Here is a 111,267-nt window from a genome sequence, read left to right on the forward strand (position 1 = left end):
CTACGGCCTCGGCAAGGTCGCCGAAGAGGCGATCGCCGCGCAGCTCGTCGGCTGGGACCCGGATGCCTCGATCACGGCGCTGCGGTTCACCAACGTGGTCGCACCCGACGCCTACGACACCTTCGCCCGCGCCGCCGATCCCGACTACCGTCGCGATCTCGTCGGCTCGTGGGTCGACGCGCGTGACGGAGCCGAAGCGGTCGCCCTCGCGCTCGCCGGAGCGCAGCCCGGCTTCGAGGTCTACAACGTCGCTGCTCCAGGCTCCGGCAACGCCGCGCCGTCGCGCGCCGTCGCGGAGCGATGGTTCCCGGGCATCCCCGTCGCCGAAGACCTCGGCGAGTTCGAGTCGCTCATGTCCACGCGCAAGATCCAGGACCGCCTCGGCTTCCGCGCCCGCTACGACTGGCGCTGAGGGATGCCGGCGGGCGCCGTCCTCGCAGCCCGCCGGCACCCGGTTCATCCCTTGACAGCGCCGGCCGCGAGGCCCTTCATGATGCGCTGGTTCAAGAAGAGGTAGAGGATCAGGATTCCGAACACCGTGATGCAGATCGCGGCGAACAGGGGCCCGTAGTTGATCGCGCCGTACTCGCCCGAGAAGTTGAGCAGCCCGACCTGGATCGTGTTGAGGCTCTTCTTGCCGCCGAAGATGAGCGCGATGAGCAGGTCGTTCCAGATGAGGAAGAACTGCACGATCGCGACCGTGAGGATCGCGTTGCGCATCATCGGGAAGCCGATCGAGAAGAACGCCCGCACCATCGAGGCGCCGTCGAGGGTCGACGCCTCGAAGATCTCGCGCGGGATGGCGCGGAAGTACGTCGCCATCATGAACACCGTGAGCGGCAGGCCGCCCGCCGTGTAGATGAGGATCATCGGCCAGTGCGAGCCGTTGATGCCGAGCTGGAAGAACGAGTTGAACAGCGGCAGGATGATCATCTGGCCGGGGATCATGATGCCCGCGAGGAACAGCAGCAGGATCGTGCCACGCCCCTTGAAGACGAGCACCTCGAGGGCGAAGCCCGCCGCCGTGCCGAGCAGCACGATGAAGAAGAGCGACGGGATCGTGACGATGATCGAGTTCGTGATCGTCGTGGCCAGGTTCCCGGTCTCCCACGCCACGGCGTAGTTGCTCCATTGCCAGACCTCGGGCATCGCGTACGACGGGTTGTTGAGGAAGTCGCTGTTCGACTTGAACGAGTTGATGACCATCCAGAACAGCGGGTACGCGAACACGACGACGAGGACGACCACCGTGAGCCACGTCGGGATGCGGCGCAGCACACGCATGACCGCCTGGCCCGGCGTGCGGCGATGCGGTTCGAAGCGTCGAGGGGTCGAGACGGCTGTGGTGTCGAGAGTGGAAGTCATTGCCGGAGCCCCTTAGACCGTGTTGTCGCGTCGTGAAGAGCGGAAGATGAGCAGCGTGACGATGAGGCACATGACGGTCAGCAGGAGGGCGATCGTCGAGCCGTAGCCGAAGTCGCTGAACTGGAACGCCGTGCGGTACATGTAGATCGTCAGCGGGGTGGTCTGGTTGCCGGGACCGCCGCCCGTGAGGGCGAACACCGAGTCGAAGACCTTGATCGTGCCGTTGATGCTGAAGATGAACGAGGCGAAGAGGATCGGCAGCGACATCGGCAGGATGATGTGACGGAAGAGCTTGAAGGTCTTCGCGCCGTCGATCCGCGCGGACTCGATGATGTCGTCGGGGATGTCCAGGAGTCCCGAGAAGATCAGGACGCCGTAGAAGCCGACCGAGCGCCAGACGTCCATGATGATGATGACGATGAAGGCGGTGCCGCCGGCGCCGAGCCAGTCGACGGGGGCGATGCCGACGTTGACGAGCAGCTCGTTGACGAGTCCGTCGCTCGGTGCCGACTGGAAGAGCTTCTGGTACAGGAGCGAGATGGCGACGGTCGGCAGCACGACGGGGAAGAACACGAGCGTGCGCACGAGCACCGAGGACTTGCGGAGCACGAACTGGTACAGGAGCGCGAGGCCGTAGCCGACGACCACCTGGAAGAGCGTCACGATCAGGGCGTACTTGATCGTGAACCAGAACGCGTCGGCGACGTACGGATCGCTGAAGAGCCGCTCGAAGTTCTCGACGCCGTTGAACTCGAAGCCGGTGAGGATGCTGCCGGTGAAGAACGTCAGGCCGAACGACCAGACGACGGGCGCGAGGATGATGAGCGTGTAGACGAGCAGTGCCGGCGTGAGCAGCAGCATGATCGCCTTGCGGTCGCCGAGGACGGACTTCATTGTGGCGGCCTTTCGGTGCGAAGTGGGGCGGGTACAGGATGACGCCCCGGTGCGTCTGTCGTCCAGACGCACCGGGGCGCCGTGGATCAACCTTCGTCGAGCGCGTCCTGCACGAGGGTCATGAACTCCTCGGCCGAGAGCTGGCCGGTCACCAGCAGCGCCGCGTTGGTCGACGAGATGTTCGACGCCTTGGCGTTGAACAGCGCCTCGAACCACAGCACGCTGTCGGTCGCGGTCGCGATCTCGTCCGCGATCGCCTGCGAGATCGCGGGGAGCTCGACGGGCTCATCGGCGATGAAGCCCGTGATCTGACCCTGCTTGAGCGCCTCGTTGCCGTAGTTGGCCGTGATGCACTCGAGCCATGCGCCCACGTTGTTGTCGGCCGCGTAGGTCTTGGCGTTGAAGGTCGCGGGCAGGCCGACGTTCGAGGGGTACTCGTCGATCGAGCCGGCGCCGCCTTCGACGGCCGGGAACTTCATGAAGCCGACGTTGTCGGCACCGATCTGGTTGCCGTCGCCGTTGATGTTGCCCAGCAGCCAGCTGCCCATGTAGATCATCGCGGCGTTGCCCGTGAAGAACTCGTTGCTGGCGGCGTCGTAGTCGAGCGAGGCGACGTTGTCGCCGAAGTAGCCGTCGGCGCCGAGGTCGGCGATCGCCTGCGCGGCCGCGACGTAGTCGGGGTCGGTCAGCTTGGCTTCGCCGTCGGCGACCTTCTGCAGCGCGTCGGGGCCGAGCGAGCGGAAGAGGTAGCCGCTCACGAGACGCGTCAGGGGCCAGCCCTGCTCACCGGATGCCGCGAACGGCGTGAGGCCGGCGGCCTTCGCTTCGCCGGCGACCGTCAGCAGGTCGTCCCACGTCTCGGGGACATCCCAGCCGTTCTCCTCGAAGATCGCCTTGTTGTAGAAGATGCCCTCGATGTTGTACTGGAACGGAAGGAACGTGAAGTCGCCGCCGTAGAGCTTCTCGATCGTCGAGACGGCACCTTCGGCGACCTTGTCCCGCACGCCGAGCTCGGTGAGCGCCTCGTCGAAGTCGACCAGGTAGCCGGCGTCGGCGAGCTTCGCGCCCTCGGCGGGGTTGCCACCGGCCGAGAACATGGGCGGCAGGCCGTCCTGCGTTGCGAGCAGCTGGACCTGAGCATCGAGCTCGGCCTGGGGGATCGAGTTGACCTCGAGCGGCGCGGCCTCGTTCTCGGCCTCGCACGTGCCCGCCGCCAGTGCGTCGAGCACGGGCTGGGTCGTGGTGTTCTCGGCGTTCTTGAGGAACTCGAGCGTCGTCGGGTTCTCGCCCCCGCCCGAGTCGCCACCCGCCGAGCAGCCGGCGAGCACGAGGACGCTTGCGCCGACGAGAGCCGCGGCGCCGATGAGCGGCTTGCGGAGTCGCCGCCGTTCTGCTGTGAACACATTTCCTCCTTGAAAGTGGCATCTCACTTTTGAGACGTTTCAAAAGGGATCGTAAGTCGGGACGTCGGTGCATGTCAACACCTGATTGAAACGTAACAACTTGATAACGCCGAGGTTCCGCGGCGATGATTCTTGAAACGTTTTCACCACGGGATGGCGCGGCATGCGCGCTCGGGTACAGTGACGTTCAATCGAGGCGAAGGAGTCTGCACATGGCCAGGGTCGGCATCCGCGACGTCGCCGCGCTCTCGGGCGTCGCGGTGGGGACGGTGTCGAACTACCTCAATCACCCGGACCGCGTCTCGGCCGACAAGGCGGAACGAATCCGCTACGCCATCGATTCTCTCGGCTTCGTGCCGAGCAATGCCGGTCGCCAGCTGCGTCTCGGCGTCAGCAGCGTGATCGGGTACATCGCCCCCGACGTCAGCAATCCTTACTTCGCCGAGATCGCCGAGAGCGTCGAGCGGCGGGCGAGTGAAAGAGGCGTCACGGTCTTCCTCGCGAACTCGCATCGCAGCGAGGAGCGCGAGAACTCCTACATCCAGGTCTTCGAGCAGCACCGCGTGCAGGGCCTCCTCATGTCCTCGCACGTCCCGGTCGAAGACCGCCTCGCGCAGGTGCGCAAGCGCGGCACGCCCTCGGTTCTCGTGGGCCAGCGCGCGCGGTCGAGCGATCAGCCCTCGGTCTCGCTCGACGACATCTCGGGTGGCCGCCAGGCGATGCGTCATCTGCTGGACGTCGGATGCCGCCGCATCGCGTTCGTCGGAGGCCCGCTCGGCATTCCGCAGGTCGCCGATCGCCTCACGGGTGCGAGCGAGGTCGTGCGCAGCTTCGGTGCCGCGACGCTCGAAGTGATCGACATGCCCGATCGCACGGTCGGCGGCGGACGCGAGGTCGGGCGGTCCCTCATGGCACGCCCCGCCGAGTTGCGGCCCGACGGCATCTTCGCCGTGAACGACCTCCTGGCCCTCGGCATCATGCACGAGCTCGTCCTGGGCGGAACCGTCGTACCGCGCGACATCGCGATCGTCGGGTACGACGACAACGAGTTCGCCGAGGCATCCCTCATCCCGCTGACGAGCGTCCGCGGACGTCACGCGGGTTTCGGTGTCGCCGTGGTCGACCTGCTCTTCGACGCGATCCAGGGCGTTGCGATCGCCGAGCCGCACCGCATGTTCGAGCCCGACCTCGTCGTGCGCGCCAGCACGGAGGGGTTCGGCGGGGCATGAGCGTGAGCATCCGCGAGGTCGCCGAGCGTGCGGGCGTGTCGGTGGGCACGGTCTCGAACGTGCTCAACCACCGCGAGCGCGTGACCCCCGAGTCGGTCGTGCGCGTCAACGCCGCCATCGCCGAGCTCGGCTACGTGCGCAATGACGCCGCACGTCAGCTTCGGGCCGGCCGCAGCACGACCGTGGGCCTCGTGGTGCTGGACGTGCGGAATCCGTTCTTCACCGAGCTCGCGCGTGGCGCCGAGAGCGAGGCCGATCGGCGCGGCCTGTCGATCCTGCTCGCCAACAGCGACGAGAACGTGGCGCGCGAGGCCCGCTACCTCGATCTCTTCGAGCAGCAGCGGGTGCGCGGCATCCTGATCTCGCCGTACCAGCAGGTCGGCGAGAGACTGCGGCAGATGCGGGAGCGCGGCATCCCCGCCGTGCTCGTCGACCGACGCAGCGAAGACGACCTCTTCAGCAGCGTCTCGGTCGACGACGAGCGGGGCGGCTACCTCGCCGTGCGTCATCTGCTCGAGACGGGGCGGCGCCGGATCCTCTTCACGGGCGGGCCGATCGACATGCGGCAGCTCGACGACCGTCGGCGCGGAGCGCGCCGGGCCGTCGACGAGGTGCCCGGAGCATCGCTCGAGATCCTCCCCGCACACGCATCCCAGGTCGACGACGGGAGCGCCGCCGGCGACGAGATCGCCTCGCGTCCTGTGGCGCACCGACCGGACGCGGTCTTCTGCGCGAACGACCTCGTCGCCCTCGGAGTGCTGCAGTCGCTCTCGGGCCACCGCATCGAAGTGCCGCGCGACATCGCCCTCATCGGCTTCGACGACATCGACTTCGCCGCCGCTGCGGTCGTGCCCCTGTCATCCATCCGCCAGCCCGCGCGACTGATGGGTGAGACCGCCCTGCGAATACTGGTCGAAGAGGGCGATGACGCGCAGAAGACGGCGGAGCAGGTCGTCTTCGAACCCGAGCTCGTCGTCCGCGCGTCGAGCGCACGCTGACCCTGGCTGGCGCATTCGGTGCTGTCGCGGCGACCACGTGACGGGATGCGCCAACCTGGCGGCCCAGCGCACCGCTGGGTTGGCGCACTGTGTCGCTGCGCTGCGGATCGACGGCAGAATGCGCCGACCCGCGAAACCACTCCCTCCTGCGCGCGGAATCGAGTGGGTTCGGTCGGCCGCGCCGCACTGAGCCGCGGCGCGGCCTCGCGAACCCACGCGATCGTGACGAACCCACGCGATCCGTTCGCAAGAATCGCGTGGGTTCGCGAGAAGAATGTGGGTTCGGTGTGCGAGCCGGTCAGAACTCCCAGAAGACGGGGCGCTCCTCGAGCCACGCGATGAGGTTGAGCACGAGGAAGTTCCAGTTCTGGAACCCCTTCGTCATGATCGGCTCGCCCGTGTCGGGGTGGTAGTACTCGTGCAGGCCGCCCGACGTCTCGAGGTCCTGCCCGAACAGCGCCACCGTCTCGAGCGCGAGAGCCCGAGCATCCTCCGCATAGCCGTACTTGAGCAGACCGCGGAAGACGAGGTAGTTGCTCACGCCCCAGATCGGACCGAGCCAGTTCGACGGGTTGTTCGAGGCGCGCAGGTTGTACTGCTGCTCGAGCTTCGAGAGCGTGCGCACGCCGAAGTTCGCCCGGAACGTGCGCCGGTCGAGGTAGCGCTCGCGCATGCGTTCGGCCTGCTCCTGCGTCGCGATCCCCGCCCACATCGGCAGGAAGCTCGACCAGTTGTCGATGCGCAGCAGCACGGACGACCACGAGCGAGGCGCTCCCTGGTGCAGCCAGTCCTCGGGATCGATGTCGCGCAGGGCCAGGTCGGCGCTGTAGAACGTGCCGTCGCGCTCGTCCCACAGGTGCGTGCGCACGGCGTCCGCGAGGTCCTCGGCACGGCCGCGCCAGCGGTTCGCCTCGGGCAGGCGGTCGAGCTCTTCGAGCAGGTAGCCGAAGGCCAGCAGCTCGCGATAGAGCAGGGAGTTGAGGTAGACGGATGCCGTGCTGCGGTCCGGTCGGTAGTAGACCGACGGGTCGTTGTCGACGCCGATGGCGAAGTCGGTCTGCCAGTACGCGAGGCCGGTCGCGGCATCCACGTGGCTCTCGAGGTAGCGCTCCAGGAACCGCTCGATCACGGGGAGGTCCTCGCGGATCCACTCCGCGCTGCCACGGCGGCGAACGAGGAGTGCCGCCTGCTGAGCGATGACGGGCTTGTGCATGTTCTGCGAGAAGCCCGCCGCGCGACTCGGATCGCCGTGCAGCAGGGGACCTCCGGGCTTGAGCAGGATCGGCATGACGCCGTCCTCGTCGGTGTGCTCGAGGAAGTTGCGGATCGTGCCCTCTTCGAACGCACCGAACAGTCCGGTTTGGTCGGTGTCGAGCTCGACCTGGCCCATCACGACGCTGATGAACCACGAGTCCCAGTCCCACAACGCCATCGAGTAGTACGGCGAGTCGGGCGAGCTCGGCACCGTGTACGGATGGCTGAGGATGCCGGACGGCTCGCGCGTCATCTGCTCGGTGTGGGTGCGGACGTGGTCAGCCAGGGCGGCTCGCCACTGCTCGGTCATGTGGGGTCCTCTTCGGTGATGGTGAGTCGGCGGAAGGATGCCGCTCCGAGCGTCACCGCGATGACCTCGTGAGCGGGCGTCTCGATCGTGAGCTCGCGCTCGCGGTGATCGAGGTTGGCGGCGAGGAGGACGGTCTCGCCGTTCGTGCGGGCGCCGATCGCCCACACGAGTCCATCGGGGCTGTCGCCCCAGAGAAGTTCGCCGCCCTCGAGCGGCGCGAGTGCGGCGAGCGCGTCGGCCGCAGGGGTGGAGTGGATGCCGCGCGGGCCCCACTCCTCGAACCACGCGAGCGAGGACGTGCCCGGGACGCCGAGCGCCGCGGCGCTCGCGATCGTCCAGGCGGCCAGCTCGGGTGCGGTCTGCCGCTCGTCGACGACGCCCGTGAACTCGGCGCCGTAGCCCTCGGCGAGATCGGCACGCGTCGGGCCTGGCTGTGGTCCGGTCGCCACGTCGTTGAATCTCGGTCGCAACGTGATCGGGCCGACGTGGACGGGCGACCCGCCGGCGAGGTCGACGGACTGCAGGGCGACGAGTCGCTGCATCGCGAGCGACTCGACCAGCTGCTCGGTGCCGAGCGCGTGGAAGAGCGGGGTCACCGTCACGGTCAACCCGTCGAGGTCGTTCGGAATGCGGTGGCGCTCGCGATTGAGCTCCGTGAAGTGCGATCGCGATCCGCCGACCACCGGGATGTCGAGACCCGCCGCCGCGAGGGCCGCGCGCAGGTCGGCGACCGCCTCACGGTCCGACACGTGCCGGGCGTCGCTCACCTGGTGGAACGCCGCGACGCGCACGACGTCCCGCCCGCCGAGAGCCGCGACGCCGGCGGTGAGCGCGTCGGGGTTCTCCGCGTCGAGCACGAATCGTACATCGAGGGGGAGTCCGCTCGATGCGGAACGATCGAGCGCGGCGCGCCAGTTGGGGCTCGCGAGGTCGAGCTCGACGAGGACGTGCGAACCGAGCGGCGCGAACGTCGGAGCGGGATCGGGGGCGGATGCCGCGCCGAGGGCGACGTGCGGGAACTCCCCACCCGCCTGCAGCGTGATGCCGACGGGCGCGGCATCCATCGCCGTCGACTCGGACGTCCGACGCACCCGGAGGGACACCATCTGACGCACACGCTCGCCCGCCGCGACGTCGTACGGGAAGGGCAGGTCGAGTGGGCGGGAGTACGTCTTGAACGACGCGTCGGTCCAGTTGCGCTGGTCCTCCATCTCGAAGGCGTCGCCGTCGAACGTCGTCGAGACCTCGAGGCCACCTGCGAGCCACGTGAGGCCGGCGATGTCGAAGACCGGCTGATGCGGGCTGATCGCCCGCGGGAACTCGGTCTGTTCGACGCGGCCGTCCGCGTGCGACACGCGCAGCGGAGCGCCGGCGACGTGCGGGGGATGCAGCACGACGAGGCCCGTGCGATTCGTGGCGAACGGATGCTCCGATTCGAGGTCGCAGAGGACGTCGAGTCGGTCGGCCCGCGCCTCGACGCGCACGACGCCGCGGAAGCTCGAGCCGAGCGCTTCGGAGCGCACGTGCAGCGTCAGTGTCGTCTCGTGCGCGGCGACACGATCCACGACGAGGGGTGCGGTGTCCCAGTTCCGGTCGCGGACGACGGCACGGATGCTGCGCAGGACGACCCGGCCATCGAACGCGATGTCGGCGAACTCGTCGCCGCGCAGGGCGAGCGACCACGGGCCGCTCGCCCACGTGCGAGATTCGGTGAACCAGGTCATATCAGAGCGACGTCATCCCGCCGTCGACTTGAAAGGTCGCGCCCGTCGCGAACGAACCGTCGTCGCCTGCGAGGTAGACCATGATGCCCGCGACGTCGGCGGGCGTGCCGGCGCGTCCGATCGGGATACGGCTGACGATGGCGGCACGCGACTCCGGGTCCTCGCTGATCGCGGCCACGAGCGGCGTCTCGGTGTAGGCCGGCTGCACCGTGTTGACGCGGATGCCGCGATCGGCATATGCCGCAGCGACGGTGCGGCCGAGGCCGTGCATGCCCGCCTTCGAGGCGCTGTACGCCGTGAAGTCCTTGCCCTCGCCGTTGACCGCGGTCGGGCTGCCGGTCAGGATGATCGACCCCCCGCCGAGGGTGAGCATCGTCCGCACGGCGTACTTCACCGTGAGGAAGGCGCCCGTGAGGTTGATGTCGATCGTGCGCTTCCAGACGTCGAGGTCCAGGTCCGCGGCCGGGGCATCCTGGCCGAAGAGCTGCACACCCGCGTTCGCGACGACGACGTCGGGCGCCCAGCCCGCGGCCTCCACCTCCGCGAAGCCCGCCGCGACGGCGGCTTCGTCGGAGATGTCCATCGTCACGGCGCGGGCGGCGTCGCCGATCTCGGCCGCGGCCGCCGCCGCGCCCTCGCCATTGCGGTCGGCGAGGATGACCCGCGCACCCTCGCGGGCGAAGCGCTGGGCGACGGCCAGACCGATGCCGAGCGCCGCGCCCGTGATGAGCGCTGTCTTGCCTTCGAGCTGACCCATGGCGACTACCTCTCGATGTGGTCGAGGTGGAGCATCCGCGCGAGGTTCTTGTCGAGCTCGTCGTCGCGGAAGATCTTCTTCCAGTCTTCCTTGATGATGCTCTCGCGCCCATAGTCCATCGCGATGAGGCACGCGTCGCTGAACGGGTTGTCACCGCGGAGACCGTTCGCGAGGGCGACCTGCGTGTGGCCGTAGAGGATGCTGCGCGCAGCCGCCTCGGGCACCCCCATCGTGTTGATCGCCTCGTCGAGCGCTTCGTTCAGCAGCGAACCGATCATGCACGCGACGGTCTCGACGAGCGTCGGCTCGAGCTGCGCGAGCTGCTTCACCGTGACCCAGTGCACGTCGATGACGGGAGCGTAGATCGCGCGGACCGTCGCCTCGACGATCGCCTTCTTGGCATCGTCGTCCGACTCGATCGCGGCGATGGCGTCCTGCGGGGCGGCGATGCCGCCGAAGGTGTCGGCCCACTCCTCCTTCGTCGTGCGCTCGAGGAACACCGACGGGTGGCACGGGTGGGCGACGGCCTGGATGACGTCGTCCCGCGTGGTGAGCAGACCCGCGTAGGCGGCGGCCGGGTCGAGCGTCAGGACGATCGTCCCGGGCTTGAGCTGCGGGACGAGGTCGGCGGTCACGGGGCCGAGAGCGAGGTCGGGGACGGCGAGCACGACGATGTCGGCGTCGGCCACGGCATCCGCCGCTTCTGTCAGCTCGCGTCCTGCGGCGAGCGTGCGCTCGCGCCCGGCGGGGGAGTTCTCGACGTACCAGACGGTGTGGTCGGTCTTGACGAGGTTGTTCGAGACACGGGTGCCCATCTTGCCCCCGGCGCCGAAGACGGCGATCTTGTAACTGCTCACAGTGTGCTCCTCAGATAGTCGATGGTGGTGCGGGTCCATTCCCGCTCGGTTCGGATGGTGGTCTCGGGGTCGCCCTGCCAGGGCAGCCAGTGCTCGACGATCTCGTTGATGCCGCGGTCGCGGGGCCTGACGGTCTCGAGCAGGTGCGGATAGTCGTGCAGGCCCGTGCCCATCGGGGCGCCGCTGTAGGTGAAGCCGACCCAGCCGTCCTGACGGGCGAAGGCGAAGTCCTTCACGTGGACGTTGGCGACGAGGTCAGCGGCGAGCTCGACGCAGTCGCGCGGGCGCTCGAGGCGGGCCACGACGTTCCCCGGATCGAGGCAGATGCCGAGGTTCGCGCTGCCGAACGAACTCACGAGCGCGACGAGATCGGCGGTCGCGAGCTGTTCGTAGGTCTCGAGCGCGAGGGTGACGCCCGCTGCCTCGTACGCGGGCAACGCCGTGCGCAACCAGGACTCGGCCTCGCGGATCGTCGGACGGGATGCGGGGGAGTAGAGCATGCTGCGCACGAGGCCCGCGTCGAAGCGCTCGGCGAGGCGCAGGAAGCGCTCGAGGTGCTCGGGTTCGATGCCCTTCGTGCCGAGCTCGATCGTGAGGCCGAGGTCTTTCGCGGCGGCTGCGGCATTCCGTACCTCGGCGTCGGTCATGAGCTCGAGCGGCGCGTAGTCGCAGATCTGGAAGAGGTCGACGTCGAGCGCGCGCGTCGCCTCGAAGGCCCCGCGCAGCGAGAGCGGTTCGTCCACGCGATCGGAGTGCTGCCAGAAGAAGGCGTACGTGCCGAGGCCGATCATGCGCGTGTCTTCCCGGCGAGGGTGGATGCTTCGTCGAGTACGGCGAGAAGGTTGTCGGGGTTGTGGGCGAAGCGGCCGAGGAAGAGGCCGTCGACGGCGTCGCCGAGCTCTGTGAGCAGGCCTGGTCCGGCGGAGCCGCCGTAGATCACGGCGGACCCGTCGCGTTCGGGCATGGTGTCGAGTTCGTTGCGGAGTGCGGTGGTGACGGCGCTGATGTGTTCGACCGGGGCGGGTTCGGGTGCACCGATGGCCCAGACGGGTTCGTAGGCGACGATGACGGGCCCGGCGGGGGCATCGGCCAGGGAGTCGTGCAGCTGCGTGATCGCGGTGGCGGCGGCATCCGTCGCCTGGTCGGTTTCGCCGATGCACAGGACGGGGGTGATCCCGTGGGCGAGCGCGGTGCGGGTTTTGGCGGTGACGACGTCGTCGGTGTCGCCGAGGAGGCGGCGGCGCTCGGCGTGACCGATCTCGGCGACGGTGACGCCGATCTCGGCGAGCTCGGCGGCGGTGACCTCACCCGTGTAGGGGCCGGGTTCGAACTGGCTCACGTCTTGCGCGCCGACGCGGACGCGGCTGCCGGCGAAGGCGGTCAGGGCGTCGGGGATCTGCAGGTAGGTGGGGATGATGAACAGCTGGACGGCACCGCTGGTCACGGCGGGGTGGGAGGCTGCGCGGTCCGCGATGGTGGTGAGCCACTCGCGGGCCTGCGTGTTGCCGAAGTACGTCTTGAGCGAGACCCCGACCGTGACCGGTGCGCTCATCAGCAGGATCCGGTGCTCTCGTACTGTCCGATGACGGCGACCTTCTCGGCGGACGCCGACGTGGTGTCGAAGCGGTAGGTGAGCCATTCGCGCACGTTGCGGCGGGCGAGTTCGATGCCGACGACCCGCTGCCCCATGCACAGGACCTGCGCGTCGTTGGACAGCACGGACCGCTCGACCGAGAACGAGTCGTGGGCGGTGACGGCGCGGACGCCGGCGACCTTGTTCGCCGCGATAGCGACACCGAGGCCGGTGCCGCAGATCAGCAGCGCCCGGTCGGCGTCACCGGATGCGACGAGTTCGGCGGCGGCGATCGCGACCTTCGGGTAGGCGGTGTGACCGTCGGCGTCCACTCCCACGTCGACGACGGACGCGACGAGCGGGTTGGTCTCGAGGTCGCGCTTGAGGATCTCCTTGTAGTCGTAGCCGGCGTCGTCGCAGCCGATCACGAGACGCAGCGGTTGGAGGTCGGTCATGTCAGTTCTCCTTCTCGGCGAGGACGGTGCCGATGGCGGTGGCGATGAGGGCCAGTGAGATGGCGCCCGGGTCGGGGGTGCCGATCGCATGCTCCCCGTGGGTGCGGGCACGGCCCATCCGGGGGAGCAGGTCGGCGGTGAGCCGAGCGGCGCGGGTCGCGGCATCCGCCGCGGACGCCCACGCGTCGGGCAGGGACGCTCCGGCGTTCACGGACTGGGTCAGGGTGGCGGTGAACGGGACGAGCGCGTCGACGAGGGTCTTGTCGCCGACCTCGGCCTTGCCGTAGTCGGTCACGCCCTGCGCGCCGGCCGCGACACCCGCGGCGACATCGGCCGCGGTCGGGGCGCCTGTGTCGCCGAGCTTCTCGGCGATCTTCGTGAGGATGACCCCCCACAGCGCCCCCGACGTGCCGCCGGCCTTGTCCGACCAGCCGTCCGCCGCCCACTCCAGAGTCGTGCGCGCACCCGCGCCCTGGTCGACAGCGGAGCGTGCGGCGGTGAGAGCGGCGTGCGAGCCGCGCTGCATCCCGATCCCGTGATCCCCATCCCCGGCGACACTGTCCAGGCGGCCGAGTTCGTCAACGTTCTCGTCGATCGTGTCCACGATCGTCTCCACGACGGCGAGGACGGTCTGCGCGACCGCATGCGATGCCTCATCGGACTCCGGGATCACGACTGCTTCGGCTGCGGCATCCACCGCCGTGGTCTGCTGCTGCGCGGTCACCGCGCCACGGCGATACGCGGGGGTGTCGACGGGGTGTTCCCACAGCCGCTCGAGTTCGTCGTCGAGCCAGTACAGGGTCAGAGAGGTGCCGGCCATGTCGAACGACGTGCAGAACTCACCCACGTGCGGATCGATCACCTCGAGGCCGGCGTCTTCGAGGAGCTGATGGATGCGCCGGTAGACGACGAACATCTCCTCGTACTTGAGCGACCCCAGGCCGTTGAGGATCGGGATGACGCGCCCGTCCGCGCCCTCCGGCCGCTCCTCCAGCAGACGCGACACCAGCAGCGCGGCCAGCTCGTCCGCCGTCGGGATGTCGGTCTCGTCGATGCCCGGCTCTCCGTGGATGCCCAGCCCGATCGCCATCCGCCCCTTGGGGACGGTGAACAGGGGCGTGTCGGCACCGGGGAGCTGGCAGCCCGTGAACGCGACTCCGAAGGACCGGGTGCGCTCGTTCGCCTTCGCCGCGACCGCCGTCACACCCGCCAGGTCGTAGCCCGACTCGGCTGCCGCCGCCGCCGCGCGGAACACCGTCAGATCACCCGCGATACCCCGCCGCTTGTGCTTCTCTGCCAGCGGCGCCGACATGACGTCATCCGTCACCGTCACCGTCGCCGCCTCGACACCCTCAGCCCGCAGGCGCTCCTGCGCCGCATCGAAGTTCAGCACGTCACCCGCGTAGTTCCCGTACGAGAAGAACACGCCACCACCCAGGTCGGCCGCCTTCGCGACCGCATGCACCTGCTGCGTCGATGGGGAGGCGAACAGGTTCCCCATCGCCGCGCCGTGCGCGAGCCCCGGACCCACCAGCCCGCCGAACGCGGGATAGTGCCCCGACCCACCACCCACGACGACCGCGACCTGCCCTGCCGGTGAGACCGTCGAACGCACCACACCACCCGTGACACGACGCACATACCGGCCATTGGCCGCCACGAAACCATCGATCATCTCATCGGCGAACTCCGCCGGATCATTCCACAGGCGCGTCATCGCGTCGTCTTCCCTTCGTCGTTGTCGGCGTACGTGGTCAGCATGCTCGCGTACGGCGTCTCGCGCTTGTGCCCTTGCGTCATGTTCACGCGGGGCTTCCGACGAACCTCGCCCATTTTGACAAACCGGTTGACCAATTGCAAGTGCGATTCCACGCCTGTGCCTGTACCCTGCTCGCATGCCCGCCTACCCAGACGACCGCTCGGCCGAGATCACGGCCGCCCTCGGGGCTCTTCCGAGCGGAACGCCGGTCTCCGAGGTCGCGCGCCGGCTCATGGATCTGTTCACCGGCGGCTCGATCGCCGCAGGGACGCGCCTTCCGCCCGAGCGGCAACTCGCCGCGACGCTCGGTGTCGGCCGCTCGGCGGTGCGCGAGGCCCTCGCGGCGCTCGAGATCCTGGGCATCGTCGACGTTCGCCCGGGCTCCGGCACCTATCTCCGCGGCACCGCGAGCGAGCTGCTGCCCGAGACGCTGCGATGGGGCCTGCTGATCGGCGAGAAGAGCACCGCCGAACTGCTCGAACTGCGCTCCGGCCTCGAGATCTACGTCGCCCGGCTCGCCGCCGGCCGCGGCGACGGCGCCGACCTCGACGTCGTCGGGGCGAATCTCGAGCGGATGCGCTCGTCCCTCGATCGCCTCGGCGAGTTCGCCAGAGCCGATCTCGAGTTCCATGACGCGCTCGGCCGGGCCGCGGGCAATGGCCTGCTCGTCGATCAATTGCACGTCGTCAGATCGCTCCTACAGGTGTACGCCGACCGTGCGGTGCACAGCGGCGAGGAGGCGCGCGTCGCGCTCGAGGAGCACGACGCCGTCTATATCGCGGTGCGTGCGGGGGATCCGGATGCCGCGGCCTCCGCGATGGCGATCCACATGGCGACGGCGTCGGCCCGACTTTCGGCGGACGTCGCAGAAGACATTCCGGTGGGGGCATGAATCGCAATTGGGCGGGAACCTACGAGTACACCGCGCCGCGGATCGTGACGGCGACCTCGGTCGACGAGATCCGGTCGATCGTCGCGGGCGGCGGACGCGCACGCGCGCTCGGCACGCGTCACTCGTTCACCGATCTGCCCGATACGACGGGCACGCTCGTCGACGTGACGGGCCTACCGCCCGACTTCGCGCTCGACGCCGATGCGCAGACGGTGACGGTCGGCGCGGGTACGCGGTACGGCGAGCTCGCGCTCTGGCTCGACGAGCGGGGCTGGGCGCTGCGGAACATGGGCTCACTACCCCACATCAACGTCGGCGGCGCGACCGCGACGGGCACGCACGGCTCGGGCGACCGCAACGGCGTGCTGTCGACGGGCGTACGAGCGCTCCGGTACGTCGGCGCTGATGCCGAGGTGCGCGAGATCCGGCGCGGCGAACCGGACTTCGATGCGCTCGTCGTGGGTCTCGGTGCCTACGGCATCACCGTCGCGCTCACGCTCGACGTCGTGCCGTCGTACCGCGTGCGGCAGGACGTCTACGCCGGAGTGTCATGGGATGCCGCGCTGGCCGACTGGTCGGCCGTGACCGGCACGGCGTACAGCGTCTCGGTGTTCTCGCGCTGGGAGGAGCCGTCCATCGGCTACGTCTGGACCAAGACCCGGCTCGAGACCGACGATGACCCCGTGCCGACCGCTCTCCTGGACGGCGCGCTCGTCGTGGGGGAGTCACCGCTCGGGCAGGGCGACAACATCACCGAGATCGGCGGGGTGCCGGGACCATGGATGCTGCGCCTCCCGCACTTCCGTCTCGATGCCGAACCGTCATTCGGCGACGAGATCCAGAGCGAGTACTTCGTCTCCCGTGCCACGGCCGCCGACGCCCTGACCGCCGTGCGACGTCTGGGCGACAGCATCCGTCCCGCCCTCATCTGGACCGAACTGCGCACTGCCGCCCCTGATGGGCTCTGGCTGAGTGGCGCTTACGAGCGCGACAGCGTCATCATCCACTTCACGTGGCACAACCGGCCCGACGAGGTGGCCGAAGCGGTCGCGCTCGTCGAAGCTGCGCTCGAGCCGTTCGCCGCCCGCCCGCACTGGGGCAAGTTCCACCGCTTCGACGCCGACCGCATCGCGTCTGTGCATCCCCGACTGGTCGATACCCGCGCGGTGTTCGAGCGACTCGATCCCGAAGGCGTGTTCTCGAACGCGCACCTCGAGCGCCTCGGCGTGCGCCGGGCCCGCTGACACAACGGTTCAGGGGCGCGGGAACTGCGCCGAACGCTCGATCGGAATCCGCGAGCCGACGATGAACAGACCGTCGATCGCGGCATCCAGATCGGCCGATGCATCGACGGCGGGCTCCATGAGAGCTTGCAGCTGCAGGCCGTCGGCGAGAGCGATGAGCATGCGCGCGGTGCGCTCGGGGTCGACCTCCGCGCGGATCACGCCGGACTCCTGGCCCGAGCGGACGGCCGCCGAGAGCTCCTGAACGCTGAGTGCGAACCGGCGGCGGAAGTAGTCGTGCGCGGGATGCGCGGGGTTCACGGCCTCCGCCGCGAACGAGAGGTAGACATGCACCATGCCGCGGATGGTCGCGTTGTTGCGGATGGCCGCGGCATAGACGGCAAGGGCATCCGCGCCCTCCTCGACGGCGTCGAGGCTCCCCGCATCCCACGCCTCGAGGACCTCCTGGAGGAGTTCCTCGCGACTGCCGAAGTAGTAGAGGATGTGCGCCGGCTCGATGCCGAGCTCGCGGCCGATCCCGCGAAGCGTGGCTCCGGGATAGCCCTTCTCCGATACGACGCGGACGGCGGTCGCCAGGATCTCTTCGCGCCGGGCGCTCCCCTTCGCGTACGATCCCCGACTCGCCATGGCCCCGAGTCTATGCACTTCGCGAGATGCGAACGCAAGATCTTGACCGATGATAAATAAAGTGCGACGCTGGGAGCGACACTCACGAAGACGAACCGGCGAAGGGGCCTCCATGCTTCCGTCCTCCCTGCCCGAACCCGCGCAGTTCTCCCGAGACACGGGGGAGCCCTCTCTGCGGTGGGGTGTCGTCGGAGTCGGGTGGATCGCCGGCTTCTTCGCGGCGGCCGTGTCGGCTCACACATCGCAGCAGATCGTCGCTGTCGCGTCGCGCTCGGCCGAGCGCGCGGGCGAGTTCGCGGCGCGGCACGGGATCGAGCATGCGCACGCCGACGTGGACGCCCTGCTGAGCGACCCGAGTGTCGATGTCGTCTACGTCGCAGCCCCGCAGAGCGAGCATCTCGACATCGGCCTGCGTGCGATCGCCGCGGGCAAGCACGTGCTGATCGAGAAGCCCATCGCGATCGACGCCGCGGGCGCGCAGCGACTGGTGGATGCTGCGGCCTCCGCCGGGGTGTTCCTCATGGAGGCGATGTGGTCGCGCTATCAGCCCCAGGCGGACCTCGTGCGCCGGATCATCGCCGAGGGCATCATCGGCGAGCCGAGGCTCGTGATCGCAGACCACGGCCAGGCGATCGCTGACGACCCGGATCACCGGCTTCTGCTGCCCGGGACGGGCGGCGGGGCGCTGCTCGACCTGGGCATCTATCCGATCCAGCTCGATTCGATGGTCCTCGGCAGGCCCGACGCTGTCCGAGCCGTCGGCTCGCTCACTCCTTCGGGCGTTGATGCGACCTCCACGCTGGTGCTCGACCACGGCGACGAGCAGTCGACGCTCATGACGTCGCTGCTGACCCGCACCCCGACGATCGCCGCCGTCTGCGGCACTCTCGGTCGGATCGACCTCGAAGGTCCCTTCCACATCCCCACGGCCGTGACCGTGCGCAGTCACGACCTCTTCGAACCGGCCCTCGTCTGGCGCGATGACACGGGCGTGGCGCTGATGGACGGGCTCGCCTGGCAGGCCACCGCGCTTGCGGGCTATGTGGGCGAGGGACGACTCGAGTCGCCGCTGCATCCGCTCGACGAGACCGTGTCGATCATCGCGACGATCGACGAGGCTCGTCGACAGCTGGGCGCCCGCTGATGGGCTGGGCGCGTTCGCTCGCTCCGGGTCAGGTCTCCCGCATTCGCGTCGTCGATCCGTCGACCGGGTCGCCGCGCACCGTCCACGTCGATCACGGCGTGCTCTTCGAAGCGCCGAACTGGTCGAGCGGTGGCGAGCTCGTGCTCAACGGGGACGGCGTCCTGTGGTCGATGCCGTCCGACGGCTCGGCTCCTCCGCGCCGGATCGCCATCGCCGACCTGCCCGAACTGAACAACGACCACGTGCTCGCGCGCGATGGCGAGTCGATCTTCCTCTCGGCGAACGACGGGAACATCTACCTTGCGCCGCTCGCGGGCGGTGCGGCGCGCCGGGTGACGCACGGCCCGGATGGAAGGTTCCACTTCCTCCATGGCGTGAGCCCCGACGGCGGGCGGCTGGCGTACGTCGCGGTCCGTCTCGACGACGGCTGGCAGAACGCCGTTGTGCGAACGGTCGCCGCGGACGGCTCCGACGACCGAACGGTGACGGTGCCACCGGGACCGGACGACGGGCCGGAGTACTCCTCGGACGGTGAGTGGATCTACTTCAACACCGAGCGGTTCTCCGAGGCCCCCGGCCACGCACAGATCGCGCGCATGCGACCGGACGGCACGGGCATCGAGCAGCTCACGTTCGATGCGCGGGTCAATTGGTTCCCGCATCTCGAGCCGGCCGGTCGGCGCGCGGTGTACCTGAGCTTCCCGACGGGCACGGAGGGTCATCCGGCTGACCTGCCCGTCCGCCTCGTCATCGTCGGCACGGATGACTGGACCGCGCCGGTGCATGCCATCGAGCTGTTCGGCGGACAGGGGACGATCAATGTCGACAGCTGGAACCCGGACGGCGGCGCCTTCGCGTACGTCGACTATCCCCAGGCTGCGGACATCGACGAGGAGGAGTCGTGAGCGTGTACGACCGGATCGTGCCCGAGTGGGAGGCGTTCGAGTACGCGGACGCGTGGCGGCTGGGCGTGCTGTTGCACGACCTCGCAGCTGAAAGGGGCCATGGCGTCGCGATCGACATCCGCCGCCCGACCGGACTCATTCTGTTCCGGGCCGTGCTTCCGGGTGCGACTCTCGACCAGGAGCATTGGATTCGCAAAAAGGCGGCGCTCGTCTTCCGGTTCGAGACCAGCTCCGGCGACATCGCCGAGCGCCTCATCGGAGCGGGCGTGGACGTCGGCGCGATGGGATGGCTCGACCCGAGCGAGTACGCGCTCGCCGGCGGCTCGGTGCCCGTGAAGGTGCGCGGGGCCGGCATCGTGGCCGCTGCGACGGTTTCGGGCCTCACCTCCGAGGGCGATCACGCCCTCGTCATCGAAGCGATGCAGAGACTGCTCGCCGAATCCGACAACTGACACTCGCTGCACCCGAAGGACGTCGTCAATGACCCGCATACCGACCACCATCGGCGAGAAGCATACGGCCGCCTCCTGGGTGATCGGCGAGACGCCCTGGCAATCGATCCCTCCGTCCTCTCCGTCGCGTGCTCGTGTGATCATCGACAACGACTTCTCGGGTGACCCCGACGATCTGTACCAGCTCGTCCACCACCTGCTCTCGCCGAGCGTGGAGATTCCCCTCATCGTCGCCTCACATCTTCGCCCGGACGACGGATTCGACCCTTCGGGCCGCAGTGCGCAGAACGCCACCCTGGTCGTCGAGGACATGCTCGCTCGCATGGGCGCGAATGCGCCGGGCATCCTCGTGACCGGCTCGGATGAGCCGCTCGTCGATCGGTCCTCCCCCCGGACGGGACCGGCGGTGGACGCGATCATCGCCGAAGCGATGCGCGACGATCCCCGCCCGCTCTTCTATGCCGCCGGAGGCGGCCTGACGGACCTCGCTTCGGCGGCGCTCGTCGAGCCGCGCATCGCCGAGCGCCTGACCCTCGTGTGGATCGGCGGTGCAGAGCACGACGGTCTCGCCGTCGCTCCTCCCGACGCGATGCCCATCGAGTACAACCTCCTGATCGACCCCGTCTCGGCTCAGGTGGTCTTCGGCGATACCGCCATTTCCATCTGGCAGATCCCGCGCGACGCCTATCGCCAGTGCCTCGTGTCGGACGCGGAGCTTCGGCGCAGGGTTGCGGCGACGGGTCCGCTCGGTCGCCATCTCTACGACGAGGTCGCACTCCTGGTGACCATGATCGCCCCGTACCTGGGCGGTGCAAGCGAGACGTACGCTCTCGGCGACTCCCCGCTCGTCCTGCTGACGGCTCTGCAATCGGTGTTCGAACCCGATCCCGCCTCCAGCAGGTACGTGACCCTGCCCACGCCCGAGATCGATGACGGCGGAGGGTATGTCGCCGTCGCCGGAGCGCGCCCCATGCGCGTCTACACCTGGCTCGATACGCGTCTCATGTTCGAGGACTTCTTCGTCAAACTCGCCGAGTTCGCCGAGTGGCAGGCGACGGTCGATGCGGGAGCGGACGAGCGATGACGCTCGACTGGTTCTCGACGTCGCGGACAGCCACCTGGGTGCATCAGTCGCCCCCGGCCCTTGAGACCCCCGAGCGGATGCCGGATGTCATCGTCTCGGTCGACGACCCCCAGCAGAGCATCGACGGCTTCGGCGCATGCTTCAGCGAGCTGGGGTGGTCGTCGCTCTCGCTGCTGACCGAATCGGCGCGCGACGAGGTCCTGCACGAGCTCTTCGCCGCGGGTGCCGGCGCGTCCCTCAGCGTGTGTCGCACGCCGATCGGAGCGAGCGACTTCGCGCGCGAGTGGTACTCGTACGACGAGTCGCCGGGCGACCTGGCACTCGAGCACTTCCGCATCGACCGCGATCGCGAGTCGATCCTCCCCTTCATCGAGGCGGCCCGGCGCCACCGGCCGGATCTGCGTGTCTGGGCCTCGCCCTGGAGCCCCCCGACCTGGATGAAGGTCAACGGACACTACGCCGCCGCACTCCCGCATCCCTTCGTCACCGACGTCGACAACGGACTTCGGGCCGATCAGGTGGGCGCCGAGGGCACCGACATGTTCCGGCTCGACGAGACCCACCTTGCGGCGTACGCGCGGTACTTCGGCAAGTACATCGACGCGTATCGCGCCGAGGGGATCGACATCACGATGGTGATGCCGCAGAACGAGTTCAACTCGGCGCAGGTGTTCCCCAGCTGCACCTGGACGCCGGCCGGACTCGCCGCGTTCGTGCGCCATCTCGGGCCGGTCATGAGGGAGCGCGGGGTCGAGGTCTTCCTCGGCACCCTCGAACGCGGCGACGACCTGCTTCTGGGTGCTGTGCTCGAAGACGAGGATGCGGCGCAGTACATCTCGGGCGCGGGCCTGCAGTGGGATGGGAAACGCGCCGTGGCCGCCGTCCACCGCCTGCATCCCGAGCTGAAGATCTATCAGACCGAGCAGGAGTGCGGGAGCGGGCGCAACGACTGGCGACAGGCCCGCTACGCATGGCGTCTGATGAAGCAGTTCCTCGCGAACGGCGCGAACGCCTACATGTACTGGAACATCGCGTTGCTCGAGGGAGGCCGCAGCACGTGGGGGTGGACGCAGAACTCCCTCGTCGTCGTCGATCCCGCGACGGGGACGCACCGTTTCACGCCCGACTACGCGGTGCTCAAGCACCTCGCCGCGTTCGTCGAGCGAGGCGCGCGCGTCCTGCCGACGTGGAGTCCGGCGGGCTACGACGACCAGCTCGTCTTCGCCAATCCCGACGGGTCTGTCGTCATCGTCGTCGCGAACGACATGAGCGAGGTCATGCCGGTCACGTTCATGCTGGGAGACCGGGCGCTGACGGTCGAGCTCGAGCCCGAGTCGTTCCACACGATCGTCGTCCCCGCGCGCTGACGAAGAGATCCCCCCGGCGCTTCGGCACCGTCCGGGGGGATCTCTCCCTCTGCCTCTCAAACGCTGTCGTCGCCCTCCGCGACCCAACCGGCGACTGCGACGACTCCGTCGAGCGCGTACACCCCGATGACACGGCCCGTGAAGGACTCGGTCACCTCCGATGAGAGGAAGCGACCGTCGATCTGGGCGAGCTCGATGCGCTCGCCGTCGATCGTCGCCGCGAGGTGGAACACGTCGCTGGTCGAGACGATACCGGTGCCGCCGACGGGCTTGCGGGATGCGAGGTGCAGGTCGACGACGTCACCCGAGAAAGGATGCGTCCACTCCTGGTGCAGACCGCCGAGGCTCGCCCGCGACGTGATCGAGCCGCCGCCGGCCTCGATCTCGATGTGGAAGGCCTCGTCGTAGCGCACGCCGAGGCCGCCGACGCCCTCCGAGACGTCCAGACGCACGGTGACCTCGTTCGTGAGGTGCTCCTGGCGGCGGCCGACGAAGACGGGCTTCGCATCCGAGAGGGTCGAGCCGTCGGCGGTCAGCACCAGGCGTCCGTCGGTGAGCGAGGACACCTCCGTCGGGAAGGCGCGGACGGCGACCCACTCAGCGTCGAGCGGCGCGTCGAAGGCGATGTCCACGCCTGTGCCGGGCCGGGGATTGAGCTCGACGGGAGCGATCGCCGGCCACCCGTCCGACCACGTGACGGGAGTCGCGAACGTCTCGCGGCCGAGGGCCGAGAACGCGCGCGTGCCGCTGCGGGGGCGGACGCCGAGGAGCACGCACAGCCACTCATCGCCGGGACCCACGACGAGATCGCCGTGCCCCGTGTTCTGAATCGGCCGCGGCGTCGAGCGCGCCGAGACGAGTGGGTTGCCGGGTGCGCCTTCGAACGGCCCCTCGGGCGACGAGCCTCGCGCGATGCTGATGGAGTGCCCGCGTTCGGTGCCGCCCTCGGCGATCATGAGGTACCACGCATCGTCGATCTCGTAGACGTGCGGCGCCTCGGGGAACATGAGGCCTGTGCCGGACCACAGCGAGCGCGGTTCTTCGAGGGCGCGGTGGGTCGTGAGATCGACCTTCACCTGCTGGATGCCGAGGTGCATCGGGGCGTTCGGGTCGAGGTCTCCCGACAGGAGGAGCCCCGAGAAGGTGATGTAGACGTTGCCGTCGGCATCCCACGCGATATCGGGGTCGATGCCCGAGATCGTGCCGGAGCCGTCCTCGACGAGCAGCAGGTCGCCGTCGCTCCAGGGGCCGGCGGCGTCCTCGGCGGTGAAGTGCAGCATCCCGCGCCCCATCGCATCCGTGATCACCAGGTGGAAGAGTCCGTCGTGGTGACGGATGGTCGGCGCCCATGCGCCGCCACCCGTCGGCACCTCGGCCGCGCCGAGCTGTCCGGGGCGCGTCGCGACGTGGCCGATGAGCTCCCACGTCTCGAAGTCGGTCGAGCGGTGGATCGGGATGCCGGGGAGGTACTCGAACGTCGAGGTCGCGAGGAACCACTCGTCGCCCACGCGCACGATCGACGGGTCGGGGTGGAAGCCGTTGATCAGCGGGTTGTAGAGCGTGGTCATGCGATGGTCCAGTCGATCGAGAGAGGAAGGTCGACGACGGATGCTCCTGCCCGCACGGTGAAGGACCCGTCCTCGAGGCTCCAGCCGTCCGCCCAATGCGCGAAGCGACGGCCCGGCAGCGGGATGACGGCGGTGACCGTCTCGCCGGGCTCGGCGTGCACGACTGCGAACCCGACGAGCCAGCGCACGGGGCGCTCGACCGCGGAGTCCGCGCGCTCGGCGTAGACCTGGACGACCTGCTTGCCCGCACGGTCGCCCGTGTTCGCGAGCGTGACCTCGAGGTCGTCGCCGGAGCGCTGCGCGACGCCCCACGACCAGGTCGTGTAGCCGAGGCCGTGGCCGAACGGGTACGCCGGAGCGGCGTCGCCGCGCAGCCAGGCGCGGTAGCCGATATGGATGCCCTCCGAGTAGGCGAGCACGCCGTCGGACGGGGTGACGTCGGTCACCGGGACGTCCGCGAGTGTCGCGGGCCAGGTCGTGGGCAGGCGTCCGCCGGGCTCGGCGACACCGGTGAGCACCGCAGCGATCGCCGAGCCGAATTCCTGGCCGCCGAAGTAGCCCTGCACGACCGCTGCGACGTCGTCCGCCCACGGCAGCACGACGGGCGAGCCGGCGTTGACGACGACGATCGTCGGGGTGCCGGTCGCCGCAACGGCGCGCACGAGGTCGTCCTGTCGCCCCGGAAGGTCCAGGTCCACGCGGTCGTAGCCTTCGGATTCGACCTTCGAGTTCGTGCCGACGACGACGACGGCGACGTCGGACGCCGCGGCCGCGCGCGCGGCGCGGGCGATGAGTTCGTCGGGGTCGGTCTGCTCGGGCGCGATGCCGAGCGTGACGCTGAGCGCCCCCGCCAGGGGGCCGGACGAGTCCAGGTCGAACTCGGCGCGTACATCGATCGCCTCGCCGGCGATGACCTGCACGCGGGCGGTCGACGACGGCGGGTTGAGGAACGCGGCCCCGAGATCGGTACCTTCGATGACGGGCGCCTCGTCGAGCATGAGTGCGCCGTTCACGAACACGCGACCGGGGTTGGCGCCCGCGAAGCCGAGCAGGATCTCGCCGGTCTCGGCCGGGGTGTACCGCGTCGCGAGGTCGACGTGCGCGCTCGCCGCGATGGGCGCGTCGCCCCCGAACCACACCAGCGCGCTCGCGCGGCGGTCCTCGGTGAAGATCTCCGTCCCCGCGGCGTCGAAGAAGGTGACACGCAGACCGGGCTCGCCGGTCGCGGGGTTCTGCAGCTGAGCGAGCGGGATCTCGGCGACGCCCTCCTGCACGACGGCGCCGAGCTCATAGAGCACTTCGGCGCCGGTCACGGCGGCTCGGATGCCGTCGAGCGGTGAGACGATCCGCTCGGGCAGCACCGTCGCGCTCCCGCCACCCTGCGTCCGCGCCTCGCGCGCGTTGTGGCCGATGATCGCGATCGTCCCGAGACGCGAGATGTCGAGCGGCAGCGTGCCGTCGTTGCTCAGCAGCACGGTCCCGGCGATCGCGGCCTCGCGCGTGAAGGCGACGCCGTCGACGGAGGCGGGCTCGATCTGAGCCGAGCCCTCGAGTGCGCCGACCCGCTCGGCGAGGAGCAGCATCCTGAGCACCTTGCGATCGAGGTCGGCTTCGTCGAGGCGACCGTCGCGGATCGCATCCGCGAGCTCTGCCCATGCCGGCGCCGGGCCGGGCATCGCGAGGTCCTGCGCGGCGGGGACGGCGTTGAGCGAGCGGACGGCGGTCCAGTCGCTCACGACGACGCCGTCGAAGCCCCACTCGGAGTTGAGGGGAGTCTCGAGCAAATCGTTCTCGGTCATCGTCACGCCGTCGACGGAGTTGTAGGCGCTCATGACCGACCACGCGCCGGCCTCGACCGCGCGCTCGAACGGCGTGAGGTACAGCTCGCGGAGCGCCCGGGCATCCACCTTCACGTCGACGGTGAACCGATCGGTCTCGGAGTCGTTCGCGACGTAGTGCTTCGGTGTCGCGGCGACGCCGTTCTCCTGCAGGCCTCGCACGTAGGCCGCGCCGAGTTCAGCGGACAGCTCGGGGTCTTCGCTGAAGCACTCGAAGTGACGGCCGCCGAGCGGCGAGCGGTGCAGATTGATCGTCGGGCCGAGGACGACGTCGACGTTTTTGCGACGGGCTTCGGATGCCGCGGCCGCCCCGTACCGGTAGGCGAGGTCGATGTCCCACGAAGCTGCGAGAGCCGACCCCGAGGGCAGGTTGAGCGACGGTTCGCGCTCGTCCCACCGAGGACCGCGGACACCCGCCGGTCCGTCGGACAGCGTCATGGCGCGCAGACCGATCTCGGGGAGCGGCACCGTCGTCCAGAAGTCGGCACCCTGGACGAGCGCGACCTTCTGATCGAGGGTGAGGCGCTCGAGGAGCGGGCGCAGGTGCGCCGTGGAGTCCGTGGTCACGCGGGCGGTGGTCACTGGGGGTCCTTCCGGAGGGTCGTTCAGGCCGCGTCGGCGGGCTGGGCGTCGAGGAGCGCGCGCCGTGCGGCGCGGCGCTCCTTCTGCTCGTCGGGGTTCGGCACGGGGGCGGCGAGGAACAGACGCTGGGTATAGGGATGCTGCGGACGCGCGGTCACCTGGTCGCCGTCGCCGCTCTCGACGATCTCGCCGTGATACATGACCGCCACACGGTGACTGACATGGCGCACGACCGCGAGGTCGTGCGTGATGAACAGATAGGCCACGCCGGTGCGCTCCTGGATGTCGATGAAGAGGTCCAGCACGCGGGCCTGCGTCGACAGGTCGAGAGCCGAAACCGGTTCGTCGCACACGATGAGCTTCGGCTCGAGGGCGAGCGCACGCGCGATGGCGACACGCTGCCGCTGACCACCCGAGAACTCGCGAGGGAGCCGACTGCGCGCATCGCCGGGAAGTCCGACCTGCTCGAGCAGGTCGCGCACACGCGACTTCGCCTCTTTGGAGGGCGTGCCCCCCGCCGTGAGCGGCTCGGTGAGGATCTGCTCGATCGTGAGGTTCGGGTTGAGTGAGGAGTAAGGGTCCTGGAAGACGACCTGGATCTCGTCTGCGAGCGCGCGGCGCTGCTGTCGCTTCAGGTGCGAGATGTCGCGCCCGTCGTAGGTGATTCTGCCCTCTGTGACCGGCGCCAGACCGAGCAGCGCCCGCCCCAGCGTCGTCTTGCCGGAACCCGACTCGCCCACGAGCCCGACGGTCTCGCCGCGGCGGATGTCGAGTGACACGCCCTTGAGTGCGCGGAACGGCTGGGAGCGGAATCCCTTGCCCGGGTACTCGACGACGAGGTCGTCGATCGTCAGCAGCGAATCGGTCATCGCACTGCCCCTTCGGTGTAGGCCGGTCGCGCGGGACCCTCGTCGAGGATCGCGTCGAGAAGCGACTTCGTGTACGGATGCGACGGATCGCCGAGGATCGTGCGCACGGGCCCCTGCTCGACGAAGCGGCCCTGCTGCATCACCGTGACGCGATCGCAGAGGTCGGCGACCACGCCGAAGTTGTGCGTCACGAGCAGCATGGCCATGTGCCGCTCCCGCTGCAGGTCGCGGAGCAGATCGAGCACCTCGGCCTGCACCGTCACGTCCAGCGCCGTGGTCGGCTCGTCCGCGATGATGAGGTCGGGGTCGGTCGACACCGCTCCCGCGATCAGGACCCGCTGCGCCATGCCGCCCGACAACTCGAACGGGTAGGCCGCCAGCGTGCGCGCCGGGTTGGGGATGCCGACGCGATCGAGGAGTGCGAGGGCGCGCTCGCGTGCCTCCTTCTTCGAGATGCCGAGGTGCTTGCGCATCGGCTCGATCAGCTGGTACCCGACGGTGAACGAGGGATCGAGGTTCGACATCGGCTCCTGTGGGATGTATCCGATGCGTGCACCGCGGATCCCCGCGTAGACCCGGTCGGATCCGTCGGCGAGCTCGATGCCCTCGTAGTCGATGGATCCGGCTGAGACGCGGCCGCCGCGGGGGAGGAGGCCGAGGATCGAGAACGCCGTCTGCGTCTTGCCCGAACCGGATTCACCGATCAGCCCGTGGACCTCGCCCTTGCGGATGTCCAGGGAGACCCCCCGTACCACCTCGATGTCGCTGCGGTCAGCCTGCTCGTAGGCGACTCGGAGGTCCTTCACCGACAGCGCGACCTCGCGCTGCGCGTCGGTCGAGTTATCCTCGTGCACGATCGTGCGGCCCTCGATGAGCGGGAACTCCGCGGCATCCTCCACTCCGTCGCCGCCACCGGCGGAGACCGTCGTCGTCACGGCGGCGATCGACCCGGTGAGAGTCGTGACAGCACGCCGCCGCCGACGACGAACGACGACCGTGCGCTCCAGGACGTCGCGCATCGAGTTCGCAAGGAGTGTGAGAGCGATGCTCGTAAGCGCGATCGCAAGCGACGGCCAGAGCATCAGCAGGGGTTGGCGATAGATGTTGGCGAACCCGTCGCTCAGCATCTGGCCCCACGTCGGGACGTTCGGGTCGCCGACGCCGAGGAACTCGAGACCCGACTGGATCGCGATCGCGATGCCGCCGATGATGGCGGTCTGTACGATGATCGGCGCGCGCACGACCGACAGGATGTGGCGACCGATGATGCGCCCGTCCCCGAGCCCCGAGACGCGGGCTGCGTCGACGTACAGCTCATTGCGCACGCCGCTGACCGCAGCGTAGACCAGCCGGTAGTACGCGGGGGCGATGAGCAGGCCGAAGATGAACATCGCCCACCAGACCGACGGACCGAGCACGGCACGAGCGGCCAGCAGGACGACCATGCCCGGCAGAGCCATCATGAGCGAGGTCACCCATGAAGCGGTGGCGTCGAACCATCCGCGGTAGTAGCCGGCGATGAGGCCGCTCGCGACGCCGATCACGAGCGAGGTGACGACGGCGACGAGGGCGGCGGCGATCGTCATCTGGGTGGCGACGAGCAGACGGGACAGGACGTCGCGACCGGCGCCGTCGGCTCCGAGCAGGTGCTCAGGACTCGGCGGCGCGAGGATGAGCTGCAGCGACGGGGGATTGGGATTGTACGGCGCGATGAGCGGGCCGATGATGGCGATCAGGATCACCAGCCCGAGGAACACGAGCGATCCGAGCGCGATCGGCTGCCGGAGGAGCTGTCGCAGGATGTGCGGGTTGGACTTCGGCGTGGGGACGTCGTTGGGGACTTCGATGGCGGTCATGACAGTCGCACCTTCGGGTTGAGAGCAGCCTGGGCGAGGTCGATCAGCAGGTTGACGATGATGACGATGATGGCGAACGCCATCACCAGGCCCATGACGACCGGGATATCGCCCTGAGCGGTCGAGGCGACCGTGAGCTGGCCCATGCCGGGGAGCGCGAAGACCTGCTCGACGACGACCGCGCCGCCCATGAGGCCGACGAATTGGAGCGCCAGGATGGCCAGCGCCGGTCCGCCCGCGTTGCGCAGCACGTGCTTGTAGACGACACTCGACGTCGACAGCCCGCGTGCCCGGAGAGTGCGGACGTAGTCGCGCGACATCGCGTCGAGCACCGAACCGCGGATCTGCTGGGTGACGGCTGCGATCGCGCCGAGCGACAGCGCGGCGATCGGCAGCGTGACCGAGGAGAGCCAGCCGGTGAAGGACTCGGTGATCGGTATGTAGCCGGTCGCTTTGAACCAGCCGAGGTTGATCGCGAAGATGAGAACGAGGTAGAGCGCGATGAGGAACCCGGGAATCGCGAAGCCGATCATCGAGACGACTTGGATCGTCGTGTCGACTGCTCCGCCGCGTCGCGCGGCGAGGACGCCGAGCACGACGGCCAGGATGGCGCTGATGATCGTCGTGCCGATGACGAGGGAGAGCGTGACGGCGAGGCGTCCGGAGAGACTCGTGGCGACGAGCTGACCGTTGAACCACGACCGACCGAGGTCGCCCGTCAGCGCGGACGTGAGCCAGTCGAGGTACTGCGCGTACAGCGGCCGGTTGAGTCCGAGCTCTTCCGTCTTCTGCGCGACGATCTCGGGTGTCGCGTTCTGACCGAGGATGCGCCGGGCGATGTTGTCGCTGTTGAGGTAGAGCAGACCGAAGGTCAGGATCGAGATCGCGACGACGAGGATCGCGCCGGCGACGAGGCGCCTGATGATGAATGCGAGCATGTGCGGCTCCGTTCAGCCGAAGGGTGGGGCGTAGGACCGTCCGAGGGGACCTGGATCGGGATGCCGAGACAGGTCCCCTCGGCGGTCACGACATCACTCGGTCGGGAAGATGTCGTAGATGTTCGGCACCGAGTTGGTGGGCACGAGTTCTGCGGTCGTGGCCGGGTCGGTGACATAGCTGAGCTGAACGCGGTAGAACGGGGCGAACCACGCCTGCTCGACCAGGTACGTGTTGAGCTCCGCGACGCTCTCATCGCGCGTCGCCTCGTCGCCGAACTGGTACGTCGTGAGCAGTTCGTCGATGACCGGGTCCTGCGAGCGGAACGGGTTGAACAGCGCGGTCGGCGAGATCATGAACTGAATGAGCTGCCAGTCTGTGTTCTGCTCCAGCTGCATCCACGACGCGGGGAACTTCGGCGCGAGCAGGTCGGAGATGAAGTTCGTCGGCTCGGTGTCGACGTACTCGACGGTGATGCCCACCTCTGCGAGCTGCTGCTCGATGATGGTGAACGTCGTCTGGTACGCGCCCGTCACGCGGGGCATCGAGATCGAGAAGCCGTCTTCGAGGCCCGCCTCGGCGAGGAGTTCACGCGCCTTGTCGGGGTCGTACGTGTAGTACTCGTCGAGCGCGTCGTCGTACGCGGCAGAGCGCGTGGGGAAGACCTGGGTGGTAGCGGTGCCGTAGCCGAGCTGGAGGCTCTCGAGCATCGCATCGCGGTCGAAGGCGAAGTTGATCGCCTGACGAACGAGCGGGTCGGCGAGCTCGGGCGCCATCGTTCCGGCGCGGTCGAGGAGCAGCAGGCCCTGGAACTCCTGCTCGCTGGCGTTGACCGTCCAGCCGCTCGCCTCGACTTCGCCGAGCACGTCGTTGCTCGCCAGGCGGATCGCGTCGATCTCGCCGGCCTTGATCGCGTTGAGCGCGGCCGTCGGATCGGAGAGCACGGTGACGATGATCTCGTCGTAGTGCTGGAGCTCCGGGTTCCAGTAGTCCTCGTTCTTCGTGTACACGTATGTGCTGCCGGCGACGGTCGCCGATGCGTCGTAGATGTACGGGCCGGAACCCGCCGACTCGTCCTCGAGCGTCCCGGCGTCGATCGCCTCGGCGCTCGCGACGAGACCCGCCGTGCGCGTCAGGTAGGCGAGGAATGCGGGGTCGGGCGCCGAAAGCGTGATCTCGACGGTCTGCTCGTCGACCGCGGTCGCCGTCTCCATGCTCGTGAGGTAGGTTGCGTCGGGCGAGGTGCCCGTCTTGAAGCGCTCGAGGTTCTGCACGACGACGTCGGCCGTGAGGTCTGTCCCGTCGGTGAACGTGACGTCGTCGCGGAGCGTGAGCGTGAGGACGGTCTGGTCCTCGTTGTACTCCCACGCAGTCGCGAGGAACGGCTTGATCTCACCGTCGGTGTCGGCGAGCAGCAGCGTGTCGTACGCCGCCTGGTAGAAGTACGTGCGGTTGCCCCATTCGGCCAGGCCCGGGTCCATCGAGACCGGCGCGAGCAGTGCGCCGACTGTCAGGGTCCCCCCTTCGCCTGAAGTGTCCGTCCCTGCGTCGCCGCCGCCGGCACAGCCGGTGAGTGCGAGGGCGCCGATCGCGAGGGCGGCTGCTGCGGCCTTCCAGCGGATCATCCTGGTCTCCTTTGTCCGGGTGAAACCACGTCGGTTCACCTCTGCCGCGAGAACTTAGCACGAATTCCGAGTGACCACTAGGGATTCGCGAGAAGTTTTTATCGGGGGTCAAGAACACTGCATGCAGGACCGCCCGTAAAACCTAGCGATTACTCGCTTTTCGGTGTAGAACTGTCGAGAGACACCGCCCCGCGAAGACGCGCGTTGCGGTCTGAGAGGGTACGTACATGGTCGAGGCGGACATCAGCACGAAGTCGAGCACGGTGCGCACGCGCAAACCCCGAGGCGAGTACGCCAAGAGCGCGGCGACGCGCAACGCGATCCTGGACGCGGCACTCGAGGTGTTCGCGCAGTCGGGATTCCGCGCCGGATCCCTGAGGGATGTCGCAGCGCGGGTCGGAATGAGCGAGGCGGGCCTGCTGCACCATTTCAAGAACAAGAGCGCACTCCTGCAGGCGGTGCTCGACCATCGCGACGACCACGCGCGCGAGCTCGTCGACTTCGACCTGCTCGACGGCGTGGAGTCCCTGCGCGGCCTCGTGCGCCTCGCTCGGTACAACCAGTCGATCCCTGGGGTCGTCGAGTTGTTCTGCGTCCTGTCGGCCGAGGCCACCTCGCCTGACCACCCGGCGCACGAGTACTTCGTCGCACGGTACGCGTCGGTCCGAGAGTCGATCACCGCCGCGTTCGGTCGTATCGCGGACTCCGGTCGCCTGCTGCCCGGAGCGGATCCCGCCCGCGCGGCCGTCGCGACGATCGCGATGATGGACGGCCTCCAGGTGCAGTGGCTGCTGAACTCGGAAGCAGTCGACATGGCGGACGCGCTCCAGGAGTTCGTCGGCGCTCTCGTCCTCGACTTCGACGCGGTCGCGGCGACCGAGGGGAGCCGCGCGTGATCCGCGAGCCCTTCGCCGACGGCTGGACGGTCGGCCCGAAGCTCGGTGCCTTCGAATCGCCCACGGAGCTCACGGCGCCGCATCCCGTGCACCTGCCGCACGACGCGCTGCGCGACCTCCCGCGCTCCGCCGACTCGGATCAGGGCGTCCACACGGGTTACACGCCCGGCGGCGTCTTCGAGTACGCGCGCGATATCGACGTCCCCGAGGAATGGCGCGACAGAACGGTGCTCGTCGAGTTCGAGGGCGTGTACCGGGATGCCGCGGTGTTCCTGAACGGCGACTTCGTCGTCCATGAGCCGAACGGATACAACGCCTTCACAGCCCGGCTGGATCCCTACCTGCGCTTCGGCGAGGTGAATCGGCTGACGGTCGAGGCCCGTGCGCACAAGGACAGCCGGTGGTATTCCGGGGCCGGCATCTACCGGCCGGTGCACCTCGTCATCGCGGACCCCGTCCACATCGCCCTCGGAGGTCTGCGCGTCACGACCCCCGACATCGACGCCGATCGTGCGATCGTCGAGGTATCGGCCGTCGTCGAGAACGAGACGCGGCACACGGCGAGGACGCGCATCACGGTCGTGCTGACGGGTCCTGACGGCGACGAGGTCGCGCGAGGCACGTCGCCCGTCTCGGTGCTCCCGGGCGAGCCCGCGACCGCGCGCCTTCGCCTCGTCGTTCCTCGTCCCGCGGTGTGGGGGCCCGATGCTCCTCACCTGTACCGTTTCGAGGCCCTGCTGGAGCGTGACGGCGAGATCATCGACGAGGATGCGACGACCTTCGGCATCCGTCGCCTGCAACTCGATCCGCAGCACGGCCTGCGCATCAATGGCGAGACGGTGAAGCTGCGCGGGGCGTGCGTGCACCACGACAACGGCCCCCTGGGTGCGGCGGCCTTCGACGGCGCGGAAGACCGCCGCATCCGTCTGCTGAAGACCGCGGGATTCAATGCGATCCGCAGCTCCCACAACCCCGCCAGTCGCGCGATGCTCGACGCATGCGATCGCCACGGCATCATCGTCATGGACGAGCTCGCCGACACCTGGACCCGCGCCAAGACGGCCTTCGACGGATCGGTCACCTTCGCGGATCGGTGGCGGGACGACGTCGCGGCGCTCGTCGCGAAGGACGTCAATCACCCGAGCGTCGTCATGTACTCGATCGGCAACGAGATCCTCGAGCTCGCAACACCCGTCGGCTCGGCGTGGAGCAGGCGGCTGGCCGAGGGCATCCGCTCGCTCGATGACACGCGGTTCGTGACGAACGGCATCAACGGCATCATCGCGAACCTGCCCCGGATCGCCGAGGCGATGGCCGAGCTCGAAGCGGCGGACCCGAACACGATGATGGCCAACATGGGCGAGCAGATGGCGCTCATGAACGCGTCGGAGTTCGTGAGCGCCTCGATCGAGGAGTCCGCGGCCGTGCTCGACATCGCGGGGTTCAACTACGCCGATTCGCGGTATCGCGGCGATGGCGTCGACCACCCGCACCGGGTCGTCGTGGGCTCGGAGACCTTCCCCGAGCGGATCGATGTCATGTGGAGCCTCGTGACGGAGCTGCCGCACGTCATCGGCGACTTCACCTGGACGGGTTGGGACTACCTCGGCGAGGCGGGGATCGGGCGCGTCGACTACACGGATGCCGAGGACTATGTCGCGACGGGCACGGTCGGGCCGTACCCGTATCGCCTCGCGGAGTCCGGCGACCTCGACATCACGGGGTTCCGGCGCACCGTCTCGTACTACCGCGAGATCGTGTTCGGACTTCGGCGCGACCCGTACATCGCGGTGCACCGTCCGCAGCACCACGGTCGCCCGACGGCGCGCACACCCTGGTCGTGGGATGACTCCGTCGCGTCCTGGAGCTTCGCGATCGAACCAGGGTCACCGGTAACGGTCGACGTCTACGCGGATGCGGACGACGTGGAACTTCTTCTCGACGGACGATCGCTGGGCGTGCAGCCGGTCGGCGCAGCTAAGGCGTTCCTCGCGCGCTTCGAGACGGAGTACCGTCCGGGCGAACTCGTCGCGGTCGCCCGCCGCGGCGGTGCCGAGGTCGGGCGTCACGCTCTGCGCACTGCAGGGGAGACCGGGCTGGTCGCGCGGGCCGAGGCATCCGGCGATCTCATCTTCGTGCCGATCACGCTGGAGGACGCCGAGGGGATCGTGCCGAGCGACCGTGATCTGACGGTGACGGTGAGCGTCGACGGACCGGGCGTGCTCGCGGGGATCGGCTCGGGCCGCGCACGCACGGAGGAGTCGTTCGCCGGCCCCTCGTACACGACCTACGACGGCAGGGTCCTCGCGATCGCCCGCCGCACCGGTCCCGGCGCGCTGACCGTCACGGCATCGGCGGCGGGCTTCGCCGACGCATCCATCCTGATCTGACGCCCCGCCCGTCGCTCGAACCCACACGATCGGGTCGAACCCACGCGATCCATGCGGCCGAATCGCGTGGGTTCGGCGAAATGATGTGGGTTCGGCGAGCAGGCGGCCGAGTCAGGTCGCGGGGCGCGGCGCGGGGCCGCGCTCGTCGCGAGGCAGCGGCACCGGGGTGGTGGCGGCCACCTCGTCGCTGAAGTCCGCCGGCACCGGCACGACGGTGAGCGGGCGGGTCTCGTCGATCGTCAGGCGGAAACGCGTCGCCTCGCGACGGTGCAGTCGCCCGGAGGCGATGAGCCACGTCGCCCCGATCGCGAACGCGACGAGCGCCGCGCCCGCACCCAGCAGGATCGCCATGCGCGGGCCGAACTCGGCGGCGACCCAGCCGACGATCGGGGCGCCGATCGGCGTGCCGCCCATCAGGATCGCCATGTAGAGCGCGAGCACGCGGCCGCGCAGCGCGGGATCGGTCGTCGTCTGAACGTAGCCGTTGGCCGTCGTCAGCATCGTCACGACCGCGAAGCCCGTGAACATGAGCGTCGCGGCATATGTCCAGTACGAGGGCATGACGGCCGAGATGCCGGCGGCCGCCGCGAACAGGAGCGTGCCCCCGATGACGACGCGGATGCGTGCGCGATCGCGGCGTGCCGCGAGGAGCGCCCCTGCGAGCGAGCCGACCGCGAGGATCGAGCTGAGCAGGCCGTAGCCGTCGGCTTCCTGTCCGAACTCGAGCGCCATGGTCGAGGCGAAGATCGGGAAGTTCATGCCGAATGCGCCCACGAGGAACACCATCGCGAACGTGACCATGAGGTCGGGCCGACGGCCGACGTAGCGGAACCCGTCGGCGAGCCGTGCGGCGCCCTGATGCTTGGGTCGCGGCACCAGCTCGTCGGTGCGGATCAGGACGAGTGCGGCGATCATCGCGAGGAACGTCACGGCGTTGATGAAGAACACCCAGCCCGTGCCGACGGCGACGATCACGACACCCGCGACGGCGGGGCCGATCATGCGCGCGCCGTTGAACGACGCGGCGTTGAGCGCGACGGCGTTGGAGGCGTTCTCGCGTGCGACCAGGTCGGAGACGAACGCCTGACGGGCGGGATTGTCGAAGGCCGCGACGACACCGAGCGCGAGCGCGAAGGAGTACATGATCCACAGGGTCATGACGCCGGTCAGGATCAGCACGCCGATCGCGAGACCGAGCAGCAACAGGAGGCCCTGCGTCACCATGAGCAGCCTGCGTCGCTCGAAGCGGTCGGCGACCCACCCGGTCACGCTGACGAGGAGGAGCGGTGGTGCGAACTGCAGCGCCATCGTGATGCCCATCGCCGCGGCGTCGTTGTTCGTGAGCTCGGTGAGCACGACCCAGCTGAGGGCGGTCGCCTGCATCCATGCCCCGACGTTCGACACGAGTGCGCCGATGAACCAGACGCGGTAGTTGAAGACAGAGAAGCTGCGGAACATCGCGCTCATCGGGCCACCATCCGCTGCATGATCTCGGCCGCCTGCGCGAGTGTCGTGCGTTCGGCGGCCGAAAGGTCGGCGAGCGCCTCTTCGACCCAGGCGTCGCGGCGGCGCGCGGTCTCGTCGACGACGGCACGACCCTCGTCGGTCAGCGCGATGACCACCTTGCGGCCGTCGTTCTCGTCGGCGCTGCGGGTGAGGTAGCCCGAATCCTGCAGGCAGTTCACGGTGCGGTTCATGGCGGGAGCCGAGACCCGCTCGCGATCCGCGAGCTCGCCGAGCGTGTGCGGCCCGTGCACGAAGAGGGCGGCGAGGACGGCGAACTGGCCGTCGCTCATCGAGTCCACGGCACGCTGGGTGCGCATGCGGCGCGCGAGACGGAATGTCGCGATCCGCAGATCCGAGGCCTCGCGCGAAAGGTCGATGGTCGAGGCAGCCGGTTCACGCATAGATCTTTAGCATAGTCAATTATCCATGTTAAGTAAATCCGGATGCCGGGTGCCCGCCCTATGATCGACCCCATGCCCGAATACACCGACGCATACGGCATCGACATCGTCTACGACGTGCATCCGGCGGCGGGCACCCCCCGTGCCGTCGTGCAGCTGCTCCACGGAGTCGGTGAGCACGCTGCGCGGTACGCCACGACGATCGCCGCCCTGACGGCGGCGGGCTACACCGTCTACGCCGACGATCACCGCGGGCACGGCCGCTCGGGTATGCGCCATCACAAGGAGGACGCGTCGAAGCTCGGCACCCTCGGCCCCGGCGGGCTCCGCGCCGCGGTCGCGGCGGTGTGGCAGCTGACGGGCATCATCCGCGACGAGAACCCCGACCTGCCGCTCGTCGTGCTCGGTCACTCGTGGGGCTCGTTCCTCGCGCAGATCCTCGTCAACGATCACCCCGACGGATACGACGCCGTGGTGCTGTCCGGTTCGGCGCTGCGCTGGCCGGGGTCGCTGAACTCCGGCGACTTGAACAAGCCCTGGAACAAGCCGGGTGCGATGGGCACCGAATGGCTGTCGTCCGACCTCTCCGTCGGCAAGGCCTTCCTCGACGACCCGCTCACGACCGTCACGCCGCTGCCGAAGCTCTTCGGCCCGATCGACTCGCTCCGCCTCATGGGCAAGCCGCGCAAGGGCCTCGGCGTCGACCTCCCCACTCTTCTCATGGTGGGTCGCGACGACACGGTGGGCGGGCCGCGCAGCGTCCACAAGCTGGCCGACGCGTACCGCACGCGCTCGGGATTCACCGACGTCACGACGCTCGTCTACCCCGGCATCCGGCACGAGATCTTCAACGACGTCTCGCAGGACGAGGTCCGCGCCGACCTCCTCGCCTGGCTCGACGCACACTTCCCCGCGCGGGACTGAGCCCGATCGGGGGCGCAGTCCTGCTGTGCGGCGAGGGGCGGTGTCCGCAGCACCCGCCCCCCGCCGCGTGTCAACCCTACGCGGGGGTCTCGCTGATCGGGCCGCTGGGGCGCAGGCCCCGCTGACGCACGACGAAAGGGCGGCATCCGATGAATGGATGCCGCCCCCTTCGCGTGTGCGGCGGGCGGCCAGCACCCCGTCGATCGATCCGTCGCGTGTGGCCGCTTCGTGCGAGGCGATGCGGCCGATCGAGACGGATCGCGACCAGGTGCGCGCCGCTCAGATCAGCCGCGCGACGCCCGGCGGCCCTGCTGACGCGAACCGCGCTGGATGTCGCCGACCGTGCTGCCGGTCGTGAAACGCTGCGTCGCCGAGCGCTGGCTCGGCTGACCCGAGCCGCTGCGACCCGAGCCGGCCTGGCCCGAACGGCTCTGGCCGGAGCGCCCCTGGCCCGCCGCGCCGGAGCGCTGCTGACCGGCGCCGGAGCGCTGCTGGGCGCCGCGACCCTGGCCGCGCTCGCCGCTCTGTCCGCGCTCGCCGCCGCCGTTCTGGCTCGCGCGTGCCTGACCGGACCCGGCCTGGCCCTGTCCGCCGCGGCCCTGGCCCGAACGTCCACCGCGGCCGCCGCCCTGACCGCCGCCGGCCGGCTTGCGCGCGGAGCGCTGCTGCTGCTGCGGCTGCACGGGCGCGGGGGTCACGTGCGGCGCGCGCTCGCCGACGAGCTCCGACACCGCTGCGTGCGACGCCGTCACGGGCTCGAGCGGAGCCGTGACCTGCGCCTTGCGGAGGAGGTCCTTGACCTCGCCGCGCTGCGACTCGGTCGCGACGGTGACGACGACACCCTCGGCGCCGGCGCGGGCCGTGCGGCCCGAGCGGTGCAGATACGCCTTGTGCTCGACGGGCGGGTCGACGTGGACGACGAGTTCGACCTCGTCGACGTGGACGCCGCGGGCGGCGACGTCCGTCGCCACGAGAACGCGCACGCCGCCCTTCTCGACGGGGGCGCCGAAGGCGGCGAGATTGCGCTCGCGCGCGTTCTGGCCGAGGTTGCCATGCAGGTCGACCGACGGGATGCCCGCCGCCGTGAGCTGCTTCGCGAGCTTCTTGGCCTGGTGCTTCGTCCGGGTGAACAGGATCCGGCGGCCGTGGCCCGACGCGAGGTGCTGTACGAGCGCGGGCTTCTCGTCGGCGGACGTGAGGAAGACACGGTGCGTCATGACGCCCTGCGGCACGCTCGCCTCGTCGACCTCGTGGAGGACCTCGTTCTGCAGGAAGCGGCGCACGAGCGTGTCGACGCCGCGGTCGAGCGTCGCGCTGAAGAGCATGCGCTGGCCGCCCTGCGGGGTGGCCGAGAGGATGCGCGTGACACCCGGGAGGAAGCCGAGGTCGGCCATGTGGTCGGCCTCATCGAGCACCGTGATCTCGACCGAGCCGAGGTTCGCGAAGCCCTGCTTCATGAGATCTTCGAGGCGGCCGGGGCACGCCACCACGATGTCGACGCCCGCACGGAGCGCCTGCTCCTGCGGGCGCTGGCCGACGCCGCCGAAGATCGTCGTGACCGTGAGGCCCGAGGCATCCGCCAGTGGACGGATGGTCGCCGCGATCTGCGTCGCGAGCTCGCGGGTGGGCGCCAGCACGAGGCCACGAGGGCGGTTCGGAGTGCGCTTCGCGGCGTACGCGCCCGAAAGACGCGCGACGAGCGGCAGCGCGAACGCGATGGTCTTGCCGCTGCCGGTGCGGCCACGGCCGAGGACGTCACGGCCGGCGAGGGAATCGGGAAGCGTGTCGCGCTGGATGGCGAACGCTTCGGTCTTGCCTTCTGCGGCAAGGACGGAAACGAGGTTCTCGGGCACGCCGAGAGAAGCGAAAGTAGACATGGGTGCTTTCAGTGATCGCACGCGCGCAGACCCTTCGACAGGCTCAGGGACCGTTGGCGCATCGGTGCGGAGGTTGGCGACGGCGCGGATTCGCGCATCGGTTCGCCGTTCGAAAAGTGTCACGGGCCGCATGAGTGAGGGCCGGGAGACGTGACGACGACGCAACGGCCCACGAAGGACCGTACGACAACCGTAGCAGGCCCCGGCAGGGAGCCGGCTGTGCGCCGTAGGCTGGGGCGATGCACGGCGAATACAAGGTCCCGGGCGGCAAGCTCGTCGTCGTCGATCTCGAGGAGCGCGACGGCCGTATCGCGGAGTTCCGGCTCGCGGGCGACTTCTTCCTCGAACCCGACGAGGCGCTCGGGGCGATCAATGCGGCGGTCGAAGGACTGCCTGTCGAGACGGATGCCGTGGGCATCGCGTCCGCCGTGCGCGCCGCGCTCCCCGCGGGCGCGCAGCTGCTGGGCTTCACCCCTGAGGCGGTCGGCACCGCGGTGCGCCGCGCGCTCGTGACCGCCCCCGGCTGGCGCGACTTCGACTGGGAGATCGTGCACGAGCATCCCGTCTCTCCGCGCATGAACCTCGCACTCGACGAGGTCCTCACGACGCGGGTCGGGGACGGTCGTCGCCGGCCGACGCTGCGCATCTGGGAGTGGGATGAATCGGCCGTCGTGATCGGCTCATTCCAGTCGCTGCGCAACGAAGTCGACCCCGACGGTGCTCGCACCCACGGATTCGACGTCGTCCGCCGCATCTCGGGCGGCGGCGCCATGCTCATGGCCGCGAACGCGATCATCACCTACTCGCTCTACGTTCCGGCATCCCTCGTCGCGGGTCTCACGTTCGCCGATTCGTACGCCTTCCTCGACGACTGGGTGCTGCAGGCGCTGCGCTCGCTCGGCATCGAGGCGACCTACCAGCCGCTCAACGACATCGCATCGCCGCAGGGCAAGATCGGCGGTGCGGCGCAGAAGCGCCTCGCGAACGGGGGAGTGCTGCACCACGCGACGCTGAGCTACGACATGGACGGTCAGGTCATGACCGAGGTTCTGCGCATCGGCCGCGAGAAGCTCAGCGACAAGGGCACGGTCTCGGCCGCGAAGCGGGTCGACCCGCTTCGGCGGCAGACGGGCCTTGCGCGCGAGGCGATCATCGAGCGCTTCATCGAGACGTTCGAGAAGCTCTACGGCGCTGTTCCGGGCACGATCTCAGCGGACGAGTACGCCGAGGCCGAGGCGCTCGTCGCCTCGAAGTTCGCGACCGACGCGTGGCTGAACCGCGTTCCGTGACGGGATCGGTCGTCATCCACGAGGGCGACAATCTCGAGGTGGTCCGGACGTTCGCGGACGCCTCGTTCACGCTGATCTATCTCGACCCGCCGTTCAACACCGGTCGCCCGCGCGAGCGCGCTGTCGAGACCGTACGCTCGGTCGGGGCAGCCGGCGGGCGGAAGGGGTTCCACGGGCGCGAGTACGAGCGACTGCGCGGCGACCTGCGCACCTACGACGACCGGTTCGACGACTACTGGGGGTTCCTCGAGCCGCGACTCGAGGAGGCGTGGAGGCTGCTCGCCGACGACGGCACGCTGTACGTGCATCTCGACTACCGCGAAGCGCACTACGCCAAAGTGCTGATGGATGCCCTGTTCGGCCGCGATCGCTTCCTCAACGAGTTGATCTGGGCGTACGACTACGGGGCCAAGTCGCGGCGGCGCTGGCCGACGAAGCACGACACGATCCTCGTCTACGTCAAGGATCCGGACCGCTACTGGTTCGACTCCGAATCCGTCGACCGCGAGCCCTACATGGCCCCCGGACTCGTGACCGCCGAGAAGGCGGCGCGCGGGAAGCTGCCGACGGATGTCTGGTGGCACACGATCGTGCCGACGACCGGTCGCGAGAAGACGGGCTACCCGACCCAGAAGCCCGAAGGCGTCCTGCGGCGGATCGTGCAGGCATCGAGCCGTCCGGGGGACCGCGTACTGGACTTCTTCGCCGGAAGCGGCACGACCGGCGCGGTCGCCTCCGCCCTCGGTCGTGATGCCGTTCTCGTCGATGCGAACCCCGAGGCGATCGCCGTCATGCGTGAGCGGATGCCGCACGCCGAGCTGGCCGGGCCGCGCCGCCCGTAGGCTGGATCGCATGCGATTCGGAACCTTCATCCCGCAGGGCTGGCGCTTCGACCTCGTCGGCATCGACCCGGCCGAAGAGTGGAGCACGATGCTCCGGCTGGCGCAGCGCGCCGATGCCGGCCCGTGGGAGTCGCTGTGGGTGTACGACCACTTCCACACGACGCCGGTCGCGAGCGCGGAGGCGACGCACGAGGCGTGGACCCTCATGTCGGCATTCGCCGCATCGACGTCGCGCATCCGCCTGGGCCAGATGTGCACGTGCATGGGCTACCGCAACCCGGCCTACCTCGCGAAGGTTGCCGCGACCGTCGACCACGTCTCGGGCGGGCGCACCGAGATGGGGATCGGCGGCGGCTGGTACGAGCACGAATGGCGCGCGTACGGCTACGGGTTCCCCGAGATCAAGGACCGGCTCGGGATGCTGCGCGAAGGCGTCGAGATCATGAACCAGGCGTGGACCACCGGCGCCGCGACGCTCGACGGCACGTACTACCAGGTCGACGGCGCGATCGTGCGCCCGCTGCCACGGCAGGAGGGCGGCATCCCGCTGTGGATCGCCGGCGGCGGTGAGAAGGTGACGCTGCGCATCGCGGCGACCTACGCGTCGTACACGAACTTCGGTGCGACGCTCGAGGAATTCGACCACAAGAGCGCCGTGCTCCGTGGTCACTGCGACGCGATCGGCCGCGACCTCGGCTCCCTCACTCGATCCACGAACTTCAACACGATCGTCGCGCCGACCGAGGCCGAGGCGCGCGATCGCCTCGCTCTCGTGAAGGCGCGACTGCTGCCCCATGTCGGCCAGGCGCACGCCGATCGCATCGAGCGCGACTACCTCGCGTCGCCCGCGTTCGGCACTCCCGAGCAGGTGGCGGAGCGACTCGCGCAGCGCGCGGAGCACGGGCTCGGCTACGCGATCCACTACTTCCCCGAGGCGGCCTACGATCTGAGCGGCGTCGAGCTGTTCGAACGCGAAGTGATCCCCGCCCTCACCTGACCAGGAGTGCGCGAACGCTCGCGTACCCGTCCGCGGCGACGTCGGGCATCTGCGGCGGACCGCCGAAGATCCGCGTGATTCCGGGATGCCGCGCCCATGCCGGCCAGTCGGGATCCCCGTCGCGGACGAACGCGACGGCGGAGCCGTGGACGGCCGCCGCAAGTCGTTGCGGCGGATCGCTGCCCGCGACGGCGGCGACGCCGTCCGCGCCGAGGCAGTCGAACCAGAACGGCACGTCGAGGCAGTGCAGCGCCCACGTGCGCGTCGGCGACGGCCAGGCGAAGCGGTAGGCGTACGTGGGGGCGTCACCGCGGGCATCCGCGACTCTGACGACGCCCGAGCGGAAGATCGCGTCGGTCGCGTAGCGTCCGAGCACCGCCGCCGTTCCCTTGCGCCGCTGCGCGGCATTGGCGGCGAGATATGCGCGGCGTACGTCGCGATCGGTCAGCAGCCGGCCCAGGAGCGGCCCGACCGGGAGGAAGCGGAGTTTGCCCTTCGCATCGTCGAGCACCATCGTGAATTCGTCGTCGGTCGTGCCGATCACGAGGGGCTTATCAGCCCCGACTCCGGATTCCAGCGACCCGAGGGTCGGCTGGGCCACGAGATCGCCGTCGATCGCCGGCCCCCACGGCAGGCCCTCGTCGATGAGGCTGCGCACGCCGGCGAGCGGATCGCGGCCGGGGGCTGCGGCCGCGGCATCCTGCAGCTTCTCGATCTCGGCCTCCGGGACAGAGCCGAATCCGTCGACGGTCGGGGAAACGCCCGCGAGGTGCGCGAGTTTGGCCGAGAGCGTGCGGGAACGCTCGACGCTGACGTCGGCCAGCGCGGGCGACAGCGCCCACGCCGCGCGGAACAGGTGCTGGGCCTTCGGCATGCCGAGGAGCGTGAGCACGGCTCCGCCACCGGCGGACTGACCCGCGATCGTGACGCGGGTAGGGTCGCCGCCGAACGCCGCGATGTTCGCCTGCACCCATTCGAGGGCCGCGAGCCAGTCGCGGACTCCGCGATTGCTCGGCGCGCCGGCGATGTGCCCGAAGCCGTCGAAGCCGAGGCGGTACGAGATCGACACCGTCACGATGCCGTCGCGATTGAACGATCGGCCGTCGTACCACGGGCTCGCGGGCGAGCCGGCGACGAATCCGCCGCCGTGGATCCAGACGAGCACGGGGAGCTTCGCGTCCGCGGCGCCCGGTGCGGGGGTGAAGACGTTGACGTTGAGCGTAGCGTCCCCCGGGATCGAGGGCTCGGGGATCAGGGTGATGCCCTTGTCGCCGCGCTGCGCGGTCGGTGCGTACTCGAGCGCGTCGCGCACGCCCTTCCACGGCTCTGGAGCGACGGGTGCGGCGAACCGCAGGTCGCCGACCGGCGCCTGTGCGAACGGGATGCCGAGGAACGCCGCGGACCGGCCGCGCCAGCGTCCGCGGACCCTGCCGGACGCGGTCTGCACCACGGGCGCGTCGGTCACGCGTCATCCTTCCGTCGGGGCGACAGCGCCTCGAACAGGGCGTCGATCGTCGCGGCCATGTCGACCGAGGGGTCGAGCATCCATTGCACCTGCATGCCGTCGGCGACGGCCTGGAACACGCGCGCGAGCGTCTCGGGGTCGATGCGGTCGGTGATCCGGCCATCGGCCTGCTCGCGGCCTATCGCGCCGATGAACACCTCGCGCAGCGATGCGCCCCGGTCGAGGAAGAACTGGTGCGCGGGATGCTCGGGGTCGGCGGCATCGACGGACATGCGTGAGAACAGCTGCACGAGTCCGGGGACCTCGCTGTTGTGACGGATGATGCCGAGGTAGCCGTCGCGCACGTCGGGGAGCAGCGCGGGATCGAGGGTGCCGGGCCCGAAGTGCACGACGTCCAGCTCATCGCGCTTGCGCAGGATCTCGGCGAAGAGCTCCTCTTTGCTGTCGAAGTAATGCAGGAGTCCGGCTTGGCTCAGGCCCACGGCGTCCGCGAGCTCCTTGACGGATGCTCCGCGGTAGCCTTCGCGGGCGATCACCTCGAGTGCGCGCTCGAGGATCTCTTCGCGTTTCGCGACTCCCTTGGCGTACGAGCCTCGTCGTCCTTGCTGCGGCGTGGGCATGAGGCCAGTAAACCGAACGACGCTTGATTATCAAAACCTCCTGTCATACGGTTTTGGCGTCGGCATCCACGGCGGATGCCCGAGAGGACCCGACGATGACGTCAGAACCCGAACTCGCCCCCGCAGCACCCATGACGGAGAACACCTTCGTCGCTACCGCCGCCGGGAACGACGATCCGCCGCCGCCCGTCAAGGGCCTGCGCCGTCTCATGGTGTGGATCATCCCGGCGAACCTGGGCATCTTCATGCTGTGGGGGGCGGTGCCCGGCATCCTCCTGCCGCAGCAGATCACACTCGCCTTCGGCGACGAAGGGCAGATCAACGTCGCCAACCTCGCGATCGTGTCCACGATCGGCGCGTTCGCGGCGATGGTCGCCCAGCCGATCGCCGGTCAGATCTCCGACCGCACGCGCTCGCGGTTCGGCCGACGTGCGCCATGGATCGTCCTCGGCGCGCTGGCCGGTGCGCTGTCGCTCATCGGACTCGCGTTCGCCAACTCGCTCGTCGGCTTCATCATCGCGTGGACGCTCGTGCAGATCTCCTTCAACTTCGCGCAGGGACCGCTGTCGGCGATCATGCCCGACCGCGTTCCGGTGCGCCGTCGCGGCACCTTCTCGGCGCTCACCGGCATCGGGCTCATGGTCGGTGCCATCGGCGGTCAGATCGTCGGATCCATCTTCTTCAACAGCGTCGTGACCGGCTACCTCGTCTTCGCCGTGTTCGCGATCGTCATGTTGACGCTCTTCGTCGTCTTCAACCCCGACTATTCGAGCGAGAAGCTGCAGCCCGAGCCGTTCAACCTGGTCGAATTCCTCAAGACGTTCTGGGTCAACCCGATCAAGCATCCCGACTTCTTCTGGGCGTTCACGGGCCGCCTGCTGCTCTACACCGGCTACTTCGCCGTGACCGGCTACCAGCTCTACCTGCTGCAGTACTACTTCGGGATCGAGCACCCCGAGACGGTCATCCCGATCCTGGGTCTGCTGAGCCTCGTCGGCATCGTCATCTCGATCGTCGTGTCGGGTCCCCTCTCCGATCGGCTCGGCCGGCGCAAGCCCTTCGTGTTCGCCTCGGCGATCGTCGTGAGCGTGGGGTTCCTGCTGCCGTGGATGTGGCAGGACATCACCGCGTGGATGATCATGACCTTCATCGCGGGCTTCGGCTTCGGCATGTTCCAGGCGGTCGACACAGCCCTCATCAGCGAAGTGCTGCCCTCGGCCAAGAGCTTCGCGAAGGACCTCGGCGTCGTCAACATCGCGGCGACGCTTCCGCAGACCCTCGCGCCGGGCGTAGCCGGTCTGATCGTGCTCGCCTTCGGCTACCAGGGACTGTTCCCCGTCGCGATCGTGCTCGGTGTCCTCGGCGCCTTCGCGATCTGGCCGATCAGATCCGTCAAGTGACACTCCCCACCCGATACGAAAGCTGATGAGATGACCGATATGACCGAACTGACCCTGGAAGAGAACGCGTCCCTGACGAGCGGCGCGAGCTTCTGGTACACCAAGCCCATCGAGCGGGCGGGCATCCCTTCGCTCACGCTCACCGACGGCCCGCACGGATTGCGCAAGCAGCGCGAGGGCGGCGACCACCTCGGCATCGGCGACAGCGTGCCGGCGACGTGCTTCCCGCCCGCCGTCGCGCTCGGCTCGTCCTGGGACGTCGAACTCGTGGCGCGCGTGGGAGAGGCGCTCGGCGTCGAGACCTCGATCGAGGGCGTCGCGGTGCTGCTGGGCCCGGGCGTGAACATCAAGCGCTCGCCGCTGTGCGGCCGCAACTTCGAGTACCTCTCAGAGGACCCGATCGTCTCGGGCGTGCTGGGCGCCGCGTATGTGAAGGGCGTGCAGTCCCAGGGTGTGGGCACGTCGCTCAAGCACTTCGCGGCCAACAACCAGGAGGACGACCGCATGCGCTCGTCGTCCGATGTCGACCCGCGCCCCCTTCGCGAGATCTACCTCCGCGGGTTCCAGCGGGTCGTCGAGGACGCCCAGCCGTGGACCGTCATGTGCTCCTACAACCGCATCAACGGCGTCTACGCGTCGGAGGACCCGTGGCTGCTCACACAGGTCCTGCGCGACGAATGGGGCTTCGACGGTCTCGTCGTCTCGGATTGGGGTGCCGTCAACGAGCGCGTCGCGGGTCTCGCAGCGGGCATGGACCTCGAGATGCCGTCATCGAACGGCGTCACCGATGCGCAGATCGTGGCGGCGGTGCAGAACGGCTCGCTCGACGAGTCTGTCGTGGATGTCGCGGCCGGCCGCGTGCTCGACCTCGTGCGCAAGGCGCAGGCGGGTGCGGGCGCGGTGCGGGGCCCGCTCGACGTCGATGCCCACCACGCGCTCGCGCGCGAAGCGGCGGGGCGGGGCATCGTGCTCCTCAAGAACGAGGGCGCCGTGCTGCCGCTCGCGAAGGACGCGAGGATCGCGGTCATCGGCGAATTCGCCGAGGCGCCGCGCTATCAGGGCGCCGGATCGTCGATGATCAATCCCACCCGCCTCGACAATGCGCTCGACGAGATCCGCGCCCTCGCAGCGCGTGACGTCGCGTACGCGAAGGGCTTCGGCATCCACTCGTCGACGACGGACGCCGACAACGCGGGGCTGCGGACGGAGGCGGTGGATGCCGCGGCCGCCGCCGAGGTCGTCGTGCTGTTCCTCGGCCTGCCGGCGCGCCTCGAGTCCGAGGGCTACGACCGCGAGGACATCGATCTGCCGGCGGAGCAGCTCGCCCTGCTCGACGCCGTGCTCGAGGTGAACCCGAACGTCGTCGTCGTCGTCTCGAACGGCGGCGTCGTGGCGCTGCCCTTCGCCGCTCGCGTCCCCGCGATCCTCGAGGGCTGGCTTCTCGGCCAGGCGGGCGGGGGCGCGATCGCCGACGTCCTCTACGGCGACGTGAACCCCTCCGCGAAGCTGACCGAGACGATCCCGCTGCGCCTCGAAGACACCCCTGCGTATCTCGACTTCCCGGGGGAGTTCTCGCACACGCGCTACGGCGAGGGCCTGTTCGTCGGCTACCGCTGGTACGACGCGCGACGGATGGACGTCGCATTCCCGTTCGGGCATGGAATCTCCTACACGACGTTCGCGTACGGTGATGCTTCTGCCGTACGTGGTGCCGACGGCGACATCGAGGTGACCGTCGAGGTCGCCAACACGGGCGACCGCGCAGGCCGAGAGATCGTGCAGGTCTACACGTCGGTGCCGGGAGGGAGGGTGCAGCGTCCCGTGCGCGAGCTGAAGGCGTTCACCTCCGTCGAGCTCGCCGCCGGTGAGACTCGTCAGGTCAGCATGACCGTCCGGCGCGACGACCTCGCATATTGGGACATCCGCTCGGACTCCTGGGTCGTCGAGGGCGGGACGTACGTCATCGACGTCGCGGCGTCGAGCCGCGACATCCGCACCTCCGCCTCCGTCGACGTGGAGGGGGACGCCGTCACCCTGCCGCTGTCGAAGACGTCGTCGATCGGCGAGGTCATGGCGCACCCCGTCGTCGGCCCGATGGTGCAGGCGGCGATCGCGCAGATGATGGGGTCGATGGACGGCGCCGCCGCGATCATGCCCGAGGGCGTGGACGCCTCCAAGATGATGGAGTCGTTCCCGATCGGCCGGGCGGGCATGTTCGCCGCCGCGAGCGGCAGCCCCGGCGGTGTGAGCCCCGAGATGATCGACGGCCTGATCGCGATGGCGAACGCCCCGCAGGGCTGAACCCGGACGCGGCTTGCCGCCGCGAGAACTCATCTGCGTGGCGAGGACATCCCGATCACCGGTGTTCTCGTCCCGCGGATGGGTTCTCGCGGTTCTGGAGGGTCAGGACGAGAGGAAGGCCAGCAGAGCTTCGTTGACCTCGGCGCCGTGCGTCCACAGCAGGCCGTGCGGCGCGCCTTCGATCTCGACGTAGGTCGCCTCGGGCAGGAGGTCGCGGAATTTCCGCGCTGTCTTGTCGATCGGCAGGATGTTGTCGGCCGTGCCGTGCAGGATGAGCGTCGGCACCGTCACCGCCGGGATGTCGGCGCGGAAGTCGGTCGGCCACGTGAGCGGGGCGGCGGCGATGCCGGCGTTGCCCGCCTGCGTCGCGACCTGGATGGATGCGTCGACCGCGGCCTGCGAGATGCGCGAGCCGAGATTGTCGTCCAGGTTGTAGAAGTCCTTGTAGAAGCCCTCGATGAACGCGTAGCGGTCGTCCTTCACCTGCGCCGCGATGTCGTCGAAGAAGTCCTGCGGCCCCGCTCCGTCGGGGTTGTCGTCGGTGATGAGCAGGAACGGCTCGAGCGAGCCGAGGAACGCGGCCTTCGCAACGCGTCCCGCGCCGTAGCGCGAGAGGTAGCGCGCGACCTCGCCCGTGCCCATCGAGAACCCGACGAGCACGGCGTCGGTCAGGTCGAGGTCCTCCATGAGCACGTGGAGGTCGGCCGCGAAGGTGTCGTAGTCGTACCCCGACGCGGTCTTCGACGATGCGCCGAATCCGCGCCGGTCATAGGCGATGACCCGGTAGCCGGCGTCGAGGAGCGCGGCCTGCTGCTTGTTCCAGGACTCGCCGTTGAGCGGGAAGCCGTGGATCAGGACGACCGGCTGCCCGTCACCCTGGTCGGTGTAGTACAGGTCGATGTCGGTCGAGTTCTCGGTGCCGACGGTGAGGTATGCCACGTTTCGCTCCTTCCGCCCCGCCCGCCGCGGGCGGAGCCAACCTCGACGCTAGAGCGCGGCATCCGGACCCGCCAGGGGTTGACGCGAAACGTCGCGCGACGTTCACCCGTCGCGGTGAGCGCCCTGTGACGGCGTGACGGTGAAGACCGTCGGCGCGCGGAAGCCGGACGCCGCGAACACGGATGCCACGGCCGCGCGCACCTCGTCGACCCGGTCGTGGGGGACGAGGGCGATCGCCGCGCCGCCGAAACCACCTCCTGTCATGCGCGCGCCGATCGCACCCGCGCCCAGAGCGGACTCGACGGCGGCGTCGAGTTCGAGGGTCGAGATCTCGAAGTCGTCGCGCATCGAGGCGTGCGACGCTGTCAGCAGGTCGCCGATGGATGCCGCGCCCTCCTCGGTCAGGGTGCGGACGGTATCGAGCACTCGCTGGTTCTCGGTGACGATGTGGCGCACACGCCGGAAGGTGACGTCGTCCAGCAGGTCCTGGGCGCGCGGCAGGTCGTCGATGCCGACGTCACGCAGCGCGGACACCCCGAGGACGGACGCTCCGTGCTCGCACGACGCGCGGCGCTCTCGGTAGCCGCCCGTCGCGTGGGCGTGCGTGACGTTCGTGTCGATCACGACGAGATCGAGACCGGCGTCGGCGAAGCCCAGGTCGATGACTCGCGCGTCGAGAGACCGGCAGTCGAGGAAGATCGCGGAGTCTGTGCGGCCGAGCATCGACGCCATCTGGTCCATGATGCCCGTAGGGGCGCCGACGGCCTCGTTCTCGGCCGTGCGACCCACCTGAGCGAGGGTGACGGGGTCGAGGCCGAGACCCCACGTGTCGTTCAGCGCCGATGCCGTCGCCCCTTCGATGGCCGCCGATGACGACAAGCCGGCGCCGACCGGCACATCGGAGGCGAAGGCGAGGTCGACACCGGAGACACCCGTCGCTCCCGTCCGCCGGAGCAGTGCCCACGCGACGCCCAGCGGGTAGCGCGCCCACTCCACGATCTCGTCGCGCCTGTCGGGGAAGACCTCATCGAGCTGCGCGAGCGGCAGCTCGACCGGGTTCTCGTCGAAGGTCGAGATCACGCGGACGACGCCGTCGTCGCGGGAGCCGAGGGCCACCCGGGTGCGGTGCTCGATCGCGAAGGGCAGCACGAAGCCGTCGTTGTAGTCGGTGTGCTCGCCGATCAGGTTGGCGCGGCCGGGAGCCGACCAGGTGCCCGAAGGCTGGGTGCCGAAGGCGCCTGAGAAGAGGCGGGTCGCGGACGTGGGGACCATCACTGCACCTCCGGAACCCGCGCGACGGCGTCGCGCAGTCTCTCGGCTGCGGCTTCGGGCAGCACATCGCCGATCCACGCGCCCATCGCCGCTTCGGACCCGGCGAGGTACTTCAGGCGATCGACGGCGCGCCGGGGGGACGTGATCTGCAGATTGAGGCGCACCGCGTCGCGGCCGCCGTCCGCGGGCGCCTGATGCCATGCGGCGATGTAGGGGGTGGGGGTCTCGTACAGTGCGTCGACGCCGCGGAGCAGGCGGAGGTAGAAGGGAGCGAGCTCGTCGCGCTCGGCGTCCGTCGTCTCGGCGAGGTCGGCGACGTGCCGGTGCGGCAGCACATGCACTTCGAGGGGCCAACGGGCGGCGAACGGCACGAAGGCGGTCCAGTGCTCGCCCTGGAGGATGACGCGCTCGGACGCGCTCTCGGACTCCAGGATCCGCGCGAAGAGGTCGGGGCCTTCGCGATCGATCGACGCGAGCAGCGAGGTCGTTCGCGGAGTCACGTAGGGGTAGGCGTAGATCTGGCCGTGCGGGTGGGCGAGCGTGACGCCGATGGCCTCGCCGCGATTCTCGAACGGGAAGACCTGCGCGACGCCGGGCAGCGCCGACAGCGCAGCGGTGCGATCGGCCCACGCTTCGATCACCGTGCGGGCACGTGTCGGGGTGAGGGTGCCGAACGACCCGGAGTGCTCGGGGCTGAAGCACACGACCTCGCACCGGCCGACCGACGGCAGGGTGCGGTCGAGCCCCGGGGCATCGAGGTCATCGGAGCCGCCGAGCGCGGGGCCGAACGACGGGGACTTGTTCTCGAACACCGCGACGTCGTAGAGCGACGGGATCTCGGAGGGGTTGCCGGGCGACTGCGGTGCGAGCGGATCCAGCTCGGCCGGCGGCAGGAAGGCGCGGTTCTGCCGGGCGGCGGCGATCGAGACCCAGTCCCCGGTGAGGACGTCGCGACGCATCGACGCTGTCTCGGGTCGAGGGTCGAGCAGGCGGGCGTCGATCGAACGCTCCGGCGGCAGGGTGGTTCCCGGGTCGTCGTAGTAGATCAGCTCGCGGCCGTCGGCCAGGCTCGTCGAGCGCTTCACGACCCCCGCGCCGAGCGTCTCGGGCGTGCCGTACTCAGGAAGATCACGCATGTTCACGTCAACACGGTAGCAATCGAGCCGTGGTAACGTCAACATGCCTGAGTTGTGCACGGGAGGTGCGGGTGGACGACGACATCGCGGCGCTGCTGCGGCTCGAAGCCGAAGAGGAGCGGAAGCGGAGCGGCGCCCCACGCGGTCGGCGCGCAGCCGATTCTTCGCGGCGGGTGTCGATGGCGGATGTCGCGGCGCGAGCCGGCGTGTCGGGCCAGACCGTCTCGCGGGTCGTCAACGACAGCCCGCGCGTCGATCCGGCGACGCGCGCACGCGTCGAAGCTGCGATGCTCGACCTCGGCTACCGCCCGCACCGCGCCGCTCGCGCCCTGAGGACGGGCCGCAGTCAGACGATCGGGCTGGTCGTGTCGACGCTCGCGACGGTCGGCAACTTCCGGATGCTGCAGGCCGTCGCCGACGCGGCGGCGGCGCGTGGCTACGCGCTCACCGTGGTCACCGCGACCGGTCCGGGTTCGGTCGCCGACGCGTTCGAGCGACTGCGCGAGCAGGGCGTCGACGGCGCGATCGTCCTCAACGAGGCGACGGCGATCGCTCGGGACGCCGCGGCCCCTGCGGGACTGCGCCTCGTCGTGGTCGACTCGTCCGCCGATGACCGCTTCGGCGTCGTCGGATCCGATCACGAGGGCGGCGCCTTCGCGGCGACGCGGCATCTTCTCGCGGCCGGCCATCAGATGGTGTGGCACATCGCGGGACCCGAAGACTCCTTCGCGGCGGCGGCGCGGGAGCGCGGCTGGCGCGCGGCACTCGCGGGCCGCGCGACGCCCGACCCGATCCGCGGCGACTGGACCGCGGCATCCGGACACTCGGCCGGACTCGCCCTGCCCGCCGACGTCACCGCTGTCTTCTGCGCCAACGATCAGATGGCCCTCGGAGCCATGCGCGCGCTCGCCGACACGGGCAGGCGCATCCCCGACGATGTCGCGGTCGTGGGCTTCGACGACGTCGCCGACGCGGCGGACTTCCGGCCGCCGCTCACGACCGTCCGTCAGGACTTCGACGCGCTGGGGGAGCGGGCGGTGACCGCCCTCGTCGGGTCGATCGGCGGCGCAGCGCCCGTCGCCGAGATCGTGCCGACGCGCCTCATCGTGCGCGAGAGCGCGCCCTGACACCGCGAATCAACACGATCTTCACGATTCGACGCGTTCCGCGCGGGAGCAGCGAGTGCTCTTGTGAAGATCAGGTTGATTCGGTGATCGCCCGCCAGGGTCCGCGCGACACGACGCGCACGGCGTCGAGTGCGAGGAGCGCGTCGACGGATGCCACGCGCCGCGCAGCGGCGGACTCGGGCACCCAGATGGTCGAGCCTGCGGCGAGGGGGAGGAGGTGCAGCGTCAGCTCGCCGGCGTGCAGGCAGAGGTCGAGGATGCTCGCGGTCCACACCGAACCGTCCCAGAAGCGGTCATCGACCGTCGCGCCGGCCAGTCGCAGTTCGCCGACGTCGCCCGCCCAGTCGATCTCGAGCACGGCGTCGTGTCGGGGGTCGCTCGCCCACCGGGGAAGTTCGAGCCCGAAGACCGCCGCATGCCGGTCGAACGCTTCGGGCGACGGAGCCGAGTGCCGTTGCCCGGCGAAGCCGTAGTCCACGGGCGGGTCCTGTGCGGGCGTGAGCGCCGTGACCGCGACGTCCGCGCGCAGGGCGGGCACGCCCCGCGGTGCCGCCCGCAGCGTCATCCACGAGCGGGTCGTGGGGTCGTAGCGCTCGACCAGGGGTTCATCGTCGTCCGACCGCACGAAAAGGTCGGCATCGTCCCACATGAGTTGGGCGTCGGTGCGGTACAGGGTGCGTTCCGCGCCGGGGCGCACCCAGATGCGCCGCGCGTCGGTCGAGGCGAGCACGAGCACGGGCACGTCGTCGATGGCACCCGGCTCGACGATCCGCGCAGGATCTTCGCCGATCGCGAGCTCGACCGGGATGCCGTCGTCCGCGACGAGGACGAGGGTCGGGCCCGGGAGAAGGGTGAGGGCGGATGCCGTCGCCCATCGCACGGCGGACTCGCCCACGCGAAGTCCGAAGGGCCACCGCGCGAGCGTCCCGGACGGGACGTCGACCGGTCGGTCGGGGAACACGAGATCGGAGCCGATCCGGACCCGCGTCGGTGCCGATCGCCCGAGCGGCTCGTGCGGCTGGTGCGTGTTGACGAAGACGAAGCCGGATGCTCCATCCGACCGCACGGCCCACCGCAGCGTCTCGCTGTCGTGCACGCTATGCGGGAGCACGTCGGGAAGGGCGGACGGCAAATCGGCCAGTGGCGCGCCGAAGGCGTCGAGGAAGGCGTGCTGCCCTCGGAGCACAGCCGCGCTCTCTCTCAGATCGCCCGCCTGTCCGATCGGAGCATGGAAGTCGTAGGACAGTCGCGTCATGTCGTTCGGGTAGCCCGTCGCGTGCGACTCCTCGAGTCCGGAGCCGGGATTCGTCCCACCCGCGTACATGTAGTAGCCCTGCCACATCGAGCCGTTGCCGATCTTCGTGTGAGCGACGGCGGCGACATCCGCGCCGACCGGCCAGGGGCGTCGGTGATAGGCCGTCGCCATCCCGCCCGCGAGCTCGCAGGTCGCAGGCGGGAAGGCGGAGGGCGAGGCATCCATCGTCGTCTCGCCGAACCCCTGCGTCGCACGCACGTCGGCGCCCACCCCGGGGTCGTCCCACACGTGGCTGAAGAAGTAGTGCTGACGGAAGGTGTCGTCCCACGGGGCTTCGGGCTCGGTCCAGAAGCCGTCGCCGTACCCACCGTAGAGCGGGAAGACCTCGCCATCGGGAAGCTGCGCCCCGCCCCATGCGGTCGCTGTCCACAGGGGCGCGGCGATCCCGGCCTCGCTGGCGAGCCGCTTGAGTGTCACGAGATGTTCGGGACGGTCGTAGAGCTCGTTCTCGAGCTGGATGGCGATGATCGGCCCGCCGGGTCGTGCGCGCCCGTCGAGAGCTTCGGCGAGCTGGCCGAACCACTCGGCGACGAGCGCGAGATACGCGGGGTCGTCGGTGCGATGTGCGACCGTCGCCTGCTGCACCCAGTCGGGAAAGCCACCGTTGCGCGCTTCGCCGTGCGCCCACGGCCCGATGCGGAGCGCGACATCGAGTCCGGCCCCCGCGCATTCGTCGACGAACGCCCCGACATCGAGTGCTCCGTCGAATCGCGGCTCGCCGCGGAGCGGCACGTGGTGCAGCCAGAACACGTAGGTAGACGCGACCGTGATGCCGCCGGCGCGGAGCTGTCTCGCGCGCTCGCCCCAGCGCGCCCGGGGGATGCGGCTGTAGTGCAGTTCGCCCGAGATCGGAATCCACGGCACGCCGCCTCGCAGGATCGCGCGGTCGGTGACCACGAGGTCACGAGCCGACTCGTGCGGCGCGGGCATCGGTGCGAAGGCGGGCGCGGCATCCCACGCTCTCGGTGTGATCGTGACGTCCATCTACAGCCCCGCGACGACGGCGTTGTCGAGCAGGTCGGTGTCGACGTCGGGCGTGGCGAGGTTCGTCAGCAGGATGTACGCGAGACCGGCTGACGGGTGGATCGCGAACTGCGCGCCGGACCAGCCGCCGTGGCCGTACGTGTCTCGGTCGATGAGGCCCGGCGCGCGCGTGCGCAGGTTCCAGGTGAAGCCCCAGTCCTGACCGCGCTCGGCGGGGTATGGCTCGAGGCGCGGTATGTCGCCCGTCAATGGTCGGAGCATCATCGCGTGCGTCGCGGGCTGCACGATCTCGCCCGCGTCGCGCAGAAGCGCCGCGCCGATCGCGAGCAGATCGCCCGCGCGGCCGATGAGTCCGGCGCCCGGGCTGCGGAGTGCGACGAAGCGGTCGATGTCGAGTCCTGCGTCGGCGGCGCCGACGACGACGTGCGGATCGGATGCCTCGTCGAGTGTGAGTCCGTCGGCGCCGAGCGCCGCGGCCCACTCCGCGATGTCGTCGGCCCAATAGCGCCCTGTCGCGTGGGCGGTGAGAGCCGCCATGCCCTCGAACGCGAGGGTCGAGTAGCGCGACATCGTGCCCGCACGGAAGTCCCGCCCCGCGGCGAGCAGGTCATCGCGCTGCGGCGTCGCGCTGTCGAGCGCAGGCTCGGCGATGCCCGACGTGTGACTCGCGAGATGCCACAGTCTGACGGTGTCGTCGCGGTCCGCGCCGAAGCCGGGCAGCGCCGCCGACAAGGGGGTCTCGGGGTTCAGCAGACCGCGCTCGATCGCCCGCGCGGCGGTGAGACCGGTGAGCGGCTTGGTCACCGAGAAGAGCCGGAAGTGATCGTCGATCTTCGCCACGCGGCCGTCGGTCGCGCCGAACGCATCGAGTGCGACGACGCCGTCCGCTGTCGCGATGCCCAGCACAGCAGTCGGGAGATCCCCGTCCGCGACGATGCGGCGCGCCCAGTCGAAGGCGTGCGAGAAGCGGTCGGTCATCATTCCACCTCGTGTCCGAGATCGGGCCGCGCGAGGAGGCGCGCGGAGGATTGGGTGATCGCCTCGAGTTCGACGATCGCGATCGTGTTCTCGCCAGCGCGGGTCGCGGGGCCGGGGACGAAGAGCGTGCGCTGCGGGCCCCGGCGCCAGTATCGGCCGAGGAAGAATCCGTTGATCCACGCGTAGCCCTTGCCCCACCCGCGGGTGTCGAGGAACAGGTCGGCCGGGCCATCGAGGGTGAAGCACCCGCGCAGTCCCGCGGGACCGGCGACGTGCGGGGCGGGCGCAGCATCCATCACCACGTCGTACAGCCCGGGCACGTCGATTGTCCGCACGCGCCACGGCCCGGGCAACGCTTCGCCGTCGACGAGCGGAGCGCCGATGAGGCCCTTGGGTTCGCCGATCTTCGTGTCGTAGTTCACGCGGCCGGTCTCTTCGACGAGCAGGCGGAGCGTGTCACCTGCGGGGATCGGCGTCGCCAGGTCGCCGATGGTGCGCTGCAGGATGCCGGCGGGCCGGTCGTCGACGCTGAGCCAGGCGTAGTCGCGGACCTCGGCCGCGAGCGTGGTCGAGCGGGAGGTGCCGAGGGATGTCTCGTACGAGACGAGGGCGACGCCCGGGCCGAGTTCGTCCATCGTGGGCGGCGCGGCGAACTCGCCGAGGTCGACTCCCGTGAGCGGATCGCCGACCGGTTCGAGTGCGACCTCGAAGACCGGGGCGTCCACCGGAGCGGGAAGCTCGCCGGCGGGCACCGGGGCGTGCTTCGCGATGACGTCCCGGAAGGCGCGGAACTTCTCGGTGACATCACCCGACTCGCTGATCGGGGAGTCGTAGTCGTACGACGTCACCATGGGCAGGTAGCGGCCGGAGTCGTTCGCTCCGGCGGTGAGGGCGAAGTTCGTTCCACCGTGGATCATGTAGATGTTGACGGATGCCCCGGCGGACAGCAGCTCGTCGAGGTCGCGGGCACTGTCGGCGAAGTTCGTCGTGTGATGCTTCTCGCCCCAGTGGTCGAACCAGCCGCACCAGAACTCCATGCACATGAGCGGCCCGGTGGGCTGATGCTCCCGCAGCACCGCGAGGCGCTCGCCGATCCGCGAGCCGAACGACCCCGTCTTGTGGAGCCCCTCGTGCGCGCCGCCCTCGAGCATGTGCGGAATCGGCTGATCGACCTGCGTGAGCGGCACCGTGATGCCCGCCTCTCGGGTGACGCGGATGAGCTCCGCGAGGTAGGCCTTGTCGGAGCCGTACGCGCCGTACTCGTTCTCGATCTGCACGAGGATGACCGAACCGCCGGTGTCGATCTGCCGCGGCACGATGATCTCGTTCACTCGCTCGAGATAACCCGTCACCGCCTCGAGATAGCGCGGATCCGAACTGCGCAGGCGCAGGTCAGTGTCGGCGGTCAGCCACGTGGGAAGCCCGCCGTTGTGCCACTCGGCGCACACGTAGGGCCCAGGGCGCACGATGGCGTGCAGCCCCTCCTCGGCGATCAGATCCAGGAACCGACCGAGATCGCGGGGGCCCGAGGCATCCCACTCCCCGCGCACCGGCTCGTGGAAGTTCCACATGACGTAGGTCTCGATCGCGTTGAGACCCATCAGCTTCGCAGTGCGGATGCGATCCCGCCACTGGTCCGGATGCACGCGCGGGTAGTGCATCGCGCCCGAGATGATGCGGTGCGGCTGCCCGTCGAGGAGGAAGTCGCGTTCGCCGATCTCGAATCGGGAGGGGGGAGTCGTCATCGTCGTCCTCGGGTCGTGGGTGGGCTCAGCTTATCGGGGAAGCGTTTTCCGGTCGAGCCTTCTCACGGGACGACGAGCACGCCGTTGCGGCGGTGCGGAAGCCGGGCGAGCGAGTCGTCACGCAGCGCGTCGGGAAGCAGTTCCTGCGGTGCGGACTGGTAAGCGACGGGCCGCAGGAAGCGGCGGATCGCCGTCGCACCGACGGACGTGTGCAGCGACGTCGTCGCAGGCCAGGGTCCGCCGTGCTGCTGCGACCACGTCACGGCGACACCGGTCGGCCAGCCCGCGAACAGCACGCGACCGGCGCGCGCCTGCAGCAGCGCGAGCGTCTCGGCGACCTCGTCGCCCGATTCGGAATGAAGCGTCGCGGTGAGGCTTCCCGGCACGGCGCGCAGCGCCGCGTGCAACTCCCCCTCGGACGCATACCGGACGAGCACCGTCACCGGTCCGAAGCACTCCTCGAGCAGCACCTCGGGACGTGCGGCCACGGAGACGGCATCCGTCGCGAGAACGATCGGGGCGGCGCCGCCGTCGGGGCCCGTGCCGTTCGCGATCACCTCGACCGACGGGTCGGCCTCGAGGTGCGCGATCCCCTCGGGGAACGCAGCGGTGATGCGGTCGGTGAGGAGCGCTCCGCCGGTCGTGCCCGGCACGAGGGCGGCGACGGATGCTTCGAACCCCGCCTCGGCGGGAACGAAGACGACGCCGGGCTTCGTGCAGAACTGCCCGACGCCCATCGTGAACGAACCGGCCAGTCCCTGCGCGAGCTCGTCGCCGCGCGCCGTGACGGCGGCGGCAGTGACGACGACCGGGTTCACGCTGCCGAGCTCGCCGTAGAACGGGATGGGGTCGGGGCGAGCCGTCGCGAGATCGAAGAGCGCACGGCCGCCCGAGAGCGATCCCGTGAATCCCGCGGCTTGGATGAGCGGATGCTGCACGAGCGCGTTGCCCGCTTCGCGACCCTCGACCAGCGCGAGCGATCCGGCCGGGGCGCCGGCGACTTCGAGCGCTGCCGACACGACCTCTGCCGTGCGGCGCGAGAGCTCGGGATGACCCGAGTGGGCCTTCACGACGACGGGGGCACCGGCGGCCAGCGCGGATGCGGTGTCGCCGCCGGCGACCGAGAACGCGAAGGGGAAGTTCGAGGCCGAGAAGACCGCGACCGGTCCGACCGGCACGAGCAGGCGCCGCAGCTCGGGGCGCGGCGGCGTGGCCGAGGCATCCGCGTCGTCGACCGTGAGCTCGAGGTACGAGCCCTCTTCGACGGCGTTCGCGAAGAGGCGCAGCTGGCCCGACGTGCGCGCGACTTCGCCGCGCAGGCGCGTCTCGCCGAGGCGCGTCTCGCGGTCGGCGATCGGCACGAGCTCGTCGACGGCGGCATCGAGGGCGTCGGCGGCCGCGTTCAGCCACGTCGCGCGTTCCGCGGCGCTCGACCGCGCCCACAGCGGGGCGGCGGCCGCGGTCTTCTCGAGGATCGTCTCGAGCTCTTGCAGGGTCGTGTTCATGTCATGCCTCTCTGAAGCGCAGGCCGAGTCCTTCATGGGCCGTCTCGGTGAGACGCCCGGACGAGATCGAGACGGGGCTGGGGTCGCGCAGCGCACCGAGGTCGCCGAACCCGGCATCCTCCACGTCCTCCGCCCACGGGTCGCCCGCGAGCGTCAGGGCGATCTGCCCGGACAGCTCCGGAAGGAGGTGCGGATGCAGCGCAGCGCCGTGCTCGGAGGCGAGCGCCGCGATGCGCCGGAACGGCGTGATGCCGCCGACGCGGACGATGTTGGGCTGCACGATGTGCGCGGCGCCCGCGCGAAGATAGTCGCCGAAGCGGTGGGTGGTATGGAGGTTCTCGCCCACCGCGATCGGCACGTCGATGCGGCGCGCGAGTTCGGCGTGGCCCGCGAGGTCGTCGGCGCGCAGTGGCTCCTCGATCCACGCGGGCGAGAAGCCCGCGAGCGCCTCGATCGCGGCCGTCGCCCGGGTGAGGTCCCACCGCTGGTTGGCGTCGATCATGAGGCCGAGGTCGGGCCCGAGCAGCTCGCGCACGGAGGCGACGCGGTCGACGTCCTCGGCGAGGTCGGGCTTTCCGACCTTGATCTTGACGGCAGGCAGGCCCGCGTCGATCCAGCGCCCCACCTGGGCGAGCAGCTCGTCGAGCGTGTAGTGCAGGTTCACGCCGCTTCCGTACACGCGGGCGCTGTCCCGCCGACGGCCGAGGAGCGACGACACCGACTCACCCGCGGCACGGGCCGCGGCGTCCCACAGCGCGAGGTCGAGCCCCGCGAGGGCGATCGTCGTGAGCCCGCCGCCTCCCGCTTCATGCAGGTGACGCCAGACCGCATCCCAGATCGTCTCGGGGTCGGCATCGCTTCCGACGGCGACGGGGGCGATGTCGTCGACAAGCAGCGCATGGACGGCGGATGCCCCGATCTGCGGTGTCCACGAGAAGCCCCAGCCTTCGACGCCGTCCGAGCGCACGACGTGCGTCGCGATGACGCCGACCGACGTGACATCGGCGGCCCAAGGACGCGAGAGCGGCACGCGCAGCGGCCGGGCGTCGAAGGCCGAGATGGTGGTCACAGCAGCGCTCGCCCGGCGGCGAGGATCTCGGCGAGGCGCGCCTCCTGGTCGGGGGTCGGGTCGACGAGCGGCGCACGCACGCCGCCGAACGGCAGTCCGCCGAGTCGCAGGCCCGCCTTGATGAGCGAGACCCCGAACCCCGGCGTCTCGTCGCGCAGCGCGACGAGCGGCGTGTAGAAGGCATCCAGCAGCGCGATCCGCCGCGCCTCATCGCCGTCGACGTACGCGCGGTAGAAGGCGTTCGCGACCTCGGGCGCCATCGCGAACGCGGCGGAAGAGTAGAGCGGCATGCCGATGCCACGGTAGGCGGCCTGCGTGAGCTCGGCGGTGAGCAGGCCGTTGAAGAACGCGAAGTCGCGCCGACCGGTCTCGGCGACGGCGCGCACGACGAGCTGCGCGGTCGCCAGGTCGCCCACGCCGTCCTTGAACCCCACGACCTTCGGATTGGCGGCGAGCCGGCGCACCGAGTCGACCGAGTACTGCGCCGTTCCGCGGTGATAGATGACGACAGGAAGATCGGATGCCGCGGCGATCGCCTCGACATAGGCCACGAGCCCCGCCTGCGGCCCGCCGACGAGGTACGGCGGCAGCACGAGCAGGGCGTCGGCGCCGGCGTCGGACGCCGCGCGTGCGACCTCGATCGAGTGTCCGAGCGTGCCGCCCGATCCGGCGACGACCGGCACACGGCCGTCGACGGCTGTGACCGCCGTACGCACGACGGCCGCCGCCTCACCCGCCGAGAGTGCGTGGTACTCGCCCGTCCCGCACGCCGGGAAGACACCGCCCGCGCCGGCGTCGACGCCGGTCACGACGTGGTGGGCCAGGAGTCCGTGGTCGATCGCGCCGGACGTGTCGAAGGGCGTGACGGGAAAGAAGAGGATGCCGTCGAAGTTCATGCGGGGACGTCCTGTCGGTCATCGGCGCTGGCCAGTTCGGCGCGCCAGTGGTGGGCGGGAGACCAGCCGAGCAGCCGCTTCGCCTTCGCGTTCGAGAAGGCCGAAGTGGTGCCGGTGAGCGCGGCGGCCACCTCGTCGGTGCCCGGGAAGAACTGCGGCACGAGATCGGCGAGGGGCTCGCGCGCGAGCGCGTCGTCGGCGGCGACGAAGAACGTCTCGGCGTTCGGGATGTGGGGGAGTGCCTCGAGCAGCGTGTCGGTGAACGCCGCGACATCCCGCGCGTCGACGTAGTTGAAGACCGCGGGTGCGGAGAGGGCGGGGTCGTCGAGGCGGTCTCGCACGGTGTGGCCCTGCTGCGTGACGGCGCCCGCCCACTCCTCGGGCGCGATGACGTAGCAGGGGCGGAACGCCGCGAAGCGCACGTCGTCGCCGGTCTGACGCTGCAGCATGCGCAGCGACTGCTCGATGATCAGCTTCGAGAGGGCGTAGGCGTTCCACGGCAGCGGCGGGGTGTCTTCGTCGAGCGGAAAGCGGTCGGGCACCCACCCCGTGGGCGCGCCGTAGCCGAGCACCGTGGGGCTCGACGCCGCGACCACCTTGCGGATTCCCGCGGTGACCGCCCCGCCGAGGACCGAGACGGCGAGTCCTGTGTTCGTGCGCATGATGACGTCCTCCGGTGCGCTGAACGGCACGGCGATCGCAGCCAGGTGCACGACGGCGTCCGCGCGGGCGTCGGAGAGGGCGGATGCCGTGGCGGCGGCATCCATCAGATCGATCGCGACCTGCTCCACCGCGACGAGTTCCGGCGCCTCCGAAGGCAGGCGATCGAACGAGACGACCTCGTGCCCGCGCGCGGCGAGGCCTGCGACGAGGCTGCGGCCGAGCCTGCCCGCGCCACCGGTGACGACGATGCGGCTCATCGCACCGGCTGCGCGAGGAGCGGGATGCCGAGATCGGCCACCTCGACGGGCAGCCCCGTCGCGAGTGAGCGGTTGCCGGCGATGCCGACGGCGATCGACTGCACACCGTCACGCCAGTCGGCCGGGCGCGCGAGCGGGTCGTCACCCGGGCCGACGAAGACGTCGGAGAGGAGGATCGCGTCGCCGCCCCCGTGACCGCCCTCACCGCCCACGATCTCGACCTCGATCGGCATCTCCCAGTGGCGCTGCAGCAGAAGGCGCTCGCCCTCGGGACGGAGCGATCCCGAGGAGCCGGCGTCGACCGCGCTCGGGTCGAGGACGGGATGCAGTCCCTCGCCCTCGACGACGGCGCCGCGTTCGACGACATCGAGCTCGACGCGGCCCTTCGTGCCGTTGACCGAGACGCGGTAGCCCTCCCACGGCGCATGAGCGTTGAGAGAGTAGCTGAGAGTCGCGCCGTTCGCGTAGTCGACGACCAGCGCGAGGTTGTCTTCGATCGTGATGCCTTCTCCGAAGACGTCGCGATCCCGCAGGTAGCCGTCGTGTCCCTCGGCGTCGAGGTAGAGCTCTTTGAGGTGCGGGTGATCGCGCAGATCGAGGTCGAATCCGTCGTGCGCGCCGTCGTGCGTGCCTCGATCGTGGCGCGGAGCGAGACCGCGGGCGGCGGCGTTGTCGGCGCCGTAGAAGCGGAGGCCGCCGGAAGCATAGACGCGGCGGGGCGTGGAGTGGATCCACCAGTTGACGAGGTCGAAGTGGTGGCTGGACTTGTGGACGAGCAGTCCGCCCGAGCTGTGCTTCTCGCGGTGCCAGCGGCGGAAGTAGTCGGCGCCGTGCTTCGTGTCGAGCATCCACTGGAAGTCGATCGAGGTGACATCGCCGATGAGGCCGTCCTGGATGACCTGGCGCAGCGCGCTGTTGCGCGGCGAGTAGCGGTAGTTGAACGTCAGCACGACCTGGCGGCCGGTGCGCTCGACGGCCGCCTCGATCGCCGCGGCACTCTCGGCGTCGATCGTGAGCGGCTTCTCGACGACGACGTCGGCCCCGGCATCCAGCGCCCGCACGATGAGCGGCGCGTGCTGGTCGTCGCGCGCGGTGATGACGACGCGGTCGATCCGTTCGTCGCGGATGACGTCCTCGAGACGATCGGGATGCCACGTGGACGGCGCCGCGGCGCCACGCTCGACGGCACGTGTCACCGCAAGTGCCGCGCGCACGGGGTTGGGCTCGACGACGGCGACGAGTTCGGCTCGGTCGGCGTACGTCTCGGCGATCGCGTCGACGTACATCTGCGAACGGCCGCCGGCTCCGACGATGGCGTACCGGGTGCGGGTCATGATCTTCCAATCTCAGGAAACGTTTTCTCAGGGTAACAGACGGCGCCGAGTGGGCGCGTCGAGCGCGGATCAGGGAGCGGGAGCAGTGCTCGCGCGGAGCACGAGCTGCGGCACGAGAGAGGCGAACGGTGTCGCCTCGTCGCCGGTCAGCAGTGAGTGCAGCGCGCGCCACGCCTGGGCGCCGACCTCGACGGCGGGCACGGCAGAGGTCGTGAGCGGCGGCGACGTGTGACGCGCGAACGGGATGTCGTCGAAGCCGGTGATCGAGATGTCGTCGGGGACTCGGATGCCGCGCTCGGTCAGCGCGGTGAGCAGCCCCATCGCCACGAGGTCGTTGAAGGCGAGCACTCCCGTCGCGCCGGTCGCGAGCACGGCCTCGGCAGCTTCTGCACCGCTGTCGACGTCGACCCCCGCGGGGATCTCGATGATCTCGAGGTCGTCATGCGCCGCGCGCGCATCCTCGAGCGCGGCGAGTCGCGCCGCGTTCGAGGCGCTGCGGGCGACGCCCGCGAGGAACACGATCCGCCGGTGGCCGAGTGCATGGAGATGCTCGGCGAGCTCGCGCAGTGCGTGGCGGTAGTCGGCGGCGACGACGGGCGCGGCATCCTGTCGTCCACGGTTCACCACCACGACCGGTGCCAGTGTCTCGAGGAGTGGGCCCAGCTGCGCCTCGTCCATGCGGGGCGCCGCCAGGATGACGCCGTCCGTGCGTCGACGCGTCTCTTCGGCGAGGACGCGTTCCTCCTCGACGCGCTCACCGGAGTCTGCGATCAGCACGTGGTATCCGTCGACGGCGGCGGCGTGGCTGATGCCGCGCAGGATCGCTTGGAAGGTCGGGTTTCCGAGGTCGGGCACGACGACCGCGATCGTCTGCGTGCGCCCGAGCACGAGGCTTCGGGCCAGAGGATTCGCGGCGTAGCCGAGCTCGGCGGCGGTCGCGCGGACTCGCTCGACGAGCGCGGGGTCGACGGTTGCATTGCCGTTCATGACGCGCGACACGGTCGAGAGGGAGACGCCCGCCGCCCGCGCGACGTCGGTGATGGTCGCCTTGCGCGGTGCCTCGGACATGCGGCACAGCCTATTGCGAGAAATCGTTTCCCGATGACGACGCATCGGAGATAGCATGGAACGGTGGCACGGAAACCGCTTTCCCACTTTTCGGAGCTGATCGACGGAGCTCACCCCGCCCGCTCGGTCATCCGACTCCTCGCGCGACGCCCCGGCCGGATGTCGCTCGCCCTCGTCGCCTTCTCGCTGAAAGAGATCCCCCTGTGGTTCCTGCCGGCGATCACGGCGGCGATCATCGACATCGTCGCCGACGGCGGCGAGGTCTCGACCGTGCTGTGGTGGTTCGCGCTCGCCGTCGTCCTGCTGCTGCAGAACTACCCGAACCACATCCTCTACACGCGCAGCTTCATGCGGGTCGTGCGCGATACCGGCGCCGATCTGCGCAACGCGCTGGCCTCTCGCCTGCAGAGTCTGTCGATCGGCTACCACACGCGCGTGAGCTCATCGATCGTCCAGACGAAGGTCGTGCGCGACGTCGAGAACGTCGAGCTCATGCTGCAGCAGGTGACGCATCCCCTCCTGTCGGCCATCATGGTGATGGCCGGCGCGATCGCCACGACGGCGGTCCTGGTTCCCGAGTTCCTGCCGGTCTACGCGTTGGCCGTACCCATCGCGATCGGCATCCGCTACGGCATGCGCAACCGTTCTCAGGTGCGCAACGAAGCCTTCCGCCGCGAAGTCGAGACGCTGTCGGCGCGCGTCGGCGAGATGGCCTCGCTCATCCCCGTCACGCGCGCGCACGGTCTCGAAGAGACGGCGGTGACACGCGTGACGCACGGCGCCGAGGGGGTCCGCGAAGCCGGCTTCCGGCTCGACATGCTGAATGGCCACGTCGCATCGCTGTCGTGGGTCTCGATGCAGCTCCTGGGGGTCGGATGCCTCGTCCTCGCCGCGATCTTCTCGCTCACCGGCATCCTTCCCATCACCCCGGGCGAGGTCGTCCTGCTCTCCACCTACTTCACGCTCCTCACGGGCGGTCTCACGCAGCTGCTCATGCTCATCCCGGTCGGAGCCCGCGGACTCGAGTCGGTGCGCTCGATCGCCGAGGTCATGCAGGAGCCCGACCTCGAGCAGAACGCCGGCAAGCAGCACGTCGAGCGTGTCGACGGCGGCATCCGCCTCGTCCACGCGACCCACCGCTACCCCGATGCCGACGCCGATGCCCTCCACGACATCGACCTCGACATCGCGGCGGGCGAGACGATCGCCTTCGTCGGGTTGTCGGGGTCGGGCAAGTCGACCCTCCTCAACCTCGTGCTCGGGTTCGTCCGCACGACGAGCGGAGAGGTGCTCCTCGACGGCGTCGATGTGCAGCGACTCGACATGCGCACGGCGCGACGGTTCGTCTCGGTCGTGCCGCAGGAGTCGGTCCTGTTCGAGGGCACGATCCGCGAGAACATCGCCTACGGACTCACGCACGTCGACGATCAGCGCATCCGCCAGGCTCTGCGAGACGCCAACGCCCTCGCGTTCGTCGATGAGCAGCCGCTGGGGTGGGACACCGTCGTGGGTGAGCGCGGGGCCCGGCTGTCGGGCGGTCAGCGTCAGCGGCTCGCGATCGCCCGAGCACTCGTGCGCGACCCGCGCATCCTGCTCCTCGACGAGGCGACGAGCGCCTTGGACCCCGAGTCGGAGGAGCTCGTGAAGGAAGCGCTGTCGCGGCTCATGCGTGGTCGGACCACCCTCGTCGTCGCGCATCGCCTGTCGACGATCCGCCAGGCGGACCGCATCGTGGTGCTCGAACGCGGTCGCATCGTCGAGGAGGGGAGCCACGACGAGCTCCTGGCCCGCGATGGCCGCTATGCCCACCTGCACCTCACTCAGGCCGGCCGCGCCTGACCTCGAACGACGGAGATCGACGGATGCTGCGACCCCAGGACAACGCGAAGCGCGAGCGCAGACGGCTCGACGGACTGTGGCGGTTCCGCCTCGACGTCGACGGCGTCGGCCGCCGCGACGGATGGGCGGAGCGCCCGCTCGAGGGTGCACGGCAGATGGCGGTGCCGGCGAGCTACAACGACATCCTCGCCGAGCCCATCGGACGCCTGCACGTCGGATCGGCCTGGTATGAGACCGACGTCTGGATCCCCGCCGGATGGGCCGGCAGGCGCATCGCGGTGTACTTCGAGTCGGTCACGCACCACGCCACGGTGTGGGCAGACGGTGCGGTGGTCGGCGAGCACACGGGCGGATACACGCCGTTCGAGATCGATCTGACCGGCGTCGCAGTGCCCGGTGCCGTCGTGCGGCTGACGGTCGAGGTCGACAACACGCTGACCTTCCAGACCATCCCGATCGGGGTCGTCGTCGACACGGCGCACGGCAAGCGCCAGCGGTACTGGCACGACTTCTTCAACTATTCCGGCATTCATCGGTCGGTCTGGCTCGCGGCATCCGATCCCGTCCGTCTCGACGACGTCACGGTCGTGACCGACCTCGACGGCACGACGGGCATCGTGCGGTACGCGGCGCGAGTCGACGGCGACGCCGACGTGCGAGCGACGCTGCGGGATTCCGCCGGCGCGGTCGTCGCCGAGGCGTCGGGCGCAGAGGGCGTGCTCGAGGTCGCCGACGTGCACGCCTGGGCGCCCGGAGACGGCTACCTCTACGAGCTCGCGCTCGAGGTCGGCGCCGTCGACGAGTATCGGCTGCCCGTCGGCATCCGCACCGTCCGCGTCGACGGCACGCGCTTCCTGATCAACGGGGAGCCGTTCCGATTCCGCGGCTTCGCGATGCACGAGGACATCGCGGTCATCGGCAAGGGCCACAACGATGCGTACATGCTGCACGATTTCGCGCTGCTCGAATGGATCGGCGCGAACTCGATCCGCACCTCGCACTACCCCTACTCCGAAGAGGTGCTCGACTACGCCGATCGGCACGGCATCGTCGTGATCGACGAGACCGCGGCCGTCGGTCTCAACATGGGGATCGGCGGGGGAGTGTTCGGCGCGCAGGGCTACGAGACGTACTCGGAGTCGACGATCAACGCCTCGACGCGCGACGTTCACGCGCAGGCCATCCGCGAACTCGTCGCGCGCGACAAGAACCACCCGAGCGTCGTGCTGTGGAGCATCGCGAACGAGCCCGAGTCGCACACCGAGGCCGCGGAGGAGTACTTCGCGCCGCTCTTCGACGTTTGCCGCAACGCCGATCCCACGAGACCCGTCGGCTTCGTCAACGTCGTCCTCGCGCCGCACGGCGAATGCCGGCTCGCGCAGTACAGCGATGTGATCATGATCAATCGCTACTACGGCTGGTATCACGATCCGGGCGATCTGCCCATCGCGGAAGACCAGCTCGAGGCCGAACTGCGCGGATGGGCGACGGAGGGCAAGCCCATCATCATGACCGAGTACGGTGCCGACACGATGCCCGGCCTGCACTCGGTCATCCCGTCGCCGTGGACCGAGGAGTTCCAGACCGAGTTCCTCGCGACCTACCACCGCGTCTTCGATCGCATCGAGGCGATCGTGGGAGAGCAGGTGTGGGTCTTCGCCGACTTCGCGACGACGGGCGGCACGATGCGCGTCGGCGGCAACCGCAAGGGCGTCTTCACGCGCGATCGTCAGCCCAAGGCCGCCGCGTTCGCGCTGCGCGAGCGATGGCGGGCGAAGATGGATGCCGAGGAGGCAGCGCGATGACGGGACTGTCGATCGTCGAGGAAGCCGGCGCCGTCGCCGTGCGCGACGGGGAGATCGTGCTTCTGCGGTACACCTATCTGCCCGACACACCGGTGTACGAGTCGCCGAAGCCGTTCATCCATCCGCTCCGTACACGAGCCGGGCGGCTCGTCAGCCTCTTCCGTCCCCACGATCACGTCTGGCACAAGGGGATCGCCTGGTCGCTGCCCGTCGTCGGCGAGGAGAACTTCTGGGGTGGACCGACCTATGTACGTGACAGCGGGTACGTGCAGCTGGCGAACAACGGCACGCAGCGGCACATCTCCGGCCCGACCGTCACCGTGTCGGACGGGGTCGCCAGGATCGCGCACGCGCTCGAGTGGGTGACCGAGTCCGGAGCCACGGTCTTCCGCGAGCAGCGCATTCTCAGTGCGCGACTGCTGACGGATGATGCGTGGGCGCTGACTTTCGAGACGGCGATGCGCAATGTCACCGACGCCGCGATCGCGATCGGCTCCCCGACGACGAGAGGGCGGCCAAATGCCGGCTACGGCGGCCTCTTCTGGCGGGGGCCCAGATCGTTCACCGGGGGCACCTTGATCGCACCGGGAGTTCGGGGCGGAGACGAACTGCGCGGTACGCGACACGAGTGGATGGGATTCGTCGGCGCTCACGACGGCGACGATGCGTCGAGTCTCGTCCTGATCCTCGATCACGCCGACAACCCTCACCACCCGCCCCAGTGGTTCGCGCGTTCCGAGGAGTTCGCGGCGCTGAATCCGGCGCCGTTCTTCAGCGAAGAGTTCGAGACCGCCCCCGGCGCGACGGCGACCTTTCGCTACGGGGTCGCGATCTCGGACGGCGACGGCGCGGATGCCGAGGCCCTCGCGGCGGCATTGAGGAGCGCGCCGACGTCATGACGATCTCGAGCTTCCCCGGCGGAACCGCGGTCTCACGCCTCGACGTGTACCCGGACGCCTCCGCGGACGGAGTCTGCGGAGGTTCGCCGCACATGCACCTCGTATCCACCGAGGCGTATCTCGTGACCCACGGAGCCGGAGCGGTGCAGACCATCGACACCACGGGCTACCGTGAGACGCCGCTCGGTGATGAGTCCGTGGTGTGGTTCACGCCTGGGACGATCCATCGCGCGGTCGATCGCGATGGTCTGCGGGCGATCGTGCTCATGAGCAACGCCGGCCTCCCCGAGGCGGGCGACGCGGTGCTCACCTTCCCCGCCGCGTATCTCGCCGACACGGAGACATACATCGCCGCCGCCGCTCTGCCGGACGGGTCGGAGCGCCCCGCGGCCGCGATACGGCGTCGAGATCTGGCGGTGGAGGGCTTCCTCGCGCTGCGCGCGCGTGTCGAAGCGGGCGACGATCTCGCGCTCCCCGAGTTCCACGGCGCGGCCGCACGCATCGTCGCGGAGAGAGCGAAAGCATGGCCGGACGCCGTGCGCTCTGGACCGCTGCAGCGCGCGCTCGACGATCTCGCGCTCGCGGAAGCGGTCGCTCGCGGAGACGTCTCGCAGCTGCGCGACGCACGGATCCGCATCGCAGAGGCATCGCCGGGGGATCGCGGGTGGGGCATGTGCGGCCGTCTGCGCACTTACGACCTGAAGGATCGAGAGCTCGACGAAATCGCCGAGCCCCGGGAGGAATCATGACCACGACTCTGCGTGTCGCCCTCGTCGGCACGGGCGCGATCGCCAACGCCCACGCCGCTGCGATCGCCGCGTACCCGCACGCCGACCTCATCGCCGTCACGGATCACAGCCGGTCGGCGGCCGAGGGTTTCGCGGAGCGCCACGGCGTCCCGCACGTGTACGACGGCCTCGCGTCGCTGCTCGTGAACGAGCATCCCGATGTCGTCCACGTCTGCACCCCGCCCGGGGCGCACCACGGTCAAGTGCTGGCAGCGTTCGCGGCGGGCGCCCACGTCGTCGTTGAGAAGCCGCCGGCCTCCTCTCTCGACGAGCTCGACGAGATGCGTGCGGCGGCGGATGTCGCGGGAAGGCACCTCGCGGTCGTCTTCCAGCAGCGCACGGGGACAGCGGCGGCCCACTTCCGGCACCTCCTGCGGGACGGCGCGCTGGGTCGGCCGCTCCTTGCGGTGTGCGAGACGCTCTGGTACCGCGATGCGTCCTACTTCGAGGTGCCGTGGCGTGGCCGATGGACGACCGAGGGCGGCGGCACGACGCTGGGCCACGGCATCCATCAGATCGATCTGCTCGCCTTCCTCCTGGGCGGCTGGGCGAGCGTTCAGGGGCGCCTCTGGCGTCTGGATCGCGAGACCGAGACCGAGGATGCCTCGACGGCCACCGTGACCTTCTCGAACGGCGTTGTCGCTCAGCTCACAACGAGTGCCGTCTCGCCCCGCGAGACGAGCTCGATCCGCATCGACACGCAGAAGGCCACGATCACGGTCGACCATCTCTACGGGCACGGCCACGAGAACTGGGCGATCACAGCTGCGCCGGGGTTCGAGGCCGAGTCCACTGCCTGGGTGCTGCCGGATCTCGAAGAGGGCAGCGGACATGCGCCGCTGCTGCGCGATGTCTTCGACGCGCTCCTGTCGGGGGGGCCGCTGCCCGAGACAGCAGCAGAGCCCGCGCGCTCCTTCGAGATCGTGGCGGCGATCTATGCCTCGGCGGCCGAAGACGGCGCCGTGATCACGCCGGCCGACCTCGCGCAGCATCCGACGCATCGGCGTTCGTTCGCGAGCCCCGTGAACGAGATGCGCCCATGACGAGCGCCGAGCTGTACCGCGATCCCGTCTACGACGGCGCTACCGACCCGCTCGTCGTGATCGCCGCCGACGGCTGGTGGATGTTCTACACGCAGCGCCGGGCGACGCATCCCGATCCCGGACCCGGCGTCGCGTGGGTGCACGGAAGCCGGATCGGCGTCGCACGATCGGACGACGGGCTCGCCTGGGAGTACGCGGGGACGTTGGAGCCGGATGGGGCGGGCCTCGCGCTCCGTGCGGGCCCGCCGCCGGCCGATGTCGATCGGACGCACTGGGCACCCGAAATCGTGCACGACGGTGCGCAGTGGCGCATGTACCTGACCGAGATCGACGGCATCCCCGACCGCTGGCCCGGCTTCGCGCGCGAGATCGTCGAGTACCGCTCGGCCGACCTGCGGACATGGGAGCGCATCGGCCCTGCGCGGCTCTCGAGCGATCGGGTCATCGACGCGTGCGTCGCCCGCACTCCGGACGGGCGCTGGCGACTCTGGTACAAGGACGAGGCGGCCGACTCGGTGACGATGGTCGCGGTGTCGGACGATCTCGCCGACTGGCGCGTCGAAGGCGTCGCGATCGGCGGTCGTGCTCACGAGGGCCCGTGCGCGTTCGAGCTCGGCGGGGCGTGGTGGATGATCGTCGACGAGTGGCGCGGCATGGCCGTGTACCGCTCGGGCGACGCGGTCTCGTGGGTGAGGCAGGGGGATCCGGATGCCGTCGTCCTCGGCCGGGGAAGCGTGCCGGGGCCCGGTTTCGGCCACCATGGCGCCGCCGTGCGCGACGGTGACGATATCTGGTTCTACTACTTCGGACACCCCGAGCGGGATGCCGGCGACGATCGCCGCTGCGCTGTGTACCGAGCACGACTCACGGTCGAGGACGGTGCGCTGACGACCCGATGACGAGACGGCGATCTCGGCGGGGAAACGTTTTCCACTTCCCTCTTGCGAAACGATTCATCGCATAGTACGGTTGCCGGCAAGCGCTTTCCCGCTGGTTCTCCGAATCCGCATCACGAGGCGCCCACACCGCACACACGGACGACGAACGTCACGCGGACCAGAGAACGCAGACGTTCGAAAGAGAGGACAAGGATGTTCAACAAGAAGCGGGCACTCGCCGGCGTCGCCATCGCGACCGGTGCCGCCCTCGCCCTGGCCGGCTGCGCCGGTGGCGGCGATTCACCCGACACGGCGCCCACATTCGACCCGAACGAAGAGGTCACCCTCGACCTCGCGTTCTGGGGCAACGATGTGCGAGCCGAGCTCTACAACGAGGCGATCGACGCCTTCAACGAGGAGTACCCGAACATCACGGTCAACGCGACCTTCCTCGGCTTCCCCGAATTCTGGGAGAAGCGCCAGACCGAGGCGGCCGGCGGCAACCTTCCCGACGTCATGCAGTTCGACTACTCGTACCTGCGTCAGTACTCCGAGAACGGCCTGCTGCTCGACCTCGATCCGTATCTCGGCAACCTCATCGAGACCGACCCGCTGCCCCAGAACATCCTCGACATCGGCGTCGTCGGTGACGTGACGTACGGCATCGCGACTTCGACGAACGCGTGGGGCCTCTTCACCAACCCGGTCCTGCTCGAGACGGCGGGAGTCGACGAGTTCGAAGGCGGAAGTTGGGACGACTACACGGACTGGATGGCCGATGTCACCGACGGTGCGGCCGGCGCGTTCTGGGGCGGTGCCGACTACAGCGGTCGCATCCAGAACTTCGAGCTTCAGTTGCGCTCCGAGGACTCCTACCTGTTCAGCGAGGACGGCGAGCCCGGCTTCGACGAGGAGCGCCTCACGGAGTTCTGGGAGTCGGGTGCACCGATCCGCGACGGCATCGGCATCCCGCAGCAGCGCGTCGAGGAAGTCCTGCCGAAGGGCGGCTTCGACAGCGCGCTCACGGCGAGCGAGCTCACGTGGGACAACTTCGGCGCCGGCTATCTCGCGGGCCTCGGTGAGGGCTACACGGAGCTCGGATTGGTCGCCCCGCCCGTCACGAAGGAAGGTGCGAAGGACCTGTACCTGAAGCCGTCCATGCTGCACACGATCTCGGCGAACACCGAGCACCCCGAGGCGGCCGCGACTCTTGTGAACTTCCTCGTCAACTCGCCGCAGTCGGGTGAGATCTTCGGAACCAACCGCGGCCTGCCGGCCTCCGAGACGGCGCTCGACGCCGCAGACCTCGATCCGCTCGCGCAGCAGGTCAAGGACTACGAGGCATCCATCGCCGACCGCCTCGGCGACGCGCCGCCCGTTCCGATCGTCGGATACGGCACGCTGGAGGAGAAGTTCCGCCAGCTCGGGGTCGAGTTGAACTTCGGAACGATCACGGTCGAGGACGCCGTATCGCAGTTCTTCTCCGAGATGGACGTCGTCCTCAACCAGTAAGGGCTTCCGGGTCCGGATGCTGCGTGTATCCGGACCCGGAACACCACACCGCTTCACACCATCGGGAGATGACGACGTGACCACGACAGCGACGAGGGTGATCGTGACGGGCAAGCCGTCGCGGCGGACTCTCTTCCGCCGGAGCCGGCCGGAGCACTTCGAACGACCGGGAGCCCGGGCCCGCGGGCGCCGCGAGACCCTCGCCGGCTACGGGTTCCTCGTGCCGTGGATGATCGGGTTCTTCGGACTCACGATCGTGCCGATGGTCTACTCGCTGTACCTGTCGTTCACGAAGTACAACCTGTTCGCCCCGCCCAAGTGGATCGGGTTCGACAACTACGTGCGCATGTTCACGGATGATCCGTCGTTCATGCAGTCGGCGCAGATCACGCTCATCTACGTGCTGGTCGGCACCCCGATCACCCTCGCCGCAGCGCTGGGTGTCGCGATGCTGCTGAACTATCGCGACCGGGGGGCGGGGTTCTTCCGGTCGGCGTTCTACGCGCCGTCGCTGATCGGCGGGTCCGTTTCCGTGGCGATCGTGTGGCGGGCGATGTTCGCCGCGGACGGTCCGGTCGACAACGGGCTGTCGTTCTTCGGGATCGATCTGGGCGGCTGGATCGGCAACCCCTCCCTCGTGCTCCCCGCGATGATCCTCCTCGCCGTCTGGCAGTTCGGTGCCACGATGGTGATCTTCCTGGCCGGTCTCAAGCAGATCCCGAAGGAGCTGTACGAGGCGGCCGAGATGGACGGCGCCGGTCCCTGGCATCGCTTCCGGGCTGTGACGCTGCCGATGCTGTCGCCGGTGATCTTCTTCAACCTGCTGCTCGGTCTGATCGGCGCGTTCCAGGTGTTCTCCACCGCATACATCATCAGCAACGGGTCGGGCGGTCCCGCCGGGATGACGAACTTCATCACCCTCTACCTCTACAAGCGCGGTTTCAGTGATGGGCAGATGGGCTACGCGGCCGCGATCGCGTGGGTGCTGCTGATCGTCGTGGCGATCATCGCCTTCATCTTGTTCCGCACCCAGCGATCCTGGGTCCACTACGCGGGAGACAACCGATGACCACGACATCCTCGTTCGGCGAGAACGCGCTGATCCTCACCGAGAACCAGACCGACCCCGACCAGAAGAGCGCAGGCTCCGCCCCGCGTCGCAAGGTGAAGCGCAAGACCTGGCAGACGATCATCTGGTTCGTCGTGCTCCTGGTCATCACCGCCGTCGTGCTCTACCCGCTGGTGTGGCTGCTGTTCTCCACGTTCAAGCCCAACAGCGAGTTCGGCACGAACATGGGCCTGCTCCCGAACGCCCCGACGATCGACAACTACATCAAGGTGATGGAAGGCATCGCGGGCGTGCCGATGTGGCGCTTCTTCGCGAACTCGCTGCTGATCGCCGTCGGCAGTGTCATCGGCACCGTGCTCTCGAGCGCTCTGGCCGCCTACGCGTTCGCCCGCATCCAGTTCAAAGGCCTCGGGATCTTCTTCGCCGCGATGATCGGCACGCTGCTGCTGCCGTTCCACGTCGTGATCATCCCGCAGTACATCATCTTCCAGCGCCTCGACATGATCGACACCTTCTGGCCACTCCTGCTGCCGAAGTTCCTCGCCACGGAAGCGTTCTTCGTGTTCCTGCTCGTGCAGTTCATCCGCCAGATGCCCCGCGACATGGACGAAGCAGCCCGCATCGACGGCGCCGGCCACCTGCGGATCTTCTGGTCGATCATCCTGCCCCTCATCAAGCCCGCGCTCATCACCTGCTCGATCTTCGCGTTCATCTGGGCGTGGAACGACTTCCTCGGACCCCTGCTCTACCTCACCAGCCCCGAGAACTATCCGCTCCCGATCGCGCTGCGCCTCTACAACGACCAGACCAGCTCGAGCGACTACGGCGCCACCGTCACGGCATCCTTCATCGCCCTCATCCCCGTCCTCCTCTTCTTCCTCGTCTTCCAACGCTTCCTCGTCGACGGCGTCGCCACACAAGGACTCAAGGGATAGCGCCATGACCGACACGATGACCAAACGCGAGTACCGCGCGGCCGTCCGCGCCGACCGCGACGGATCCGGCCCCACGCTCGAGGAGCGGCCCGCCGCGCGGTTCCCCGGCGCGACCGGCGCGTTCCAGCTGCTCGGTGAAGTGCTCGTCATCGGCCTGCTCATCACGATCGCATCGCTGCCCGTCGTGACGCTTCCGGCCGCACTGGCCGCCGGCATCCGTCATGTGCGTCGCTTCATCGCCGCCGAGCACGCCCCCATCGCGGGATTCTGGCGCGACGTTCTGCGCGGCTCGCTCGGCGGAGCCGTCATCGGTCTGGTCGCTCTCGTCGCGGTCGGAGTTCTGCTGCTCGACATCGACCTCGCCCGGTCGGGGTTCCTCCCCGGCGGCATCGTGATCGAAGTCATCGGGTGGGCGGGTCTCGCCGCAGTCGGCCTCGGGATCCTCCTCGCCGCCGGGGCATGGACGCCCGAGACGGGCTGGCGCACCGCTGTGCGCGGAATCCCCGCCGCCGTCCGTGACGACGTCGTCGGCACCGCGTTCGTCGTCGCGACGGCGGGCTTCGTCGTCGTGGTGACCTGGATGCTCCCGCCTCTGTTCATCGCCGCGATCGGATGCGCCGCCCTCGCCGTCGTCGCCGTTCCGCAGCGGACCCGCCGCACGCGCTGACCTCGACGGAAGAGAGAACATGACGATCACGCACGGCCAGATCGATCCTCGCGACGAGATCGCCGCCATCGACCGGCGCCTGTTCGGCGGCTTCGTCGAGCACCTGGGCCGGCACATCTACGACGGCATCTTCGAGCCGGGCCACGAGACGGCGGACGCCGAGGGCTTCCGTTCCGACGTGATCGAACTCGTCCGAGAGCTCGGGGTGTCGACGATCCGCTATCCGGGCGGCAACTTCGTCTCGGGCTACCGCTGGGAGGACGGAATCGGGCCGAAGGATCAGCGGCCGCGCCGACTCGACCTCGCATGGCACGCGACCGAGACCAACCAGATCGGCCTCCACGAGTTCCAGAACTGGCTCGACAAAGTCGGCTCGGACCTCATGCTCGCAGTCAACCTCGGAACGCGCGGCACCGAGGGGGCCCTCGACCTGCTCGAGTACGCCAACACCTCGGTCAGGACCGCTCGCACCGACGAGCGCGCGGCCAACGGGCACGCGGAACCGTTCGCGGTGAAGATGTGGTGCCTCGGCAACGAGATGGACGGCTGGTGGCAGCTCGGACACCGCAACGCCGAGGACTACGGCAAGCTCGCGTCGCGGACGGCGAAGGGGATGCGGCAGCTCGATCCCTCGATCGAACTCGTCGTATGCGGCTCGTCCGGCCGCAGCATGCCGACCTTCGGGTCGTGGGAGCGCACCGTCCTCGAGCACACGTTCGACGATGTCGATTTCATCTCGTGCCACGCGTATTACCAGGAGCGCGACGGCGATGCGCAGGAATTCCTCGCCTCGGCCGTCGACATGGCGAGGTTCATCGATTCGGTCGTCGCGACGGCCGACCATGTCGCGGCCGTCAAGAAGAGCGACAAGCGCATCATGCTCTCCTTCGACGAATGGAACGTCTGGTACCTCTCGAAATGGGAGGAGCAGGCCGTCGCCTATGGGCCGGACGAATGGCCCGTGGCTCCGCGACAGCTCGAAGACCAGTACCACGCGCTCGACGCCGTCGTCTTCGGCGATCTGCTGATCACTCTGCTGCAGCACGCCGATCGCGTGCGTTCGGCGTCGCTCGCTCAGCTCGTCAACGTCATCGCTCCGATCATGACCGAGCCGGGCGGGATCGCGTGGCGGCAGACGACCTTCTTCCCGTTCTCGATCACCTCGCGTCTCGCGGGCGAACGCGCCGTGCGCGTGGCCGTCGATGCCGGCACGTTCACGAGCGCGCAGTTCGGCGACGTCGCGAACGTCAACGCGGTCGCGACGGTCGACGCCGAGGGCGTCTCGCTCTTCGTCGTGAACCGCTCGACGACGGACGCGGTCGACCTCCGCATCGATGTGTCGGAGTTCGGCGGTGAGCTCGCACTCGTCGAGTCGCACCTCCTGCACGAGGAGGACCGCTATGCCGCCAACACCCTCGCCGACCCCGAGCGGGTCGGCGTCCGCCGCGTCGAGGGGGCGCAGGTGCGGGCATCCGCCCTTGCTGCGACCCTCCCGCCGATCAGCTGGGCGGCCTTCCGGCTCGCCTGAACGGGCCGCGGGAAAGCGCTTGCGCGGCATCCCATCCCTGTGATTCACTGTTGGAAAGCGTTTACCCGAATCGATCGGGTCCTGAAGAAAGCAGAAAGCCGTGACTGACACGACCCTCGCCGCAGCCCCCGCCCCGAACCGCGCGCAGGTGCGCGAGATCGGCATCATCATGAACGGCGTCTCGGGCCGCATGGGCTACCGGCAGCACCTCGTGCGCTCGATCCTCGCGATCCGCGACCAGGGCGGCATCGAGCTGCCGGACGGCACGAAGGTGACCGTCAAGCCGCTCCTCGTCGGCCGCAGCGAAGCGAAGCTCGCCGACCTCGCCGCGAAGCACGGCATCGAGGACTACACCACCGACCTCGACGCGGCCCTCGCGGATCCCCGCTGGGAGATCTACGCCGATTTCCTCGTCACGAAGGCCCGCGCGTCGGCGCTGCGCAAGGCGATCGCCGCGGGCAAGACGATCTACACCGAGAAGCCCACGGCCGAGACGGTGGAGGAGGCGCTCGAGCTGGCGAAGCTCGCCGCGGCCGCCGGGGTCAAGACCGGCGTCGTGCACGACAAGCTCTACCTGCCGGGTCTGCAGAAGCTCAAGCGCCTCATCGACTCGGGCTTCTTCGGCCGCATCCTGTCGGTGCGTGGCGAGTTCGGCTACTGGGTGTTCGAGGGGGACTGGCAGCCCGCTCAGCGTCCGTCGTGGAACTACCGCACGGAAGACGGCGGCGGCATCATCGTCGACATGTTCCCGCACTGGAACTACGTTCTCGAGAACCTGTTCGGCGAGGTGCAGTCGGTCTACGCGCAGGCGGCCGTGCACATCGCCGACCGCTGGGACGAGAACGGCGAGCACTACACCGCGACCGCCGAAGACGCCGCGTACGGCATCTTCGAACTCGAAGGCGACATCGTCGCTCAGATCAACTCCTCCTGGACGGTGCGCGTCAACCGCGACGAGCTCGTCGAGTTCCACGTCGACGGCACACACGGTTCCGCCGTGGTCGGACTCTTCGGCGCGAAGGTGCAGCACCGCAACCAGACGCCCAAGCCGGTGTGGAACCCCGATCTCGCCGACGGCCACGACTACGACGCCGACTGGGCCGACGTGCCCGTGAACGACGTGTTCCAGAACGGCTTCCGCCAGCAGTGGGAGGAGTTCCTCGAGTCCTACGTGCTGGGCACCGAGTACGAGTTCGACCTGCTCTCGGGCGCCCGCGGCGTGCTTCTGGCCGAAGCCGGTCTGCAGTCGAGCCGCGAGGGTCGCAAGGTCGAGCTGCCGACGCTCTCGCTGGACTGAGCGATGCTGCACCTCCTCTCCGCAGACGGCGTCGTATCACGCACCGAGCTCAGCGCCGCGCCTGGCTTCGCGAAGCCCACGGCGCCGCTCCAGACCCGCGTGGCCTACGCCGCCGCTCACGTCGTGCCCGTCACGTGGGGCGACAACACACCCGGTCAGCCCGCCCAGGTCGACTGGGACTCCACGCTCGCGTTCCGCCGTGCCGTCTACTCGTGGGGTCTGGGCGTCGCCGACGCGATGGACACGGCGCAGCGGAACATGGGATTGGATGCCGCGGCCACTCGCGAACTCATCTCGCGCTCCGCGCAGGTCGCCCGCGAAGAAGGCGGCTCGGTCGTCGTCGGCGTGAACACCGACCACGTCGAGGCCGAGCACATCTCGCTCGACGAGGTCATCGGCGCCTACAAGGAGCAGCTGCACTTCACAGAGGACCAGGGCGCGGGACCCGTCCTCATGGCGTCCCGCCACCTCGCGCGCGTCGCCGAGGGCGCCGACGACTACCGCCGCGTCTACCGCGAGGTCCTGCAGTCCGCGACGACCCCCGTCGTGCTGCACTGGCTCGGCACAGCGTTCGACCCGTCGCTCGAGGGCTACTTCGGGTCGTCCGACTGGCGTGAGGCCTCGGCGGTGCTGCTGGAGATCATCGGCGAGAACGTCGACAAGGTCTCGGGCGTGAAGATGAGCCTGCTGAACGCGGAGTCCGAAGTGTCGGTGCGCGAGCGCCTGCCCGAGGGCGTGCGCATGTTCACGGGCGACGACTTCAACTACGTGGGACTCATCGGCGGCGACACGGTGGGTCAGGGTGAGAGCCACTCCGACGCGCTGCTCGGGGCGTTCGCCGCGCTCACGCCGGTCGCGTCGGCGGCGATCCAGGCGCTCGACGCCGGTGACCCCGCGCGGTACCTCGAGATCCTCGGGCCCACCGAAGAACTCAGCCGCCAGATCTTCGCCGCTCCGACGTTCTACTACAAGACCGGCGTCGCGTTCTTGTCCTGGCTCAACGGCCACCAGCCCGCGTTCCAGATGGTCGGCGGCCTGCACTCGGCACGAAGCATGCCTCACCTCAGCCGCATCGTCGAACTCGCCAACGCCGCGCACGCCCTCGAGCAGCCCGAACTGGCCGCCGTCCGGTGGCACGGGATGCTGCGCCACAACGGCATCGACGTCGCGGGGGTGCTCGCATGAGCGTCGACCCGCGCCTGTCCATCAATCAGGCCACGATCAAGTACGCCGACCTCGCCACGGCTCTGCGTGTGACGGCGGATGCCGGCATCCAGGCCATCGGGCTCTGGCGCGAACCTGTGAACGAGGTCGGCCTGCCGATCGCGGCGAAGATGCTCGCCGACTCGGGGCTGCGCTTCACGACGCACTGCCGGGGAGGGTTCTTCACCCTTCCCGACGGACCCGCGCGGGTCGCCGCCCTCGACGACAACCGCCGTGCCATCGAAGAGACCGCGACCCTCGCCGCCGCGGGGGCCACAGGATCCACCGCGATCCTGGTGCTCGTCGCCGGCGGACTGCCCGAGGGCTCGCGCGACCTCGCCGGCGCACGCGAACGCGTGCGCGACGCCATCGGGGAGCTGGCCCCGGATGCCGCGGCCGCCGGTGTCACCCTCGCGATCGAGCCGCTGCATCCGATGTACGTCACCGACCGCGCCGTCGTCTCGACGCTCGGGCAGGCGCTCGACATCGCCTCCGACTTCGCACCGTCGGTCGTCGGTGCGACGGTCGACACGTTCCACGTGTTCTGGGACCCCGATGTGTACACGCAGATCGAACGGGCCGGCCGCGAGGGTCGCATCGCGACCTATCAGGTGTGCGATTGGAAGACGCCGTTGCCGGCCGACGTCCTTCTCGGCCGTCACTATCCCGGTGACGGGGTCATCGACATCGCCTCGCTCACCCGGGCAGTGGAGGGCACCGGCTACGCCGGCGACATCGAAGTCGAGATCTTCAACGCCGATGTCTGGGCCGCCGACCCCGCGCACGTCGTGCGCCGCACCGCAGAAGCCTTCGGCGAGGCCGTCTCGCCTCACCTGTCGGCGGCTCTAGACTCGGCCTGATGTCCGAGACCTCCGTCGACGCCGGTCGCGACCGCCCCCGCGGCGTCGCCGCGACGCTGCACGACGTCGCGAGCGAGGCGGGCGTCTCGCTCGCGACAGCCTCGCGGGTGCTCAACGGATCCACGCGCAAGGTGGCCGAGTCGTATCGCGAACGCGTCGAGGCCGCTGCCGCCCGCCTCGGCTACAGCGCCAACCTCTCGGCCCAGGCGACGGCGAAGGGCACCTCGGGGACCATCGCGCTCCTGGTCGCCGACATCGCCGACCCCTACTTCGGCCAGATCGCCTCCGGCGTCGCGCGCGCCGCCGACGAGGCGGGACTCATCGTCACGATCGCGATCACCGAACGCGACCCCGACCGCGAAGTGCGGCTGGTCCGCGCCCTGCGGGGGCAGCGCCCGCGGGGGCTCATCCTCGCCGCGTCGCGGACGACCGCCGGCACCTCGACCGAGCTGCAGCGGGAGCTCGACGCCGTCGCCGCATCGGGAGGCCGCATCGTCGCCCTCGGCCGCGGCGTCGACGACGTCCGCACCGTCATCATCGACAACCGCGCTGGGGCACGCGCACTCGCGGCCGCCCTCACCGGACTCGGCTATCGCAAAGCCGTCATCCTCGCCGCGTACGCGGGCATGCGTACATCGGACGACCGCGTCGAAGGCTTCACCGACGGCTTCGTGGCCGGCGGCGGAGAGCCGCCACGCGTCTATCGCGGCGGATTCACGCGGGATTCGGGTGAGCGACTGATGGATGCCGCGCTCACCGACGGCCTCGAATCGGGCACGCTCGTCTTCGGCGTCAATGACGTCGTGGCGATCGGCGCGCTCGCCGCCATCCGTGGCGCGGGCCGCGAGGTCGGCGCCGACATCGCTCTTGCCGGCTTCGACGACATCCCCACGGGCCGCGACGTCACACCCGCGCTCACCACCGTCCGGGTTCCGCTCGAGATGGTCGGCCAGGAGACGCTGCGCGCCGCCGTCGATGAGGACTGGACGATCGATCCCGCGGCGCTCGAGCTCTCGATCGAACTGCGCGACAGCACGCCGGCGCGATGAGAGTCGTCTTCGCGCCCGACAGCTTCAAGGGCTCGATCGCCGCCGCCGCGGCCGCGGCGGCGCTCGCCGAGGGCTGGGCGAGCGTGCGACCCGACGACCCTGCCGTGCTGCTCCCGATGGCCGACGGCGGCGAGGGCACGATCGACGCCTTCGCGGCAGCCGTGCCCGGGACGATCAGGGTGCCGATCGCGGTGACGGGCCCCGACGCGGCGGCGGTGGACGCCTCGTTCCTCCGGCTTCCTGATGGGACGGCGGTCGTCGAGCTCGCCTCGACCTCGGGCATCGAACTGCTCGGCGATCGGCGACTGCCGTGGGACGCCCACACGATCGGGTTCGGTCAGGCGATCGCAGCGGCGCTCGACGCGGGAGCGACGCGCCTCGTGCTGGGGATCGGCTCGAGCGCGTCGACCGACGGCGGCACCGGGATGCTGTCGGCGCTCGGTGCGCGGTTCCTCGACGCCGCGGGTGATCTCGTGCCGGACGGCGCTCGGGGGCTCGCCCGCATCGCACGGGTCGATCTCACCGGACTGCGGCCCATGCCGGAGCGGGGAGTGCTCGTGCTGTCGGATGTCACGAACCCGCTCCTCGGCCCCACCGGCGCGGCCGCTGTGTTCGGCCCCCAGAAGGGTCTCGACGCCGCGGACGTTGCCGACGTGGATGTCGCGTTGGCGTCGTTCGCGAGCCTCGTCGAGGTCGACGCCGCGACGCCGGGCGCCGGCGCCGCAGGGGGAACGGGGTTCGCGCTGCTCGCGTGGGGTGCCCGCCTCGCGCCCGGCTCGGTCGAGGTCGCCGACCTGATCGGGCTGGCCGCGGCGATGGCCGCGGCATCCGTCGTCATCACAGGCGAGGGCTCGTTCGACGCGCAATCGGCCGGCGGCAAGGCTCCGGCTCAGGTCGCGACGATCGCGGCTGAGACGGGCACGCGCGCGGGTCTCGTCGCGGGGCGGATCGCGCCGGATGCCGTGACGAGCGCGTTCGCGGCATCCGTCTCGCTCACCTCCCTCGCGGGCTCGTCGACCGCCGCGCTCGCAGATCCTGCGCGCTGGCTGCGCGCCGCAGGCGCCGAACTCGCGCTCCGCCTAGGGGCATAGCAGGCCGGGCCACGGGCCCTCGATGCGCGCGATCGCGATCTTCACCTCGGTCAACTCGTTCCTCATCGACGCGATCTCCGACTCCACTCGATCGAATCGCGACTCGAATCGCGACTCGAGCCGGCGGGTCTGCTGCGCGAGCAAGCCGGCGACGCCGCCGAGGAAAGTCACGGCGGCGACGAAGACGGCGACGACGCCGATCACATCCGGTGTCACGGGCACGCCTCCATTCTGCTCCCGCAGCGGGGAGCGCGTCACCGTGAATCTACGGACGGCGAGTGCGGTGATCGAAACCGCGGCACGCGATCCGTGCAGAGGCTCCCACAGCCAGGCCGGGGGAGGAAGCGCGTCTCGGCTGTAGGAACCCCACCAGCCGTCGAAGCGCGCTCTGTTGCACCGCGACAGAGTTTGAGCGCTCCCTCACAGCGGACGGATAGGGTCCGGAACATCTCGCACAACGCCGTTCGAGGAGGAACAGTGACCCCCCGCACTTCGTCCACAGCCCGCCTGCGTCGCATCCTGATCGCCGTCGCCGCAGCCGCCGCCCTGATCATCGCGCCGCTCACGGCGGCGCACGCGGCCCCCGCGCCGGCGACCGACCTCGACGACACGTGCGCCGTGCTGCGCGTGGGCTCGGGGTCGAACAACTACGTCACGCGCGGTTCGGTCGGTTATGGCACGAGCGGCACGGCGTCGGCGGCGACCAAGGTGCGCTTCGAGGCGACCGACCTCGGCCGGTACCGACTCGTCGACCACAAGGGCGGCGTGCTCTACCTGAGCGTCGTGAACACCGTCATGCCGGGCTCGAGCTACGGCGACCGCGCCGACTGGGCCATCACGCGCGACGGGTCGACGTATCAGATCACGGCGACGAACTATGGCAAGCGCATCGGATCGTTCCTCGGCGGACTCGTCGCGGCGAACGGCACGTTCACCTTCGTGCCGGCGACCGGATGCGCCGGGGTGGCGGATGTCGCCACCAACGTCTCGGGCACGCCGCAACCCGCGGTGAACGCCGACGGCACGCTCAACGGCTTCATCGACGCGCACACGCACATCACGGCGGCGGTGGGCTTCGGCGGCAAGATGCGCTGCGGTACGCCGTTCCACCCCGGTGGTGTCGAGGAGGCCCTGAAGGGATGTCTCTCCCACTCCGCGATCGGAGCGTCCGGCTACACGGGGGCGCTGATCGCCGGGACCGATCCGTTCATGGACTACAAGGGCTGGCCGACCTTCAAGGACTGGCCGACACCGACGACGCTCCTGCACGAGCAGGCGTACTGGAAAGGCATCCAGCGCACGTGGCAGTCGGGTGAGCGCGTCATGAACGCCCTCCTCGTCGCCAACCGGGTGATCTGCGAGGTCTATCCCGACAAGGTCACCAGCTGCAACGAGATGGAGCAGCTCCGCCTGCAGGCGCAGTACCTCGTCGACATGCAGGATTACATCGACGCGCAGTCGGGTGGCCCGGGCAAGGGCTTCTTCCGCATCGCCAAGACGCCGGCCGATGTCCGCGCGATCGCGGCCCAGGGCAAGCTCGCCGTCATCGTCGGCGTCGAGAACTCCGAGCTGTTCGGCTGCCGGCAGATCCTCGACGTGCCGCAGTGCACGACCGCGCAGATCGACGCAGGACTCGACGAGCTGCAGTCCTGGGGCGTGAGCAACATCTACCCCGTCCACAAGTTCGACAACGCCTTCGGCGGGACGCGGTTCGACTCGGGCACACAAGGAGCAGCGGTCAACATCGGCAACAAGGTGTCGACGGGAAACTTCTGGCAGGTCGAGTCGTGCCCGACGGCCGCGCACGACAACGAGCAGCCGCTGCGCAGCGACCTCATCGCAGGGCTGCTGTCCACCTCGGGTCTTCCCGCAGGCACCGTCGTGCCGGTGTATCCGAACGGGCCGGTGTGCAACGTCCGCGGACTCACCGACCTCGGTCGCCACCTCGTCGACCGGGCCATGGACCGCGGCATCATGATCAACATCGACCACATGAGCGTCAAGACGGCCGATGCGGTCCTGAAGGTCGCGGAGGAGCGCGGCTACCCGGGCGTGCTGACCACGCACACGTGGTCGGACCGCTCGATGATCGCCCGCATCGCGAACGTCGGCGGGTTCGTCGCGTCGTACGCGAACGCCGCGTTCGATCAGGACGGTCGCGAGGGCTTCGTGGACGAGTGGCGCGAGAACCGTGCGGCGGCCGCGCCGGGAGCTATCCCCGCGTACGGGTTCGGCTCCGACGTCAACGGCCTCGGGGCGCAGGCGGCAGCGCGAGCGGGAGCGGCATCCGATCCCGTCGTATATCCGCTCACGGCACTCAACGGCGTCACGCTCGGCAAGTACACCGTCGGGCAGCGCACATACGACGTCAACGTGGACGGCGTCGCGACCTACGGTCTGCAGGCGGACTGGACGGTGGATGTCGTGCACGCGGCCGGTGCCGACGGCGCGCTGCTGAAGCAGCAGCTCATGTCGGGCGCCGAGCACTACGTGAGGGTCTGGCAGGCCGCGATCGCCTGGTGACGGACCCCCGATGTCGCAAACCGTAGGAGAAACCCGCCTCGCGTCGACGTAGTTCCGGCGCTGGCCGAAGGCCTCCTACGGTTTGTGACGCCGAAGCTCAGCCGCCCAAGGCCTCCGTCACCACCGCGCGGGCCTCGGCCTGCACCTCGGCGAGGTGCTCGGGCCCGCGGAGGCTCTCGGCGTAGAGCTTGTAGACGTCCTCCGTGCCCGAGGGGCGCGCAGCGAACCACGCGTCCGCGGTCTGGACCTTGAGGCCACCGATCGCGGCACCGTTGCCCGGAGCGTGCGAGAGCTTCGCAGTGATCGCCTCGCCCGCGAGTTCGGTCGCCGACACGGCCTCGGGCGTGAGGCGGGCGAGCTGTGCCTTCTGTGCGGGCGTCGCCGGCGCATCGACGCGCTGGTAGGCGGAAGCCCCGTATTCGGCCTCGAGTTCGGCGTAGCGCTGCGACGGGGTCTTGCCCGTCACGGCGAGCATCTCGGCCGCGAGCAGGCAGAGCAGGATGCCGTCCTTGTCGGTCGTCCAGACCGATCCGTCGCGGCGGAGGAAAGATGCCCCGGCGGACTCCTCGCCGCCGAAGGCGATCGAGCCGTCGAGCAGTCCTGGGACGAACCACTTGAACCCGACCGGCACTTCGTAGAGCCGGCGGCCGAGCGCCGCGACCACCTTGTCGATGATCATCGACGAGACGAGAGTCTTGCCGACCGCGGCATCCGCCGGCCATCCCTGGCGGTGCGAGTACAGGTAGTCGATCGCCACGGCGAGGTAGTGATTGGGGTTCATGAGCCCCGCGTCGGGCGTCACGATCCCGTGCCGGTCGGCGTCGGCGTCGTTCCCGGTCAGGATGTCGTACTCGTGCCGACGTTCGACGAGCGCCGCCATGGCCGACGGCGACGACGGATCCATGCGGATCTTCTCGTCCCAGTCGAGGGTCATGAACTTCCACGTCGGGTCGACGTCGGGGTTCACGACCGTGAGGTCCAGGCCGTACTTCTCGCCGATGAGCGCCCAGTACTCGACCGAGGCGCCGCCGAGCGGATCGGCGCCGATCCGCACGCCGGCGCTGCGGATCGCATCGATGTCGATGATCGACCCGAGGTCCGAGACGTACCCCTCACGGAAGTCGAAGTCGCCGATCGCGTCGCCGTCGAGGTCCTTGAACGGGGTGCGCTGCACGCCCGCGAGCGATGCGGCGATGAGCTCGTTCGCGCGATCGGCGATCCAGCCCGTCGCATCCGTGTCGGCGGGCCCGCCGTTGGGCGGGTTGTACTTGAAGCCTCCGTCGCGAGGCGGGTTGTGGGACGGCGTGACGACGATGCCGTCCGAGCGACCCGGGTCGTCGAGGGCACGGCCCTTGTTGTAGACGAGGATCGCGTGCGACAACGCGGGCGTGGGAACCCAGGCATCCCGACTGTCGACGCGCACGTCGACGCCGTTCGCGACGAGCACCTCGATCGCGCTGCGTTCGGCGGGCAGCGACAGGCCATGCGTGTCGCGGCCGAGGAAGAGGGGGCCCTCGATGCCCTGCGACCGGCGGTAGTCGACGATCGCCTGCGTCGTGGCGAGGATGTGCCACTCGTTGAAGCTCGTCGACAGCGACGAGCCGCGGTGGCCGCTCGTGCCGAACGCGACGCGCTGCTCGGGCACGGATGGATCGGGGACGCGGTCGTAGTAGGCGGAGATCAGCTCATCGATGTCGATGAGGTCGGAGGCTTCGGCGGGCTGTCCTGCGCGGCTCATGATGTCAGTCTGCCGGTTTCCCGGACGGATGTCGCGGGCTTTCGCCCTCGGCGTGCACAACGTCGGCAGATCGTGCGTCGCAGGGTGCGACAGCTCCGGACCGCTCGGCAGACCGACGGATCTGCCGACGTTGTGCACGTCGCTATGCCGCGAACCGTGTCGAGTGTGCGACGAGGGCGTCAAGCGCGACGCGCAGTGCGGGGGAGTCGGCCTGCGTACGCCGGTGGATCGCGATCACGTCGCGCGTCGAGGCCGGCTCGGCGGTGGGGATCGCGACGAGGTCGGGGCCGAGCTCGCCCCGACCGAGGCGCGGCACGAGCGCCACAGCGAGCCCCGCGCGGGCGAGTTCGAGATGATTGTGGAACTCCATCGACTCGTGCACGATCCGCGGCGCGTTCGGGATGCCGTCGAAGAGGCGCCGCAGCCACTGGCGGCAGATCGTCGCCTCGAACGTCGCGACCCAGCGCTCCTCGGCGAGGTCGGCCGGATGCAGCACCTCCCGCGTCGCGAGCGGGTGGTCACGGCGGACGATGACATCGGCGACGTCGGTGAACAGCGGCGTCGCGACGAGATGGTCGGGCATCGCGAGCGCGACGCCGCCCCACCGATGTGCGATACCGAGATCGCGCTGCCCGGACGCGACGAGCGCGATGGTCTCCCACGGCTCGCTCTCGCGGAGCGGGAGGCGCAGGCCGGGATGCCGCTCACCGAGATCGGCGAGCACGGGCGTGACGAGTCCACGCACGACGGTCGAGAACGCGGCGATGCGGATCTCTCCGACGACGCTGTCGTCGGAGCCCGCGAGCTGCAGGTCGGCGCGCAGGCGTTCGAGGTCGGCGAGGATCGGGGTGGATGCCACGACCAGCCGGCTGCCGGCATCCGTCAGCACGACGCCCCGCCCGACGCGCTCGAGCAGGGCGACTCCGGTCTCGCGCTCGAGGCGCTTGACCTGCTGCGAGACGGCGGACGGCGTGTAGCCGAGCGTCGCGGCCGCCGCCGAGACACTGCCCTGCGTCGCCACGGCCCGGAGCGACTGCACCGCTTCCAGATCGATCATGAAGCAATGCTACTGAATCAGCGACAGAATCATTCGCTTGTCCTTCATTCGGGGATCCGATGAAGTGGAGGAGTGAATAGACGCGACATGATCCTCGCCGCGGCGGTGGCGACCTTCTGGGGCTTCAACTTCGTCGTCATCGACTGGGGGATGGACGGGATCCCCCCGCTCCTGTTCGTCGCGATCCGCTTCCTCGTGGTCTCGGCGGCCGTCTTCGTCGTGCCCCGGCCTGCGACCGGATGGCGCACCGTCGTCGGAGTCGGACTTTTCATGAGCCTCGGTCAGTTCGGCCTGCTCTACACGTCGATGGCCCTCGGACTTCAACCCGGACTCGCGGCACTGCTGCTGCAGGCTCAGGCCGTCTTCACCATCGTCATCGCGGCGGGCGTCCTGCGCGAACGTCCGACGCTGCCGCAGGCCGTCGGAGTCGCGATCGGAGTGATCGGCCTCGCGATCGTCGCGGCCGGCCGCGGGGGGAACGCGCCGGCGCTCGCGGTCGCGCTCGCTCTCGCGGCGGCCGTCTCGTGGGCGATAGGCAACGTCATCTCCCGGCGTGCCGGGGTGGTGAGCGGGCTGGGCCGCCTGGGTTCGCTCTCGCTGACGGTGTGGTCGGCGCTCGTCGTGCCGATCCCCGCACTCGCACTATCGTTCGCGTTCGAAGGCCCCGAAGCGATCGCCGCGGGTCTCGCAGACTTCGGCTGGCGCCCCGTGGCATCCACCCTCTACACCGCCGTCCTGTGCACCATCGTCGGCTACGCGATCTTCAACGGTCTGCTCGCGCGCAACCGCTCCGCCGCCGTCGTGCCCTGGGTGCTGCTCGCGCCCGTCGTCGCCATGGCCTCCGCCGCGGTGCTCCTGGGGCAGATCCCGACTCCCGCCGAGATCGTCGGGGGAGCGGTTCTGGTGGCCGGTGTCCTCGTGACCAGCCTGCGCGTGCGGGTGCGGCGCGCACGGGAGTCGACGCCCGTGGCGTGAGCGCAGCTGTGCCACGATGGTCGAGGCGTCCCGTCCGCGCCGCGATCCGAAAGGCAGTAAATCCGTGAGCAAGCGCGCGCTCATCGTCCGCGGCGGCTGGGAGGGGCACAAGCCCGTCGAAAGCACCGACCTGTTCATCCCCTTCCTCGAGGCGCAGGGCTACGACATCCGCATCGAGGGATCCCCCGCCGTCTACGCCGACGCCGGTGCGATGACCGAGACGGATGTCATCGTCCAGTCCGTCACGATGTCGACGATCGAGCGGGCCGAGCTCGAAGGGCTGCGCGCCGCTGTCGCGGCGGGCACCGGCTTGACGGGATGGCACGGCGGCATCGCCGATTCGTTCCGTGCGTCGTCGGATTACCTGCAGCTCGTCGGGGGCCAGTTCGCGACGCATCCGAGCAAGCACCCCGACGAGGTCGCCGGGGCTGCGAGCGACAACTTCCTCCGCTACACGGTGGAGATGACCGACGTCGGCCGGGAGCACCCGATCACGCACGGCATCCCCGACTTCGAGCTCCAGACCGAGCAGTACTGGGTGCTCACCGACGACCTCAACGACGTGCTCGCCACGACGACGCATCCCGCGCCGCCCTGGCATCCGTGGCACCGTCCCGTCGTGTCGCCCGTCGTGTGGACGCGTCACTGGGGGAGAGGCCGCATCGCCGTCGCGACCCCTGGGCACAGCCCCGAGGTGCTCCAGAACGAGCACGTCCGCACCATCGTCGAGAGGGGCATCCTGTGGGTCACCCGCACGGCATCGGCATCGTAGGACTGGGGGCGATCAGCAAGGCGTACCTCGACACGCTGACGCACGCATCCGGCATCCGCATCGCGGCCGTCGCCGATCTCGATGCATCGCGCGCGCAGGCGGTGGCGGAGGGGATTCCGGATGCCGCGGCCCTCACGGTCGCGGAGCTCCTCGCATCTCCCGAGGTCGACACCGTCCTCAACCTCACGATCCCGGCCGCGCACGCCGAGATCGCGCTCGCCGCGCTCGCCGCCGGCAAGCGCGTGTACGGCGAGAAGCCGCTCGCGGCCGACCTCGCCGCGGCGCAGGAGGTGATCGCTGCAGGCGGCGACCGCGTCGGCTGCGCGCCCGACACGGTCCTCGGCACGGGCGTGCAGACCGCGCGCGTCGCGATCGACGACGGACTCATCGGGCGCCCTACGGCGGCGACGGCGGTCATGGTGACCCCGGGGCACGAGCGCTGGCATCCGAATCCCGACTTCTACTATCAGCCCGGCGGCGGGCCGCTGCTGGACATGGGCCCGTACTACGTCACGGCCCTCGTGCAGCTCCTCGGCCCGATCAGATCCGTCATCGGGGCCGCGAGCACTCCACGCGCTTCCCGCACGATCGGCGCCGGTCCCCGTGCGGGCGAAGTCATCCCGGTCGACGTCGAGACGCACGTGTCGGGCGTGCTCGAGCACGCCGGCGGCGCACTGTCGACCATCACGACGAGCTTCGACGCGACGCGCACGACGGCGGCGCCGATCGAGGTGCACGGCGACGAAGGCAGCCTCGTCGTGCCCGACCCGAACACCTTCGCGGGCGACGTGCGGCTGTTCCGGACGGGTGACACCGACTGGCGCACCCTCGATCCGTCGGCCGGCTATGTCGACAGCGCTCGAGGCATCGGGCTGCTCGACTTCGTCGCGGGCGAAGCGCGGGCGAGCGGCGCGATCGCGCTGCACGTGCTCGAAGCGATGACGGCGCTTCTGCAGTCAGCACGCTCGGGGTCCCGGATCACGCTCGAGTCCACCGTCGTCCGCCCCGAGCTCGTCCCGCTCATGCATCGCGACGAGTGGCTCGCTCTCGGGTAGCGGCATCTCGTCTCGTCGCTGTACTCCTCGCTCGACGAGCGGCCCTCGGTCGTTCCGCGAGCCCAGCGAGACGAAACGACGAGCACGCTGACTAGGCTGGGGCGCGTGACTGACGAGGCATCCGGAATCCGCACCTACAGCTTCCTGGGGCCCGCCGGAACCTTCACCGAGGCCGCACTCGCGCAGGTTCCCGAAGCGCGCGGTCAGCGCTGGAGCCCCGTGCGCAACGTCGGAGAAGCGCTCGCCGACGTCGTCGAGGGGCGATCGGATGCCGCGATGATCGCGATCGAGAACTCCGTCGACGGCGGGGTCTCGACGGCGCAGGACGCCCTCGCCACGGTCGGGGGCCTGCGGATCGTCGGCGAGTACCTCGTTCCCGTCGACTTCGTGCTCGTGGGGCGACCCGGCACGAAGCTCGAGGACGTCTCTCTCGTCGCGGCGCACCCCGTCGCGTACGCGCAATGTCTGCAGTGGCTGACCCGCACGCTTCCCGCGCATGCGCACGTTCCCGCCGCGAGCAACGTGGCGAGCGCCGTGGGCCTGCTCGACGGGACGAGCGATGCGGATGCCGCGATCGCGCCGCCCGGCATCCTCGATCATCACGACGTCGAGCTCCTGGCCGAGCAGATCGGCGACAACGCCAACGCCCTCACGCGCTTCGTGCTCGTCAGTCGCACCGTCGCGCCGCCCCCGCCGACGGGCGCCGACAAGACGTCCCTCATGGTCGAGCTGCCCGAGGATCACCCGGGCGCCCTCATGGAGATGCTCGAGCAGTTCGCGACGCGCGGCATCAACCTGTCGCTCCTCGCGTCGCGCCCGATCGGCGACGCTCTCGGGCGCTATCGGTTCGTCATCGACGCCGACGGCCATGTGCACGACGAGCGCATGGCCGATGCCCTCCTGGGCCTTCGGCGCTTCAGCCCCAAAGTCGTCTTCCTCGGCTCGTATCCGCGCGCCGATCGTGCCGTCGTGCACTACCCCGACCGCTACTCCGACGACGTGTTCGTCGAGGCGCGGGACTGGTTGCGCGGGCTGCTGAGCGGAGAACCCGAATCATGAGCTTCGACTTCGATCCCGAGAACGAGACCCACCTCCGGGCGCTCGCGCGTCTCGAGTCCGAGCAGGTCGTGTGGCTCGTGACGGCGGGGCGCGACGGCTACCCGCACGCTGTGCCCGTGTGGTTCCTGTGGCTCGACGGCAAGGCCGTGATCTTCAGCGAGCCCAAGACGGCGAAGGTCGCCAACATCCGCGCGAACGACAAGGTCGCACTGCACCTCGAGGCGGGCGACGACGGCGAGCAGCTCCTCATGATGCGGGGGACCGCGGTGCTCCACGACGGCGCCGGGCCGGAGTGGGTGGCCGACATCGGCGACGACTACACCGCGAAGTACGACGAGTGGCTGCAGCGCCTCGAGCTCACGACGGCGTCGATGCTCGCCACCTACACGACCGTCATCGAGTTCACGCCGGACAAGCTCATCGCCTGGTAGTCGTCACCCCGCGAGGAGCTCGAGGGTCTGGATGCGGCCGGGCGCAGCATCCATCCCCTCGCCGTCGTAGGACCCCGCGATCGGCGAGATCATGACCTCGTCGACGTCGTGCTGCGCCGCGAACGACGCCAGCTCGGCGCGCACCGTCTCGCCCGTGCCCACGAACCACTTCGACCGCGACGACGCCATGATCGACTCCGCCATGCCGTCGAAGTCCGCCGCGCCCGCGATCGCCTGCTCGACGGTCTCGAGCGCGACGAGCGGACGATTCGTGCGCAGTCGCGCCATCATGCGCAGTTGCGGCAGGGCGCGCTCCTCGGCCTCTTCGGCGGTCGGCGCCGCGATCGCGTTGGCGGTGAGGAAGGTGCGCGGCGTCTCGAGGATGCCCGATGGCCGGAACTGCGACCGGTACAGCTGGAGCGCCCGCTCGAGCCCTTCGCCCGAGAAGTGGTTCGCGAAGACGTAGGGCAGGCCGAGGGATGCCGCGAGCTGCGCCGAATAGTCGCTCGACCCGAGCAGCCACACCTCGGGAACCGTCGTCGACGCGGGTGTCGCCCGCACCTCGTAGGTGCCGCCCGAGGTGAACCGCACCGTCGCTCCGTCGGACGAGACGAGCGACAGGATGTCGGAGATGTGATCGGGGAACCGCTCGACATCGCTCGTCGTGCCGCTCTGGCGCAGCAGCTGAGTGATGACCGGATCACTGCCCGGCGCGCGGCCGATGCCGAGATCGATACGCCCCGGCGCGAGGGCCTCGAGGGCCGCGAACTGCTCGGCGACGACGAGCGGCGAGTGGTTGGGCAGCATCACGCCGCCCGACCCGACGCGGATCCGCCGGGTCCGGGCGGCCGCCGCGGCGACGAGCACGGGCGGGGCGGTCGATGCGACGGCGGGCATGTTGTGGTGCTCGGCGAACCAGTAGCGCACATACCCGAGGTCGTCGGCGCGCTGCGCGACCGAGAGGGATGCCGCGACCGCTTCGGCGCTGGACTGCCCCGCGCGCACGGGCACGAGGTCGAGCACGGACAGGGCGGGAGCGGCTGAGGCGATCATCCTCCCCCTCAACCATCCCGGTCGGGCGGGGTATTCCGTCCCTCGCGTGAATCGCGCAGGATGAGACGACCGCCGGTAGGGCGATCACGCCGATGGTGCCCGCTCATCCTGAGCAATGCACGCACCTCAGGTGCGTGACGCGCGCTTGACGTGCTCGTACGCGTCGAGCGCGGCCTTGCGGGTCTCGCCGAGATCGACGATCGGCTCACCGCGCTCGTCTTGCGGGACCCATTGGTCGATGTAGAGCCCGCGCGGGTCGAACTTCTTCGCCTGCAGCTCGGGATTGAAGATCCGGAAGTAGGGCGCGGCATCGGCCCCGGACCCGGCGACCCACTGCCAGTTGAACGGATTGTTCGCGGCGTCCGCATCGACCAGCGTGTCCCAGAACCACTCCTCACCGTGCCGCCAATCGATGAGCAGGTTTTTGATGAGGAAGGATGCGGCGACCATCCGCACACGGTTGTGCATGTAGCCCGAGTGCCAGAGCTCCCGCATCCCGGCGTCCACGAGGGGGATCCCGGTTCGTCCGTGCTCCCACGCGCGCAGCAGCGTCGGCTTCAGGCGCGGCCACGGGAACGCGTCGAACTCCCGTCGCAGGTTCTTCGTCGCGAGGTCGGGGAAGTGGAAGAGCGTGTGCCAGGCGAACTCGCGCCAGCCGAGCTCCGACAGGAACCGGCCGCCGCCGCCAGCCTCGACCGCCTCGTGCCACACCGTGTAGGGGCTGATCTCGCCCCAGCGCAGGCGCGGCGACAGCAGCGACGTCGCTCCCGCAGACGGCTCGTCGCGGGCGCGGTCGTACGAGCCGAGGTCCTCGGAGAGGAACTCCCGCAGCCGGTGGCGTGCGGCGGGCTCGCCCGGTTCCCACGTCTCGCGGAGTCCTCCGGCCCAGTCCGGCTTCGTCGGCAGCAGACCCCACTCGTCGAGGGAGTCGGACGCCGGGGCCCGGCCGGGACCGTGGACCTCACGCGGCTCCGGCAGCGGTGCACGCGGAGACGGGAGAGCGAGACACGCGCGCCAGAACGGCGTGAAGACGGAGAAGTGAGTCCCCGCGCCGGTCTTCACCTCCCACGGCTCGTGCAGGAGTGAGCCCGCGAACGACTGCGCGTCGAGGCCGTCCTCACGCAGCGACGCCTTGATGCGCGTGTCGACCTCGCGCTCGGGCCCGCCGTAGCGGCGGTTCCAGAAGACCGCGGAGGCACCGGCATCCTTCGCCGTTTCGTGCACGACCCGCTCGGCTGGACCTCGACGAAGGACGAGCGTCGATCCGCGTTCGCGCAGGCGCTCGCCGAGCGAGGCGAGGGAGTGATGCAGCCACCACCTGGCGGCGCCGCCGAGGGGACGGATGCCGGGGGATTCCTCGTCGAGGACGTAGAGCCCGATGACGGGGTCGCCGCGGTCGATGGCCGCTCGCAGGGCGGGGTTGTCGGCGAGGCGCAGGTCGTCCCGGAACCATACGATCGACGACGTCATCACCCCATTCTGTCGACGTGCCCGCTTCGGCGTCGCGGGCTTGACAGGGTGCTACTGCCGTACGAAAGGGACGGATGCCGCGTACCCCTCGGTGCTGAGGTGCAGCACGAGTTCGTCGCCCGTGCACGTGAACGAGGATGCCGAGACCGGCCACTCGGCGAGCGTCTCGGCAGTCTCTGCGGCGAAGATCGCGCTCGCGGCGGCATCGTCGGTCGGAACGACCGTGAGCCCGTTCTCGCGCGCGGTGAGCGCGAGGCTCTCATCGTCTGCGCTGTAGTCGCCCGACATGGTGCCGCCGAGCGCGACCGCGGCGGTGTGGCCGAGCCACGTCACCGAGGCCGGCACGCTCTGCGTGAACGCGAAGGTGCCGTCGGCGGTGAAGTCGATGTTCGCCGTCGCCGCCGGATCGATGACGGCGGCCGGGTACTCGAGACCGCCGGGCAGGGCGTCGTAGATCGGCTGGAGCTCGTCCGCACCGACCGACCACGCTCCGACGAGGCACGCAGGGGTGGGCGTCGGCGTGGGGGTCGGGGTGGGCGACTCGGCATCGGTCGTCGTCGCCGTGCACCCGCTCGCGACGAGTGCGACGGTCGCGAGGAGCGTCATCGTGCGCAGCGGTCGCGTCATCCGTCCATCATGCGGCTTCGCCCGAGCGAATCCGGGCACCGAGCAGAGACTGTGTCGCTCTTGCATCCGCTTGCAAATTCTTGCGTAAACTGTGCGCATGTCGAAGCGTCTCGCCGAAGTGGCGCGCAAGGTCGGTGTCAGTGAAGCGACCGTCAGTCGCGTCCTCAACGACAAGCCCGGAGTCTCCGAAGCGACGCGGCAGGCCGTGCTCACGGCGCTCGATGTCCTCGGCTACGAGCGCCCCACGAAGCTCCGCGGCGAGCGCGCCCGCCTCGTGGGGCTGGTGCTCCCCGAACTCCAGAACCCGATCTTCCCCGCGCTCGCCGAGATCATCGGGGGCGGGCTCACGCAGAACGGCTACACGCCGCTGCTGTGTACGCAGAACACGGGCGGCATCACCGAATCCGACTACATCGACCTCCTTCTCCAGCAGCAGGTGTCGGGTGTGATCTTCCTCGGCGGCAATTACAGCCAGGCGGATGCGCCGCACGAGCACTACGAGCGGCTGCGGCAAGTCAACCTGCCGACGGTCCTCGTCAACGCGCGGATCGGATCGATCGACTTCGCGACGGTGTCGACGGATGACGCGGCCGCCGCCGAGCAGGCGATCCAGCACCTGCATCAGCTCGGACATCGGCGCATCGGCATGCTGATGGGTCCGGTCGACCACATCCCCTCCCAGCGCAAACTCGCCGCCGCGCGGCCGTTGTTGGAGCGGCTCGGCTCGCCGCTCGACGAAGCGCTCATCGTGCGCGGGCTGTACTCCCTCGAATCGGGCCAGGCAGGGGCATCCCGCCTCTTCTCCAACGGCGCGACGGCGATCGTGTGCGCGAGCGACCCGCTCGCCCTGGGCGCCGTGCGGGCCGCGCGGCGCGCGGGGCTCCGCGTGCCCGACGACGTGAGTGTCGTGGGCTACGACGACTCCGCGCTCATGAGCTGCACCGAGCCGCCGCTCACGACCGTGCGCCAGCCGATCGAGTCGATGGGGCGGACGGTGATCGACCTGCTCCTCTCGCAGATCGCCGGCACCACCGAGGCGGGCGACGAGCTGCTCTTCGAGCCCGAACTCGTCCTGCGCTCCTCGACCGGCCCGGTCTCGCTGTAGCTGACGCCTCCCCGCAGCGGGCCCAGGTGCCTGAACATTCCAGCCCTACGCGCAGCGGCGTGCCCTGCGCAACCCGAACGAGAGGGTGAGACGTCACAGCCGTGGCGTTACTGAATCGCAATCTTGCGTGAGATTGTCAAAGACTTGCACTCACGGATCCGCGAAGCTACATTCTCCTCAACGAGACTTTCCCCCGACGACGAGGAGCCCCGTGGACACCGACGTCCTCAGCCGCAAGGAGCAGGCGCTCACACCGTCGACGGCCGACCCGCTCTGGTGGCGGTCCGCCGTCATCTACCAGGTGTACGTGCGCAGCTTCGCCGACGGCAACGGCGACGGCACGGGCGACCTCGCGGGCGTGCGGGCGCACCTCGGCTACCTCAAGGATCTCGGCGTCGACGCGATCTGGTTCAACCCGTGGTACCCGAGCCCCATGGCGGACGGCGGTTACGACGTCGAGGACTACCGCGACATCGATCCGCGCTTCGGCACGCTGGCCGAGGCCGAGATCCTCATCCGAGAGGCGCTGGCCCTCGGCATCCGCACCATCATCGACGTCGTCCCCAATCACATCTCCGAGCGCCACGAGTGGTTCCAGGCGGCGCTCGCGGCGGGCCCGGGCAGCCCCGAGCGCGAGCGATTCTGGTTCCACCCCGGCAAGGGCGAGGACGGCTCCGAGATCCCCACGCACTGGGTCTCGAGCTTCCAGGGCGAGACGTGGACGCGCACGACGAACCCCGACGGCACGCCGGGCGAGTGGTACCTGCACATGTTCACGCCCGAGCAGCCGGACCTCAACTGGAACCACCCCGACGTGCGGCGCGAGCACGAGGACATCCTGCGGTTCTGGTTCGACCGGGGCGTCGCGGGCGTGCGCATCGACTCCGCCGCTCTGCTCATCAAGGACCCCGACCTCCCCGAAGTGGGGGAGAAGGATGACCACCCGACCGAGGATCGCGACGAGCTGCACGACGTCTACCGCTCGTGGCGCGCGATCGCCGACTCCTACCCCGGGACGCGCGTCCTCGTCGGCGAGATCTGGGTGCCCGACATCGTGCGCTTCACGAACTACCTGCGCCCCGACGAGATGCACACGGCCTTCAACTTCGACTTCCTCGCGCGGCCGTGGGGCGCGGCATCCTTCCGTGAGTCGATCACGGCGACGCTGGCCGCGCACGCACCCGTCGGCGCTCCGTCGACGTGGGTCCTGAGCAATCACGACGTGACGCGCCCCGTCACCCGGTACGGGCGCGAAGACACGACGTTCGCGTTCCTCAAGAAGCGGTTCGGGGTGCCGACCGACCCCGAGCTCGGGCTGCACCGCGCACGCGCGGCGGCGCTCCTGGTCGCGGCACTGCCCGGCAGTCTGTACATCTACCAGGGCGACGAGCTCGGGCTTCCCGAGGTGGAGGACCTCCCGCTCGAGGTCATCGAGGACCCGATGCACTACCGTTCGGGGGGCATCGATCCCGGACGCGATGGATGCCGCGTCCCGCTCCCGTGGGCAGGAGAGGCAGCGCCCTACGGGTTCAGCCCCGACGGCACCGCGACCTGGCTGCCGCAGCCGGCCGGATGGCGCGGTCTCACGGTGGCGGCGCAGGACGCGGACCCCGCCTCGACGCTCAACCTGTACCGCGACGCGCTGCGTCTGCGTCGCGAGCTGCCCGAGCTCGGCGACGGGCCGCTCGAGTGGCTCGACGGCCTCGGCGACGAGGTTCTCGCCTTCCGTCGCGGCGACGGGTTCGCGTGCGTCGTCAACACGGGCGAAGATTCCGTGCCGCTGCCGGACGGCGCGACCGTGCTCCTGGCGAGCACACCTCTGCACGACGGCTCCCTCCCCGGCAACACGACAGCGTGGCTGCGCTCTCACGGCGCGACCACCACCCCCAACCCCCCGGAAGGCCGTGCGCCGAGAGGCTGACGCGCGCCCCTTCCACCGAGAAAGGAAAGACGATGAAGTCACCAGCAAGGGTCCTGCTCGCCGGTGTCGCCGTGGTGGCGACCGTCGGAGCTCTCGCCGGCTGCAACGCCGGCGGCGGCGATGAGAGCAGCGGAAAGGTCGAGCTGCGCGTCGCGACGTTCCCGCCGGGAGCGGATGCCGCGGCCTACGAGGCCTTCGCGGCTCAGGAGAAGCAGTTCGAGGAAGAGAACCCCGACATCGACATCATCGGCGTCGAGTACGAGTGGGAAGGGCCGACGTTCGCGGTCCAGCTCGCCGGCGGCTCGCTGCCCGATGTCTTCACGGTGCCGTTCACCGACGCCAAGACGCTGCTCGAGAACGGCCAGCTCATGGACGTCACAGCCGAGATGGACGAGCTCGGCTACACCGACAGCTTCAACCCGATCATCCTGGACGCCGTCACGGGCGCCGACGGCAAGCTCTACGGCTTCCCGCGCCAGGCGTACGCGAACGCCCTGAGCTACAACCGCGAGCTCTTCGAAGCGGCCGGGCTCGACCCCGACTCGCCGCCCGAGACGTGGGCCGAGGTGCAGGAGTACGCGAAGCAGATCACGGATGCCACGGGCAAGGCCGGCTACTCGCAGATGGCGATCAACAACACGGGCGGCTGGCAGCTCACGGTCGGCACCGTCGCGCGCGGTGGTCGCACCCAGATCGACAACGAGGACGGCAGCGCCGAGTCGACGATCGACAACCCCGCTACGAAGGGCGTGCTGGAGTTCCTGCACGCGCTGAAGTGGGAGGACGGCTCGTTCGGCTCTAAGGTCGACCTCGACTGGGGCATGATCAACCAGGAGTTCGCGGCCGGCAACATCGGCATGTACACCACGGGTTCCGACATCTACACCGCTCTCGTGCGCGACTTCGGGCTGGACCCCGACGTCTACGGCATGACCGTCATCCCGCTCGAAGGCGATGAGCCGGGCACGCTCGGCGGCGGCGACATCGCCGTCATGAGCCCGACGATCGACGACGAGACCAAGGCCGCGGGGGTGAAATGGATCGACTGGTACTACATGCAGAAGCTCCTGAACGAGGACGCCGCCGTGCTGGATGCCCAGACGCTCAACGAGTCCGGTCAGGCCGTCGGCACCCCGGTGCTGCCGGTCCTCAGTCGCGAGCTGTACGAGGAGTCGCTCATCTGGATCCAGGACTTCATCAACGTCCCACTCGAGCAGATGGCGCCGTTCCGCGAGCGGATCTGGGACCAGACGCCGGTCGGCGAGGCGAAGAAGAAGACGCAGGAGGTCTACGCTCTCCTCGACACCGTGGTCCAGACGGTCCTCACCGATGAGAACGCCGACATCGACGCTCTTCTGAAGCAGGCGCAGACCGACGCGCAGGCCCTGCTCGACAGCTAGTCCGGATCGATGATGGATGCCGCGGACTCGAGCGGTCCGCGGCATCCATCTCCCCCACCCGAGAGATGACGATGACCATGACGACTCTCGAGCGGCAGGACGAGGCATCCGCCCCGCCGCCCGTCGTACCGGTGCGCCGTAGGACCCGGCGCACGCCGCTCACCTGGTATCGCGGCGGGGGCCTGTGGAACCTGCTGTTCCTGCTGCCCATGATCTTCGTGTTCTTCTTCTTCTCGTGGTCGCCGATCGTGCAGTCGGTGATCATGAGCCTGCAGAAGACGAATCTGATCGTCTCGGAGTGGGTCGGCTTCGACAACTACGTCACCGTCCTGACGGATCCGCAGCTCGGTGCAGCGGTGCTCAACACGGTCTACTTCGCGGCGCTCGCGCTGCTGTTCGGCTTCCCGCTGCCGCTGTTCATGGCGGTGCTGATGAGCGAGGTCCGGCGGGGCAAGGGCGTCTACTCGGCGCTCGCGTACCTGCCCGTCGTGATCCCGCCCGTCGTCGCGGTGCTGCTGTGGAAGTTCTTCTACAGCGCCGATCCGTCGGGCGTCTTCAACACGGTGCTGGGGTGGGTCGGCATCCCGCCGCAGCCGTGGATCCAGTCAGCCGTGCAGGCGATGCCGTCCCTCGTGCTCGAGGCGACGTGGGCCGCGGCGGGCGGATCGATCATCATCTACCTCGCGGCACTCCTCTCGGTGCCGCCCGAGCTCTACGACGCGGCAGAGGTCGACGGCGCCGGCATCTGGCGCAAGGTGTGGCACGTCACGCTGCCGCAGCTGCGCGGCATCCTCTTCATCATGCTGATCCTGCAGGTAATCGCGACCGCGCAGGTGTTCCTCGAGCCGTTCCTGTTCACGGGCGGCGGCCCCGCCGGCGCGACCCGCACGATCCTGCTGTACATCTACGACAAGGCGTTCCGCAACAGTCTCGGCGGCGACTACGGCGAAGCCACCGCCGTGTCCGTGCTGCTGGCGATCGTGCTGGCGATCCTGTCGTGGCTGTACTTCAAGCTCACCAACCGCTGGAGCACCTCATGATGACGACGGCGCCCATCCGCGAAGGGGCCCGCGGACTGGTCTCGAAGCGCAACGTCTTCGGCCGCAAGAAGCTCGACTCGATCGACGACCTCGCCGAGCGGACGATCGTGTCGGCGTCGGAGCGGCGGCGCCCCGGCACGCGGATCTGGATGACGCTGACCCACGTGTTCCTCGCGGTCACGCTCGTGATCGCGGGGCTCGGCCCGATCCTGTGGCTCGCGAAGTCGGCGGTCACACCGACGCAGGACACCCTGCAGCAGCCCTTCGCGCTGTGGCCGAACGGCATCGACTGGGCGAACCTGTCCACGGCGTGGAACGACATCCACATCGACCAGTACTTCTGGAACACGATCATCATCGCCGCGGGGGCATGGTTCTCGCAGCTGTTCATCGCGACGACCGCCGGGTACGCGCTGTCGGTGCTGCGTCCGCGCTACGCACCGATCCTCAACGGCCTCGTCCTCGCGACCCTCTTCATCCCGGGCATCGTGCTCCTCGTGCCGCTGTACCTCACGATCGTCTCGCCTCCGCTGCTCGGCCGTGACGCGAGCATGCTCAACAACTACCTCGCGGTGTGGCTGCCGATGGCCGCGAACGCGTTCAACATCCTGCTCGTCAAGCGGTTCTTCGACAATCTGCCCCGAGAGGTGTTCGAGGCGGCCAGGACCGACGGCGCGGGGCCGTTCCGACTGTTCTGGTCGATCGTGCTGCCCATGTCGAAGCCGATCCTCGGCGTCGTCTCGGTCTTCGCGATCATCGCCGCGTGGAAGGACTACCTCTGGCCCGCGCTCGTGCTGCCCGACCCCGCGGTGCAGCCGCTGTCGGTCCGCCTGCCGGCGGTGCAGTCGCAGACCGAGCTCGACGTCTTCCTCGCGGCGCTCGCGATCTCGGCGCTCATCCCCATCGGCATGTTCCTCCTCTTCCAGTCGGTCTTCCTGCGCTCCGCGGGGCTCGGAGGCGCCGTCAAGGGCTGAGGGATGCCGCGCCATGGCCTGGTTCGTGACGTATTCGTGGAGGGGGCTAGGCGATGTCCGACCCGGTTGATACGTTCGATGCGTGTGAATAGGGCCGTCCCTGGGGGGGCGGTCACGGGGTGTTCACGCACACGACACGAATACTGGGGAGTTCTCACGTTGCCTACGCATAAGCGTGGGCGCGCAGTGGTTGCCGGCATCGCCGGGGCCGCCATCGTCGCGCCCGCTGTCCTTCTGTCCACGCCCGCTTTCGCCGCCGAGCCCGACACGACGAAGCCGGTGATCACGGCTATCACGCCCGGCGACGGTTCGGTCGTCCGCGGTACGGCGAAGTTCACCGCATCCATCGACGAGGCGGCCATGTCGTACTCGTATCTCGAGTTCAACGTGGGCGGTCGCTGGCTGACCGACGACACGAAGGAGCCGGGCTCGGTCAAGTACGGCAACTCACCGTCGATCACGCTCGACACCACCCGCTGGGCAGACGGCCTGTACGGGCTCAAGGTCAATGCCGTCGACAAGAGCGGCAACGGCGCCGAGAAGCGTGTCGCCGTGACGATCGACAACACCGCCCCCGCGATCACGACCAACCTCGTCGACGGTCAGTTCGTCTCGGGCAAGGGCGACATCGTCGTGACGGTGGCTGACGCGAACCCGCTCGCGTACCACGCGCAGCTGTACAAGGCCGACGGCACCCAGGTGCCCGCGGTGAAGGGCTACTCGTACGCGCCCTCGGGCACCACGCTCACGATCCCCGCGACCGATTGGAACGCGCTCGCCGACGGCTCGTACTACCTCGCCGTCTCGGCGCGCGACAAGGCCGACAACGCGGCATCGCTCAAGGTCGCTCTCGTGCGCGACAGCACGCGTCCCGAGATCACGGTCGTCTCGCCCGGCGCGGACGCCTTCGTGGGGCGCTCCGCCGTCGTCGAGTTCACGGCGACGGATGCCTCGGGCTTCGATGTGGTGGCGGCGAACCTCTATCGCGGCTCGACGCTGCTGCGCACCCTCGTGCGCGCCGAGGCTCCCGCCGGCACCGAGTGGTCGGGCACGGGCACGCTGCCCGCCGACCTCGCCGACGGCGCGTACTCGATCCGCTTCGGCGCGACCGACAAGGCCAAGAACAACCGCACCGTCACGCGCTCCATCACCGTCGATGCGACGGCCCCCGTCGTGAAGATCGCGGCGCCGGCCGCCCGCGATGCCGTCCGCGGCAATCTCACGGTGTCGGGCACGGCGACCGATACGGGTGCGGGGATCGACGAGGTCGTGCTGCACGTGCGCAAGGTGAAGGACAACGGCAACCTCGACGGCTTCCTCAACACCGTCACGGTTCCCGTCGTCGACGGCGCGTGGTCGGTCACGCTCCCGTCGACGGGCTTCGCCGATGGCGCCTACGGCGTCACGGTGCTCGCGACCGACCGCGTCGGCAACACGAACGGCGGCGGCGCCAGCGTCAAGCCGTTCACGATCGACAACACCCGCCCGGGTCTCGCGATCGTCGCCCCCACCAGCGGTTCGTCCGTCGTCGCCGGTGCGTCGGTCGACGTCGTCCTCTCGGCGAGCGACGCCGGTTCGCTCAACCGGGTCGCCGCGAACCTCTACGACTCCGCCGGTGAGCTCGTGAAGGCGATCGGTGCGACGTCGGGCACGTCGGCCATCGGCGCGACGACGTGGGAAGGCACGTACTCCTTCCCCGCGGGCATCGAGCCGGGTGCGTACACGATCCGTGCCAGCGCGTCCGACGTGACGGGCAACACGCGCACGGTCACGTCCTCGGTTCTCGTGACGGCGCCCGTCGTCGAGCCGCCGGTGGTCGAGCCGCCCGTCGTGCAGCCGCCCGTCGTCGAGCCGCCGACGAAGCCGACGTTCGCTTCGGTGCTCGAGTGGCTGCGCTACCTGCTGAGCCTGCTGCTCGGAGTGTTCGCGCGCTGACAGTGATCATCACAGCGGGGCATCGGAGTGATCCGGTGCCCCGCTTCCGTTCGGTGCGGTGCCGGTCAGAGGCCGGTCACGTCGTGCCCGCGCGGCACCGCGACCAGGAGTGCGCCCGGGTCGATCCGCGTGCGGACCGCGACGGCCTCGCCGAACTCGTCGCCGTCCAACTGCACGGGCTTCGGATCGGTGGATGCGACGTCGATGCCGTCCCCGCGCGAATAGAGCACCGAGTTGTCCTTCGTGCGCAGCGCGAGCATCCGCCTGCCCGTCTTGGACTTGCGCAGCACGCTGTTGTCCCACGCGACGCGGCGCCAGACGAAGAGCCAGCCGAAGGCGCCCTTGGGCTGGAAGATGACGACGTCGAGTGCGCCGTCGGTGATCGACGCGTCGGGCACGAGCTCGAGTCCCGCGGGGAGCGACCCGCAGTTCGCGAAGAGCACGCTCTGGACGCGTGCGCTGTGCAGGCGGCGCCCCGGGAGCTGGTACATGATCCGGAACGGCTTCGCGTTCACGAGCGAGCGCGCTGCCCCGTCGACGTACGCGACCCAGCCGACGGACTTCTTGAGCTGGGGATTCGTGTTCGCGATCATCGCGGCATCCAATCCCATCCCACCCATCACGACGAAGGCATGCTTGTCGAGCGTTCCGTCGGCACGACGAAGCTCGGCGAGGCCGACGTCCATCGCCAGGGTGTCACCGTCGAACGTCGCGCGGATCATCGCCTCGCGATCGGTGAGCGGCAGCCGCAGGTTCCGGGCGAGGAGGTTGCCCGTGCCGCTCGGCACGATCGTGAGCTTCACGCCGGAGCCTGCCATCGCCTCGGACACCGCGCGGACGGTTCCGTCACCCCCCGCGACGAGGACGGCATCGGCTCCGGCCGCGAGCAGCTCCTTCGTCGCGCTGTCGCCGAGATCCTCGATCGTGGTCTCACGGAAGAGCGGCTCACCCCAACCCGCCGCCGCGGACGCTTTCGTCACGGCGCCGCGCAGCGCGTCGGTGTCGACCTTCGTCGGGTTGTACACGAGTGCGGCCCGGCGCACGTTCGCGGCCGCCGAGGGGGCATCGGCGGGGGGAGGCGTCATGCTGAAACGATAGCCCCGGATGCCGCGCCACCGGCGCTCAGTAGACTTGACCGGTGATCGATCCCGTACTCCTCCGTGAGAATCCCGAGCTGGTCAAGCGCTCGCAGGAAGCGCGTGGCGAGTCGCCCGACACGGTCGACGACGCCCTCGCCGCCGACCGGGACCGCCGAGCTGCCATCACCACGTTCGAAGAGCTCCGCGCCGAGCAGAACGCCCACGGCAAGCGCGTCGCCCAGGCTCCGAAAGACGAGAAGGCGGCGCTCGTCGCCGCGGCGAAGGATCTCAGCGAGCGCGTCAAGCAGGCACAGCACGCCGTCACGGCGGCGGAGGAGGCATCCGACGCCGCCTTCGCCCGCGTCGAGAACATCGTCATCGACGGTGTTCCGGCCGGTGGCGAGGAGAACTTCGTCACCCTTCGCACGCACGGCGGAACGCCCAGCTTCGACTTCGAGCCCCTCGACCACCTCGCCCTCGGCGAGAAGCTCGGCGCGATCGACATGGAGCGCGGCACGAAGGTGTCGGGAAGCCGCTTCTACTTCCTGACCGGCATCGGCGCCCGTCTCGAGCTCGCGCTCATGAGCCTCGCCCTCGACCGTGCCCTGCAGCACGGCTTCACCCCGATCATCCCCCCGACGCTCGTGCGCCCCGAGGTCATGAAGGGCACCGGATTCCTCGGTCAGCACGCCGACGAGGTCTACCACCTCGAAGACGACGACCTCTATCTCGTCGGCACGAGCGAGGTCCCGCTCGCGGGCTACCACATGGGCGAGATCCTCGATCTCGGCGCGGGCGCGAAGCGCTACGCCGGGTGGTCGACCTGCTATCGCCGCGAGGCCGGTTCGTACGGCAAGGACACCCGCGGCATCATCCGCGTGCACCAGTTCAACAAGCTCGAGATGTTCGTCTACACGACGCCCGAGGACGCTGAGGCGGAGCACCTGCGACTCGTCGCGCTGCAGGAGGGGATGCTGCAGGACCTCGGTCTGTCTTACCGGGTCATCGACGTGGCGGCCGGCGACCTCGGCTCGAGCGCCGCCCGCAAGTACGACATCGAGGCGTGGGTGCCGACGCAGGGTGCGTATCGCGAGCTCACCTCGACCTCGAACTGCACGACCTATCAGGCGCGGCGGCTCGACATCCGGTTCCGCCCCGAAGGGGGCAGGACGCAGCCCGTCGCGACGCTCAACGGCACCCTCGCGACGACGCGCTGGATCGTCGCGATGCTCGAGACGCACCAGCGCGCCGACGGCTCGGTGGAGGTGCCCGAGGTGCTGAGGCCGTACCTCGGGGGGCTGGCCGTGTTGGAGCCCATCGCGTGACCGACGCGCACCTGCCTCCGACGGGGAGCATCGAGGTCGTACGGCCCAAGAAAGCCGCGAAGCTCGTCGAGCGGGTCGCGCGCGATGCCGAGGACCCGAACGTCGCGACCGAGCGCCTGCTGATCGTGCTCGACATCGACGGCACGGTGCTCCTCGAGGACGAGTCCTTGAGCCCCGGCGTCGTCGATGCGATCGCGCATGCACACCGCGCCGGTCACGAGGTCATGATCGCGACGGGCCGCAGCTGGGAGGGCACGCACGGCATCATGCGCGTCCTCGAGATCGCCCCCGAGTACGTCGTGTGCTCCAACGGCGCCGTCGTTCTCAAGCGCGTGAGCGCCGACGACCTGCGCTACGAGCGCTGGCACATCGAGACGTTCGAACCCGCCGAGGTCCTGACGCTGCTGCGCGAGCACCTGCCCGACGCGCGCTACCTCGTCGAGCTTCCCGACGGGCACCGGCTGTACACGGAGTATCTGGAGGATTGGAACCTCGCAAATGCCCGCCGCGTGCCCTTCGAAGAGCTCGGTGAACAGCCCGTGTGCCGCGTCGTGGTCGTCGCGCCTGAGCAGCAGGAACAGGACTTCGTCGACCTGGTCGCGCGCATCGGGCTCACTCAGGTGACGTACGCGGTCGGTTGGACGGCGTGGCTCGACATCGCACCGCAGGGCGTCGACAAGTCGACGGGGCTCGAACTCGTGCGCACCGAGCTCGGGGTCGATCCCGCCCACGTGCTCGTGATGGGCGACGGGCGCAATGACGTCGGCATGTTCCGCTGGGCGCTCGAGAACGGCGGACGAGCTGTCGCGATGCAGCAGGGTCCGCAAGAGGTTCGGGATGCCGCGGGCGAGACGACCCTGTCGGTGCAGGCGGGCGGCGTCGCGGCGGTGCTGCGCACGTTGTAGGGGTGACGCTTGGGCGTGCCTTTCAGAGCTTCCTCAGCCGTGATGGGGACAATGGACGGATAGGGCTGTCGGTTAGACTCGACGACTGTTCGCTCCTGTGCTCCGGCGCAGGGCCTGGAGGGTTGTCCGAGCGGCCGATGGACCTGGTCTTGAAAACCAGTGGGCAGCAATGTCCCGTGGGTTCGAATCCCACACCCTCCGCTGCAAAGAGGGGCGCTCCCTCCGCACTGAGGGACCCCACCCCCGAGAGGACCCCGTGAGCCAGACGACGACCAAGCCCGCACGGCGTGGTCGTCGACCCCTCGCGCGCCACGGATCGCTGAAGTCGCCGCATCCGCTCTCCTTCCTGCTCAAGGTCGTCGGCGTCATGGTGGCGGTCGTGCTCGTCTCGGGATTCGGTGTGGCGGCCTACGCCCTCACCGATCTCACGACCAGCTACGTCGACGATGCCGTCGAACTCGAGGGTCAGGACTCCGTGCCGCCCGACATCGGCGCGATCGAGACGGGCGTCGATCTGCTCATCGTCGGGACCGATGAGTGCGAGCCCCAGTTCGCCGGCTACTTCGGCGCCCGTTGCACGGGGGCGGATGCCGGGGGCCAGCTCAACGACGTCAACATGCTCGTGCACATCTCGAACAATCCCCGTCGAGTGACGGTCGTGTCGTTCCCGCGCGACCTCATGATCCCCATTCCCTCCTGCACGCGGGAGGACGGCTCCACGACGTCCGAGATGAGCAAGCAGCAGATCAACTCCGCGTGGTCGTATGGCGGCCTGTCCTGCGTCGCCAAGACGATCTCGGCGTTGAGCGGCCAGAGCATCCCGTTCGCCGCGAAGGTCAGCTTCGGCAACGTCATCAACATCACCGATGCGATCGGCGGCGTGGAGGTCTGCATCGGCAACGGCGGTATCCGCGACCGCTACACCAACATCGACTGGCCGGCCGGCCCCAGGAACGTGCAGGGTATCGAGGCACTCCAGTTCCTGCGTACCCGTCACGGATTGCAGAACGGCAGCGATCTCGCCCGCATCTCGAACCAGCAGCAGTACATGTCGCGTCTCGCGCGCAAGCTCGTGAGCGAAGAGGTGCTGACCGACCTGCCGACGCTGTACAAGCTCGCAGCCACCGCCGTCGACAACGTCACCCCGAGCCAGACGCTCACGAACCCCCTGACGCTCGTGCAGATCGCGCTCGCGGTGAAGGACGTGCCCTTCGACGAGATGGTGTTCCTGCAGTACCCGGTCAACGCCGACCCGGCCGACAACAACCGCGTCGTTCCGAACTACGCCGCCGCAGAGGAGATGTGGGCCGCGATCGCCGCCAACGTCCCGCTCAAGGTCACGAACGACCCGAACCGCGGCGGCGGAGTGATCACCGTCGAGCCCAGCGCCCCGGCCGAGCCGGCGCCCACTCCGACCCCGGGGTCGACCGAGGCCCCACCCCCGGCCGAGACGGCCGTCGAGCTTCCGAACTCCATTCCGGGCACCACCGCCGCGGATGAGACGTGTTCGGCCGGAAACCTCAGAGGCTGACGGCTGATGACTTCGAACGACAGGTCCGCACGCACGGGCCGCGCACCTCTTGCGCGACACGGCGAGCTTCCGACGCGGCATCCGCTGCGCACGATCATCGCGATCTTCGCCGTCGTCGCCAGCGTTGTGGTGATCAGCGTCACGGGCGTCGGAGCCTATGCCGTGTGGGATGCCGCGAACGCGGCTGTCGGCAAGGCCGTCGACATCGGCGAGGAGGGCGAGGTCATCCCGCCGTCCATCGGCGCCATCGAGGGCGGCGTGAACGTGCTCGTCGTCGGCACGGATTCGTGCGAGGGCGCGAACGCCGGAATCTCGGCCGCGTGTCAGAACGGCGACACCGAGGGCGAGCGCAACGACGTCACGATGCTGCTCCACATCTCCGACAACCCGCGCCGCGTCACGGTCGTCTCCTTTCCCCGCGACATGATCGTGCCGATCCCCGCGTGCCCGCGCGAGGACGGCAGCGGCGACTACTCCGCCATGAGCGCGCAGATGCTCAACGCGTCGTACATGTACGGTGGCCTGCCGTGCACCGTCAAGACGATCGAGGCGTTGACGGGCGAGAACATCCAGTTCGCGGCATCCATCCGCTGGACCGGCGTCATCAACATGTCCGACGCCATCGGCGGCGTCGACGTCTGCGTCGCCGAGGACGTCCACGATCCGCACACCACGCTCACCCTGGCCGCCGGACACCACACCCTGCAGGGTTGGACGGCGTTGCAGTTCCTTCGCATGCGTCACGGCATCGGCGACGGGTCGGACCTCAGCCGCATCTCGAATCAGCAGCAGTTCATGTCGTCGCTCGTGCGAAAGCTCCAGAGCGACTCCGTGCTGGCGAACCCGCCCGTGCTCTTCAATCTCGCCACCGCGATGCTCTCCCAGGTGTCGGCCGGGCAGCTGACGCTGAGCCAGTCGCTCACGAACCCGACACTCATGGTGCAGATCGCGATGGCCGTCAAGGATGTGCCGTACGAGGACATCGTCTTCATCCAGTACCCGACCCGCTACGCGTCGGGTGAGGGCGGCACCTCGAGCCGCGTGCTCCCCGTCACCGACGCCGCATCGGTCCTGTTCACGGCACTGCGCGAGAACAAGGCGCTCACCCTGACCGGCAAGGCGAGCCCCGGCGACGGCGTAGAGGCGACCGGCGAGGTGGCTGCGCCCGTCACGACCCCAGCCCCGTCGGCCACCCCGGGCGAGACGACGGCACCGGTCGTGCCCGAAGAGCGCGTCGAGCTTCCGTCTGTCATCACCGGTACGACCGCCGCTGCGCCCACGTGCACCCAGGCGCAGAAGTAGCGGTTCGGCGCGTCGCCTGCGAGCGGTTATGATTGCTGGGCGCATGCGCACGCTTTCGGGCGGACGGATGCCTGGAGACGTCGCATAGTCAGGCCTAGTGCACCACCCTGCTAAGGTGGAGTCCTCGTAAGGGGACCGAGGGTTCAAATCCCTCCGTCTCCGCAGTGTGATGTCTCAGGACATCGTGAACGGATGAACCCCCGGTTTCGGGGGTTCATCCGTTTTTTTGTTGGTATCCGCGCGATGGGTTCAGGGTGAATCGGGCGAGGATTTCGCCGGTGTCTCGGGTGCTGATGATGGCGTCGTTGTTGTGGATGAGTGCGATGATCTCGATGCGTGAGTGTGCTCTGCCGATGCCGAGGTGCAGCAGTTTTCCGGAGTGGCGGATGGTGATCTTCCCGTCGCGGTCGATGGTGTCGTAGCGGACTCTCCAGATGTTCGCGTCGTCGGGCGCTGTGGGGGTGGCTTTCGGGATGAGCTGGTAGGCGAACGCGGGGGTGCGGCGGCGGAGCGCGCGGTGTGGGCGGACGTGGTTGTAGTAGTCGCGGAAGCTGTCGAGGACGTCTTGGAGCTCTGTCAGCGTCGCGGTGGGGTGGGCGGCGAGGTGCTTCTTCAGGGTCTGCCAGAACCGTTCGATTGACTCGCCCCGGCATGTCCGGAGACATGATTCCTTGGAAGGATCTGTCTCATGGGACGTCCCAGCAAGTATCCGCGCGAGCTTCGTGAGCGCGCTGTCCGCATGGTCGCCGAGCTGCGGCCCGATT

At 69.4% G+C, this 111,267-nt stretch carries 94 protein-coding genes and 2 tRNA genes (1 of these 96 cut by a window edge); 53 read left to right on the top strand and 43 right to left on the bottom strand.

The window, feature by feature from the left end; translation table 11 throughout:
* A protein-coding gene (locus tag MA876_RS06285) for an NAD-dependent epimerase/dehydratase family protein (protein WP_248147001.1) crosses the window boundary here: on the top strand, positions 1 to 412 show its 3' portion. 419 nt of this gene lie to the left of the window's left edge; the window shows 412 of its 831 coding nt (coding positions 420-831); the start codon falls outside the window, past its left edge; its stop codon occupies positions 410 to 412.
* A 44-nt stretch (positions 413 to 456) separates the two neighbouring features.
* On the opposite strand, the gene MA876_RS06290 is transcribed toward MA876_RS06285, so the two are convergent.
* The 3 genes from MA876_RS06290 to MA876_RS06300 all read right to left on the bottom strand — a co-directional run bounded on the left by MA876_RS06290 (position 457) and on the right by MA876_RS06300 (position 3,662).
* Positions 457 to 1,365, bottom strand: coding sequence for a carbohydrate ABC transporter permease (locus MA876_RS06290; RefSeq protein WP_248147003.1), 909 nt, complete (start codon positions 1,363 to 1,365; stop codon positions 457 to 459).
* Positions 1,366 to 1,377: 12 nt separating this feature from the next.
* Positions 1,378 to 2,259: a carbohydrate ABC transporter permease gene (locus MA876_RS06295; RefSeq protein ID WP_248147005.1), complete on the bottom strand. Its 882-nt coding sequence runs from the start codon at positions 2,257 to 2,259 to the stop codon at positions 1,378 to 1,380.
* An 86-nt stretch (positions 2,260 to 2,345) separates the two neighbouring features.
* Positions 2,346 to 3,662 (bottom strand): ABC transporter substrate-binding protein, encoded by a 1,317-nt coding sequence (locus MA876_RS06300; RefSeq protein WP_248147007.1) that lies wholly within the window; start codon positions 3,660 to 3,662, stop codon positions 2,346 to 2,348.
* A gap of 212 nt (positions 3,663 to 3,874) precedes the next feature.
* On the opposite strand from MA876_RS06300, the gene MA876_RS06305 reads away from it, so the two are divergent.
* Together MA876_RS06305 and MA876_RS06310 are read left to right on the top strand one after the other, a co-directional pair.
* Complete coding sequence (locus tag MA876_RS06305; protein ID WP_248147009.1) at positions 3,875 to 4,891, top strand: LacI family DNA-binding transcriptional regulator; 1,017 nt, start codon at positions 3,875 to 3,877, stop codon at positions 4,889 to 4,891.
* A complete protein-coding gene (locus MA876_RS06310; protein WP_248147011.1) occupies positions 4,888 to 5,889 on the top strand; it encodes a LacI family DNA-binding transcriptional regulator in 1,002 nt (333 codons plus the stop codon). Before MA876_RS06305 ends, MA876_RS06310 begins: the two co-directional genes overlap by 4 nt.
* A 298-nt stretch (positions 5,890 to 6,187) precedes the next feature.
* Here MA876_RS06310 and MA876_RS06315 read toward each other — a convergent pair whose 3' ends face one another.
* From MA876_RS06315 to MA876_RS06350, 8 genes are read right to left on the bottom strand one after another with little or no spacing between them, the layout of a single operon-like run.
* On the bottom strand, positions 6,188 to 7,453 hold the full coding sequence (locus tag MA876_RS06315; RefSeq protein WP_248147013.1) for an MGH1-like glycoside hydrolase domain-containing protein: 1,266 nt from the start codon (positions 7,451 to 7,453) through the stop codon (positions 6,188 to 6,190).
* Positions 7,450 to 9,177, bottom strand: coding sequence for a D-apionate lactonase family protein (locus MA876_RS06320; protein WP_248147015.1), 1,728 nt, complete (start codon positions 9,175 to 9,177; stop codon positions 7,450 to 7,452). Before MA876_RS06320 ends, MA876_RS06315 begins: the two co-directional genes overlap by 4 nt.
* A gap of 1 nt (position 9,178) precedes the next feature.
* The gene (locus MA876_RS06325; protein WP_248147016.1) at positions 9,179 to 9,934 is read right to left on the bottom strand and encodes an SDR family NAD(P)-dependent oxidoreductase; all 756 of its coding nucleotides are present in this window, start codon (positions 9,932 to 9,934) and stop codon (positions 9,179 to 9,181) included.
* A 5-nt stretch (positions 9,935 to 9,939) separates the two neighbouring features.
* The gene (locus tag MA876_RS06330; protein ID WP_248147017.1) at positions 9,940 to 10,830 is read right to left on the bottom strand and encodes a phosphogluconate dehydrogenase C-terminal domain-containing protein; all 891 of its coding nucleotides are present in this window, start codon (positions 10,828 to 10,830) and stop codon (positions 9,940 to 9,942) included.
* Entirely contained in the window at positions 10,788 to 11,582 is a 795-nt protein-coding gene (locus MA876_RS06335) for a sugar phosphate isomerase/epimerase family protein (protein WP_248147018.1), read from the bottom strand. Before MA876_RS06335 ends, MA876_RS06330 begins: the two co-directional genes overlap by 43 nt.
* Positions 11,579 to 12,343: a triose-phosphate isomerase family protein gene (locus MA876_RS06340; RefSeq protein ID WP_248147019.1), complete on the bottom strand. Its 765-nt coding sequence runs from the start codon at positions 12,341 to 12,343 to the stop codon at positions 11,579 to 11,581. The genes MA876_RS06335 and MA876_RS06340 overlap by 4 nt, the downstream gene beginning before the upstream one ends.
* A complete protein-coding gene (locus MA876_RS06345; RefSeq protein ID WP_248147020.1) occupies positions 12,343 to 12,819 on the bottom strand; it encodes a ribose-5-phosphate isomerase in 477 nt (158 codons plus the stop codon). The genes MA876_RS06340 and MA876_RS06345 overlap by 1 nt, the downstream gene beginning before the upstream one ends.
* Position 12,820: 1 nt before the next feature.
* On the bottom strand, positions 12,821 to 14,536 hold the full coding sequence (locus MA876_RS06350; RefSeq protein ID WP_248147021.1) for a dihydroxyacetone kinase family protein: 1,716 nt from the start codon (positions 14,534 to 14,536) through the stop codon (positions 12,821 to 12,823).
* A gap of 178 nt (positions 14,537 to 14,714) precedes the next feature.
* Between MA876_RS06350 and MA876_RS06355 the strand changes: the two genes are divergently transcribed.
* The gene (locus tag MA876_RS06355; RefSeq protein ID WP_248147023.1) at positions 14,715 to 15,470 is read left to right on the top strand and encodes a FadR/GntR family transcriptional regulator; all 756 of its coding nucleotides are present in this window, start codon (positions 14,715 to 14,717) and stop codon (positions 15,468 to 15,470) included.
* The gene (locus tag MA876_RS06360; RefSeq protein WP_248147024.1) at positions 15,467 to 16,714 is read left to right on the top strand and encodes a D-arabinono-1,4-lactone oxidase; all 1,248 of its coding nucleotides are present in this window, start codon (positions 15,467 to 15,469) and stop codon (positions 16,712 to 16,714) included. Before MA876_RS06355 ends, MA876_RS06360 begins: the two co-directional genes overlap by 4 nt.
* A gap of 9 nt (positions 16,715 to 16,723) precedes the next feature.
* On the opposite strand, the gene MA876_RS06365 is transcribed toward MA876_RS06360, so the two are convergent.
* A complete protein-coding gene (locus MA876_RS06365; protein WP_248147025.1) occupies positions 16,724 to 17,341 on the bottom strand; it encodes a TetR/AcrR family transcriptional regulator in 618 nt (205 codons plus the stop codon).
* Positions 17,342 to 17,453: 112 nt separating this feature from the next.
* Between MA876_RS06365 and MA876_RS06370 the strand changes: the two genes are divergently transcribed.
* The 5 genes from MA876_RS06370 to MA876_RS06390 are packed head-to-tail and all read left to right on the top strand — an operon-like array spanning position 17,454 to position 22,293.
* Positions 17,454 to 18,485: a Gfo/Idh/MocA family protein gene (locus tag MA876_RS06370; protein ID WP_248147026.1), complete on the top strand. Its 1,032-nt coding sequence runs from the start codon at positions 17,454 to 17,456 to the stop codon at positions 18,483 to 18,485.
* Positions 18,485 to 19,390, top strand: coding sequence for a TolB family protein (locus MA876_RS06375; RefSeq protein ID WP_248147027.1), 906 nt, complete (start codon positions 18,485 to 18,487; stop codon positions 19,388 to 19,390). Before MA876_RS06370 ends, MA876_RS06375 begins: the two co-directional genes overlap by 1 nt.
* The gene (locus tag MA876_RS06380) at positions 19,387 to 19,842 is read left to right on the top strand and encodes a heme-degrading domain-containing protein (RefSeq protein ID WP_248147028.1); all 456 of its coding nucleotides are present in this window, start codon (positions 19,387 to 19,389) and stop codon (positions 19,840 to 19,842) included. Before MA876_RS06375 ends, MA876_RS06380 begins: the two co-directional genes overlap by 4 nt.
* A gap of 28 nt (positions 19,843 to 19,870) precedes the next feature.
* Positions 19,871 to 20,926, top strand: coding sequence for a nucleoside hydrolase (locus MA876_RS06385; protein ID WP_248147029.1), 1,056 nt, complete (start codon positions 19,871 to 19,873; stop codon positions 20,924 to 20,926).
* Positions 20,923 to 22,293, top strand: coding sequence for a glycoside hydrolase family 30 protein (locus MA876_RS06390; protein WP_248147030.1), 1,371 nt, complete (start codon positions 20,923 to 20,925; stop codon positions 22,291 to 22,293). The genes MA876_RS06385 and MA876_RS06390 overlap by 4 nt, the downstream gene beginning before the upstream one ends.
* Positions 22,294 to 22,349: 56 nt before the next feature.
* Here MA876_RS06390 and MA876_RS06395 read toward each other — a convergent pair whose 3' ends face one another.
* The 6 genes from MA876_RS06395 to MA876_RS06420 form a co-directional block, all read right to left on the bottom strand.
* On the bottom strand, positions 22,350 to 23,861 hold the full coding sequence (locus tag MA876_RS06395; protein WP_248147032.1) for a glycoside hydrolase family 43 protein: 1,512 nt from the start codon (positions 23,859 to 23,861) through the stop codon (positions 22,350 to 22,352).
* Positions 23,858 to 26,281, bottom strand: a complete 2,424-nt coding sequence (locus MA876_RS06400; protein ID WP_372491487.1) for a beta-glucosidase family protein — start codon at positions 26,279 to 26,281, stop codon at positions 23,858 to 23,860. Before MA876_RS06400 ends, MA876_RS06395 begins: the two co-directional genes overlap by 4 nt.
* A 23-nt stretch (positions 26,282 to 26,304) precedes the next feature.
* Positions 26,305 to 27,150 (bottom strand): ATP-binding cassette domain-containing protein, encoded by an 846-nt coding sequence (locus MA876_RS06405; RefSeq protein WP_248147034.1) that lies wholly within the window; start codon positions 27,148 to 27,150, stop codon positions 26,305 to 26,307.
* The gene (locus MA876_RS06410) at positions 27,147 to 29,006 is read right to left on the bottom strand and encodes a dipeptide/oligopeptide/nickel ABC transporter permease/ATP-binding protein (RefSeq protein ID WP_248147036.1); all 1,860 of its coding nucleotides are present in this window, start codon (positions 29,004 to 29,006) and stop codon (positions 27,147 to 27,149) included. The genes MA876_RS06405 and MA876_RS06410 overlap by 4 nt, the downstream gene beginning before the upstream one ends.
* Positions 29,003 to 29,944: an ABC transporter permease gene (locus MA876_RS06415; RefSeq protein ID WP_248147038.1), complete on the bottom strand. Its 942-nt coding sequence runs from the start codon at positions 29,942 to 29,944 to the stop codon at positions 29,003 to 29,005. The genes MA876_RS06410 and MA876_RS06415 overlap by 4 nt, the downstream gene beginning before the upstream one ends.
* A gap of 93 nt (positions 29,945 to 30,037) precedes the next feature.
* A complete protein-coding gene (locus MA876_RS06420) occupies positions 30,038 to 31,567 on the bottom strand; it encodes an ABC transporter substrate-binding protein (RefSeq protein WP_248147040.1) in 1,530 nt (509 codons plus the stop codon).
* Between the two features lie 227 nt (positions 31,568 to 31,794).
* Between MA876_RS06420 and MA876_RS06425 the strand changes: the two genes are divergently transcribed.
* Both MA876_RS06425 and MA876_RS06430 read left to right on the top strand, forming a co-directional pair.
* Positions 31,795 to 32,463, top strand: coding sequence for a TetR/AcrR family transcriptional regulator (locus tag MA876_RS06425; protein ID WP_248147042.1), 669 nt, complete (start codon positions 31,795 to 31,797; stop codon positions 32,461 to 32,463).
* Positions 32,460 to 34,853 (top strand): glycoside hydrolase family 2 TIM barrel-domain containing protein, encoded by a 2,394-nt coding sequence (locus MA876_RS06430; protein ID WP_248147044.1) that lies wholly within the window; start codon positions 32,460 to 32,462, stop codon positions 34,851 to 34,853. Before MA876_RS06425 ends, MA876_RS06430 begins: the two co-directional genes overlap by 4 nt.
* A gap of 111 nt (positions 34,854 to 34,964) precedes the next feature.
* On the opposite strand, the gene MA876_RS06435 is transcribed toward MA876_RS06430, so the two are convergent.
* On the bottom strand, positions 34,965 to 36,320 hold the full coding sequence (locus MA876_RS06435; protein ID WP_248147046.1) for an MFS transporter: 1,356 nt from the start codon (positions 36,318 to 36,320) through the stop codon (positions 34,965 to 34,967).
* Positions 36,317 to 36,760: a MarR family winged helix-turn-helix transcriptional regulator gene (locus MA876_RS06440; RefSeq protein ID WP_248147048.1), complete on the bottom strand. Its 444-nt coding sequence runs from the start codon at positions 36,758 to 36,760 to the stop codon at positions 36,317 to 36,319. The genes MA876_RS06435 and MA876_RS06440 overlap by 4 nt, the downstream gene beginning before the upstream one ends.
* Positions 36,761 to 36,832: 72 nt before the next feature.
* Here MA876_RS06440 and MA876_RS06445 point away from each other — a divergent pair, with 72 nt between their 5' ends.
* Complete coding sequence (locus MA876_RS06445; protein ID WP_248147050.1) at positions 36,833 to 37,684, top strand: alpha/beta hydrolase; 852 nt, start codon at positions 36,833 to 36,835, stop codon at positions 37,682 to 37,684.
* Positions 37,685 to 37,968: 284 nt separating this feature from the next.
* Here the strand turns inward: MA876_RS06445 and MA876_RS06450 are convergent, their stop codons facing one another.
* The gene (locus tag MA876_RS06450; protein WP_248147051.1) at positions 37,969 to 39,561 is read right to left on the bottom strand and encodes a DEAD/DEAH box helicase; all 1,593 of its coding nucleotides are present in this window, start codon (positions 39,559 to 39,561) and stop codon (positions 37,969 to 37,971) included.
* Between the two features lie 239 nt (positions 39,562 to 39,800).
* Between MA876_RS06450 and lplAB the strand changes: the two genes are divergently transcribed.
* Genes lplAB through MA876_RS06465 form a run of 3 tightly spaced genes read left to right on the top strand, consistent with a single transcriptional unit; the run spans position 39,801 to position 42,689 of the window.
* The gene (gene lplAB / locus MA876_RS06455; protein ID WP_248147052.1) at positions 39,801 to 40,850 is read left to right on the top strand and encodes a lipoate-protein ligase LplAB; all 1,050 of its coding nucleotides are present in this window, start codon (positions 39,801 to 39,803) and stop codon (positions 40,848 to 40,850) included.
* Positions 40,829 to 41,692 (top strand): DNA-methyltransferase, encoded by an 864-nt coding sequence (locus MA876_RS06460; RefSeq protein WP_248147053.1) that lies wholly within the window; start codon positions 40,829 to 40,831, stop codon positions 41,690 to 41,692. Before lplAB ends, MA876_RS06460 begins: the two co-directional genes overlap by 22 nt.
* A 10-nt stretch (positions 41,693 to 41,702) precedes the next feature.
* Complete coding sequence (locus MA876_RS06465; protein ID WP_248147054.1) at positions 41,703 to 42,689, top strand: LLM class F420-dependent oxidoreductase; 987 nt, start codon at positions 41,703 to 41,705, stop codon at positions 42,687 to 42,689.
* Here MA876_RS06465 and MA876_RS06470 read toward each other — a convergent pair.
* Together MA876_RS06470 and MA876_RS06475 are read right to left on the bottom strand one after the other, a co-directional pair.
* Entirely contained in the window at positions 42,682 to 44,154 is a 1,473-nt protein-coding gene (locus tag MA876_RS06470) for a carboxylesterase/lipase family protein (RefSeq protein ID WP_248147055.1), read from the bottom strand. The genes MA876_RS06465 and MA876_RS06470 overlap by 8 nt on opposite strands.
* Positions 44,151 to 44,774, bottom strand: coding sequence for a TetR/AcrR family transcriptional regulator (locus MA876_RS06475; protein ID WP_248147056.1), 624 nt, complete (start codon positions 44,772 to 44,774; stop codon positions 44,151 to 44,153). The genes MA876_RS06470 and MA876_RS06475 overlap by 4 nt, the downstream gene beginning before the upstream one ends.
* A 95-nt stretch (positions 44,775 to 44,869) precedes the next feature.
* Here MA876_RS06475 and MA876_RS06480 point away from each other — a divergent pair, with 95 nt between their 5' ends.
* Both MA876_RS06480 and MA876_RS06485 read left to right on the top strand, forming a co-directional pair.
* Positions 44,870 to 46,174 (top strand): MFS transporter, encoded by a 1,305-nt coding sequence (locus MA876_RS06480; protein WP_248147058.1) that lies wholly within the window; start codon positions 44,870 to 44,872, stop codon positions 46,172 to 46,174.
* 30 nt (positions 46,175 to 46,204) lie between these two features.
* A complete protein-coding gene (locus MA876_RS06485; protein ID WP_248147060.1) occupies positions 46,205 to 48,475 on the top strand; it encodes a glycoside hydrolase family 3 C-terminal domain-containing protein in 2,271 nt (756 codons plus the stop codon).
* A gap of 102 nt (positions 48,476 to 48,577) precedes the next feature.
* On the opposite strand, the gene MA876_RS06490 is transcribed toward MA876_RS06485, so the two are convergent.
* The 3 genes from MA876_RS06490 to galT all read right to left on the bottom strand — a co-directional run bounded on the left by MA876_RS06490 (position 48,578) and on the right by galT (position 51,822).
* Positions 48,578 to 49,414 carry an alpha/beta fold hydrolase gene (locus tag MA876_RS06490; RefSeq protein WP_248147061.1) on the bottom strand — a complete coding sequence of 279 codons (837 nt, stop codon included), beginning with the start codon at positions 49,412 to 49,414 and terminating at the stop codon, positions 48,578 to 48,580.
* 102 nt (positions 49,415 to 49,516) lie between these two features.
* Entirely contained in the window at positions 49,517 to 50,686 is a 1,170-nt protein-coding gene (galK, locus tag MA876_RS06495) for a galactokinase (RefSeq protein WP_248147063.1), read from the bottom strand.
* Entirely contained in the window at positions 50,686 to 51,822 is a 1,137-nt protein-coding gene (gene galT / locus MA876_RS06500) for a galactose-1-phosphate uridylyltransferase (RefSeq protein ID WP_248147199.1), read from the bottom strand. The genes galK and galT overlap by 1 nt, the downstream gene beginning before the upstream one ends.
* A 179-nt stretch (positions 51,823 to 52,001) precedes the next feature.
* Here galT and MA876_RS06505 point away from each other — a divergent pair, with 179 nt between their 5' ends.
* Positions 52,002 to 52,949 carry a LacI family DNA-binding transcriptional regulator gene (locus tag MA876_RS06505; RefSeq protein WP_248147200.1) on the top strand — a complete coding sequence of 316 codons (948 nt, stop codon included), beginning with the start codon at positions 52,002 to 52,004 and terminating at the stop codon, positions 52,947 to 52,949.
* A gap of 70 nt (positions 52,950 to 53,019) precedes the next feature.
* Here MA876_RS06505 and MA876_RS06510 read toward each other — a convergent pair whose 3' ends face one another.
* From MA876_RS06510 to MA876_RS06550, 9 genes are all read right to left on the bottom strand, one after another.
* Positions 53,020 to 55,248 (bottom strand): beta-galactosidase, encoded by a 2,229-nt coding sequence (locus tag MA876_RS06510; RefSeq protein ID WP_248147064.1) that lies wholly within the window; start codon positions 55,246 to 55,248, stop codon positions 53,020 to 53,022.
* The gene (locus MA876_RS06515) at positions 55,249 to 56,226 is read right to left on the bottom strand and encodes a serine hydrolase domain-containing protein (RefSeq protein ID WP_248147065.1); all 978 of its coding nucleotides are present in this window, start codon (positions 56,224 to 56,226) and stop codon (positions 55,249 to 55,251) included. It lies immediately after the preceding gene.
* On the bottom strand, positions 56,226 to 57,971 hold the full coding sequence (locus tag MA876_RS06520) for a glycoside hydrolase family 35 protein (RefSeq protein ID WP_248147066.1): 1,746 nt from the start codon (positions 57,969 to 57,971) through the stop codon (positions 56,226 to 56,228). The genes MA876_RS06515 and MA876_RS06520 overlap by 1 nt, the downstream gene beginning before the upstream one ends.
* A 62-nt stretch (positions 57,972 to 58,033) precedes the next feature.
* Positions 58,034 to 59,476, bottom strand: a complete 1,443-nt coding sequence (locus MA876_RS06525) for an aldehyde dehydrogenase (NADP(+)) (RefSeq protein ID WP_248147067.1) — start codon at positions 59,474 to 59,476, stop codon at positions 58,034 to 58,036.
* 1 nt (position 59,477) lies between these two features.
* Complete coding sequence (locus tag MA876_RS06530) at positions 59,478 to 60,545, bottom strand: mandelate racemase/muconate lactonizing enzyme family protein (RefSeq protein WP_248147068.1); 1,068 nt, start codon at positions 60,543 to 60,545, stop codon at positions 59,478 to 59,480.
* Positions 60,542 to 61,441 (bottom strand): 5-dehydro-4-deoxyglucarate dehydratase, encoded by a 900-nt coding sequence (locus tag MA876_RS06535; protein ID WP_248147069.1) that lies wholly within the window; start codon positions 61,439 to 61,441, stop codon positions 60,542 to 60,544. Before MA876_RS06535 ends, MA876_RS06530 begins: the two co-directional genes overlap by 4 nt.
* A complete protein-coding gene (locus tag MA876_RS06540) occupies positions 61,438 to 62,361 on the bottom strand; it encodes an NAD-dependent epimerase/dehydratase family protein (protein ID WP_248147070.1) in 924 nt (307 codons plus the stop codon). The genes MA876_RS06535 and MA876_RS06540 overlap by 4 nt, the downstream gene beginning before the upstream one ends.
* Positions 62,358 to 63,695, bottom strand: coding sequence for a Gfo/Idh/MocA family protein (locus tag MA876_RS06545; RefSeq protein WP_248147071.1), 1,338 nt, complete (start codon positions 63,693 to 63,695; stop codon positions 62,358 to 62,360). Before MA876_RS06545 ends, MA876_RS06540 begins: the two co-directional genes overlap by 4 nt.
* Positions 63,696 to 63,764: 69 nt before the next feature.
* Positions 63,765 to 64,763 (bottom strand): LacI family DNA-binding transcriptional regulator, encoded by a 999-nt coding sequence (locus tag MA876_RS06550; protein WP_248147073.1) that lies wholly within the window; start codon positions 64,761 to 64,763, stop codon positions 63,765 to 63,767.
* 63 nt (positions 64,764 to 64,826) lie between these two features.
* Between MA876_RS06550 and MA876_RS06555 the strand changes: the two genes are divergently transcribed.
* From MA876_RS06555 to MA876_RS06630, 16 genes are all read left to right on the top strand, one after another.
* The gene (locus MA876_RS06555) at positions 64,827 to 66,602 is read left to right on the top strand and encodes an ABC transporter ATP-binding protein (RefSeq protein WP_248147075.1); all 1,776 of its coding nucleotides are present in this window, start codon (positions 64,827 to 64,829) and stop codon (positions 66,600 to 66,602) included.
* A gap of 23 nt (positions 66,603 to 66,625) precedes the next feature.
* Positions 66,626 to 68,407 (top strand): beta-glucuronidase, encoded by a 1,782-nt coding sequence (uidA, locus tag MA876_RS06560; RefSeq protein WP_248147077.1) that lies wholly within the window; start codon positions 66,626 to 66,628, stop codon positions 68,405 to 68,407.
* Positions 68,404 to 69,306: a DUF6807 domain-containing protein gene (locus MA876_RS06565; protein WP_248147078.1), complete on the top strand. Its 903-nt coding sequence runs from the start codon at positions 68,404 to 68,406 to the stop codon at positions 69,304 to 69,306. The genes uidA and MA876_RS06565 overlap by 4 nt, the downstream gene beginning before the upstream one ends.
* Positions 69,303 to 70,055: a cupin domain-containing protein gene (locus MA876_RS06570; RefSeq protein ID WP_248147079.1), complete on the top strand. Its 753-nt coding sequence runs from the start codon at positions 69,303 to 69,305 to the stop codon at positions 70,053 to 70,055. The genes MA876_RS06565 and MA876_RS06570 overlap by 4 nt, the downstream gene beginning before the upstream one ends.
* Positions 70,052 to 71,137, top strand: coding sequence for a Gfo/Idh/MocA family protein (locus tag MA876_RS06575; protein ID WP_248147080.1), 1,086 nt, complete (start codon positions 70,052 to 70,054; stop codon positions 71,135 to 71,137). The genes MA876_RS06570 and MA876_RS06575 overlap by 4 nt, the downstream gene beginning before the upstream one ends.
* Positions 71,134 to 72,036 (top strand): glycoside hydrolase family protein, encoded by a 903-nt coding sequence (locus MA876_RS06580; RefSeq protein ID WP_248147081.1) that lies wholly within the window; start codon positions 71,134 to 71,136, stop codon positions 72,034 to 72,036. Before MA876_RS06575 ends, MA876_RS06580 begins: the two co-directional genes overlap by 4 nt.
* A 192-nt stretch (positions 72,037 to 72,228) precedes the next feature.
* Positions 72,229 to 73,527 carry an ABC transporter substrate-binding protein gene (locus MA876_RS06585; RefSeq protein WP_248147082.1) on the top strand — a complete coding sequence of 433 codons (1,299 nt, stop codon included), beginning with the start codon at positions 72,229 to 72,231 and terminating at the stop codon, positions 73,525 to 73,527.
* 76 nt (positions 73,528 to 73,603) lie between these two features.
* Positions 73,604 to 74,596: a carbohydrate ABC transporter permease gene (locus MA876_RS06590; RefSeq protein WP_248147083.1), complete on the top strand. Its 993-nt coding sequence runs from the start codon at positions 73,604 to 73,606 to the stop codon at positions 74,594 to 74,596.
* Positions 74,593 to 75,531 carry a carbohydrate ABC transporter permease gene (locus MA876_RS06595; RefSeq protein ID WP_248147084.1) on the top strand — a complete coding sequence of 313 codons (939 nt, stop codon included), beginning with the start codon at positions 74,593 to 74,595 and terminating at the stop codon, positions 75,529 to 75,531. Before MA876_RS06590 ends, MA876_RS06595 begins: the two co-directional genes overlap by 4 nt.
* A 4-nt stretch (positions 75,532 to 75,535) precedes the next feature.
* On the top strand, positions 75,536 to 76,198 hold the full coding sequence (locus tag MA876_RS06600) for a hypothetical protein (protein WP_248147085.1): 663 nt from the start codon (positions 75,536 to 75,538) through the stop codon (positions 76,196 to 76,198).
* 19 nt (positions 76,199 to 76,217) lie between these two features.
* Complete coding sequence (gene arfA / locus MA876_RS06605) at positions 76,218 to 77,726, top strand: arabinosylfuranosidase ArfA (RefSeq protein ID WP_248147086.1); 1,509 nt, start codon at positions 76,218 to 76,220, stop codon at positions 77,724 to 77,726.
* A 100-nt stretch (positions 77,727 to 77,826) separates the two neighbouring features.
* The gene (locus tag MA876_RS06610) at positions 77,827 to 79,023 is read left to right on the top strand and encodes a Gfo/Idh/MocA family protein (RefSeq protein ID WP_248147087.1); all 1,197 of its coding nucleotides are present in this window, start codon (positions 77,827 to 77,829) and stop codon (positions 79,021 to 79,023) included.
* A gap of 3 nt (positions 79,024 to 79,026) precedes the next feature.
* Positions 79,027 to 80,208, top strand: a complete 1,182-nt coding sequence (locus tag MA876_RS06615) for a dihydrodipicolinate synthase family protein (RefSeq protein ID WP_248147088.1) — start codon at positions 79,027 to 79,029, stop codon at positions 80,206 to 80,208.
* Positions 80,205 to 81,086 (top strand): sugar phosphate isomerase/epimerase family protein, encoded by an 882-nt coding sequence (locus MA876_RS06620; protein WP_248147089.1) that lies wholly within the window; start codon positions 80,205 to 80,207, stop codon positions 81,084 to 81,086. Before MA876_RS06615 ends, MA876_RS06620 begins: the two co-directional genes overlap by 4 nt.
* The gene (locus tag MA876_RS06625; RefSeq protein WP_248147090.1) at positions 81,086 to 82,135 is read left to right on the top strand and encodes a LacI family DNA-binding transcriptional regulator; all 1,050 of its coding nucleotides are present in this window, start codon (positions 81,086 to 81,088) and stop codon (positions 82,133 to 82,135) included. Before MA876_RS06620 ends, MA876_RS06625 begins: the two co-directional genes overlap by 1 nt.
* On the top strand, positions 82,132 to 83,226 hold the full coding sequence (locus MA876_RS06630) for a glycerate kinase (protein WP_248147092.1): 1,095 nt from the start codon (positions 82,132 to 82,134) through the stop codon (positions 83,224 to 83,226). The genes MA876_RS06625 and MA876_RS06630 overlap by 4 nt, the downstream gene beginning before the upstream one ends.
* Here MA876_RS06630 and MA876_RS06635 read toward each other — a convergent pair.
* Entirely contained in the window at positions 83,215 to 83,448 is a 234-nt protein-coding gene (locus tag MA876_RS06635) for a hypothetical protein (protein ID WP_248147093.1), read from the bottom strand. The genes MA876_RS06630 and MA876_RS06635 overlap by 12 nt on opposite strands.
* Positions 83,449 to 83,703: 255 nt before the next feature.
* On the opposite strand from MA876_RS06635, the gene MA876_RS19285 reads away from it, so the two are divergent.
* Positions 83,704 to 85,749 (top strand): amidohydrolase family protein, encoded by a 2,046-nt coding sequence (locus tag MA876_RS19285; protein WP_248147094.1) that lies wholly within the window; start codon positions 83,704 to 83,706, stop codon positions 85,747 to 85,749.
* A gap of 97 nt (positions 85,750 to 85,846) precedes the next feature.
* Here the strand turns inward: MA876_RS19285 and pgm are convergent, their stop codons facing one another.
* Both pgm and MA876_RS06650 read right to left on the bottom strand, forming a co-directional pair.
* The gene (gene pgm / locus MA876_RS06645; protein ID WP_248147095.1) at positions 85,847 to 87,487 is read right to left on the bottom strand and encodes a phosphoglucomutase (alpha-D-glucose-1,6-bisphosphate-dependent); all 1,641 of its coding nucleotides are present in this window, start codon (positions 87,485 to 87,487) and stop codon (positions 85,847 to 85,849) included.
* A 142-nt stretch (positions 87,488 to 87,629) separates the two neighbouring features.
* The gene (locus MA876_RS06650; RefSeq protein ID WP_248147096.1) at positions 87,630 to 88,544 is read right to left on the bottom strand and encodes a LysR family transcriptional regulator; all 915 of its coding nucleotides are present in this window, start codon (positions 88,542 to 88,544) and stop codon (positions 87,630 to 87,632) included.
* An 87-nt stretch (positions 88,545 to 88,631) separates the two neighbouring features.
* Between MA876_RS06650 and MA876_RS06655 the strand changes: the two genes are divergently transcribed.
* The 5 genes from MA876_RS06655 (at position 88,632) to MA876_RS06675 (ending at position 92,836) form a co-directional block, all read left to right on the top strand.
* A complete protein-coding gene (locus MA876_RS06655; protein WP_248147097.1) occupies positions 88,632 to 89,519 on the top strand; it encodes an EamA family transporter in 888 nt (295 codons plus the stop codon).
* 64 nt (positions 89,520 to 89,583) lie between these two features.
* Positions 89,584 to 90,291, top strand: a complete 708-nt coding sequence (locus MA876_RS06660) for a ThuA domain-containing protein (protein ID WP_248147098.1) — start codon at positions 89,584 to 89,586, stop codon at positions 90,289 to 90,291.
* The gene (locus tag MA876_RS06665; protein WP_248147099.1) at positions 90,261 to 91,346 is read left to right on the top strand and encodes a Gfo/Idh/MocA family protein; all 1,086 of its coding nucleotides are present in this window, start codon (positions 90,261 to 90,263) and stop codon (positions 91,344 to 91,346) included. Before MA876_RS06660 ends, MA876_RS06665 begins: the two co-directional genes overlap by 31 nt.
* Before the next feature lie 105 nt (positions 91,347 to 91,451).
* Positions 91,452 to 92,405 (top strand): prephenate dehydratase, encoded by a 954-nt coding sequence (gene pheA, locus MA876_RS06670; RefSeq protein ID WP_248147100.1) that lies wholly within the window; start codon positions 91,452 to 91,454, stop codon positions 92,403 to 92,405.
* Positions 92,402 to 92,836: a pyridoxamine 5'-phosphate oxidase family protein gene (locus MA876_RS06675; RefSeq protein WP_248147101.1), complete on the top strand. Its 435-nt coding sequence runs from the start codon at positions 92,402 to 92,404 to the stop codon at positions 92,834 to 92,836. The genes pheA and MA876_RS06675 overlap by 4 nt, the downstream gene beginning before the upstream one ends.
* A gap of 3 nt (positions 92,837 to 92,839) precedes the next feature.
* On the opposite strand, the gene MA876_RS06680 is transcribed toward MA876_RS06675, so the two are convergent.
* The 3 genes from MA876_RS06680 to MA876_RS06690 form a co-directional block, all read right to left on the bottom strand.
* Positions 92,840 to 93,889: an LLM class flavin-dependent oxidoreductase gene (locus MA876_RS06680; protein ID WP_248147103.1), complete on the bottom strand. Its 1,050-nt coding sequence runs from the start codon at positions 93,887 to 93,889 to the stop codon at positions 92,840 to 92,842.
* 126 nt (positions 93,890 to 94,015) lie between these two features.
* Positions 94,016 to 95,359 carry a cryptochrome/photolyase family protein gene (locus MA876_RS06685; RefSeq protein WP_248147105.1) on the bottom strand — a complete coding sequence of 448 codons (1,344 nt, stop codon included), beginning with the start codon at positions 95,357 to 95,359 and terminating at the stop codon, positions 94,016 to 94,018.
* 51 nt (positions 95,360 to 95,410) lie between these two features.
* A complete protein-coding gene (locus tag MA876_RS06690; RefSeq protein WP_248147107.1) occupies positions 95,411 to 95,986 on the bottom strand; it encodes a hypothetical protein in 576 nt (191 codons plus the stop codon).
* A gap of 97 nt (positions 95,987 to 96,083) precedes the next feature.
* Here MA876_RS06690 and MA876_RS06695 point away from each other — a divergent pair, with 97 nt between their 5' ends.
* The 6 genes from MA876_RS06695 to MA876_RS06720 all read left to right on the top strand — a co-directional run bounded on the left by MA876_RS06695 (position 96,084) and on the right by MA876_RS06720 (position 104,361).
* Positions 96,084 to 97,091: a LacI family DNA-binding transcriptional regulator gene (locus MA876_RS06695; RefSeq protein ID WP_248147109.1), complete on the top strand. Its 1,008-nt coding sequence runs from the start codon at positions 96,084 to 96,086 to the stop codon at positions 97,089 to 97,091.
* Positions 97,092 to 97,302: 211 nt separating this feature from the next.
* On the top strand, positions 97,303 to 99,012 hold the full coding sequence (locus MA876_RS06700; protein WP_248147111.1) for a glycoside hydrolase family 13 protein: 1,710 nt from the start codon (positions 97,303 to 97,305) through the stop codon (positions 99,010 to 99,012).
* A 32-nt stretch (positions 99,013 to 99,044) separates the two neighbouring features.
* Positions 99,045 to 100,412, top strand: coding sequence for an ABC transporter substrate-binding protein (locus tag MA876_RS06705; protein ID WP_248147113.1), 1,368 nt, complete (start codon positions 99,045 to 99,047; stop codon positions 100,410 to 100,412).
* Positions 100,413 to 100,483: 71 nt separating this feature from the next.
* A complete protein-coding gene (locus MA876_RS06710; RefSeq protein ID WP_372491489.1) occupies positions 100,484 to 101,452 on the top strand; it encodes a carbohydrate ABC transporter permease in 969 nt (322 codons plus the stop codon).
* Positions 101,452 to 102,426 carry a carbohydrate ABC transporter permease gene (locus MA876_RS06715; protein WP_248147116.1) on the top strand — a complete coding sequence of 325 codons (975 nt, stop codon included), beginning with the start codon at positions 101,452 to 101,454 and terminating at the stop codon, positions 102,424 to 102,426. The genes MA876_RS06710 and MA876_RS06715 overlap by 1 nt, the downstream gene beginning before the upstream one ends.
* Positions 102,427 to 102,612: 186 nt before the next feature.
* On the top strand, positions 102,613 to 104,361 hold the full coding sequence (locus tag MA876_RS06720; protein ID WP_248147118.1) for an Ig-like domain-containing protein: 1,749 nt from the start codon (positions 102,613 to 102,615) through the stop codon (positions 104,359 to 104,361).
* Between the two features lie 65 nt (positions 104,362 to 104,426).
* On the opposite strand, the gene MA876_RS06725 is transcribed toward MA876_RS06720, so the two are convergent.
* The gene (locus MA876_RS06725) at positions 104,427 to 105,446 is read right to left on the bottom strand and encodes a diacylglycerol/lipid kinase family protein (RefSeq protein WP_248147119.1); all 1,020 of its coding nucleotides are present in this window, start codon (positions 105,444 to 105,446) and stop codon (positions 104,427 to 104,429) included.
* 53 nt (positions 105,447 to 105,499) lie between these two features.
* Between MA876_RS06725 and serS the strand changes: the two genes are divergently transcribed.
* The 6 genes from serS to MA876_RS06755 all read left to right on the top strand — a co-directional run bounded on the left by serS (position 105,500) and on the right by MA876_RS06755 (position 110,665).
* Positions 105,500 to 106,765, top strand: coding sequence for a serine--tRNA ligase (gene serS, locus MA876_RS06730; RefSeq protein WP_248147120.1), 1,266 nt, complete (start codon positions 105,500 to 105,502; stop codon positions 106,763 to 106,765).
* Complete coding sequence (locus MA876_RS06735) at positions 106,762 to 107,670, top strand: HAD family hydrolase (RefSeq protein ID WP_248147121.1); 909 nt, start codon at positions 106,762 to 106,764, stop codon at positions 107,668 to 107,670. Before serS ends, MA876_RS06735 begins: the two co-directional genes overlap by 4 nt.
* Positions 107,671 to 107,786: 116 nt before the next feature.
* Positions 107,787 to 107,871 (top strand) — tRNA-Ser (locus tag MA876_RS06740).
* A 55-nt stretch (positions 107,872 to 107,926) separates the two neighbouring features.
* Positions 107,927 to 109,201 carry an LCP family protein gene (locus tag MA876_RS06745; RefSeq protein WP_248147122.1) on the top strand — a complete coding sequence of 425 codons (1,275 nt, stop codon included), beginning with the start codon at positions 107,927 to 107,929 and terminating at the stop codon, positions 109,199 to 109,201.
* Between the two features lie 6 nt (positions 109,202 to 109,207).
* Positions 109,208 to 110,503, top strand: coding sequence for an LCP family protein (locus tag MA876_RS06750; RefSeq protein WP_248147123.1), 1,296 nt, complete (start codon positions 109,208 to 109,210; stop codon positions 110,501 to 110,503).
* A 73-nt stretch (positions 110,504 to 110,576) separates the two neighbouring features.
* A tRNA-Ser gene (locus tag MA876_RS06755) sits at positions 110,577 to 110,665 on the top strand.
* Between the two features lie 52 nt (positions 110,666 to 110,717).
* Here MA876_RS06755 and MA876_RS06760 read toward each other — a convergent pair.
* Positions 110,718 to 111,267 (bottom strand): integrase core domain-containing protein (locus MA876_RS06760; RefSeq protein ID WP_248147124.1); only part of this gene is annotated, 550 nt, incomplete at its 5' end.

This window comes from Microbacterium aoyamense, from assembly GCF_023155855.1.
Taxonomy (GTDB): Bacteria; Actinomycetota; Actinomycetes; order Actinomycetales; family Microbacteriaceae; genus Microbacterium; species Microbacterium aoyamense.

Bases quoted from the DNA above. Each gene is read 5' to 3' on its own strand.
- MA876_RS06290 (WP_248147003.1), bottom strand. From the start codon at position 1,365: ATGACTTCCACTCTCGACACCACAGCCGTCTCGACCCCTCGACGCTTC.
- MA876_RS06295 (WP_248147005.1), bottom strand. From the start codon at position 2,259: ATGAAGTCCGTCCTCGGCGACCGCAAGGCGATCATGCTGCTGCTCACG.
- MA876_RS06305 (WP_248147009.1), top strand. From the start codon at position 3,875: ATGGCCAGGGTCGGCATCCGCGACGTCGCCGCGCTCTCGGGCGTCGCG.
- MA876_RS06310 (WP_248147011.1), top strand. From the start codon at position 4,888: ATGAGCGTGAGCATCCGCGAGGTCGCCGAGCGTGCGGGCGTGTCGGTG.
- MA876_RS06315 (WP_248147013.1), bottom strand. From the start codon at position 7,453: ATGACCGAGCAGTGGCGAGCCGCCCTGGCTGACCACGTCCGCACCCAC.
- MA876_RS06320 (WP_248147015.1), bottom strand. From the start codon at position 9,177: ATGACCTGGTTCACCGAATCTCGCACGTGGGCGAGCGGCCCGTGGTCG.
- MA876_RS06325 (WP_248147016.1), bottom strand. From the start codon at position 9,934: ATGGGTCAGCTCGAAGGCAAGACAGCGCTCATCACGGGCGCGGCGCTC.
- MA876_RS06330 (WP_248147017.1), bottom strand. From the start codon at position 10,830: ATGGACCCGCACCACCATCGACTATCTGAGGAGCACACTGTGAGCAGT.
- MA876_RS06335 (WP_248147018.1), bottom strand. From the start codon at position 11,582: ATGATCGGCCTCGGCACGTACGCCTTCTTCTGGCAGCACTCCGATCGC.
- MA876_RS06340 (WP_248147019.1), bottom strand. From the start codon at position 12,343: ATGAGCGCACCGGTCACGGTCGGGGTCTCGCTCAAGACGTACTTCGGC.
- MA876_RS06345 (WP_248147020.1), bottom strand. From the start codon at position 12,819: ATGACCGACCTCCAACCGCTGCGTCTCGTGATCGGCTGCGACGACGCC.
- MA876_RS06350 (WP_248147021.1), bottom strand. From the start codon at position 14,536: ATGACGCGCCTGTGGAATGATCCGGCGGAGTTCGCCGATGAGATGATC.
- MA876_RS06355 (WP_248147023.1), top strand. From the start codon at position 14,715: ATGCCCGCCTACCCAGACGACCGCTCGGCCGAGATCACGGCCGCCCTC.
- MA876_RS06360 (WP_248147024.1), top strand. From the start codon at position 15,467: ATGAATCGCAATTGGGCGGGAACCTACGAGTACACCGCGCCGCGGATC.
- MA876_RS06365 (WP_248147025.1), bottom strand. From the start codon at position 17,341: ATGGCGAGTCGGGGATCGTACGCGAAGGGGAGCGCCCGGCGCGAAGAG.
- MA876_RS06370 (WP_248147026.1), top strand. From the start codon at position 17,454: ATGCTTCCGTCCTCCCTGCCCGAACCCGCGCAGTTCTCCCGAGACACG.
- MA876_RS06375 (WP_248147027.1), top strand. From the start codon at position 18,485: ATGGGCTGGGCGCGTTCGCTCGCTCCGGGTCAGGTCTCCCGCATTCGC.
- MA876_RS06385 (WP_248147029.1), top strand. From the start codon at position 19,871: ATGACCCGCATACCGACCACCATCGGCGAGAAGCATACGGCCGCCTCC.
- MA876_RS06390 (WP_248147030.1), top strand. From the start codon at position 20,923: ATGACGCTCGACTGGTTCTCGACGTCGCGGACAGCCACCTGGGTGCAT.
- MA876_RS06395 (WP_248147032.1), bottom strand. From the start codon at position 23,861: ATGACCACGCTCTACAACCCGCTGATCAACGGCTTCCACCCCGACCCG.
- MA876_RS06405 (WP_248147034.1), bottom strand. From the start codon at position 27,150: ATGACCGATTCGCTGCTGACGATCGACGACCTCGTCGTCGAGTACCCG.
- MA876_RS06410 (WP_248147036.1), bottom strand. From the start codon at position 29,006: ATGACCGCCATCGAAGTCCCCAACGACGTCCCCACGCCGAAGTCCAAC.
- MA876_RS06415 (WP_248147038.1), bottom strand. From the start codon at position 29,944: ATGCTCGCATTCATCATCAGGCGCCTCGTCGCCGGCGCGATCCTCGTC.
- MA876_RS06420 (WP_248147040.1), bottom strand. From the start codon at position 31,567: ATGATCCGCTGGAAGGCCGCAGCAGCCGCCCTCGCGATCGGCGCCCTC.
- MA876_RS06425 (WP_248147042.1), top strand. From the start codon at position 31,795: ATGGTCGAGGCGGACATCAGCACGAAGTCGAGCACGGTGCGCACGCGC.
- MA876_RS06435 (WP_248147046.1), bottom strand. From the start codon at position 36,320: ATGAGCGCGATGTTCCGCAGCTTCTCTGTCTTCAACTACCGCGTCTGG.
- MA876_RS06440 (WP_248147048.1), bottom strand. From the start codon at position 36,760: ATGCGTGAACCGGCTGCCTCGACCATCGACCTTTCGCGCGAGGCCTCG.
- MA876_RS06445 (WP_248147050.1), top strand. From the start codon at position 36,833: ATGCCCGAATACACCGACGCATACGGCATCGACATCGTCTACGACGTG.
- MA876_RS06450 (WP_248147051.1), bottom strand. From the start codon at position 39,561: ATGTCTACTTTCGCTTCTCTCGGCGTGCCCGAGAACCTCGTTTCCGTC.
- lplAB (WP_248147052.1), top strand. From the start codon at position 39,801: ATGCACGGCGAATACAAGGTCCCGGGCGGCAAGCTCGTCGTCGTCGAT.
- MA876_RS06465 (WP_248147054.1), top strand. From the start codon at position 41,703: ATGCGATTCGGAACCTTCATCCCGCAGGGCTGGCGCTTCGACCTCGTC.
- MA876_RS06475 (WP_248147056.1), bottom strand. From the start codon at position 44,774: ATGCCCACGCCGCAGCAAGGACGACGAGGCTCGTACGCCAAGGGAGTC.
- MA876_RS06480 (WP_248147058.1), top strand. From the start codon at position 44,870: ATGACGTCAGAACCCGAACTCGCCCCCGCAGCACCCATGACGGAGAAC.
- MA876_RS06485 (WP_248147060.1), top strand. From the start codon at position 46,205: ATGACCGATATGACCGAACTGACCCTGGAAGAGAACGCGTCCCTGACG.
- galK (WP_248147063.1), bottom strand. From the start codon at position 50,686: ATGGTCCCCACGTCCGCGACCCGCCTCTTCTCAGGCGCCTTCGGCACC.
- galT (WP_248147199.1), bottom strand. From the start codon at position 51,822: ATGCGTGATCTTCCTGAGTACGGCACGCCCGAGACGCTCGGCGCGGGG.
- MA876_RS06505 (WP_248147200.1), top strand. From the start codon at position 52,002: ATGGCGGATGTCGCGGCGCGAGCCGGCGTGTCGGGCCAGACCGTCTCG.
- MA876_RS06510 (WP_248147064.1), bottom strand. From the start codon at position 55,248: ATGGACGTCACGATCACACCGAGAGCGTGGGATGCCGCGCCCGCCTTC.
- MA876_RS06515 (WP_248147065.1), bottom strand. From the start codon at position 56,226: ATGACCGACCGCTTCTCGCACGCCTTCGACTGGGCGCGCCGCATCGTC.
- MA876_RS06520 (WP_248147066.1), bottom strand. From the start codon at position 57,971: ATGACGACTCCCCCCTCCCGATTCGAGATCGGCGAACGCGACTTCCTC.
- MA876_RS06525 (WP_248147067.1), bottom strand. From the start codon at position 59,476: ATGAACACGACCCTGCAAGAGCTCGAGACGATCCTCGAGAAGACCGCG.
- MA876_RS06535 (WP_248147069.1), bottom strand. From the start codon at position 61,441: ATGAACTTCGACGGCATCCTCTTCTTTCCCGTCACGCCCTTCGACACG.
- MA876_RS06540 (WP_248147070.1), bottom strand. From the start codon at position 62,361: ATGAGCCGCATCGTCGTCACCGGTGGCGCGGGCAGGCTCGGCCGCAGC.
- MA876_RS06545 (WP_248147071.1), bottom strand. From the start codon at position 63,695: ATGACCCGCACCCGGTACGCCATCGTCGGAGCCGGCGGCCGTTCGCAG.
- MA876_RS06550 (WP_248147073.1), bottom strand. From the start codon at position 64,763: ATGTCCGAGGCACCGCGCAAGGCGACCATCACCGACGTCGCGCGGGCG.
- uidA (WP_248147077.1), top strand. From the start codon at position 66,626: ATGCTGCGACCCCAGGACAACGCGAAGCGCGAGCGCAGACGGCTCGAC.
- MA876_RS06565 (WP_248147078.1), top strand. From the start codon at position 68,404: ATGACGGGACTGTCGATCGTCGAGGAAGCCGGCGCCGTCGCCGTGCGC.
- MA876_RS06570 (WP_248147079.1), top strand. From the start codon at position 69,303: ATGACGATCTCGAGCTTCCCCGGCGGAACCGCGGTCTCACGCCTCGAC.
- MA876_RS06575 (WP_248147080.1), top strand. From the start codon at position 70,052: ATGACCACGACTCTGCGTGTCGCCCTCGTCGGCACGGGCGCGATCGCC.
- MA876_RS06580 (WP_248147081.1), top strand. From the start codon at position 71,134: ATGACGAGCGCCGAGCTGTACCGCGATCCCGTCTACGACGGCGCTACC.
- MA876_RS06585 (WP_248147082.1), top strand. From the start codon at position 72,229: ATGTTCAACAAGAAGCGGGCACTCGCCGGCGTCGCCATCGCGACCGGT.
- MA876_RS06595 (WP_248147084.1), top strand. From the start codon at position 74,593: ATGACCACGACATCCTCGTTCGGCGAGAACGCGCTGATCCTCACCGAG.
- MA876_RS06600 (WP_248147085.1), top strand. From the start codon at position 75,536: ATGACCGACACGATGACCAAACGCGAGTACCGCGCGGCCGTCCGCGCC.
- arfA (WP_248147086.1), top strand. From the start codon at position 76,218: ATGACGATCACGCACGGCCAGATCGATCCTCGCGACGAGATCGCCGCC.
- MA876_RS06615 (WP_248147088.1), top strand. From the start codon at position 79,027: ATGCTGCACCTCCTCTCCGCAGACGGCGTCGTATCACGCACCGAGCTC.
- MA876_RS06620 (WP_248147089.1), top strand. From the start codon at position 80,205: ATGAGCGTCGACCCGCGCCTGTCCATCAATCAGGCCACGATCAAGTAC.
- MA876_RS06625 (WP_248147090.1), top strand. From the start codon at position 81,086: ATGTCCGAGACCTCCGTCGACGCCGGTCGCGACCGCCCCCGCGGCGTC.
- MA876_RS06630 (WP_248147092.1), top strand. From the start codon at position 82,132: ATGAGAGTCGTCTTCGCGCCCGACAGCTTCAAGGGCTCGATCGCCGCC.
- pgm (WP_248147095.1), bottom strand. From the start codon at position 87,487: ATGAGCCGCGCAGGACAGCCCGCCGAAGCCTCCGACCTCATCGACATC.
- MA876_RS06650 (WP_248147096.1), bottom strand. From the start codon at position 88,544: ATGATCGATCTGGAAGCGGTGCAGTCGCTCCGGGCCGTGGCGACGCAG.
- MA876_RS06655 (WP_248147097.1), top strand. From the start codon at position 88,632: ATGATCCTCGCCGCGGCGGTGGCGACCTTCTGGGGCTTCAACTTCGTC.
- MA876_RS06675 (WP_248147101.1), top strand. From the start codon at position 92,402: ATGAGCTTCGACTTCGATCCCGAGAACGAGACCCACCTCCGGGCGCTC.
- MA876_RS06680 (WP_248147103.1), bottom strand. From the start codon at position 93,889: ATGATCGCCTCAGCCGCTCCCGCCCTGTCCGTGCTCGACCTCGTGCCC.
- MA876_RS06685 (WP_248147105.1), bottom strand. From the start codon at position 95,359: ATGACGTCGTCGATCGTATGGTTCCGGGACGACCTGCGCCTCGCCGAC.
- MA876_RS06690 (WP_248147107.1), bottom strand. From the start codon at position 95,986: ATGACGCGACCGCTGCGCACGATGACGCTCCTCGCGACCGTCGCACTC.
- MA876_RS06695 (WP_248147109.1), top strand. From the start codon at position 96,084: ATGTCGAAGCGTCTCGCCGAAGTGGCGCGCAAGGTCGGTGTCAGTGAA.
- MA876_RS06705 (WP_248147113.1), top strand. From the start codon at position 99,045: ATGAAGTCACCAGCAAGGGTCCTGCTCGCCGGTGTCGCCGTGGTGGCG.
- MA876_RS06710 (WP_372491489.1), top strand. From the start codon at position 100,484: ATGACCATGACGACTCTCGAGCGGCAGGACGAGGCATCCGCCCCGCCG.
- MA876_RS06715 (WP_248147116.1), top strand. From the start codon at position 101,452: ATGACGACGGCGCCCATCCGCGAAGGGGCCCGCGGACTGGTCTCGAAG.
- MA876_RS06725 (WP_248147119.1), bottom strand. From the start codon at position 105,446: ATGACGCCTCCCCCCGCCGATGCCCCCTCGGCGGCCGCGAACGTGCGC.
- MA876_RS06750 (WP_248147123.1), top strand. From the start codon at position 109,208: ATGACTTCGAACGACAGGTCCGCACGCACGGGCCGCGCACCTCTTGCG.